We start from the raw sequence: 115343 nt of genomic DNA on the forward strand, positions 1-115343 counted from the left end.
CGGCGGCCGACATCGCCGACATCGAACGTCTCGTCGCCCGTCAGGCGCGGCGCCTCAAGGAGATCAACTGATGGATCTGGGCCTCAACGGAAAGCGCGCATTGGTGCTCGGCGCCAGCCGCGGCCTCGGCGCGACGATCGCACGCACGCTCGCCGCCGAAGGTGCGACGGTGATCGCGGCGGCGCGCAATCAAGACGCGCTCGCCGCCTGGATCGGCGAGCTGCCGGCTGAGCAGCGCGGCCGCGTGGTCGCCGCCACGCTCGACCTTGCGGATATCGCCTCGATCGATGCGCTGGCCGACAAGCTGATTGCCGAGGGCGGCGTCGACATCCTGATCGGCAATTCCGGCGGGCCTCCGCCGGGCGAGGCCCGCGACGCGAAGCGCCTGGACTGGCTGATGCATTTCGAGGCCATGGCGGCCAACCTGTTTCATGTCGCGCAGCGTCTGCTGCCTGGCATGACCGAGCGGGGTTGGGGCCGGATCGTCACCATCGTCTCCTCCGGCGTCGAGCAGCCGATTCCGCGTCTCGCGCTCTCCAATGGCGTGCGTGCCGCAGTCGTCGGCTGGTCGAAGACGCTGGCCTCCGAGGTTGCGGGGCAGGGGGTGACGGTGAATGTCGTGCTGCCCGGTCGCATCCACACCGAGCGCGTCGATCAACTCGACGACGCAGCTGCGACGCGGGCCGGCGCGACGAAAGACGCGATCACGAAGGCCTCGATCGCGACGATTCCGGCCGGCCGCTACGGCAAGCCACAGGAATTCGCCGATGTCGTTGCGTTCCTTGCCAGCGAGCGGGCGTCCTATGTCACGGGCGCCAAGATTCGGGTTGATGGCGGCCTGATCCGAGGGATCTGACGGCTGCGTCCCCCGGTGGATGGGGCCTGGGCGCGTTGGTATGATCTGCGTGAGCCGATCAACCGCGCGCCAATTGGTTCGCGGCAGAATGGCACGCCGGCCGGCCCGGTAGCGAGTGCCTCGGCGGAGCAATCAGAGCCTGCCCGCCTGGTGGGATCCTCGTCCTGCCCGCGATCGCAGCGGGCCCGTAGCATTGCCGGCGCTCAGATCGCGATATTCCGGGCTCATCGCCCGGCATTATGCCGCCGGCGATGAGCCATTGGGGGCTAGCTGCCGGAGCGACCCGTCAACTGCGGGACGAACATGTCGCTCCACTTGGCCGGCTTGATCTTGATCGTACCTGCACGGTGCATGAATTCGGCGAACTGCATCACGCCGCTCGGAGTCGTCGAGAAACGGGCGTCGGGATCTTCGATCATCGCCTGGATCTCGGCGGCGTCGACCTTCACCTTGGAACTCTTGGCGTAGATCTCGGCCGCGAGCTTCTGGTCTTTGGCGATCAGCGCGTTGGCGTCATCCATCGCTTCGATGAAGGCCTGCGTCATCTTTGGGTTGGCATCCACGAATTTCTTCGGCGCAAAGGTGACGTCGAGCGTGATGTTGCCGAGATAATCGACCGAGTTCAGGACGCGGTGCACGCCCGGTGCCTTGGCTTCGATGTACTGGAAGGGCGGCGAGGTGAAATGTGCCTTGATCTCGGTCTTGCCGCCGATGAGCGCGGCCAGCGCCTCGGGATGCGGCAAGCTCACCGTCATCGGGTCCATCTTGGCGTAGTTCTCGGGGCCGAACTCCTTGGCCGCGATCATCTGCAGAACGACGGCCGCAAGTGAAGTCTTGATGCCGGGCAGCGCGATCTTGTCGCTGCCCGTGAAATCCTTGAGCGACTTCAGCTCGGGCTTGTTGGCGTTCAACCAGAGCGAGGTCGAGCTCATGCCGGAGACGCCGACGACCTCGACATTGGGAATCCCCTTGGCCTTTGCCCAGAGCGTGACGAAGCCGGGTGCGCCGGTTCCCGCAAAGTCGAGCGTGCCGGCCATCATCGCGTCGTTGATGACATTGCCGCCATCAAGCATCAGCCACGTCACCTTGACGTCGCCAAGTCCGGCCGCCTTCGCGCGCTTCTCGAGGAACTGCTGGTCCTGCATCACGATCAGCGGCAGGTAGAGGATGCCGAAGCCCTTGGAGACGCGGACCTCGCTGACCTCGGCCCGCGCCGCACCGGCGCAGAAGGCAGTCCCGATCACGGCTGCGGCAAGCGCCCCCTTGAACCAGTTTGTGTGTTTCATCTGTCGTCCTCCCTTTGATGCGGCCATTCGGCCTTGGTGACTGGATGTTTCAGTGCTGCATGCCCCAGCGGCGGATCGTCCTGCGCTCGATCGTGGCGAAGATGACGTTCTCGACGAAGAGGCCGATCAGGATCACGGTGAAGAGGCCGGCGAAGACATTGGCCGTCTCGAGTTGATTGCGGTTCTCATAGATGAACCAGCCGAGGCCACCCGAGCCGGACGATACGCCGAAGACGAGTTCCGCAGCGATCAGCGTCCGCCAGGCAAAGGCCCACCCGACCTTGAGGCCGGTGAGGATGGCCGGGAAGGCGGCGGGGATCAGGATGAGGCGAACGAACTTCAACCCACGCAAGCCGTAGTTCTGACCGACCATGCGCAACGTATTCGAGACCGACCGAAAGCCGGCATGGGTGTTCAGAGCGATTGCCCAGAGCACTGAATGCACGAGCACGAAGATCACGCTGCCCGAGCCGAGGCCGAACCAGATCAATGCCAGCGGCAAGAGTGCGATCGCCGGCAAGGGATTGAACATCGAGGTCAATGTCTCGAGCAGGTCCGCCCCGATGCGCGAGCCGATGGCCAAGGTCGTCAGGAGCGCGGCGAGCGCGATGCCGATGCCGTAGCCGATGATCAGGGTCTGCAGCGAGACCAGCATGCGCTGCGGAATGACGCCGCTCGCGATATTGCTGACGAAGGCATCGACCGTCTCGCCGAAGGTCGGGAACAGCAGCGGGTTACCAAGCCAGCGGCCATAGGCCTCCCAGGCAATGGCGAGCACCGCGAGGATCAGCCCCTTGCGCACGAAGCCGAGGCGGTAGGTCCGTTCGATGAGGCTCAGCGACTTGGCCACGACCGGCGCATCGCTCGAATTGACGTCGCGGATGATTTCCGGGCGGAAGGTCAGGAGGTCGGTCATGTCTGTCGTCTCCGTCTCAATGCGCCGCGAAGAGCATGTCGTTGATGCGGGTTTCGAGCGCGGCCTGCGTGCCGGTGCCCATCTCCTCGGGGGGCACGCTGTTGAGCTCGGCCTTGACCTCGCCCGGATGGGGCGACAGCAGCAGGATGCGGGTGCCGATACGGATCGCCTCCTCGATCGAGTGCGTCACAAACAGCACGGTGAAATGGGTGTCGTCCCAGAGCCGCAGCAACTCGTCCTGCATCTTGCGGCGCGTCAGCGCGTCCAGCGCGGCGAAGGGCTCATCCATCAGCAGGACGTCGGGCTCCATTGCCATGCCGCGCGCGATCGCGACGCGCTGCTTCATGCCGCCGGAAAGCATGTGCGGATAGCTGTCGGTGAATTTCGTCAGGCCGACCTTGTCGATATAGGATTTCGCACGCTCTTCGGCCTCCGGCGCTCCGGCGCGGCCGCTCGAGGTCAGGGCGAAAACGACATTCTCGCGCACCGTCTTCCAGGGCAGAAGCTGGTCGAATTCCTGAAAGACCATCATCCGGTCCGGTCCTGGCCCGGTGATCTCGTGTCCCTTGAGGCGGATGCGCCCCTCGACCGGGCTCAGATAGCCGCCGATCGCCTTGAGCAGGGTCGACTTGCCACAGCCGGAGGGGCCAAGCAGGACGAAACGATCGGACGGATAGACGTCGAAGGAGACGCGGCGCGTCGCCGTGACGACCACATCCGGCGTCTTGTATTGCAGCGTGACGCCCTCGACGGAGAGAAGCGGCGCGGCGGCGCTGGTGGTGAATGGGGCGTGCATCGGCCCTCCCTTGCTTTCGTTTCCCTGCGCACTTGCGGCGCTTGCCATGCTAGTAACCTGCGAACCTGACTCCGACCTGACTCCGACGAAGGATGTTTTGGCCGTGCGCGTTCTCGTCGTCGAAGACACCGCCGATATCGCCGAGGCCGTCGTGATGCGGTTCGAGAAGATCGGTCACGCCGTCGATTGGGAATCGAACGGGCGCACAGCTGCCGAGCTGCTTCAGGTCCAGGCCTATGATCTCGTGATTCTTGATCTGACCTTGCCGGGCGAGGACGGGCTCACGCTGCTCAAGAGCCTGCGCGCGAGACGGCTGAAGACACCGGTCCTGGTCATCACCGCGCGTTCGGCTGTCGACGAGCGGATCAGCGCGCTCGATCTCGGCGCGGACGATTACCTGACCAAGCCATTCGACTACCGCGAACTTGAAGCACGTGCTCGCGCCCTCTTGCGGCGCAGCGCCGGGCTTTCGGACAATATGCTGCGAGTGGGCCCGCTCGTGATCGATCGAGCGGGCCGGGTCGCGAGCATCGGCGACAGGACGCTCAACCTGACGCGCCGCGAGCTGACGGTGCTCGAGATCCTGGCGGCCAGGCCGGACAGGATCGTGCCCAAGGAGGAACTGATCGAGCAGCTCTTCAACTTCGATCAGGAACCGAGTCCGAACGCCGTCGAGCAGTTCGTGGCGCGCTTGCGGCGCAAGCTCGCAGATGCCCCCATCGAGATCAGAACCATGCGCGGCCTGGGCTATCAGCTTGCAACGACATGACCTGCTCCTCTCGCTGCGGGTCCGCATCATCGTCGTTCTGTCGGCGGTGCTGGGGCTCGGCGCGGTCGTGCTCGGCGTCGCCGCCTGGCACTCGGCGACGATCGCGGCACAGCAGGCCTATGATCGGCTGCTCAGCGGCGGCACGATCCAGATCGCGGAGAATGTCTATGTCCAGGGCGGGGTCGTCGCGCTTGATCCCCCCGTCGCCGCGATCGCGACACTCGCCGCCTATGATCTGGTCTTCTACAAGGTGGTCGATCCGCGCGGGGTGGTGGTTGCAGGCTATGAGGATCTCGCCTCGGGGGCGGAACCGGCAGCCGCGCGCAGCGGCGTCGTGCTCGAGGACGGCTCCTTTCAGGGACAGGGCGTGCGCATTGCGACGGTCGCCCGCCAGATCGACGATGCCATGCTCGGCGGCTGGGCAACCATCGTGGTGGCCCAGACGACCGATGCTCGCACGGCGCTTGCGCGCGATCTCACTCTCAAGGCACTGGGTGTCATCGCTGCGATGAGCGTGCTCGCCTTGCTGGCGACAGGCTTTGCGGTGCGCCTCGCCCTGAAGCCGTTGACGCGGATCGAGCTGGAAATCGCAGGACGGCGCCCCGACGATCTGCGCCCGATCCAGACAGAGCCGCCTGTCGAGATCCGCAACCTCGTCCACGCCATCGACGATTTCATGCGCAGGCTTTCCGATCGCATGGCCGTGATGCAACGATTCATTGCCGACGCGGCCCATCAGATTCGCACGCCGCTCGCCGCACTCGACGCCCAGGTCGAGATCCTGTCGAGCGCGAGCCCCTTGAAACGCCGCGCCGAACATATCGCCCGCGTTCGTGAGCGCACCACCGAGTTGGCGCGTCTGACCAGTCAATTGCTCGACCACGCCATGGTCATCCACCGCGCCGACGCGGCACGCGCCGCGCCCGTCGATCTCAACGAATTGGCAAAATCGGTTCTCGCCAAGGCCGTGCCGCTCTCGTTGCCGCGCGAGGTCGATATTTCCTTCACGCCGGCGCCTTCGGCTCCGGTGATCGACGGCGACGCGGTGAGTCTGCGCGAGGCGCTTGCCAACCTCATCGACAACGCACTCGTCCATGGAGCGCATACGAGGCTGTCCGTGACGGTCTCGGCGGACACGGGAAGCGCCTGGATCGAGGTTGGTGACGATGGCGACGGCTTCCCGATCGAGCTGGCGGAAACAATGACCAGGCCCTTCGAGAAGGGCGGGCACTCCAGAGGCTCCGGGCTCGGCCTATCGATCGCCGCGGAAGTCGCACGCGCCCATGACGGCGAACTCACCTTCGCGAGAGGCAGCGGCCTGACGCTTGTCCGGATGTCGTTTTTCCGGCCGAACTGAGCCGATGGGCTCGTCTAGGTTCCGTTCTTGCCAAGCTCGACCGTCTCGATCACCGCCCATTCGGAAATGGGGATGTCCTGGCCTGACCGAACCACGCAGAGCCGGTCAAAGACGATGGCTCTCCCGGCCAGCATGCGCTGAAACTCGGCCGCGGCCGAGGCCTTCGGGGCGGGCGCGACGGGGCCATAGAGCAACGAGACATGCGGCATGAAGCTGTCTGCCATGTCGCTGTCCAGTCGCTGCTTGAGCTGCGCCAGCGGCGCGCTGATGCGAAAACGCGCGTAGAATGACCGGAAATAGGCGTCGCTGGTTTCGATCGCGGCGACCGCCTCCCGGAAGGCCGGGACTGCGGCTGCGGCCTCCGCGATCCCGCCTGCGAGCGCGGCCATGGGCAGATCCGTGTCACCCTTGACCGTCAGATGTGGCGTGAACAGCGGCGTGCCAAAGCGGCCCGAGAGATCCGCAACCAGGCTGGAGAGGAATGCGCCGTCCTCGGCGCTCGGCATCAGCCAGATCGAATGAATTTGGGGTGACATCAAGCCTTCATAAACCTGTTGCACATCGGCGCGAGTGTTCGTTATGTTTATTCCAAGCGGTCCAGAAAATGGAAGAGATATTCCATAGAGCTGGAAAAAAGGTCGCGACAAGGGAGAAAGCGTTTGCAAGTGGGAGTGCCGGACAGGGCGCGCAGCGGCGCGGCCATCAGCGTGCGTGACCTGCATGTCGCCTATGGCGGCACGCAGGTGCTGCACGGCGTCAGCCTCGATTTCACGCCCGGCAGCTTCACGGCGCTTCTTGGTTCGTCCGGCTGCGGCAAGACCACCCTGCTGCGTTCGCTCAGCGGCTTCGTGCCGGTGCAATCCGGTTCGATCATCGTCGGCGGCAATGATGTCGCGTCACTCCCGCCGGAGAAGCGCGGGATGGCGATGGTCTTCCAGTCCTATGCGCTTTGGCCGCATATGACGGTGCTGCAGAATATCGGCTACGGGCTGAAGCTGCGTGGTGCGTCCAAGGCCGAGATCGCCGCCAAGGTCGCGTCCATGCTCGAGTTCCTCGGCCTGACCGGATATGAGGGCCGCAAGGTCACGGCGCTCTCGGGCGGGCAGCGTCAGCGCGTTGCGCTTGGCAGGGCGCTGGCGATCGATCCGGGCATCCTGCTGCTCGACGAGCCGCTCTCCAATCTCGACGCCAAGATCCGCATGACGATGCGCCATGAGATCCGCGCGATCCAGCAGCGTCTTGGCCTGACCGCCGTCCATGTCACGCATGACCGCGAGGAGGCCATGACCATGGCCGACCGGCTCGTCATCATGCAGGCGGGGCGGATTGCGCAGGTCGGCACGCCGGAAGAGGTCTATGATCGCCCGGCGACCGCCTTCGTCGCCAATTTCATGGGGGCGGAGAATGTCCTTCCCCTTCATGTCGAGCGCTCCGAGCGCGGCGCCTCGCTGAGGGCAGGGGACGCCACGGCCCAGATCGCGGCCGAGGCGTTCGATGCTTTGCCTGTCGGAGATGCCGTCGCCTATTTCCGCGACGATGTCGCGCGCCTCGATGCGGCCGACGCCCCAGCCTCCGACGACCTGCTGGTGCCCGGACGCATTGCGGCTCGCGCCTATCCCGGCGGAGTCTACCGCTACCGGGTCGAAGCCGCCGGCCGCCAGATCACGGTCGACGACGCTGCCCGTCACGAACTCGGAACGAAAGTCGGCCTGCGCATTCCGCTGCAGCGCCTCCACATCTTCCCGGCATCCGAGGCCGGGATCGCCGCCTGACAGGGAGTCAGCTCATGCGCATTCTTACAGTTGCCTGCTCGATTGCAGCGCTGATGGTGGCGACGCCGCTGTCCGCTCAGACCCTGAACGTCGCCACCGCCGGCGACCAGAACATGGTCGACTACGTCAAGGACTATCTCGGGCCGATGTTTGAGAAGTCGCATCCCGGCGTGAAGGTTGTCTCCGTCGGAACCGGCGCCGGCGACTCCGGATCGCAGAAGATCTTCGAGAAGCTCGACGCCCAGAAGAGCGCCGGCGCTTCGGATTTCGATGTTGTCGTCATCCACCAGAAGGCCGCCGGCACGATGGTGAAGGAAGGTCTCCTCGCCAAATATACCGACAAGGTCGAGACCGCGAAGCTCGTCTCCAGCGAGACCGCGAAGAACTCGCTCGGCGCCGATGTTTCCGGCTTCGTGATCCCGATGTTCCAGTCGCAGACTGCGCTCGCCTATAATGCCGACATGCTGAAATCGCCTCCGGCGACCTATGCGGAGCTGAAGGACTGGGCCAAGAAGAACCCCAAGCAGTTCGGCTATAACGGCATCAAGGGCGGCATGTCCGGCGTCGCCTTCGTGGCGGGCTGGGTCTACGCCTTCGGCGGCGACGCCGACAAGCTGATCAAGGGACCGTACGATCCGGCGGTGAAGGCAACCTGGGATGGCGCGCTTGCCGATCTGAAGGACTTCAACAAGAGCGTCGTGATCACCCCCGGCAATGCCGGCACGCTCGACATGCTGAACCGCGGCGAGATCGCCATCGGGCCGGTCTGGGTCGACATGTTCTATTCCTGGCAGTCTGACGGCAAGCTGCCGCCGAACATGAAGCTGAAGCTCGCGGCCCCCGGCATGCCGGGCCAGCCGATGTACTACGCCGTGCCGGAGAAGACCGCGCACCGGAAGCTCGCCGAGGAGTTCATCGCGCTCGCGACCAGCCCGCAGGTGCAGGCGGACGGCATCGTGAAGAAGTTCAACTGGTATCCGGGCATCGACGCCAAGAACCTTGAAGGCAAGCTCGATCAGGCGGCCTGGAACAAGCTCTTCACCGACATCACTCCGACCGACCTGTCCAAGAACGCCAAGGCGTTCCCGATCGCGCCCTATTTCAACGACATTCTCGAAGGCTACGAGAAGAAGGTCGCGAACTGAGACGTTCCACCACCTCCTGGCCCGACGCAAGTCGGGCCACCTTTCCTCTCGATCGGCATATCTGCCCATGTCCCAACGCCAGCTGGCGCTGATCCTGATTGCGCCGGGCCTGCTCCTCGTCGCGGCTCTGTTTCTCTATCCGCTCGGCTTTTCGCTGGTCTCGGCCTTCACGCGCCCGGACGGCTCCCTGACGCTGGAATGGTTCGCCAAGGCGTTTGAGCTTTACTCCGGCGATATCGTCTTCACGGTGATCATCGTGCTGTCCTCCTGCCTGCTGACGGCACTGGCTGCGATCGCCATCGCGGGAACGCTGACGCTCGGCGAAAACAGATGGGTCGTGGGCACGCTGAAGGCGCTCTATCGCTGGCCGCTCTTCATCCCCTTCATCGTCGCGGCGCAGTGCATGCGGACCTTCCTCGCCAAGAACGGGCTGATGAACAACACCTTCGTCTCGCTTGGCCTGATGGACCCATTGAGCGCGACCAGCTTTCTCGACTGGCGCGGCATCATCGCGACCTTCGTGTGGAAACAGACGCCGTTCGTGGCCCTGCTGCTGGCCGGCGCATTGGCGTCGATCGACCGGGCGACGCTCGAAGCCGGCCGCAATCTCGGCGCTTCGCGCCTGCGGGTGCTGGTGGAACTGGCGCTGCCGCAGGTGATGCCGACGCTCCTCGTCGCGCTGGTCCTGTCCTTCGTGACGATGCTCTCGGTGCTCTCCGTGCCGATGATGGTGTCGGGTTCGCAGCCGACCATGCTGACTGTCGACATGGCCTTCCGCATCAACGCCTACGGCGACTACGCCACTGCCAATGCGCTCGGCGTCATCACCTATCTGATCAGTGCCGGTGCCGCGATCCTCTACCTGAAACGCGGCATGTCGAAGGAGGCCGCACCATGATCCGGCTCGCCTCCACGGCGAAGGCGGCGCTGGCTGCCGCCCTTCTCACCGCTTTCGCCTTCGTCCTCATCGGTCCGCTTGCGAACCTTGCGCTGTGGTCCGTCGCCGAGCGCTGGTACACGCCCTACAAGCTGCCGGTGACCTATGGCACCCGCTATTGGGAGCAGGTCTTTCGCCCGACCGGCGACGCCATGGCCTCGCTCGGTACCAGCGTATGGATCGCGGTGCTGACGGTCATTGTCGCGCTCGCGCTCTCGATCCCGGCCGGCTATGCGCTGGCGCGGCTGAAGCTGCCGGTGCGGGCGCTGTTTATGGTGATGTTCCTGCTGCCGCAGGCATTCCCGTCCGTCGCGATCTACATCAACGTCGCACGCGTCTTCTACCAGATCGGCATCAACGGCACGGTCTTTGCCGTGGTCCTCGTCCACGCCGCTCACGGTCTTGTCTATTCCGTCTGGATCGCGGCGGCGGCCTTTGCCGCAGTCGACAAGGACCTGGAGCTGGCGGCCCGCAATATCGGCGCGTCACCCCTGCGCACCTTCGCCACCGTGACATTGCCGCTGGCTGCACCTGGCATCATCGCCAGCGGCATCTTCGTGTTCCTGGAATCGCTCGACGAATTCACCGGCACCTTCTTCGTCGGTGTGCCGCAGGTCACGACATTGCCGCTGCTGCTCTACAACGCGGCGATGGGCGGCAACTACCAGGTCGCGTCGATCACGGCTTTGATCCTGCTCGTCCCGTCCGTGCTGTTCATGCTGTTCATCGAGCGCTTCCTCCGAGCCGACGTCCTGGCGAAGGTCGGTGCGTGAGGCCTCCGGTCCGCGCCCGATCGCGGTCCGGGGTGTCTGTCGCATCACTGCGTCAGCACTCCCGGGGCCGCTGCCCGCCCAAATCCACGAAAACGGGATTCCCTGACTAGCTTTGGGATTCCCTGCTGATCCGTCCCGAGACCAGGCGCGGCATAACTGCTCATGACGGCATTGCCCGATTGCGACTGTCTGCCGGTGCGGCGGGCGGCCTCGGCGGCAATGCCATCGCTTGCTTCTACAGCGACGGATTGCGCAACTCATGGCCCAGAATTCAAGCAGGTCCGATCACAGCCTCGTTCGGCTGATGTCGGGCAAGATCATCGCACTCGGGATCGCCCTGGTCATTTGCGGGATCATCGCGATTGCAAGCCCTGCCATCTCGACCATGGCGGTGACCTTGTTCCTTGGCCTGATCCTGGCTGTCGCTGGCGCATTCAAGGTGGTCCAGTCCTTCATGGTCAAGGAGTGGAGCGGCTTCGTCTGGCAGTTGCTGGTCGGGATGATCGAGCTGTTGGGCGGCATTCTGGTGTATTTCAACCCGATGAAGGGGGCGATTGCCATCACCCTGGTGATCGCGCTCGTGCTGATCGCGGAAGGACTCGCCCAGCTCGGGCTCGCCATCAAGATGCGGGCGCAGAGCGGCGTCGGCTGGATGTTCCTGTCCAGCATCATCACGATCGTCGTTGGCGTCGCGCTGGCGATGCGGCTCCCCTATGGCGGCATCTATGCGCCCGGCACGCTGGTGGGCGTCTCGCTGCTCTTCGCTGGCTGGGCCTATATCGCGATCGCGCTCGCCGCCCGGAAGGCTGCTGCCTGACCTCCCGGTCCGGCGTATCATCGGCAGAGCAGATTCTCGAAGGTTCCAGGTATGCGCGGTTTCATCGGCAAGACGCTGAAACGCGGGGGCGCCGTCCTCGCGATCGTCGCGCTGTCCCTGCTCGGACTGCGCATCTACGACACCCAGCGCGGCGCACCGCTTGAACCCTGGCACACCTATGTGCCGCATGAACTCTCGATCAAGGAGCTCGATCGCGGCAGCTGGGACGACTATCTCAAGGCGGAGGCGGCAGCTTTCGCGGGCGTGCGGGCGGAGGTCACGCAAAAGCTCGCCCCTGAGGAGCGTGTTCCGGTCAATCGCTATTTCGACGGCAGCGCGATTCATCCCGAGCATTTCAAGCAGGATTGGAACCGTTCCTATGTCATGGAGCCGGAGGGCAAGCCGGTCGGCGTGGCCGTGTTCCTGCACGGGCTGACGGATTCGCCCTACAGCCTGCGCCACGTCGCACGGCAATATCGTGACCGTGGTTTCGTCGCCATCGCGATCCGTCTGCCAGGACACGGCACAGTGCCGGCCGGGCTGACCGAGATCGAATGGGAGGATTGGTTGGCTGCGACGCGCCTCGCGGTCAGGGAGGCGAGAAAGCGGGTCGAGCCCGCCGCGCCACTGCATCTCGTCGGGTTCTCGAATGGCGGCGCACTTGCGCTGATGTATGCGCTCGAAGCGCTCGAGAACAAGGAACTGGCGCGGCCGGACCGCCTTGTCCTGATCTCGCCGATGATCGGGATCACGGCCTTCGCACGCTTCGCCGGGCTTGCCGGCCTGCCGGCCATCCTGCCGGCTTTCGCCAAGGCGGCCTGGCTCAGCGTCCTGCCCGAGTTCAACCCGTTCAAGTACAATTCCTTCCCGGTCAACGGCGCGCGCCAGTCGCATCTGCTGACCAGCGCCCTGCAGCAGAAGATCCTGCGGCTGGCGCGGGAAAACCGGTTGAAGGACCTGGCGCCGCTCATCAGCTTCCAGTCGGTGATGGATTTCACCGTGAGCACGCGGGCGATCATCACCTCGCTCTATGCCCATCTGCCGGCGAATGGCAGCGAGCTCGTCCTGTTCGACCTGAACCGTTCGACCAAGTTCGGGCCGCTGCTGAGTTCGGCCTCCGACACGCTGTTGAGCCGCATGCTGCCGGCACCGCCGCGAAATTTCCGGGTGTCGATCATCACCAATGCCAGCGAGGATTCCAGCGATGTCGTCGAACGGGTGACCGAGGCCGGCGCATCGGCCGAGACCGTGCGAGACCTCGGGCTGTCCTATCCCTTCGACGTGTTTTCACTGTCGCATGTCGCCCTGCCATTCCCGGTCACCGATGGCCTCTACGGCCTCAAGCCCGATCCGGCGGAGGATTTCGGCATCAAGCTCGGGGCGGTCGCCGCCCGCGGTGAGCGCGGCACCCTGATCGTGAATCTGGATTCGCTGCTGCGCATGTCGTCGAACCCTTTCTTTCCCTATCTGATCGACCGGATCGACGAACCGCTGCGTGGCGCGGCGTCCGCATCTCCTGCCGTACCCGCCACGCGATAGGCGGCGGCGGAGCCGGTTCCGCGCCGATTGGATCATGGGCGGCGGTTCGAGTCCGGACCGCCGGAGTTCAGAACCGCCAGATTAGCGGTACGTAGAACACCGCCATGATGAAGAACCAGATCATCAGCGGCGTCCCGAGCTTCCAGTAGCTATTGAAGCTGTAGCCGCCGGGGCCCATCACCATCATGTTCGTCGAGGTCGCGATCGGCGTCATGAAGGACGCTGCACCCGCGATACACAGGCTCATCAGGATCGGGCGGGGCGAAACCCCCATGCCGGTGGCCGCCGCCATGGCAATGGGGATGACCAGCATCGTGGTCGCCGTATTGCTCATGATCTGGCCGAGGCTTGCGGTCAGCACGAAAAGGCCCGCGAGAAAGACGATCGGTCCGGCATCGCCGGTGAGCGCAACGAGGTAATTGGCCACGAGCTGTGCCGCGCCCGACTGCACCATGGCGGTGGAAAGCGGCATCATCGCACCGACGAGGATCACCGTCGTCCAGTTGATGGCGCGATAGGATTGCTCGACCGTGACGATGCCTGTGAGGATCAGCAGGCAGGCCGAGACGAGCCCGGCCACCGCCGGCGGGACGATGCCCGTGGCGAGCAGCACGACGAGGCAGGCCAGCACTGCGACGGCGACGCCGGCTCCGGCGCCCATCGGCACCGCCTGGCGCCTGACGAGATCGGGCGAGTTGACGACCAGGATGTCGGGGTCCGTGAGCTGCAGGTCGAGTGCTTTCCAGCTGCCTTCCAGCAGGATCGTATCGCCAGCCTGGAGAGCATCGTCGGGTTCGAGATCGACGCCGGCCCGCTGCACCGCGAGCACCACGAGATCGCCGCTATCGGTGATCATGCCCGGGAACATCGCGCGCCCGATCAGGGCCGAGCGCGGCGGGATAACGACTTCCGCGAGGCCGGAGCGGCGGTTAAACAGGCTCGGCCCGGCCTCGTCGTCCCCTCGGTCCTCGCGCAAGGCGAGGTGCTTCTCCGCTGCGAGATCGGCGACGGCTGCCGCATCGCCCTTCACCAGCAGGTAGTCGCCCTCCGAGATCGCCGGCGCGCGCAATGGCGTGCCGGAATCTCCGGCCTGAACGGCCATCAAGGTGAGACGCTGATCGCCGGCGAAGTCCAGGGCTGCGGGCGCACTCCCGATATAGGACGAGGTGGCGCGCACGCGCAGCCGGAAGACGCCGTCGCTCAGTCCGTAGTGCTCGACCAGCGTCTGGGCGTGGCGGCTGAAGTCGGCGGGCAAGCGCGCGCTGCTCTGCTCGGGCAACAGGCGCTTCCCGAGCAGCAGGATGATCGCCATCGTGCCGGCGAGCAGGGGAATGCCGACGAGAGCGAACTCGGCAAAGGCGAAGCCCTGCAACCCGGCATCTTCCAGCGCTTCCGAGACCAGGATGTTCTTCGGGGCACCGGTGAGCAGCAGGTTCGAGCCGGCATGGGCCGCAAAGGCCAGCGGCATCAGGAGCTGCGACGGGGATTGCCGCAGCCGGATCGCGGCCATCACCACGACCGGCATCAGGGCTGCCACCGCGCCGCCGCCGCTGATCAGGGCGCTCAGGCAGCCGACGGCCGTCATGATGATGATCAGCAGGCGGGTCCGCCTGTTCTCGCCCGCCTTGGCGATCAGGAGCTGTCCGGCCCAGGCGGTCACGCCCGTCTTCTCGAGCGCGGCACTGACGATGAAGAGACTGGCGATGAACAGCACCGCGCGATCGCCAAATCCGGCGAGAGCCTGCTCGAGCGTGACGGCACCGGTCGCCCAGAGCGAAAGCGCTGCTCCAATGGCCACGACGATGACCGGCAGCCTGTTCCAGGCGAACAGGGCAATCGTGATCACGGTGATGACGGCGGTACTCTCGATCGGGCTCAAGTCTGGTCCAGTCCTGTGATGATGCGTGTCAAAGCGGCCACGGCACGAGGCCTCCGCTGTCCTGGTCGTTCACCGAAGCGGGGTCATGTGCTCCGCTGCAGAAGGGCGGATGCGGGTACTGTATCCGACCATGGCCGGGGCGCCAGAGAGCCAGAGAGCCAGGGAGCACAGACCCGCTCGCGTTCAGGCTCGATACATCAGCGCTCCCAGCAGAACGGCAACGATGATGAGCGACAGCCCGGCCACCGACCAGCGGCGCAGCAGGGCGTCCACCTGCTCGATGCCGGCAGCGAGGCGCTGAATGACGGAGGTACCGGCCTTTGCCAGCACGACGATGTCACCCTCGGGGATGGAGCCAGGCAATGCCGTGATGCGACGAACCAGCAGCATGGCAAGCGCGCCCAGCAGCATGGGCCAGGCCACCTTCCAGAGCGCGTCGGGCTGCAGCAGGCTGGCGATGCCTTCGCCCGCAATTGCGGGATAGAGCGACCATGGGATCACCAGCGAGGCGGCCGCGACGATGAGCCAGGGGAGGAGCTGTCCGGGAGGAGCGGAGGACGGGGAGTTCTCTCGTGCGTCGCGCGCCACGATCGACAGGAAATTCAGCATCAGCAGCGTACTGCAAGCGCCGGCCAGCGCCATCGCGTGGCTGACATAGCCATAGCCCAGCATCGGCTTGGTCGCGAGTTTGGCAAGGGCGCCACTGGTCAGGGGCATGCCGCCGAGGCTGAGCGCCAGGAGGGCGGTGAGCAGCAGGACGGGACGCAACCGTGCCTGCCCGGTCGCAGCCAGAATGCCGACCGCCAGGAAGAGGGCCCCCTTCACCAGCGTATGATGCACCGCGTAGTAGGCAACGAGGCTCGTCGCCCCGGTATCGGCATTCTCGAGCCCGACACCGAGAAGGACGGCGAGCAGACCCATCTGGCTGACCGTGGAATAGGCCAGGATGGTCTTGGCGCGGGTCTGGGTCACACCGACGATGACGCCGAAATACGCGGTGACGATGCCGGCCGCGATCAGCACGTTGCCCCAGAATGGCAGGCCGGCCTCGAAGGGCAAAAAGCGGATCAAGCCGATCACGCCCGCCTTGACGACCACCCCGCTGAGCACGGCGGAAGCGGGCATCGGCGCGGCGGGGTGGGCGAGCGGCAGCCAGACATGCAACGGCACGAGGCCCATCTTCAAGGCAAAGCCGAGGATGAGCAGGGCAACGATGCTGTCGCGCATCGGGGATGTTGGCAGGGATGCGACCACGTCCCGGATCGCAGGATTGGCGTCGGGGTGGCCGGCCGCGAGCATCACGAAGGCCAGCAGCAGAAACGCCTCTGCGAGCAGTGCCAGCACGACATAGACGACGCCGGCTCTGTGAGCGCGTGCGGTCTGCTCATGCACGATCAGCCCATAGGCGGCGAGGCTCGCCAGCGTGAAGAGCAGGTAGAAATTCGCGATATCGCCCACGATGAAGAGGCCGAGGCTGCCTGTCAGCGTCAGCAGCCACCAGACGGCGAAGCGGGCAGCGGCCGGCTCGCGGCCCATGTAGGAGGACGCGAAGGCGCCCGCTGCGCTCCAGAGCAGGGCGGCGCCGCCGAGCAGGATTGCACCCGGCCGATCGAGGAGGAGCGACATCCGGAATGGCGGCGGGAAGAAGACCGAGGTTCCGTCCGGCACCAGAAGCGCCGCGAGCAGGCCTGGCAGGGGCGCGACAGCAAGCAGCGACAGCGCACGGGTCCGGAAGCGCCCGAAGATGCAGCAGGCCGCCATTGCGAGCGGGAGGAGCAACGAAGAGGCAAGGAGCAGGCCGGAAGCGTTCATGGCGCCACCGTTGCGATGACCCCGGAGCGCCCCAGCTGCAGGAAGCCGAAGGGCTCGAGCGGTACGAAACCAAGCAGCACGGCCGCCACCGCCAGAACAAGGGCCACGAGCTCGAGGCGCCGCGGTATCGGTTTCTGTGCGACGAGCGCGATGGCCGGTGTTGCCAGGGCGCGGTCGACGACGCGAAAGACATAGCCCGCTGCAAGCAGGCCTCCGGCCAGAATGGTGGCGGCAAGCCATGGGTGGCCGTTCAGCACCGCGGCCGTCAGCAAGAGGCACTTCGCAATGAAGCCTCCGCTCGGTGGAATCCCCATCAGGGACAGGCCGGCGAGGCCGAAGGCCGCCGCGCTGATCGGGAGTACGCGGCCGAACCCGCCGAGATCGGCGATCCGGTCATGGCCAAAGGCCTCGGCGATGACGCCGGCCGCAAGGAACATCGCGGCCTTGGCGAACGCGTGAGAAACCAGCTGGAGGGCACCTCCGGTCCAGGCGATGGTTTCCCAGGGAGCTTGCGCCTCATTTCCGGCTGCGAGCGGGAAGACGATGAAGAGATAGCCGATCTGCGCCACGGTCGAATAGGCGATCATCAGCTTCAGCCGCGCCTGCCGAAGCGCCATGACGCTGCAGAACAGGATCGAGGACGCGCCGAGAACCGCCAGGATCTGACCGGCCAGGATCGCTGCCTGCGGGGGGGCGATGTCGAGCACGAGACGCAGGATCAGGAAGACCGGCGCCTTGATGACGAGAGCCGAGAGCACCGCGCTCGCGGCTGCGGGTGCGCCGGCATGGGCCGGGGGCAACCAGAGATGCAGCGGAAACAGGGCAGCTTTGGCGAGAAGCCCTACGATCATCAGGGCAAGTGCCACCGAGAGGGCCGGCCCGCCTTCGTTCAGGCGCGACAGCATCTGGATATCGAGCGTTCCGTAGCTGCCATAGAGCAGCCCGGTGCCGAGCAGGTAGAGCAGGGACCCGAGCAGCGCGAACATCAGGTAGCGCAACGCTGCGGCGACGGTCTCGGCGCGGCCATCGAGGCAGACCAGCGGGACTGCGGCGAATGTCAGCAACTCGAGGGCGACATAGAGGTTGAACAGGTCCTCGCCGACGAAGACCGCGTTCAGCGCGCTCCAGGTTGCCAGCAGCAAGCCCCAGAAGGTCGTCGGCGCCCTCCCGTCCTGCGTCTTCGGGGCCAGCGCATAGAGGTCCCGCGCAAACAGGCATGTTGCCGTGAGCACCACCGCCGTCATCGCGATCATCGTCGCGGAAAGCCCGTCGGCGCGCAGTGCGATTCCAAGCGGCGGTTGCCAGCCGCCAACGACATAGGTGAGCGCGCTGCCGGTCCGGATCAACTCGGCCACGATAGCGATCGCGGTGACGAGACCGGCGGCGACGGTGACAAGCGCGACCTGCCTGGCATGGCGCGGGGCGAGGATCAGCATGGCCAGCACGCCGAGGACGGGCAAGGTCACGGCAAGGACCAGCAGATAGCCGCCGGGAGTGGCAAGGTGAACGGAGGCGGGCGCGAGAGGGGTCATGGCTCGGCCCGCTGCTTGTCGCCGGCCGCTGGCGCGTCCAGGCTTTCGCGGCCGGTGAGATCGAACAGGCGCTGCAGCAGCGCGACGGCAAGGGCGGTCGCCGAGAATGCGACGACGATGCCGGTGATCACCATGGCCTGCGGAACCGGGTCGCCGGAAAATCCGGCGGCTGCTCCGCGCCGTGCCGCCGCGCCAAAGACCAGGAAGATGCCCGCGCCGAGAATGTTGAACCCGACGATCCTGCGCAGGAGGCCGGCATGGGTGATCACGATGAACAGGCCGATTCCGGCCAGCGCCGCGCCGCACAGGCCAAACAATGTGGCAGGGCCGAGGGATGCGAGGCTCATGGGGCCGGCGCCCTGCTGGCGGGGCCGGCCACGAGCAGGCCGAGCGTCAGGGCGATCGATATCGTCAGCGCTGCCTCTATGCCGACGATGATGGGTTTGGCCGCGCCCTCCGGATAGGCGAGGAAGCCGCCAGCGACCGCAAAGCCGAGGAAGCCGATCGCGAAGAACAAGGCCGGTCCCCCGACCAGCAGTAGCCGCAGCGTCGTCCGCCTCGTTTCGGGTGCGGGCCGCAGGCCTGCCAACATGACGAGCAGCCACATCGCGGCAAGCACGGTGCCAGCCTGGAACGTCCCGCCCGGCGCGTCGGCCCCCACCCAGCACATATAGACGGCGATCAGCACGCCAAAGGGCGGCAAGACGCGGGCGAGGTAGACAAAGGGCGGCGGCGCAAGCGCTTGCCTCAGCTCTGGTGCACCACCCCAGAGCTCATCGGGCGCCAGCGACCACACCCCCAGGAGGGCGAGCAGCAGAACGACCTTCTCAAGCAGCGTATCAAGCGCCCGGTAAGCCAGCAGGACGGCCGTCACGGGATTGCCGAGGCCGGTCGCGTCCAGCGCCGCGGCGGCGGCAGGTGCGAGTGTCGGGGCGGGCGAGGGGAAGGAAAGCACGGCGAGCGCGAGGCCAGCCGCTACGAGCGTGCAGGCTATGGCGGCGGCGGCCTTGGCGGTTCTGTTGGCGGGGCGGGGCTGGAATGAGCGTTTGCGCAGCCGGGCTTCGGCCCGAAGCAGCAGCATGCCGGTGACACCGCCGCCGATCGCGGCCTCCGTCATGGCAACGTCGATCGCCGAGAGCCGCGTCCAGCCGAGTCCAAGCAGCAGACCGAAGGCAATGAAGGCGATGATCGCGCCCTGATCATCCCTGGCCCTGGCGACATGGATCGCCAGGGCGAGAAGCCAGGCGACGAGCGCGAGATCGAGAAGCATGGTCATGGGCGGGGCTTGCGCCGATAGAGTACCCCGGCGATCAACTGGCTCGCCGTTGCGGCCGAGATCTGGGCCAGCAGCCAGACGCAGACCAGCTTCAGGCCACCCGCGAAACTCTCGGCCTGCGGCAGGAGCCCAAGCACGATCAACCCGAGCCCCAGATTGTCGGCTTTGCTCAACGCGTGAAGGCGGCTGAGCGTGTCGGGGAAGCGCAGCAGGCCGAGCGTACCGGCGAAAAACAGAAGAGCGCCGCCGCCGACGGCGATGAGCGTGAAGGCATTGGCGAGGGACGTCACGCCTCGTCCTCCGCCTGTTCGGATGCGTCGGCGCCGAGGCCGGACTGCCCGAAGGTGAATGCAGCACAGGAGACGGCGGCCAGCAGCATCAGCAGCAAGGCGACATCCGTCATGGCGGCGGAGCGCGAAGCGGCGCCGAGCAGCAGCACCGCGGCAGCGCCCCCCGTGCCCAGCAACTGAACTGCCATCATGCGTTCGACGGCGATGTCGGAGCGCAGCACCTTGAACAGTCCAAGCGCCGTGACGGTCAGGACGAAGAGCGCCGCTCCCGTGAAGAGGTCAGCCATGATCGCCCCCATTCTCCAGAGTGCCGCAGAAGGCTGCTTCATCAGCGGCGATCTGTTCCGCCACCGGTTCGCGCAGATCGAGGCAATGGATATGAAGCGTGCCATCCGCATCCGCCGCGACGGGCAGCTTGCCGGGCTGGAGGCTCATGACCGCACATGAGGCGCTGCGGGCCATGCCGGGCGGCAGCACGGTGCGATAAGTGACAAAGCCTGGCGACAGGGCCGGCTGTGGGGCAAAGGCGCGGCGCGCGACATCGACGCCGGCCACGGCTGATTGCGGTATGAAGCGGATCAGGAAGCGCAAGAGGCCGCGCGTGGACAGTTTTCCGCTTTCCGGCCAAAGCGCCGTGCTCGTCCAGGTCGCTGCGGCTGCGGCGATCAGGCCGATGGGCAGATCCTTCAGGGCGGGGCCCATCAGGATCAGCCATAGCGCGAGAAAGCCGAGACTGCGCGTGAGCATGGCAAGGGGCGGCGCCCTGCCGGCTTCGGTGGTCATGACCATGCCCCTTTGGCCGGCTGGCGCGAGCCAGGGGTGGGCGGGGCCGGCAGCCCGATGATCGCATGCCGGTCGCGGCCTCGAGCCGGTGCTCGTGCGCAAGTATTTTGTTCGATCTGAAGCTTAGATAAGACGAATATCGAAGATGGCGATTTTATTTTTCGAAGCGACGGTGTCTCGTGTAATACAATATCATAGCAACCAAGGCCTCGCCAACGCTTATTTTGGCGAATGATTGCTGAAATATCGCTGTAATCTTGTCTTTCATGCATTGAAGTGGCGCGTTCAATTCTATTGAAATCACGTTACAATTTGTACAAGTATCTGATTTTAAAGTAGCATCTGCCCTTTCCCCGGTCATCAGCCCCGTGTCTCACTTCTGTGCTCGGCGTCCCATTCTCGGTTTGGGTATGAAAGATTGGCCGTGAAAGCGTGCATGACTCTGGCATCAAGGCTATGTCCTTCGAGGCAACTGAGCTGTGTGCATCCTGATGTTGCTGCGGGGCAAGGCATGACCATTCGACGCCGATCTGTCCTGGCGAGCGCAGTTTTCCTGGATCGTGACTGACCATGCCGATGATCATCGAACCGCGGGCTGGAGACGCAGAGGACGACGCCAGCAGCACCAAGAAGCGCTCCCTGATTGCCATCGCCGGAAGCATGCTGGGGGAAATCAACCTGCCCAAGCTTGCGCTGGCCTGGATCATCCTCGCTCTCTTGCCGGGCGTCCTGCTCGGACTTGCCCCGCTTGTCGCCACGGCCTGGTTCACCTCGATGTCGGGCCGGATCTACGCGCTGGCAGGAATCGGGCCGCTCATTCTCCTGGCGCTGATCGCGGCCCTCGGCTGGTTCGGTTTCAGGCCGTTGTTCCGTGCCGCCGAACGCAGCTTCTGGTCGTTGAATTCGCTCGCCGTCCAACCGGGCTACGCCCTGTGCCGCGAGGGTCTGCGGCATCTGGCCGAGCGCTTTCTCACGACCGAGGCCAGCGAGGACAAGCGCGCGGGCCTGCGGGCCGCGACGGCCATTGGCGCCGGCCTTGCTGCCTTCCTCATGGCCGCGGGCATTGCCGCGCTTGCCTGGCCCGCGACACGCTGGTCGGGCGAGATCGCTGACCTTGCCAATCCCTTGCGACTGGTCGTTCCCGCGCTTGCCAATACGGTGACCGTCATGAGCGGATATCTCGCCGTTGCTTCGCTCGCCTGGGGCCTTGCCGATGGGTTGATGGATCAGCCGCGCGATCTTGGGTCCTATGACGAGGCGCCGCCGTCAGCCCGCAAATGGCGGGTCGTGCATCTCTCCGACATCCATGTCGTCGGGGAGCGCTATGGTTTTCGGATCGAAAGCGGGCGCGCCGGCCCGCGTGGCAACGAGCGGCTTGCCCAGGTTCTCGAGAGACTGGACGAGATCCATGCCCAGGAACCGCTCGACTTCGTTCTGATCACCGGTGACATGACGGATGCGGGCAGGTCGGCGGAATGGGCGGAATTCCTGGACGCGATGGCGCGGCATCCCGCGCTGGCCGAAAGGAGCTTCATCCTTCCCGGCAACCACGACGTGAACATCGTGGATCGCGCGAATCCGGCGCGGCTGGAATTGCCGACGAGTCCCGGGAAGCGCCTGAGACAGATGCGGACGCTGTCGGCCATGGCCGCCATCCAGGGCGACCGGGTCCGGGTCGTCGACCAGGACCGGACGGGACTGGGCAGCACCTTGTCGGCGGCGCTGGAGCCCCATCGAAAGACGATCGCCGCCTTCGCCGATGCGGGCTCGCTGCGCCTGTCGGCGGGGTTGGCCAATATCTGGGACGATATCTTCCCGATGCTACTGCCGCCGGCGGAAGCGGACGGGTTAGGGCTCGTGCTGCTGAACTCGAACGCCGAAACTCATTTCTCCTTCACCAATGCGCTGGGCCTCGTTTCGGAAGAGGACATGCGGGCGATGCTCGCGATCCTGCGCCAATACCCGAAGGCGCGCTGGGTCATCGCGCTGCATCACCATCCCGTGGAATATCCGAAGCCAGCCAAGGCCTTCTCGGAGCGCATCGGCACGGCGTTGATCAATGGCAGCCGGTTCGTGCGCCAGCTCAAGCCGATGTCGCACCGGCTCGTCGCGATGCACGGCCACCGCCATGTCGACTGGATCGGGCGCTGCGGTCCGCTGAAGATCGTCTCGGCGCCGTCTCCCGTGATGGAGGCGACCGATGACGAGGCAACCGGCTTCTATATTCACACGCTCGCAGCCGCCACGGATGGCGGGCTTGCCCTGCTCGCGCCGCAGCGGATCGAGGTCGCGCCCAGGCCGGACGCCGGCCTCAGCTCTTGACGGCTGCGTCGATCGGGATCGCAGGCGCATCCTTCTCCGGCGAGCCGAAGAGCTCCGCGAGCCATAGGCTCGAGGGATGCTGGGCGCAGAAGGTCAGGAATGCGATCGTGATCGGGACGCCGATGAAGGCGCCGAAGACGCCCCAGAGATAGCTCCAGAAGAACACGGAGAACAGTACGGTCGCCGGAGAGATCGAGAGCGCGCTGCCGGCGACGCGTGGTTCGATATAGCTGCCGACGATGAACTGGATCAGGTTGAGGCAGGCGAAGACCGCGATCACCGCCTGCCAGGACCCGAACTGCGTCATCGCAAACAGGGTCGGGAAAACCGTGGCGACGAGCGGACCCAGGAAGGGAATGTAATTCAAGGAAAAGGCGATGAAGCCCCATTCCTCCGCAAGCTGAAGGCCCACAGCCTTGGCGAAGCCCCAGACGAGCAGGCCGGTGATGAGGCTCATCAGGGTCCTGACCACCATGTAGCGGCGGATCTTGCTGGCGGTGGCCGTGCTGCCCTGCAGCAGAACCTGGCCGGTCTCGCGGTTGCGCATGGTGCGCACCTTGCGCCCGAAATCGTCGACTTCCAGCAGGCCGAGGATGACGTAGACGAGGACGACGAGCCAGAAGCTCATCGTGCTGTTGAGGCGGCCGGTGATGGTCTGGGCGGTGCGCAGCATCCAGCTGACATTGAAGTTCTCCGACCAGACGCCGGCCACGGCCACGCCATGCCCTTCCAGCCAGACCGTGATCTGGTCGTAGAAGGATTGGAAGCGCGCAGCGTCGCTGACGATCCAGCGGCCGACACGGCCGAAAGCCCAGACGATCAGCGACCCGAAGGCGAAGAAGGCGACGACCATGACCACGACACTGATCGCGAGCGCGAGCAGGCGGGGCAGGAAGGCCTGCAGGCTCTTCTGAAGCGGCCAGACGAGCGCGATGATGAAGAGCGCGAAGGCGACCGGCGCGAAGACCGAGCTGGCGATCGACAACGCGGCGACCGCCATGATCGTCGCAATCAGAATCAGGGCGCCTTGATAGATCTTGCCGGAGGTCATCTTCATTCCTGGTCAGGCCTGGTGTCGGGAGGTCGGTGCTGAAGCGCGCGGCAGATCCGCTCGCTATCCTCAGATGCCCTCGGTCAATTCGTCGAGATCGAGCGTCGAGGTCTTGCCGATGTCGTCCCGATGCTCCCGATAGAAGGACTCTGCCGAGCGCCTTCCCTCGTTGTGGAGCATGGTCAGGAACTCCCATTCGGCATTGAGTTTGGAGGAGTAGCCGAGCTCGGTCATGGCGTCGCTGGTGATGCGATGGAGGCGCATGCGGGCCCAGCGCGCGCCCTCGCCGCTCTCGGGATTGGCCTTCTGCCGCAGCAGGGCCATCATCCGCAATTCCTTCAGCAGCACCGCATTGAACGACACCTCGTTCAGTCGGTTCAGGATGTCGCGCGCAGTACGCGGTGTCTCGGGTCGTTCGACCGGGTTGATCTGGACCAGGATGGTGTCGAGCGCATCGCTGTGCTTGATCAGCGGTGTCATCGTCGGATTGCCGGAATAGCCGCCGTCCCAGTAGCTCTCGCCATCGATCTCGACCGCCTGGAACAGGGTCGGCAGGCAGGCAGAGGCCAGCAGCACGTCGGGCGTGATCTCGGCATTGCGGAACACCCGCCCCCGGCCTGTGCGGACATTTGTGGCGGTGATGAAGAGCTTGATCGGGCTTGTCGCCAGGCTGCCGAAATCGATCACCTCGGCGAGGATATCGGCCAGCGGGTTCGAGCCGGTGGGATTCAGGCTGTAGGGCGAGACCACCCTCGACATCATGTCCATGGCGACGAAGAGCGGCGAGTTGTCGAGCGTCCAGCGCCCGAGCAGAATGTCCAGCGGGCTGCGTTGGAACGGGCTGAAGCGCGCCGCTTCCGAGACTTTTCGCCAGAAGAGCTCAAGTGCCTCGCGTGCGCCAGCACGGCCGCCCTTGGCATAGCCGGAGGCCAGCACGGCCGCATTCATCGCGCCGGCCGAGGTTCCCGAAATCGCCTCGATCTCGAGCCAGTCCTCCTCGAGGATCCGGCACAGCACGCCCCAGGTGAAGGCGCCATGAGCGCCGCCACCCTGAAGCGCCAGGTCGATTGAGAGGGGCTCGCGCTTGGCGTTGTCATCGCCGCTGCGGGGGGCGCGCGCAGATGTCGGGGCTTTGCTCACGTCGTTCCCATCCTGAATGCGAGGCGGGTCGGCCGGGTTAGGGCGACTTCACCAATCCCGAAAAACCGGCAACTGCCAGCAGGCTCAAAGCCCAGCCGACGATCGACTGGAAGTAGAAATAGTTGATGGCGATACGACCGCCAGGCTTGGACGGATTGGGCCGCCAGAAGGTTCTTTGCCCCATGTCGAGCACCGGCAGCAGCGTATCGAGCGAGTACATCCAGGGGCTGAAGGCCGGGTAGCTCGAGGCCTCCCAGCGCTGGCGGAAGCAGGCGAGCTGGGTCTGGCCGGGCTCGGCCAGGCCGCTCGTCTGCTGGGTGGCGATCAGGGAGCGCTGCTCGGATCGTTCGATGCCGCACAAGGTCCATTCGGGCGAACGCAGGACCACGGCGCTATTGGGCATCACGGCCCCCCGGTGCTCGGCGTAACCGAAGATGGCAACGCCCAGAAACCAGAAGAAGAGGAGCCAGACGAAGGCCAGCAGTGGCTGACGACCATAAGCAAGGGTGATTCCAAGCACACCGTCGGCGGCTGTCAGAAGCCCGCGGAGCACGGGATTGGCCGCCCGCTTGCGCCGGGCCTGGCGTTGCAGTCGCTCCTTGACGACAAGCACGGCGCGAGCATCTTCGCCATGTCCCATCTCGCGGAAGACGGAGGCCAGTTGCTCATAGGGCTGGGGCCAGAAATCCTCGCCCCAGCGCTCGGGCGCCTGCCGCCCTAACCAGTCGAGCCGGCTCTCGGCATCGACTGGCCCGTCGATGAAGGCGCCATAGCGGCAGCGATTCAGGAGAAGATCGCCCTGCTTGGGCCAGCAGGCCGCCTCGTCATGGATGGTCCCGATCGAAGCGCCGGTCAGCACCAGCGCACCGTTCACCTGGGCATCCCGGCGCAGGAAGAACGCGCCCTTGATCGCACTGCGGCTCATGTCCAGCGCAGTCTGGCCGGCGGCGGCGAGAACGGCGCCTGAGCAGTCGATGTCGCCGCCGATCTGCGAGGCGATCAGCCGGATCTCGCCTTCGATGCGCGCGCTGCGCAGCACGACGCTACCGCGGTTCTCGATTTCGTTGGCATCGATTGCAATGCCATCAGTGCGGGTGACGGCGGCGCCGGCACAGTCGAGATCTGCGGCAAGCACTGCACCGGACAGGTTGATGCCGCCCCGTAGTGTCGCCCCCCGCAGCAGGACGTTGCGTGCCTCCAGGCTCGGGGCGAGCAGCGCGTAGCCGCTTGGTGCGCGAATGGTGGCGCCATCGCATTCAAGATTGCCGCCGAGACGCGACTGAACGAGATCAACCTCGCCAGTGACCTCCGCGCCGCGCAGATAAACGCCGCCGCGCGCCTCGAGCCGCTCAGCCTGGAGCCCGGGAAGCGAGGAGCCGTCCAGGAACAGGCGGTTGATGATCGCGGCCCTGAAGATCGGCGCGGCCTCGAAATGGCAATCGTTCAGGCCGATGTCGCGAAAGACGCGACAGGCTTCGAGATCGAGAACATCCGTGATCCAGGCGCCGCTGATCCTGACGCCCTTTTCGTGGGGCCGACAGCCTTCCTCACCTCCGAGCATGAGAAAGCGCAGGAAGGATGCGCGAATGACCCGCGCCGGGTCAGGTTTCTCGGGGCGCGAGCCATCTCCCAGGCGGTCGAAAGTCCCGCTGAGAAGCTTGGCGACGACCTCCTCCTCTGCCGGCAGCAGGGGGCGGAAATCGTCGAGGCGCGCCGTCGCGATGGCCCATTGGGCCTGTTCTGCTCCCGCTCCGGCGCCCCAGTCCAGCGTCATGTGGCGGCCGGAGGAGCCGCTTCGGCACTGGCGCTGGCGCTGGCTGCCAGCGCCTCACGCAGCGCAGCCTCCTTGGTCTCGTCGAAGGAGGTGCTCATCAGCGTGCCGCCGACGCCCTTCAGGTCGGCAAGGACCTTGTCGGTGGTCATCTTGCGGATCAGCAGGAAGAGCCCGGCGGTGTTGGGCTGCAAGGCGCTGGCCGCGTCCTTCATGAACTGGTCGTTGATGCCGACATCGCTGAGCTTTCCGCCCAATGCGCCTGAGGCCGCACCGAGAGCCGTGCCCAGCAGCGGGGCGAGGAAGATGAAGCCGATCAAGGTGCCCCAGAGGGCGCCCGACGCTGCGCCTGCCGCCGTCAGGTTCATCATCTGGTTGAGTTTGACCTGTCCCTTCTCGTCCTTGACGACGACAACGGCGTCGCCGAGCTCGATCAGATATTCGCGCTGGAGGGAAAGGACCTTCTGACGGACCTCTTCGGCCTTTTGTTCGGTCGGGAAGCCGATGAAAACCAGATCGCTCATGAGTGCAGCTCCATTGCTGAGGGGGAGGGGAGGGAAAGGCCATTCGGCGACGCTGCTTCCGCGGCGCGGCCGATGAGGAATTCGGCGAGCAGTGGAACCGGCCGGCCGGTCGAGGCCTTGGTGGCGCCGGAGATCGACGCGGTGCCGGCAATATCCAGATGGGCCCAGGGATAGGCCCTGGCGAAGCGGGCGAGAAAGCAGGCGGCGGTGATCGCGCCGGCCGCAGGCCCCCCGAGATTGCTGGTATCGGCAAAGCTGCTGCCGAGCTGGCCGAAATAGTCGTCCCAGATCGGGAGCTGCCAGACACGATCGCCCGACACGCCCCCGCATCTCAGGAGTTCCGCGGCGAGTGCATCGTCATTGGCGAAGAGGCCGCTCGCATGCGAGCCCAGCGCCACGACGCAAGCCTCGGTCAAGGTCGCGACATCGATGACGCAGGCCGGCGAGAAGCGCTCGGCATAGGTCAGGACATCGCACAGCAGAAGCCGCCCCTCGGTCTCGTGGGTCCGGATCTCGATGGTCTGGCCCGACATCGAGGTGACGATGTCGCCGGGGCGGCTGGCGCTGCCGCCCGGCATGTTCTCGGCCGCGGCGATCAGTCCAACGACATTGATCGGCAGCTCCAGTCGGGCGACCGTACGCATCACCCCCAGAACGCAGCCGGCACCGCTCATGTTGAACTTCATTTCGTCGGGGTCGCCTCCCGGGGTCAGCGGCGTGCCTCCGATATCGAAGGTGATGCCCTTGCCGACGAGGACGATCGGCCGGCTCCGGCTCTTGCGTCCATTGGACTGCATCACGACGAGCTTGCAGGGATTGGCGGAGCCCCTGCCGACGACCAAAAAGGCGCCCATGCCGAGCGCTTCGAGATCCTCGCGCTCCAGGACTTCGACATTGAAGCCGAACTCCCTCCCCATCTCCTTCGCGGTGCTGGCGAGGTAGGCGGGGGTGCAGATATTGCCCGGCAGATTGCCAAGATCCTTCGCCAAGGCGACGCCTTCGGCGACCGCGATGCCCTGCCGCAGCGCGCCGAGGAGTTCCGAGGTGAGGGTCTGCGGAACGAGCAGCATGATGCTGCGCACCGGGCGGGGCCGCGCGATCTGGCGGCGAGGATGGGTTCCGGGCAGGACGAAGACGTATCCGCCATCGGCCAGAATTTGCGCAGCCTGTTGAACCTGCCAGTTCAAGCTGCGCTTGGGGACCTCGTGTTCGGCCAGGGCGATGACGGCTTCGGCGACGACGCTCTCCGCGATGAACTTCGCCGTTGCCGAAAGAGCCCGCAGATAGGCGCGGTCGGAGAAGGCTTCGGGCTTGCCGAGGCTGACGAGCAGGATGCGGGTCGCGACGGAGCCCGGCAAATGATGGAGCAGCAAGGTTGCGCCGGCGGCCTCGCCAAGTTCGCCGCGCCCGACAATCGCGGACAGCTTGCCGGCTGCCCGTTCGTCGAGACGCCGCGCCGACCCGACCAATGCGCCGCCGCTGAATACGCCGACGACGAGGAGTTCGGTTCTGAGTCTTTCAGCCTCGCCGACCGCGGGGATGATCTCCATAGAATGTCTCCGAGAGGACATCATGGCATCGCTTGACTGGTGAATGGTGTGATCCTGCCAGGATACTCTCTGGTTGCAGGGGTCCGCCCGCGGCGGAGAAGGGGCCTCATGCGTCACGAAGGTGGGAGCGCCGGGCCTCCCGGCGGCCGGGCCGCCGCCGCAGTGCGGCCGGCCTCGCGCGCGGCGGGAAGCGGCTGCACGCGTTGGCCCGGGTGCAACGCCTGAATGCCTCCGGAGACGATGACGTCGCCGGGCTCGAGCCCCTGCGAGACGATGACGAGGCCGGGGTCGAAGCGCAGGACGTCGACATTGCGCAGCGAGACCGTCGACTTCACGGGATCGACGATCCAGACTGCCGGCGACAGGTCCTGCTGGGTCAGGGCGCTGGCCGGAACGGAGACGATGGAGGCCGAGGTGAGCTCCATGGTCCCGACCACGGTCGATCCCAGCCGCATCTCCTCCGGCGGATCGATCAGGCCGATCCTGACCCCAAAGGTCCGGGTCACGGGGTCGGCTTGCGGGGCCACCTCTCGGACACGGCCAAATGCGCTCACTGTCGGAGCCTCGGCGAGAGCGACCCGGATCGGAGTGTCGCCTTCCAGCGTTTCCAGCAGCGTGGCGGGCACGTTGAAGACGGCGTCACGGCCGTCTTCGCGCGCCAGTTGAAGCACGACTTGCCCAGCCTGCACGACCTCGCCGGGCTCGATGCTGCGCGCGGTTACGACGCCCGAGACGCCTGCGCGCAATTCGGTGAAGCCAAGCCGGTCCTGTGCCAGCTCGACTTGCGCTTCGGCGTCCTCGAACTGGGCCTGCGCGGCCTCTTGCGCCTTGAGCGACTGATCGAAACGAGGCCGGGTGGTGAAGCCCTGCGCCATCAGCCGTTCCTGACGCTCGAACGTGTTTCGCGTCGTGTTCACCTCGCCGCGGGCCGCTTCGAGCGTTGCCTTGGCGGCCGTCAGAGCGTTGCGTTCGAGCGAGGGGTCAAGGCGGGCAACGATCTGTCCGGCTGCGACGCGATCTCCGACATTGACCGGCCGCTCGGCGACACGGCCGCCGATGCGGAAGCCGAGTCCGACATTCTTCTCGGCCTGGATCTCGCCGCTCAGTTTGATGTCGTTGGCGAGTTTGCCGGCCTCGACCTTGACCACGCGGACCGGGCGGCCCTCCGAAGGGGCGGCCTCCTGGTTCTGGCAGGCAGCGAGCGCCAGGACGAACATCGAGGCGGCAGCGGCGCGGAGAATGCGCGTGGCCGAGGGCTGGAACCGGATGGCTGAGATCGGTCTCATCGCGAAGAAACTCCCGCAGCGGCCGTCGCCCGGGCTTTCGTCTTGCTCGGTGTGGGCGAGCCTGCGCCGAAGACGGTGACATAAAGCACGGGCAGCAGGATGAGAGTGAGGACGGTCGCGACCAGGAGGCCGCCCATGATGGCGAAGGCCATCGGGCCCCAGAACACCGTTGGGGCGATGGGGATCATGCCGAGCACGGTCGAGACCGCCGTCAGCATGATAGGCCGGAAGCGCGTGCTGCTGGCGTCGAGCGCCGCCTCGACGACACTCTTGCCGCTGGCCCGCTCGGCCTCGATCTGGCCGACCAGGATCACCGCGTTCTTGGTGATGATGCCGATCAGCGCCAGGATGCCGAGCAGGGCGACGAAACCCAGTGGCTTGCCCGACACGAGCAGTGCGCTGACCACGCCGATGAGGCCGAGAGGCGCGATGCTGAGCACGATGGCGAACAGTCTGAAGCTCCGCAGCTGGGCCATCAGCACGGTGAACATGATCAGCAGCATGACCGGCACGACGGCGATGACCGAGGATTGCGACTTGGCGCTTTCCTCGACGGTTCCTCCGACGGCGATGCTGTAGGCGGGCGACAACGTCTTCCGCAGCGCGTCGATCGAGGGCTGCAAGGCGGAGACGACGGTCTCCGGCAGCGTTCCGGGCTTGACGTCCGCGGCGACTGTCAGGTTCGGAACCCGGTCGCGCCGCCAGATCAGCGGCGCGTCCAGCCCGTAGCTGAACGTCACGAACTGCGACACCGGCACGGAGCGTCCACCGGGCAACGCGACCTGCATGGTCCGCAGCGTATCCAGCGAGACGCGGTCGGCGTCCTGGGCCCGCACGACGACATCGACGAGATAGATATCGTCGCGCACCTGGGTCACGACTGTGCCGGAAACGACGGTGTTCAGGATCGCCGCAAGCGCTTGCGAACTCAGGCCGAGGCGGCGTGCCTCATCCTGATCGACGCGCAGGCGCAGCTCGCGCGCAGGCTCGATCCAATCGAAATTGATCTGCTCGGTCTTGGGGCTCGTCGCGACGACCTGAGCCAGCTTCATCGCGATCGAGCGCACCTCGGCGATGTCGGGCCCGCTGACGCGGTACTGCACGGGCCAGCCGACCGGCGGCCCGAGTTCGAGCGGATAGACGCGCGCGACGACATTCGGAAACTCCTTGGCCAGGAGCTCTTCCAGCTTGGCCTGCAGGCGGTCGCGAGCCGGCACGTCCTTGGCGACGATGACGGCCTGGCTGAAGAAGTCGTTGGGCAATTGCGCATTGAGCGGCAGATAGAAGCGGATTGCGCCGCGCCCGACATAGGTGCTCCAGCGATCGACATCCGGGTTGCCCTTGAGTGCCGCGTCGAACCGGGTCGCGAGCTGCTCGCTCGCATAGATCGAGGCGTTCTGCGGCAGTGTCAGGTCGACCAGAAGCTCGGGCCGGTCGGAGGCGGGGAAGAACTGGCGGGGCACCAGCGGCAGGGCGAGGACGGAGGCGACGAACAATGCGAGCGTCACCGCGATGGTCGCCCAGCGCAGCCTGATGGCCCCGGACAGGAGCTGCCGGAAGGTTCGTTCGACCCTGCCGGGGCCGGCATTGCTCGATGCCGGATCCGGCGCCTTCAGCATCGCGACGCCAAGCACCGGTGCAAAGATCACCGCCACGAACCAGGACACCACCAGGGCGATGCTGACCACGGCAAAGAGGGTGAATGTGTATTCGCCGGCCGAACTTGCTGCAAAACCGATCGGCACGAAGCCGGCGATCGTCACCAGGGTTCCGGCAAGCATCGCCATCGCATATTTCTTGAAGGCGTAGGTCGCAGCCTTTGCCTTCTCCTCGCCGGCGGCGAGACGCGTCACCATCGCGTCGGTCGTCGTCATGGCGTCGTCGACGAGCAGGGCGAGCGCGATGATCAGCGCACCGAGCGAGATCCGCTGCATGTCGATGCCGGCAACGAGCATCACGGCGAAGACCACCGCGAGCGTCAGCGGAATGGACAGCGCAACGACCAGGCCGGGGCGCACGCCAAGGCTGATGAAGCTCACCGCCATGATGATCGCGATCGACTGCCAGAGCGAGGTCATGAAATCGTCGATCGCGTGATCGACCGTCACGGCCTGATCGGCGACCAGGCGCGGCTCGATGCCGAGCGGCAGATTGGCGGTGATGGTCGCCATTGCACGCTGGATATTCTTGCCAAGCGCCAGGATATCGCCGCCATCGCGCATCGCGATGCCCAGTCCGATCGCTTCCCGTCCGTTGACGCGGAACATCGGCTGAGGCGGATCGGCATGACCGCGGCGCACGGTGGCGATGTCCGCGAGGCGAACCATGCGATCGCCGACGGGGAAATTGACGTTCAGCAGATCGGCTTCCGACTGGAAGGCGCCCGAGACGCGCAGCGAGACCTTCTCGTCCTCAGTCTGGATGATGCCGGCGGGGCGCACGACGTTCTGGCTCTGCAGGGCGCCGAGCAGGGCCGAGCGATCGATGCCGAGATTGGCGAGTTCCCTGACGGAGAATTCGACGAAGATGCGCTCGTCCTGGGCGCCGATGATCTCGATCTTCGAGACGTCTGGCACGAGGAGCAGGCGCGAACGGGCTGCTTCGACATGGTCGCGCAGCTCACGGCTGGTGAAGCCATCTGCGGTGAAGCCGTAGATGATGCCGAAAGTGTCGCCGAAGCGATCGTTGAAGAACGGCCCGACCGCACCCTGGGGCAGGGTATGGCGGATGTCCCCGACGAGATTGCGGACCCGGTACCAGGTGTCCTGCACGTGGCGCGCCGGGACCGACTGCTTCAGGTTGACGAAGATCGTCGTCACGCCGGGCGTAGTGAAGCTGCGGACGAAATCGAGGCCGGGCGTTTCCTCGAGCTGGCGCTCGAGCCGCTCGGTGATCTGCGTCAGCGTGTCCTCCATGGTCGCGCCCGGCCAGGCCGCCGAGACGACCATCGACTTGATGACGAAGGAGGGGTCTTCATTGCGGCCAAGCCGCACGAAGGCGAGCACGCCGGCCGCGACGGCGACGATCATGAGATAGATCACGACCGAGCGGTTCTTGAGGGCCCATTCCGAGAGGTTGAAGCTCATCGTGTTTCCGTCCCGGTCAGCCGCACATGCTGGCCTTCCTGCAAAAGGCTCGCGCCGGCCGTGACAATAACATCGCCAAGTGCCAGGCCCTTGCCGATCAGGGCCGTCGCGGGGTCGGCGCTGAGGACGTCGAGCTTGCGCAGCGACACGGTGAGCGTCTTGGGATCGACGACCCAGGCTCCGGTATCCTGCTCGCGGCGCACCAGCGCCGTCGACGGTATGGTAATGGCCGAGGCTTCGCTGCCGCGGATCGTGCCGAGGACCGCGGTCCCGAGCCGGTAGGACTGCGGAGGCTCTGAGAGGCCGACCCTGACTCGGAAGGTCCGCGTCACCGGGTCGGCCTGGGGCGAGACCTCGCGTACCCGGCCCCTGACGGTGGTGCCGGGATCGCCGGTGAGCGCGACATACACGCGCGCATCGGCCGGCAGGCTGCGCATCAATGCGGCGGGCACCTCGAATACGGCATCGCGCCCCTCGCGCCTTGCGAGTTGCACGATCATCCGGCCGGCAGCGACGACCTCGCCCGGCTCTGCGCCGATCCTGGTCACGACGCCTGGTGCATCGGCCTTCAAGGTGGTGAAGCCGACGACATCTTCTGCGGAATTGACGCGGGCTTGTGCGGCGTCGACCTGAGCCCGGGCAGCCGTGCGCCCCTGCTCGGCAGCCTCGAAATCAGCCTGCGTCGTGACATTGCGCTGGAGCAGATGGCTCTGGCGCTGCAACTGGTTGTCGGCCTTTCTCAGAAGGCCCTGAGCAGCCGTGAGTGCCGCCCGCGCCGAACGCAGTTCGTTGAGTTCGTTCTCGGGGTCGAGGCGGGCAACGACCTCTCCCTCGCGTACCGTCGCGCCGACCGCGACGCGCCTCTCCGCCAGCCGGCCACCGATGCGGAAGGAGAGCGACGCCTGGTCCTGCGCTTCGATATGGCCGGTGAAATTGATGTCCGCTGCCTGGCGGGGCTCGTCGACCGTGATCGTGCGGACGATCCGCACGGGCGGCGGGGCCTCGTCGGCCTCGCGCTGGCAGGCTGCGGAGGCGAGTGCAATGACGGTCAGCGCGGCTGCATGCAGAGACCGGGAGGGACCAGGGCCGCGACGCACGCTCATGCCTTCGGCCCTCGCAGCGCCGCCCTCGCACACGGCGGAGTTCTTGCAACGATCCTGCCATTCGCGGGGAACGGGTTCTCTCGCAAGCCGTTCAAAAGCATCATGTTCTTCCTCTGGCAACCGCGAGGCAGAGGCCGTGGAACCTCGGGCGCAAGACAAGTGTCCGTCGCCAATCTCTTCGGGCGGCAGGGACGGACGCTACCAACAGTCCGGGAAGCGCGGATTAGCTCAGAATCCCAACTCTGCGCTGGTCATCCCAATTTTGGGACAGGGTACTCGGCGTCCGGAGGTCCTTGCTGCGGAGCCGTATCCTCCCGTCTCAGGCTGGCTGCGACAGGGATCAGCAAGAGGAAGCCGATGCCGGAAGCGATCGCCATCAGGCCATAAACATGCTCCCCCCACGAGCCGTAGAGATAGCCGGCAAGGGTCGTCAGAGCCGCCATCACCCCGGCCCATCCGGCGGCAAGCCAGGCCTGAGCCTGGGCCAGCATGCTGCGCGGCGCGAACTTCGCGAGCAGAAAGATGCTGCCCAGATGCGTCGCGCCGAAGGTCAGGCCATGCGTCAGCTGCAGCAGGACGACGAAGGCGATATCCGGGTCGAGAGCCATGCCGGCCCAGCGCAATGTGGCGACAGCGCCGCTGGCGGCGAGCAGGACGCCTGCTCCGGCCGAGCCGCGGATGACGTATCCGAGCAGACTGAAGAATGTGATCTCCGACGCGATGCCCGCCGCCCAGAGGCTTCCCATGGTACCCCCGGAAATGCCGAGGCTTTGCCAGTGCAACGTGCTGAACCCGTAGACGGCGGCGTGGCTCGCCTGGACGAGTGCCGCCCCGGCAATCGTCAGGATCAGCAGATGCGGCCTCTCCACCAACCCGGCCCTCTCGTGGGGAGCGGCTGATCTCTCCGGCAGGCGAATGGTTGCGACGGCGACCGTGGCAAGCGCGGTGGCAAGCGCCGACAGCAGCAACATTCCGATGATGGACGAGATCGGCAGCCAGTCGAGCATCCAGCCCGCCGAGAGATTGGCGAGCGCAAAGCCCGCCGAGCCCCACAGGCGAATCCGCCCGTAGCGCAGCTCTGCCGAGCGCAAGCCCTCGAGGCTGCGCAGGGTTACGGCATCGGTGAGGGCGATCAGTGGACCCTGGGCGAGCGCGATCGCAATCACCAGCAGCAGGATTGGCAGGAAGCCCGCGGCAAAGGCGAGAAAACCTGTGCCGATGACGACAGCCACCGAGCAGGCAACCAGCGCAATGGTCATGCGCACGCTCCGGTCCGCGAGGACGCCAACGACCGGATTTGCGATGATGCGGGTCAGCAGCGGTGCGGCAAGCACGATGCCGATCGCATCGTCACCAAGCGATTGCGCGCGCAGCCAGAGCGGAAAGAACGGCAGATTGACGCCGAGCTCGAAGAAAAGGGCCGCGTAGAGAAAGGAGAGGCGCCCCGTCGCCCCCTTCATGCCGAGAACCTCATGCTCTTCGGCTAGTCGGCAAGGCTGTGTGCGGCGCGTTCATCTCCGCTCCCTCCCGCTGCATCGTCCAGCGCCGCATCCTGCTGGGCAAGTCCAGATGGGAGCGAGGAGAACTTGGTCAGGTGCCGTTCGCGCGCCTCGGTGGGGCTGTAGCCGAACTCACGTCGGAACGCCCGGCTGAAGGTCGAATGATCGATAAAGCCCACTTCATTGCCGATGACGTGGATCGACAGGGCATCGCGAGTCGATGCGAGTCGGCGATGCGCCTCGCGAAGCCTTTCGCGATTGATGAAATGAGCCACGCCACCCGTGCTCTCGAACAGCCGGTAGAGCTTGGAGCGGGACATCGCCATGAGGCGCGCCAGCCGCTCGGGACCAAACTCGGGGGAGGCCATGTTCTGCCGGACGACGCGCCGGGCACGATCGATCAGAAGGGAGGTCAGCGGCACCTCCGCAGCCTCGGAACGTTCGACCCGCGGCGCGATGCAGGCCGCGACCAGCGAACGCGTCGCGGTGGCGAGGCCCTGCGCATGCTCCACCGAGATATGCGGCAGTTGTCGGGCGAGGTTCTCCATATAGCCCGTGAGCAGCGCCCCGAGTTCGGGATTGATTTCCAGATCGTGCGCCCGCTCGAAATCGACGAGTTCCTCCTGGCAAAAGTTACGAGGCAGGAACAGCGTCAGGACTTCCGTGTCCTCGGCCTGGCCTTCGAACGGCATGGCGAGCGAGCGGAAGCTGAGATTGCCTTGCCGCTCGGGGGGGCTCAGGGAAAGCAGGTTGCACTCAGGCGAACAGGAATGCGCGAGCACGACGCACCAATGATCCATGAAGGACCGCGGCCTGTGCCGCCAATGGCGAGCGGGGGCGTCGGCGTAGAGCGTCCTGGTCAGAACGACGTCGCCGAAGCTCCACGACGAGAACTCGGCGTCGAATGGCTCGGACGCGTTCGGCGTAGGCAAGAGATCGATCGTCTCGGAGAGCAGAGAACGCCACGCGTCGAACTGATCCTCCGCGGGCAGTCCCTTGGTCGAGAAGTTCTGAACGAAGACCGCTCCGCCCGGGATCCCTGAATTGGTACTAGAGAGAGCCGACACGGCATTCTCCTCGCGATAGCGTTACGTTAATCTTGGCCCCGCGTACCAACGGGAGGTCAATGTTTCTCAGTTCCGTGAAGAAACTGTGACGCTCGGAGCTAGCAATGGCAAGCAATAAACCGCCGAGAATTGTCGTTATCAGGAGGAAGCAGGTGGTCCTCTTGCGGCACTTGGCTCGCTACTGGCGCGGGGACGCTGCGTCGAAGACGCGAATCGGCGCGGTAACGATCAGGCTGGCGGCCGAACCGAGCGCATCCGCAGCCATCAGCGGAGTGGAAACGTCGGAATCGGTGATGACCTGGCCTTGGAGCAGCCGGCCTCCGATCAGGCGGACCGCATCGGGGCTGGCGGCAAAGAGGTCGTGATTGATGCGGTCGCCGGCATTGATGGCGCTGAGATCCAGCACCGTGATGCCTGACAACCCCGCCAGCTGCTGCTGGTACTCGTCGCGCGTCAGGTCAATGCCGCCGAGGCGCGTCGCTCCGCGGGAAATGAAGCGGGAGAGCTGCAGCGCCCTGTCGTTCTGCGAGACGAAAAGCGTGATCTGCGGACGCTGGGAGCCCATGTCCTCGACTTGCCGGCGAAACACGCCGACATCGAGATCGGGCGAGGCCAGAATGAGATTGTTGATCTTCCGGGGGACGCCGCCCTGCTCGAGAGCGATCTGCCTGACGGCCTCGACGGCAGGCCAGCTCCCCATGGAATGGGCGAGGATGACGATTTCGCCGACAGAGGGGCTGCTTGCAGCCGCCTTCAGCAGATAAGCGAGATCCGAGCGGGAATACGATGCATTGTCGAAATCCCGGCTGTAGTCGAGCAGATGGCCGCGCGACGGCCACGAGAACAGGACCGGGGACGCATCGGCATCGGCGTCATGGGTCAACTGTGCGAAACGAAAGACGGCGCGGTCGAACGGCGTGTTGAAGCCGTGGACGAAGACGAAGACCCGGCGCTTGCGCCCGCCCGTCGACTTGAACCATTTGACGAGGTCCGTCTTGGCGACCGGCGCGGTCGAGGTGACGACAAAATCCGTTGCCGCATTGCCGGGAGCCGTGCGCGGCAGCTGGATGGTACCGACCTCCCGATCCTTGGGGATCGAGACGACGATATTGCTGAACGAGACCGTATCTCCGCGCTCGCCGCTGAACAGAACACCCGCTTCCGCCGAGGGAGCGCGCGTCGTCGCGGCAAGCATGTTCACACGGTCGGTACCGGCAACGGGCTCGACAGGTTGAAGCAATCCGCGTGGCGCCGAAGCGCAAGCACTGAGGCCGAACGCGACGGCAAGTCCCGCCAGGCTCATCCGCAAGGTGTCGAGGCGGCGGCCCATGGTCAAAGAGCCCCAGGATTCGGGCGCGCGCCAAGCATTGCACGCAGTAACGGGCTTACCGAATTGCTCTTGCATGCCTTACCGTGCGTCGGTGTCACGTCGACGTCCCCAATCTGCAAATAGGAGATCGGAGGATCTCGAGCGGCTGTGTCAGGATAAAGAACCCATCCGGAGGCAGCAAGCTTGCCGTCAACTTTGGGACAGGCGGTCCAAGCTTTGGGATTCTGTGCCGATGCCCTCGGCGCGCAGGGAATTAAGTTGCCGGTATGACCGCCTCGGCAACGATTCCGGCGGCACACCTGCTCATCGCGACCCCCCGTGGGGCCGAAGTCCAAGGCTTAGGGGAGGGCAAGACATGTCTACCGGGAACGTCGCGTCAAAGACCACGATGCAGAGATTTCTCGATGCGGTCGAGAAAGTGGGGAACATGGTTCCCCATCCCGTCGTCATCTTCCTCATCCTCATCGCCATCGTCATGGTGCTGTCGGCCGTGCTCAGCCTGTTCGGCGCGGCGGTCACCTTCGAGCGCATCAATCCCGACACCCATAAGGTCGAGATGGCGAGCACGGCGATACGCAGCCTGCTCAACGTCGAAGGCATTCGCTTCATCTATTCGTCGCTGATTCCGAACTTCATGAGCTTCACCGCCGTGGGGCTGATGATCGTCGCGATGATCGGGGCCGGCGTGGCCGAGGAATCCGGCCTGGTGACGGCGCTGATCCGGAAGCTCGTCATCGTGTCGCCGGGGTGGGCGCTGACCTATATCCTGGCCTTCGTCGGCATCCTCGCCAGCATTGCCGCGGATGCGGGCTATCTGGTCCTGATCCCGCTCGCCGGCATTGCCTATCTCGCCGTTGGGCGGCATCCGCTCGCCGGTCTCGCGCTCGGCTTTGCTGCCGTGGCCGGAGCTTTCACGGTCAATATGCTGATCAAGCCGCTCGACGCCGTTCTCGTCGAGTTCACCAATGACGCCGCCCATCTCGTCGATCCGAACCGCTCGATCGGCCTGGCTTCCAATGTCTGGTTCTCGATCGCCTCGGTGCTGTTCCTCACCGTCGTCATCGCCTTCATCACCGACCGGATGATCGCACCGCGCCTTGGCGTCTACGATCCGAAGCTGGCGGCCGAAGGCACCACGACGGAGCAGGGCGCTTCGCTGTCCGATCAGGAAACGCGTGGACTGCGCTTCGCGGGGCTCGGCCTGCTCGCGCTGGTTGCGGTGTTCTGTCTGTTGACACTGCCGTCGGGGGCGCCGCTGCGCAATCCGGCAACCGGCGAGCTGATCGGCAACTCGCCCTTCATGAACGGGCTGATCGCACTGATCATGCTGATGTTCCTCACCACGGGCTGGGCCTATGGCATCGGAGCCGGGACCTTGCGGACGCTGCCGGAGGTGATCGCGGCGATCGAGAAGTCGATCAAGAATCTGGGCGGCACGATCTTCCTGTTCTTCGTGCTGAGCCAGTTCGTCGCCTATTTCACCTATACCAACATGGGCACCGTCATGGCGCTCAGCCTGTCGGGCGTCCTGCAGTCGGCCAATATCGGCGCGCTGCCGCTGCTGCTCGGCTTCATCGTCGTGGTCGCGATCATCGACCTCCTGCTGACCGGCGCGATTGCAAAATGGGCGATCTTCGCGCCCGTCTTCGTGCCGCTGCTGATGAAGCTCGGCGTCGAGCCGGAAGCGGTGCTGGCCGCCTATCGCGTCGGCGATTCCCCGATGAACGCGATCACTCCGCTCAACGCCTATTTCGCCCTCGTCGTGGGCTTCGCCCAGAAATACGACAAGACCGCGGGTGTCGGCACGATCGTCTCCCTGATGCTGCCCTATGTCGTCTGGATGTTCGTGTTGTGGACGGCGCTCTTCGCGGTCTGGAAGATGCTCGGCCTGCCCTGGGGCCTGTGACGGCCGGTCGCGCAGCCCGAAACGAAATAACCCTGACCTGATCGGATGGACATCATGAGCAGCCCCTCACTCCCCCTCGACGTCGCCAGTGCCATCGACCACCTGATGAATTTCCTCTCGGTCGAAGGCGTGACCGGTCAGGAAGCCAAGATCGGGGCTGCGGTCAGCGAGGCGCTGAAGAAGGTCGGGGTGCCGGCATCCGCGATCCGCTTCGACGATGCCAACAAGCGCATCCCGGTGCCGACGGAGACCGGCAATCTCTTCGTCGATCTTCCGGGCACGCGGCCGGGGCCACGCCTGCTGTTCTCCACCCATCTCGACACCGTGCCGCTTTGCGCCGGCGCCAAACCTCGGCGTGAGGGCGACCGCATCGTCTCCGACGGCACGACCGCGCTCGGCGGCGATGCCCGCACCGGCGTCGCGCTCCTGGTCGTGCTCGCCGAGACGCTGATCAAGCACAAGCTGCCGCATCCGCCGATCACCCTGCTCTTCACCGTCCGCGAGGAGAGCGGGCTGCATGGTGCCCGTGAACTCAACCCGGCCGATCTCGGCGGGGCTGCGATGTGCATCAATGTCGATGGCCAGCTCGCCTCGGAGCTGCTCGTCGGTGCAGTCGGCCAGGAGAACTGGGAAGTCGAGATCAAGGGTAAGGCATCCCATGCCGGCGTCGCGCCGGAAAAGGGCATTTCGGCGACGCTGGTCGGCGCCATCGCGATCGCCGAGGCAAAGCGTGCCGGCTGGTTCGGCAAGGTCGTCAAATCCGACGGCCACGGCACCAGCAATGTCGGCATTTTCGGCGGCAAGGGCGGCACGGTCGCGGCCGGCGATGCGACCAATGTCGTCACCGACTACGTCTATATCCGCGGCGAGGCGCGCAGCCCGGAGGCTGCCTTCGCGACCAAGATCGCGAACGGCTACAAGGAGGCCTTCGCCAAGGCGCAGGGCGAGGTGAAGGATCATGAGGGCAACACCGCGGAGGTGAAGTTCAGCCAGAAGCCGGCTTACCCCCCCTTCGAACTGGGCCAGGATGCTCCGGTGGTGAAGCGTGCCACCAAGGCGCTCAAGCTGCTGGGCATCGAGCCGACCTATCTGTTCTCCAATGGTGGTCTCGACGCCAACTGGTTTGACAAGCACGGGGTTCCGACCATCACCATCGGCGCCGGGCAGGCCGAGATCCATACCATCAAGGAGTATGTGAATCTCACCGAGTACGAAAAGGGTTGCCGCATCGGTATCCTGATGGCGACCCTGGAAGACTGAGGCCTTGGCTGGGTGCGGTGTGCCGGGGCGTAGCCTGCGCCGGCATGCTGCGCCCTACGCATTTCTGCGGCCTGGCAGGGCCCAATAGGGAGCTGAGCGATTGAGCCCGATAGCCTATACCGGCACCATCATCGCCGTTGCCGTGGTCTTGTTCATCTGGAACAAGATTCCCGTCGTTCTGGTCGCGATGGGAGTAGCGCTTGCCCTTTGGGCGACCGGTGTCCTGACCCTCCCCCAGGCTCTGGGCGGTTTCGGCGACCCCGCCGTCATCTTCATCGCCTCGCTCTTCGTCGTCAGCTCCGGGCTCGAGGTCACCGGCGTCACCGCCTGGGCAGGCCAACTCCTGATCAAGGGAGCGGGGGAGGAAAGTCGAACCCGCCTTCTGATTCTCACCATGATTCTCGTTTCGCTGCTGACCGCGGTGATCAGCCTCAACGGCGCCGTCGCTGCATTGCTGCCGGTTGTTGTCGTCATCGCGGTTCGGCTCAAGCGCAATTCTTCGCAACTGCTGATGCCGCTGGTCTTCGCCGCGCATGCGGGTTCGATGCTGGCGCTGACGGGAACTCCCGTGAACGTGCTGGTCTCCGAGGCCAGTAGCGATGCAGGGATGGGCAGCTTCGGTTTCTTCGAATTCGCTCTGGTCGGCGTGCCGCTGCTGGCGGGCACGATGGCGATCATCATCCTGTTCGGCCAGCGCCTGCTGCCTGAGCGCAATGGCGCGACCATGCCCGCCGATTTCAGCCGGCATGCCAAGACGCTGGTCGAGCAATACGGCCTTGCCAGCGGCATCTATCAGATGCGCGTGCGTGCCAGTTCGCCTTATCTCGGCGCTGCGCCCGCCAGCATCGACCTGTCGGCCTATCCGGGGCTGCAGCTGGTCGCCATTCAGGAGGGCGAAACCGCAAGCCCCATCCGCCGCTCGGTCATTGCCGATGGCGATCATCTTTTGGTTCGCGGTGAGGTTGACGCGGCCGCGACACTGGCGGCGGAGATGCATCTCGCCTTCCGTGAGGAGGCAAAGCAGGGGCAGGGCGCGGAGACGCTGTTCAACCAGCGCTCCGGTCTGGCCGAAGTCGTGATCCCGCCGCGCTCCGGCCTGATCGGCCAGACCGTTTTCCCGGGGATGGTCACCGACAGTGGCGATCTGATCGTTCTGGCCGTGCAGCGCGCGGGGGCGGAACTCGCCGCCGCGAATGCAACCAAGGATTCCGGTGGCATCGTGCTGCAAGCCGGCGATACCATGCTGCTGCAGGGCACCTGGAAGGCGCTCGACGTCCATCTCGACGATCCCGATGTCCTCGTCGTGAGCTCGCCCGAGCTGGTGCGCCGTCAGGCCGTGCCGATGGGCCCCGGCGCGAAGCAGGCTGTCATCATTCTCGTCGCGATGGTTCTGCTGCTTGCCACAGGCGTCGTCCCGCCCGCCGTCGCAGGTTTGCTGGCTGCAGGCGCGATCATCCTGTCGGGCATCATGAATGTCGAGCAGTCCTACCGCGCGATCGGCTGGACCACCGTGATCCTCGTCGGCGCCATGATGCCGCTCTCGACCGCGATGGTGGAAACCGGTGCGGCGAAGCTGATGGCCGAGCGGCTCGTCTACATGGTCGGCGATGCCGGGCCGGTCGCCTTGCTTGCAGGTCTGTTCGTCCTGACTGCCGTCATGGGGCAGTTGATCAGCAATACCGCGACCGCGCTCATCGTCATCCCGATCGGCGTCGCTGCGGCCGCCAGCATGGGGATTTCGCCGCGGCCGGTCTTGATGAGCACGGCCGTTGCCGCCGCCGGAGCTTTCCTCACCCCGATCGCGACGCCGACCAATCTGATGGTGATGGGGCCAGGCGGCTATGCCTTCAGCGATTACTGGAAGCTCGGCCTGCCGCTGCTGATCTGGTTCTTCGTGGTGGCCGTCTTCATCGTTCCGCTCATCTGGCGCTTCTGAATTCTGTCCGACTGCCGAGAGTTTTCGCCGAGCTCGCGGTCAAAGCGGGCGGAGCAGGAACGATCGGCCGTGACAGCGGCCGATCGATTGCCTGGCGTGGTGATGCGCCGGGTCAAAATTTGGCTTGAGGCCAAGGAGGATCAATTGGTTGATATTCGCGGAGCAGCGCTCGCTGCTGGGATGGTTATCGGAGCACTGTGTTCGGGCACTGCCTTTGCTGCCCCGGTATCATCGGCTGGTAGCGTTGCCACCAATCCCGGCGTCGAACTCGCACAATGGCACCGTTCGCCCCCGCGGCATGTCGCGCCACGCCATGGCCGCTGCTGGTGGGAAAACCGTCGCGTGCGCGACCATCGTGGCCGCTGGGTCGTCCGCCGCGTGCAAGTCTGCCGCCGCTGACCGGACGATCCCGCGCCCCCGCATCCGCGCGGGTGGCCGCCTCGCTTCGCAGGGATGAACCTGCATAGCCGCGCCTGTCGCGCTTCCCTTGTGGCCGCGACGTAGACACCGAGACGCGCTGGAAATTCCAGTGCTTCTCGGCACATTGCGGATGGCGGGCAAGAGCCAGCGCCACGCCGAACTCAATCTCCGAACCGCACCGACAGAGGATCTTCCGGCCTGCGGAGCGGCGCCCGATCTCCCCCAACGTCGCGTGCGATGGCGGTGACGCTGGCTCCTTGCTCCGCGAGCGATCCCGCAAATGGAGGCGCCATGACGCCAGCGCCGATGACCTCGAACGTCTGAGCCATGCCATCTGAAAGATGCTGCTGAAAGAGCCGCGAAAACGGCCGATCCGTCTGGAATTTGACGAAAGCGCGCATCTTGTTCGGCCGGCGCAGGGCCAAATCACATGGGCTCATGCCGGCATTCGGGGGGCAAGGGACGAGGCGCCTCGGCGGGGACATCCCTCGTCTGTGCCTGAGCGGATGAGCCCGAGTTCGGGGCAGCCGATGACGCTGAGGGGGCTGCGCAAGCTGATGACCAGTCTGCCGGTCGGCACGCCAGGGGGCCACGCCCCACGCCAAGTCGCGAAGCCGCCGCCCGGCCAGCAGCACGCATTGCTGCGCATTCTCGGCCTCGCCTGCTTCGGCTCTTCGCTCGGAGTGTTCCTGTTCGACCCCGTGCTGCCCCTGCTCAGCCGGGATTTTGCGGTGCCTCGCAGCCAGGTTGTGGCCATGGCGACGGCGTTTGCGCTCGCCTATGCCCTGGCACAGCCGATTGCCGGTGCTCTCGGCGACCAACTCGGCAAATTGCGGGTGATGCGCGTCTGCCTCGGGGTGAGCGCGCTTGGCACATTGCTCGGCAGCCTTGCCTCCAGTTTCGAACTGCTGCTCGCCACCCGGCTCGTCGTCGGCTTCTTCACGGCCGGCACATTCCCGCTGTGCTTTGCCATCCTGGCGGAGCGGATCGCGCCTGAGGGGCATCAGGAGGCTTTCGGCAAGGCCAGTGCGGCCTCGGTCACAGGGTCGCTGGCCGGGGCCGTCGGGTCCGGCTTCATTGCCGATGCGCTCGGCTGGCGCGGCAGCCTGCTCGTGGCCGGCCCGATCGGCCTGAGCTGTTTCGCTATCGTCACGGCGGCGCTGCGCGATACCCGCGAAGTCTCGTCATCGCGCGCCGGGTTCGGCTCGGCGTTCTCTGCCTATCGCAGGATAACGCCAGTCCATTTCACCCTGGCCGGCGGGCTGGTCATGACGCTCGCCATGGCAAGTCTGAGTGCCCATCTTCCCTGGCCTTTGCAGTTCGGCGCATTGCTGGCATTCGGCTTCGCCTATCGCAGTGCAGCCATTCCACTTCAGACCTATCTGGCGACGCTCACCCCGCATACGCAGGGCGCGATGATGGCGTTGCACTCGATGGCGGCCATGCTCGGGCAGTCGGCCATGCCGCTGATCTATGCGGCAGGGTTCGACAGGGCCGGCATCATGCCGACCCTGCTTGTCTCGGCATGTCTGCTCGGCCTCTGCGCCGCGGCGGTCGCCTCAATTATGCATTCCAGCAAACGCTGCCGTTGAACAGAATCGTCGGGGGCGCGAGGGACGATGCATCTTCTGCCGCGCAGATCGAGGCGTTCCGCACCGTTATGATGACCGGGAGTAGGTCGGCCGCGATTTCGAGGAGGAGTTAGATCAACGGACCGGATATCGTATCCAGTCCGATGATCTAACCCTTTGTCCTTGCATCGGCTTTCCCGAAAACCGCAATCCACTTTTCGGGCCGATGCTTTAGTAGCGGCGCCGTTCAAAAGGCGACCTTGTCTGCCCCCTTGAGCTGCAGCAGTTCGCGCGCATCGTCCGGAGTCGCCAGCTCCAGTCCGAGACCTTCGATGATCTTCCGCGCCGCCCGGACCTGTTCGGCATTGGATTTTGCCAACTGTCCCGGCCCGATCCAGAGCGAATCCTCCAGACCGACGCGCAGGTTGCCACCCATCGCGACAGCCATTGCGGCGATCGGAAGCTGGTGACGCCCGGCGCCAAGCACCGACCAATGGTACTGGTCGCCGAAGAGCCGATCGGCCGTGCGCTTCATATGCGCGACATCTTCCGGGTGCGGCCCGATGCCGCCGAGCAGGCCGAAGACCGACTGGACGAAGAAGGGCGGCTTCACCAGCCCGCGATCGACGAAATGCGCCAGCGTGTAGAGATGTCCGATATCGTAGCACTCGATCTCGAAGCGCGTGCCGTTCTCGGCGCAGGTCGTCAGGATGTTCTCGATGTCCTGGAACGTGTTCTTGAAGATGCGGTCCTTCGAGCCTTCGAGATAGGGCTGCTCCCAATCATGCTTGAACGCCTTGAAGCGGCTCAGCATCGGATACAGACCGAAATTCATCGAGCCCATGTTGAGCGAAGCGACTTCGGGCTTGAAATAGGCGCAGGGTCGCAGACGCTCCTCGATACCCATGGTCGGCGCACCGCCCGTGGTGATGTTGATGACGCAATCGCTGCGCTGCTTGATCACCTTCAGGAAGGGCTCGAAGGCCTCGGGGGACTGGTCCGGCTTGCCGGTGACGGGATCGCGAGCATGGACATGCACGAGCGCCGCTCCCGCTTCGGCGGCGCCGACCGCAGCGTCGATGATTTCATCGGCGGTCACCGGCAGGTAAGGCGACATCGAGGGGGTGTGGATCGCACCGGTCACGGCGCAGGTGATCATGACTTTGCGGTTCTTGGCCATGGCGGCTCCCATCAGCGGTCAGGATGAAGGATTTCAGACGGGTTTGCGCGCGGCAGCGCGCTTATGGGCCTGCAGTGCGGCCAGCCGCGTGTCGCGCCAGTCGCTCAGGCGCTTCACCCGCTCGGCCGATTGCGTTCCGGGCCATTCGCTCATGACCGTGGCGACGGTTTCCGCGCCAAACGGGTCGCCGCCAACGGCTTGTGCCGCCATGGTCGCGATGGAGGCGCCGTAACGGGCGCAGTAATCGGGAATGCCGCCGGGCGCGTTGAGCTCGATCGTCTCGAACGGCCCCATGAAGGACCAGCGCAGGCCGAGCCCGTCGCGGATCGTCTTGTCGACGTCTTCCGCACTCGCGACGCCCTCGCCGACGAGGCGAAAGGCTTCCGCCAGCAGCACGGCCTGCAGGCGGTTGAGGACGAAGCCCGGCTTCTCCTTGCGCAGGGTGATCGGAACCTGCCCGGCCTGTTCATAGATCGCCTTGGCCCGGGCGAGGACGGCTGGAGCCGTCCAGGGCGCCGGTGCGAGTTCGACGATGGGTACGAGATGCGGAGGATTGACGGGATGGGCGACGAGACAGCGGGCCCGCCCCGGGAGCGTCTCGCTGAACACCGAGGCCATGATGAACGAGGTCGAGGAGGCGAGAATCGTCTCCGGCGCGGCAAGCCTGTCCATCTCGGCGAAGAGGGCGCGCTTGGTTTCCACGGCCTCCGGCCCGTTCTCCTGCACGAGGTCGGCGCCGTTCAAGGCATCCGCCAGGCCCGAGGCGACGCGGATACGCGCGAGCGAGCCCCGTGGGTCCTCGACGAGGCCGTGGCCGGCGAGTTCCTCAAGATTGCTGCCGATATGGGTGCGGGCGGCCTCGGCCGCTCCGGGCGCGACATCATGCAGTGCGACGTCGAAACCATGGCTGGCGAAGATGGTGGCCCAGGCACGGCCGATCAGTCCGGAGCCTATGATCGCGATCTTGGTCATGCGTGTTGATCCTGCGGGAAGCGACGAAGGTCGGGATAGGGTTGAGGCAGGGCGCTCACAGCCAGAGCACCTGCCGGCGTAGCGCCAGGTCCTGGCTGAGAGCCTTCGACGGGCCGACATGAGTGACCTGGCCGCGCTCAAGCACGACCGTTCGGTCCGAAAGTGCCAGCGCAAGGTCGAGATGGTGGTCCACGATCACGATCGCGATCTCCTGTCTCAGCTTGTCGAAGGCCTCGAAAAGTTCCTCGACCACAGCCGGGGCGAGGCCCTCGAAGGGCTCGTCCAGCAGCAGGACACGCGTGTCACCGGAGAGCGCCCTCGCCACGGCCACCATCTGCTGCTCGCCACCGGAGAGGTAGTCGGCCGGGGAATGCCAGCGCTGCTTGATGCGTGGGAAGAAGGCGAAGATCTTGTCGTCCTCCCAGCGCGTGCCGTTGCCGGTCAGGCGCTTGAGGCGGCCGAGTTCCATATTGTCCTTGACGCTCATGCCGGCGAAGAGACCGCGCCCCTGCGGCACATAGGCGATGCCGCCGCGCGCGATCACGGCCGGCGGCAGGCGTGCGATGTCGGAACCGGCAAGATTGATCGTTCCCGTGGCGGGCGGCGCGATGCCGGTGATCGTCTTCAGCAAGGTCGATTTGCCGGCGCCGTTGCGGCCGAGCAGCGCCACGATCTCGTTCACGTGGACGTCGAAGCTGACGTCGCGGAGAATGTGGCTCTTGCCGTAATAGGTGTCGACGCCGGAAAGCCCGAGCAGAATCGTCTCTCCTGCCGCACTGGGGCGTGGCTTCTCGGCCAGCGCATGCGCTCCCGAGCCGATATAGACCGCCTGAACCTGCGGGGAGGAGCGCGCGTCCTCGACCGTGCCATCGACCAGCACGCTGCCCTCGTTCATCACCGTGACATGGTCCGCGATCTGGAAGACGCGGTCGATATCGTGCTCGACCAGCAGCACCGGCAGGTCGGCCGAGATCGACTTGATCAGGTTGCCGACGCGTTCGCGCTCGGCTGCTGCGAGACCGGCGAGTGGTTCGTCCAGGAGCAGGACACGCGGCTTGGTGGCAAGGGCGAGACTCATGTCGAGCAGACGCTGGCCGCCATAGCTGAGCGAGCCGGCCTCGGCGCTCTCGATGCCGCGCAGGCCCATGGTCTCGATGACCTGCCGCGTCTCGTCCGAAACCTGTCCCAGCGACTCCGCCGCCCGCCAGAAGCCGAAGCGCTCCGGAGCGCGCGCCTGCACGGCGAGACGGACATTCTCGGCGACGGAAAGCGACGGGAACAGATTGGTGATCTGGAAGGCGCGGCCGATGCCGGCGCGGGTGATCGCTTCGGGCGAGAGCCCCGTGATCTCGCGCTCGCGCAGGCGAACCTCGCCATGATCCGGCCGAAACTGGCCTGAGATCAGGTTGAAGGCGGTCGTCTTGCCGGCACCGTTCGGGCCGATCAGCGCATGCAGCGACCGGTCGCGTATCGCGAGAGTGACACCCTCGACCGCCTTGATGCCGCCAAAGCTCTTGGCGAGGCCGGTCGCGGTAAGGATTGCGCCCTCGACCCAGTTCTGCGGCTTCATGAAATCCGGGAGCGTGACCGCACCGACCTTGCGCGCCGACATTGCCGCATCTTCGGCAGCCTGCTTGCGGAAGGGCCGCAGCAGCCGCTCGCCGACGCCAACGAGCCCCATGGGCGAGAAGACGATAAAGCCGACGAAGAGCAGCCCGAACCAGAACAGCCAGTTTGGCGTCAGGCTCGAGAGATAGTCGCGGAAGATCACGAAGAAGAGCGCGCCGAGAGCCGGGCCCAGGAAGGAGCGCATGCCGCCGATCACGACCATCGCCAGCAATTCGCCGGAGAAGGCGACCGAGATCGGCTCGGCCGAGGTCATGCGGTTGTTGAACAGCAGCAGCGTGCCGGCGAGCCCGGTCAGGGCCGCCGAGATGGTGAAGGCGACGAGCTTGTAGCGGTTCGTCTGGTAGCCGAGAAACCGGGCGCGCTGTTCGTTCTCGCGGATCGCGACCAGAACGGTGCCGACCGGAGAGCGCTGGAAGCGCCAGAGCCCGTAGACCACTGCCATGCCGATCAGCGCGACGAGGATGTAGAACGGCAGCGCCTGATCGAAATCGACGCCAGCGAAGAGCGGGCGCCTGATGCCGCCGAGGCCGTCCTCCCCGCCGGTCACGGCGGTCCAGCGGAAGGCGATCGAATAGGTCATGGCGGCGAGCGCCAGGGTCAGGAGCGAGAAATACACGCCCTTGCGGCGCAGGATCAGGGCGCCGAACGCGAAGGCGAGCACGCCCACGAAGAGCACCGCGAGCAGGATCGGCAGGGCGAACTGGCCGGGCAGCCAGTTGCGCTGGATCAAGCCCGCGGCATAGGCGGCGAGCCCGAACCAGGCGCCATGGCCGAAGGAGACGAGTCCGGTCGTGCCGACGAGAATGTTCAGGGCCATGCAGGCAATGGCGAAGACGACGATCTCGGTCGCCGAGGTGGTGCCGAGCCCAATGAAATGCATCAGGAAGGGCAGGGCGGCGAGGCCGATGGCGGCAATCAGGAGAGGCGCGCGGTCGCGCTGAGAGGCTGTCATTTCGCCCTCACTCGAAGCGCTGGATGCGTTCGCCGAACAGGCCGCGCGGCCGGAACAGCAGGACGAGCAGCATCATCAGGTAGATCACCGCGGTCGACCATTGCGTGAAGCCGAGGCCGATGGTGATGCCCTTGACCACGCCGACCATCAGCGCCGCCACGACCACGCCCCAGAAGGAGCCGAGGCCGCCGATGACGACGACGACGAAGGCCGGGGTGATGATCTCCTGCCCCATGGCGGGATGGATCGAGTAGATCGGCGCGAGCAGGACGCCGGCCAGGCCGGCAAGCCCGATGCCGATGCCGGCTACAGCCATCATGTAGGGCTGCAGCGAAATGCCGAGCGCACCGACCATGTCGGGGTTCTGCACGCCGGCCCGGACGACGCGACCAAAGGCCGTGCGCTGGAGCAGGAACCAGAGCCCGAGTACGCAAGCTGCTGCAATCAGGAGCAGAAGCGCGCGATAGCGCGAATAGATGAACTCGCCGAGGAAGATCTGGCCGCGCAGCGCCGGCGGGATCGAGAACGAGAGCGGCGGCGCGCCGAAGATCATGCGCAGGGATTGCTCCGCCACCATCGCGAGCCCGAAGGTCAGCAGCAGCGAAAGGATCGGGTCCGAGCGGTAGAAGCGCTGGAACAGGCCGCGCTCGACGACGATGCCGATCAGCGCCACCAGCACCGGCGACGCGATGATCGCGCCGCCGAAGCCGATATGGGGCGCGAGCACGATCGTGAGATAGGCGCCGATCGCATAGAAGGCGCCATGCGCGAGATTGACGATGCCGCCGAGCGAGAAGATCAGCGACAGGCCGAGGGCGATCAGAAGGTAATAGACGCCGTCGAGCAGTCCGTTCAGAACCTGCTGGATGAAGAGAATGAGCAAGGGGACGCCTTTGCTTGATCGACAGGGTCGGGCAGGGGCGCGGCGCGCCCGAGAGGTTCGGGAGGCTCGTTCATCCCAGCCGCAACGAAGCGGAGTGCCGGGACCATCCCAGGGCGCTGGGCTCTACGATGGCTTCCGGATCGGCGCCGCTGGCGCGGCCGATCCGGAATGACGGCGCGGATCTGGCAAGGGGGGAGCGCCTCAGCTCATCTTGCAGACCGCCTCGTCCCCCGTCGTCGCGATCACTTCGAGGCTTTCGTTCGGTCCCGGCACGGGCGGCGAGGAGGTGAAGAGATCCCACTGGTTCTTGACCTGCGCTGCCGGCAGCGCCGTGATCGTGTACATTTCGCTCATCAGCTGGTGGTCCGAGGCGCGGAAATAGCCTTCGCGCGTCTTCATGACGTCGAATTTCGCGCCCTTCTCCCAATGCTCGAGGATCTTGGCGGTATCGGTGCTCTTCAGCTCGTTCATCGACTGGGCCATGATCTTCACGGCCATGTAATCGCCCCAGGCCTGGTTCTCCGGCGGCTTGCCGTATTTCTTGGTGAAGGCGGAGACGAAGGTCTTGCTCGCCGGCGTATCGATCAGGTGGTGCCAGACGCAGGGCCAGACGCCGCCAAAATTGTCCTTGCCGGCAGCCCAGGCGAGCGCCGTGTCGAAGCCGAATCCGGCGACCGGGAAGGTCAGGCCGAATTCGGAATACTGCTTGAGGAAATTGGTGATCTGGTTGCCGGCAAGGTTCGAGATCACGATGTCGGGCTTGGCGGCGCGGATTTCGATCAGGAGCGCCGAGAAGTCGGTTGCGTCGGTCGGCACCAGCTTGTCGGCGGCGAATTGGCCGCCATTGGCCTCCATGAAGCGCTTGGCGACCTTGAGCAGGTCATGGCCGAAGGCGTAGTCGGCGGTCAGCGAGAACCACTTCTTGCCCTTGACCAGCCCCTGCGCCATCAGCGAGCGGCCGCAGCTCTTCACATACATCGAGTTCTGGTGCTCGACATGGAACATGTAGCGGTTGCAGCTTTCGCCGCGCAGGGCATCGGAGTTGCCGCCGGTGTTGACGAAGAGGATCTTGTTGCGCGCTGCGACCTGCGAGATCGTCAGGCAGGAGGCCGAGGAAATCTCGCCGAGAATGCACGCGACCTTGTCGCGCTCGATCATGCGCTCGGCCTTGGTCGAGGCGGTCTGCGGATTGACCGAATCCTCCTTCAGGGCCTCGAGCTTGCGGCCATTGATGCCGCCCGCAGCATTGATCTCCTCGACGGCGAGGTCGACGGCCATGACGCCGTACTCGCCGAGCGGACCGAGGAAACCGGTGCGCGGCGTCAGGTGGCCGAAGCGGATGGCATCCGGCGTCTGCGCCAGGATCAGCGACGGACTTGCAATCAATCCGGTAGCGGCACCGGCTCCAAGCCCGGCAAGGGCCTGACGTCGTGACAAACGAAATTTCGACTGCTGATGGTCTGCCATTGCGTTCCTCCCAGAACGGTTCCGCGCTTTGCGCTGGAGATTGTCGACCTGCTGTCTGCTCTGCTGGCGGCTTGATATCCACTTGTCGTGATCTGTGATCACAGTTAGGTTGGCAGACATGGTTGCCCCTGTCCAGTCCTTCGCGAATCCGGCTGCCGACGATGGGATCGGTGATGTCTCGGCTGGTCGCGATGCATCCGCGCTCGACGAGGTCGGGGCGCTGACGCGCGAGACCCTGGGGGAGAGGGTCACCGGGGAATTGCGGGCGCTGCTCGTCGCCGGCCGGCTTGCTCCGGGTGAGAAGCTCTCGCTGCGGCGTGTCGCGGAGGCTCTTGGTGTCTCGATGATGCCGGTGCGCGAGGCGGTCAGCCGGCTCGCCGCGGATGGCGCGTTGGAGGTTCTGCCCGGACGTGCCGTACGCGTTCCGCTGCTGCGATTGGCACAGTTTCGCGAATTGACGCGCCTGCGCCTGGTCGTCGAGGGCTTTGCGGCCGAAGAGGCGGCGAAGGCGGCAAACGAAGCCGAGATCGAGGAGATTGCCCGGCACGAGGCCGCGTTCCGACAGGCGGCGAGCGCCGATCCCCCAGACGCCGCTGGCGCAGTCGCAGCCAACCGCAATCTGCATTTCACGCTCTATGAGGCGGCGCGCATGCCGACCTTGGTCGAGATGATCGAGCGGCTCTGGCTCAAGGCCGGCCCCATCCTCAATCTCGATATGCGCCACGAACCGCGCCGCCTCGACGGTGGCAGCGCCGTGGTTTCCCATGCCGCCCTGCTCGATGCCCTGCGGCGCCGGGATCCGCAGGCTGCAAGGGCCGCGCTGGAAGCCGATATCGCTGCAGCCGCCGCCCATATCGAAAGCACCGGTGGCCTGGCGCCATAGTCAGGGTTCGCCGCAATCTGAGAGGCGCTACGGCGCGGGCATCGGGGGGAGACGACAATGGATTTGCAGATCAAGGGATTGCGCGTTCTGGTTACGGCGGGCGCCAACGGCATTGGCCGGGCGACGGCACGCGCCTTTGCGGCGGAAGGCGCCAGGGTCCATATCTGCGACGTCGATCGCGAGGCCCTGGCAGCGATGGCGTCCAGCGATCCGGCGATCACGCAATCGGTCTGCGACGTCTCTGACCGCGACGCGGTGGCCAATCTGTTCAATGAGGCGCTGGCGGCGCTCGGCGGGCTCGACTGCCTCGTCAACAATGCCGGCATAGCCGGGCCGACCGGCCGCGTCGACGAAATCGATCCCGCGGACTGGGATGCCTGTGTCGCAGTCGATCTGACCGGTCAGTACAACTGCACCCGGCTCGCCGTGCAGCATCTCAAGCAATCCGCCAATGCCAGCATCGTCAATCTGTCGAGCCAGGCCGGCAAGCACGGCTTTCCGCTGCGCTCGCCCTATGGCGCGGCGAAATGGGGGGTCATCGGCTTCACCAAGGCGATCTCGGCGGAGCTCGGCGAGTTCGGAATCAGGGCCAATGCGATCTGCCCCGGCCTGGTCGACGGTGCCCGTATCCAGAGCGTGATCGCCAACAAGGCGCGCAGCTTCAACATCTCGCATGAGGAGATGACCCAGCGCCTGTTCGCGGGCGTCTCGATCAAGCAGTTCGTCGACCCGAACGACATCGCCAAGCAGATCGTCTTCCTGGCGTCCCCCTTCGCCAAGACAATCTCCGGTCAGGAAATCTCGGTCTGCGGCGACACGCGCATGCTCAGCTGAGCGGGGAGCAGAGCAGGGCGCGAGATCCTTGCAGCGACCCGGCTTCGCTCGGAGGCCGGGTCGGAAATGCGACGGCGGGCGCCGATACCGAAGTTCAGAGGTCGGAGAGGCGGCTGAAGCGCACGATAGCGTCGGCGCGCTTCTCCAGCCCAGGGAGCAGCTCGAGGCCGAGGCCGGGCGCGTCCGATACGGTGATCATGCCGTTCTCGGCCTTGGGCAGGTCGGTGACCAGCTCGGTGTACCAGCCGGTATAGAAGGCGCGGACCGATTCCTGGATCAGCGTGTTCCGGGCATGCATCGAGAAATGGCACGATGCCGCGTAGACGACTGGACCTGTGCAGTCATGCGGGGCGACCGGCGTGTGCCAGGCCTCGGCCATGCCTGCGATCTTGCGGGCTTCCGAAAGGCCGCCACACCATGACAGGTCGAGCATGACGACCCCGGCGGCACCGGTCTCGAGATAATCCCGGAAGGAATGGGTATAGGCCAGCGTTTCCGAGGCGCAGACCCAGGCCTTGGAGTGGCGGGCGTACTCGCCGAGATCGTGGACATTGTCGAGCCGGAACGGGTCCTCGTGCCAGTAGGTGTCGAATTCGGCCAGGCGCTCCGCCAGTTTCTTCGCCATGGGCAGGCTCCAGAGCGAGTGGAACTCGACCATGATGTCCATCTTGTCGCCGACCGCCTTGCGGATCTTGCGGAACGGCTCCAGTGCGGTGTTCAGTTCCTGAGGCGTGATGTCCCAGCCGGCCGAGCGTTCTGCCGCGATATCGAAGGGCCAGATCTTCATGCCGGTGATGCCCTGCTCGAGCAGGGAATGGGCGAGTTCGTCGGCGCGATAGAGGAAGCCTTCGAGATCCTCATAGGGGCCGCCTTGCTCGCCGACATGCCAGTTGGCGACAGCCTGCGAGCGCGCATCGCGAATATACTTGTAGCCGGCACAGGTGTTGTAGGTGCGAATCGTGTCGCGCGTCTTGCCGCCGAGCGCGACGCTGACCGGCTGGCCGATCGTCTTGCCGTAGATGTCCCAGAGCGCGATGTCGACGGCCGAGTTGCCGCGCGTTTCGACGCCCGAGCCGCGCCAGCCGAGATAGTTGTTCAGGCTGGCATTGCGCGCCTCGATCTGGAGCGGGTCCTTGCCGAGCAGCTTCGGCGCCACGGTCTCGTGCAGATAGGCTTCGACCGCGGCGGCGCCCATGAAGGTCTCGCCGAGACCGACCAGGCCCGCATCGGTGTGGAGCCGCACCCAGATGATGTTGCCGAACTCGGTCAGGCGGATGGTTTCAACAGCAGTGATTTTCATGAGGTTTCTCAAGCGAGAGGCTTGGCGTAGCGGGTGAGCGCCTCAGCGGTCGGCGTCGTGCCGGCGCCGGGCTGCTGGGGTCTTAGGAAATAGCCATCGGCGACATTGGCGGGCTCGACGAAGGCATCCTTGATCCAGGGAATGTATTCGAGGATCGGCGTCGCCTGATGCCAATAGGCGAGATGGACATGGACCTGGCTCATCTCGCCAGCATGGGGCGCGACCGGCAGGCGGCTGGCGAGTGCAAGCTCCGCGACCTGGATGTACTCGGTGATGCCGCCGAGGCGGGTCACGTCGGGCTGGACGTAGTGGATGGCGTCGGCCGCGACGAAGGCGCGGAAGGCGTCGAGCGAATAGAGCTGTTCCCCGAGCGCAATCGGTATCGAAGTCGCCTTCGCCAGCGCGGCATGCGAGCCGACATCGTCATACCAGAGCGGCTCCTCGAACCAGAAAATGTCGAGCGCCTCGGCCCGCGCGCAGAAGCGCTTGCAGGTCGGCAGATCCCATTTGCCGTTGCCGTCAATGGCGAGGGAGACGTGGTCGCCAATGGCACGGCGCACGGCTTCCAGCCGGGCGATGTCGATCCCGGGGTCGGCATGGCCGACCTTGACCTTGAGGCGCCGGAAGCCGTCACGTTCGACCGCCATGCGGCAGCCTTCGACAAGTTCGTCCCGCGGGATCGAAAGCCAGCCGATATCGGTGTTGTAGGCTTCGAGCTTCGGCTTGGTTGCGCCGCCGAGCAGGTGCCAGAGCGGTACCCCGGCCGCCTTCGCCTTGAGGTCCCAGAGCGCGACATCGACCGCGGCGAGAGCGAGCTGAGTGATACCGGCGCGTCCGACCCATTGCAGGGCCGGGTGGCGGGCGAGCTTCAGCCAGAGCCGCGTGATCTCGGAAGCATCCTCGCCGATCAGCAACGGGGCATAGCAGTCGCGGATGCAGGAGGTGATCAGCCGGTCGGAGGCGATGTCGGCATGAGTGCCGGTGAAACCGTAGCCTTCGAGGCCGTCCTCGGTGACGATCTTGGCGCCGACGACGCCCCAATGGCTGATGCGGTGGGTCGAGTCGGCAATCGAGCCGCCCGTCACCGGGATATGCAGGATGAAGGGTTCGATACGGGTGATGCGCATGGCGGTAGCCCCGGAGCTGTCGTGCGGCTCCGGGGCTCTCCTGTTCAGTTGGTGCCGCGGATCTTGGCGAGATCGGCCTTGAGGCGGTCGATCGTCTCCTTGCCGATCGAGGCCTCGTGGCGCTGGTAAACGGCCGCGGTGGCCTCGCGCATCTTGGTCAGTTCGTCGGCCGAGACGTCCGAAACCTGCATGCCCTGCTTCTTCAGGTTCGCCATCGACGTGTCGTTGAGCGTGCGCGAGACGCGGCGCTCCTCATCGCGGCCGACGGTCGAGCACTCGTTCAGGATCGCCTGTTCTTCGCTGGAGAGCTGGTCCCAGAGCTTCTTGGAATAGAGCACCAGGAACGGGGTATAGGCGTGGCGTGTCATCGTCAGGTACTTCTGCACCTCGTAGAGCTTCGAGGTGTCGATGGTGACGAGCGGGTTCTCCTGGCCGTCGATCGCGTGCGTCTCGAGCGCCGCGAAAACCTCGCCGAACGCCATCGGCGTGGCATTGGCGCCCATGCTCTTGAAGCTGTCGAGGAAGATGTTGTTCTGCATCACGCGGACCTTGAGACCGGTGAGCTCTTCAGCCTTGGAGACGGCGCGCTTCGAGTTGGTCAGGTTGCGGAAGCCGTTTTCCCAGTAGGAGAGGTTGACGACGCCGAAGGCGGGAAGCTTGTCGGAGATGTACTTGCCGAAGGCTCCGTCGAGGACTGCATCGGCTTCCTTCTCGTTGGTGAAGAGGAAGGGCAGGTCGAAGACGCCGAGTGCAGGCATGATGCCGACCAGCGGCGAGGAGGAGGTGATCACCATCTCCTGCGTGCCGGCACGCAGCGCCTGCGTCGCCTGCAGGTCGCCGCCGAGCGCGCCGCCCCAGAAACCCTGGAGCTTCAGCTTGCCGCCGGACTTTTCAGTCATGCAGGCGCGCATCTTGGCGACGCCGTTGCCGACCGGGTGGTCCTCGTTGATGCCGTTGGAAACGCGGATATTGCGTTCCTTGATCTGCGCCTGGGCGGACCCTGCAAGCGCCGCAAGCGCGACGCCGGCGAGGATGGAGACGAGACGTGAGCTCAGCATGGGCTTTCTCCTTGATTGCCTTGGTTTTTGGATTAGCGGCCGCTCAGCCAGGCAAGCGGAACGGTCACGAGCTGCGGGAACAGGATCAGCAGGAACATCGCGACGGTCTGGGCGACGAGGAATGGCCAGACGCCGCGGATCACCAGAGACATCGGGATGCGGGCCACGCCACAGACCACGTTGAGCACGATACCGACCGGCGGCGTGATCAGGCCGATGGCGTTGTTGATGATGAAGAGCACGCCGAAATAGATCGGGTCGATGCCCGCCTGCTTGATCACCGGCATCAATACCGGTGTCAGGATCAGCACTGTCGGTGTGAAGTCGAGCGCAGTGCCGACGACCATGACCAGCAGCATGATGACGATCATCAGGACCGTCTTGTTGTCCATGAAGGGCTCGAGCACGCTCGACAGCTCGGCCGGGATATTGGCCTGGGTGATGAGCCAGGCCGAGACGACGGCCGCGGCGACCAGCAGCATGACTGCGCTCGTCGTCTTGGCGGCGGTCAACGCCACCTTGTAGAGGTCGCGCGGCTTGAGCTCGCGATAGACGAACATGCCGACGACGAGCGCGTAGACGGTCGCGACCACGGCCGCTTCGGTCGGCGTGACGATGCCGAAGCGGATGCCGCCGAGGATTGCGAGCGGCATCAGCAGGGCAAGCGAACCGTCCCAGGTCGCCTTCAAACGCTCGGCGCCGCTGCGCCGCGGCAGGACCGTGATCTTGTCGTGGCGGCAGACGATGAACCAGGCGATCACCAGCGACAGGCCAATGAGCAGCCCGGGAAAGACACCCGCGAGAAAGAGCTTGGTGATCGAGAGATTGGCGGCGACGCCGAAGACGATGAAGCCGATCGAAGGCGGGATGATCGGGGCGATGATGCCGCCGGATGCGATCAGGCCGGCCGAGCGACCGGTATCGTAGCCGGCCTGGCGCATCATCGGCAGCAGGATCGAGGCGAGCGCAGCGGTATCGGCCGCAGCAGAGCCTGACAGCGAGGCCATGATGATGGAGGCGAAGATCGCGACGTAACCTAGGCCGCCATGGAGATGGCCGACCAGCGAGAGCGCGAAGTTGACGATGCGCTTGGACAGGCCGCCGGCATTCATCAGCTCGCCGGCGAGCAGGAAGAACGGGATCGCCAGGAGCTGGAACGAATCCGCGCCGATGATCATGTTCTGGGCGATGATCTGGGTGTCGAAGACGCCGAGCCAGAGCATCAACGCGACCGCGCAGACGATCAGCGCAAACGCGATCGGCATGCCGAGCGCCATCGCCCCGCAGAGCGAGAGGAGGAAGATGGTGATCGTCATTCGAGGTGGCCCTTCAGGTCATGTGAAGGATTGCCGCTGTAGTCGCCGGCAAACTCGGCCAGTTCGAATTCGCCGAGTTTTCCCGTCAGGGCGCGAACGAGCCGGGCAAGCGTGATGAAGCCGATGCCAATCCCGGCGAAGTACAGCACACCATAGACATAGCCCATGCTCAGCCCGGTGACCGGCGCGACCGCGGTGGCGTTGATCTCGTGCTGCTTCCAGGTTCCGTCGAGCAGCATCACGCAGCAGGCCAGGATGAAGGCGTCGCTGATGATCATGCAGATCAAACGGCCTTGGCGGCCAAGCGCGCCAACCAGCGTGTCGACGCCGAGATGCCCGTTTTCGCGCATCACCACGACGGCGCCGATATAGGTCAGCCAGACGAAGAAATAGCGCGACAGCTCCTCGGACAGATCGAGGCCGGAGTTGAAGGCATAGCGCAGGACGACATTGCCGAAGACCATCACGACCATCCCGGCGAGCAGGATGACCAGGACAGCCTCAAGCCCTCGTAGGATCCATCTTTCGGCTTTTGCGAGCATGGTGCGTTTCCTGTGAGTTTCTTGTTCCCTCGCTCCTTTCCGCGACGGAGGTCGTCCGTCCGGGGGCGAGGTCGATATCGGCCTGGGCCACTTTCAGAAGCGCGATCATGCTCTCGCGAGCCTGCTCGGGCCTGCGCGCGGTGATCGCTGATGCGACATGGCGGTGGATCGCAACGGACGCCTGGGCCCGCTCGTGGTCGTGCATCGACAACCGGAACGAGGCTTTCAGCACGGCGTGCAGGATCGGCTTGAGCTGGAGCAGAAGACTGTTCCCGGACGCCTCCAGAATCGCCTCATGGAAGCGAAAATCCGCCGCCTCGTGTTCCGCTTTGCCCGGAGCGTCGGCCATCCCTTCCAGCGCCGCCGCGACGGCGCCGATCTGAGCGGGCGTGCCGCGCTCGGCGGCGAAGGCTGCGGCCGCGGGCTCGATCATGTTGCGCAGTTCGAGAAGATCGCGTTCGAACCCGCTCGCCATGCCGGCATCGGTGATCCAGTCCATCACCTGAGGGTCGAGCAGCCGCCACGATGACATCGGCTGGATGCGCGAGCCTACGCGGGGCCCCGTCGTGATCAGCCCGAGCGCCTGAAGGGTCTTCGTCGCTTCGCGGATCACCGTGCGGCTGACGGCGAATTGGGTGGCGAGCTCGTCTTCCCGCGGCAATGCGCCGTCGTTGCCGATCTGGCCTCCGACGATCATGCGGCCAAGGCGGTCGACCAGATGCGAATGGAAATTGGAGGGGCGCGCCATTGTATGATCATATCATCATATGATTGATTGGCGCACAAGCCGTCGGTCACGCACCCGCATCGGCATTGCCGGGGATGCGTCGTCGAAGGGTGTCCGGTAGTATGGGGATGTCCGTTCGCCCGGCTGCGATGGCCAGCCCGAGGGAGCGACCGTTGAGCGATGCGGTGCGCGTGCGGTTTTCGCGGGTGCCCAAGGGACGGGAAGGAGCATGAACCTTCACCTGATCATCTCGGGCCGCGTGCAGGGCGTTGGCTATCGGCAGTGGTTCTGTGCGCGCGCACGCGCTGCAGGCGTGGCGGGCTGGGTGAGAAACCGGGCCGACGGCACGGTGGAGGCCGTGGTCTCGGGGCCGTCCGACATCATTGAGACGCTAGCCGCGGATGCCTTCGATGGGCCGCCTGGGGCCGGCGTCCAAGACATCGATCGGAGCGAGGTTGATGGCTCGCTCGTCGGCGCTCCGGGCCGGGGCTTCGTCATCGCGCCCAGCGTCTGAACGGGTGATGGGCACGGCGACAGGAAGAGAACGAGGTCCCGCGACGGGCCGGTCTCCCGCGTTGTCCGCCATCGTGGCGCGATCGGACACGAAGAGGTTGGCCTGTGCGGAGCCGCACCGGCCCCCACGATCAGTCCTTTGGATCGGCGTTCGGGTCGGAGTCCAGCATCTGGCGCCAGCCCGCATGCAGCACCGACGGGTCTTCACGGTCGACGCTGTAATGGCGCAGGACGTGCTGAACATCGTTCATGCGGCCGATCAGCTGCGGGCCCTGACGCAGGCCGACAAGGATCATCAGCACCTCGATGGCGATGAGCTGGACCACATAGGCATCCGTCCCGACCAGCATTGCGGTGTCGTGCGGAACATCCAGCGGCAGCGCGACGTCGGCAAGCTGCGCAAGCGGCGTTCCGCCCTGGGCCAGCGCGATGATCGTCGCACCACGGGCCTTGCCGACCTCGACGGCGCGCAGCAGTGCCGGCATGCGGCCGACGAAGGAGATCGCGACCAGCACATCCTCCGAGGTCAGCGTTGCCGCTGCGACGAGCTGAAAATGCGCATCGGAAAAGGCATTGGCGTTCAGGCCGAGGCGGAACAGCCGCGCCTGCAGATCCTGCGCCAGGAAATGCGATGTCGCGCCGGTGCCGAGGCAATCGATCCGCCTTGCCTTGCTGATCGCAGCCGCGGCGCGATCGAGATCGAGCGGATCGATGCGGCGTTGCCATTCGGCGAGCACGGTCGTGATGCTGCCCGTGACGTTGCGCAGCACGTCGCTCGCGGTCTCCCCCATCCGCACGGAACGGTGCAGGAACGGCGCGCCGAGCGCCACCGCTCCGGCGAGCTTCAGCTTGAGGTCCCTCAGGCCCTGGCAACCGACCAGCCGGGCGAAGCGTACGATTGTCGGCGCGCTGACCCCGGCGCGCGCCGCGATATCCTCGACATTCGCCTTCACCACCCATTCGACTTCGTCGAGGAACAGGCGCGCCACCCTCTGCTGGCTCTCGGACATCGCGCCGAGCCCCTGCCTGATGGAGCTCATGATGTCGGAGGCGCCAATCGAATCGTCGGGGCCGCTGGGGCGGCCGGCTGCGTCAGCAGGGACGATGTCTGTCATGCGCTCGGACTGTGGCTGATATCGAAATGACAGGCAAACTGATGTTCCGATCCCGTCCCGCGCAAGACCGGAGCCTCCTTGGCGCAACGCTCCGTCGCGTGCAGGCAGCGGGTGCGGAAAACGCAGCCCGAGGGCGGAGCGAGCGGAGACGGGATGTCGCCGGTCAGCATGCGCTCGCGCGGCGGCGCGTCCGGGTCAGGCCTCGGCGATGCGGCGATCAGCGCCCGCGTATAGGGATGGCGCGGATGGCGGGCGACCTGCTCCGTCGAGCCGATCTCCATGATGCGGCCGAGATAGAGCACGGCGATCCGGTCACACATCAGCTCGACGACATCGAGGTCATGCGAGATGAACAGCATCGCCAGGCCGAGCCGCCGCCGCAGGTCCTGCATCAGGTTCAGCACCTGTGCCTGCACCGAGACATCGAGGGCCGAGACCGGCTCGTCGGCGATGATCAGTCTCGGTTCGACGGCGAGAGCCCGCGCGATGCCGATGCGTTGCCGCTGACCGCCGGAGAACTCATGGGGGTAGCGCTCCATATGTGCGGCGGGAAGGCCGACGAGTTCGAGCAGTTCGGCGATCCGCGCCTTGCGTGCCGCCCCGCGCGCAAGGCCATGGGCATCGAGCGCCTCGCCGACGATGCTGCTGACGCGCAGCCGCGGATTGAGGCTAGCATAGGGGTCCTGGAACACCATCTGCGCCTGGCGACGGAACAGCCTCAACCGGCGTTCCGGCGCTGCCGTGATGTCCTGTCCTTCGAAACGGATCTGACCTGCCGACGCATCGATCAGGCGCAGCGCAAGCCGGCCGATCGTGCTCTTGCCCGATCCGGATTCGCCGACCAGCCCGAGCGCTTCGCCGCGCGCCAGCGAGAAGCTGACGTCGTTGACGGCGCGCACCAGGTGGGGTGCCTTGCCAAAGCTCTTGGAAAGGCCTGCAATCGTGAGGAGCGGTTCCGTGCTCATGCAAGTTCCCTCCAGCGCAGGCAGCGTGTCTGCCGCCCCGCATCATTCTCCAGCATGGGGGCCTCGATGGAGCAGGCAGGCGTTGCATCAGCGCAGCGCGGCGCAAAGGCGCAACCGCGCTCGACGCGCGAAACCTGCCCCGGGATCGAGCGCACGACGCGCCGACCGCTTGAGTCCTGGATTGCGCGCGACGGCATGCACTCCAGCAGGGCGCGCGTATAGGGGTGGCGCGGTGCGTTGAAGAGGTCCCGAACCGGCGCGCTTTCGACCACCTCGCCCGCATACATCACCGTCACGCGGTCGGCGATCTCGGCGACGACGCCGAGATTATGGGTGATGAAGAGCACGCCCATTCCAAGCTCGCGCCGCAGCCGGTCAAGCAGCGTCAGCACCTGCGCCTGGATCGTGACGTCGAGCGCCGTGGTCGGCTCGTCGGCGATCAGCAGGGCCGGCCGGCAGGAGAGCGCCAGCGCGATCATGACGCGCTGACGCATGCCGCCCGACATGTGATGCGGATAGTCCGAGGCGCGGCGCGCCGCATCGGGGATTTCGACGAGGCCAAGCATCTCGACGGCGTGCGCCCAGGCCTTGCGCCGGTCATAGCCGAGATGCAGCCGCACCGCCTCGGCGATCTGCTCGCCGACGGTCAGCACGGGGTTCAGGCTGGTCATCGGCTCCTGGAAGATCATCGCGATCTCGGCGCCGCGCAGCGCCTGCATGGTGGCCCGGGGCGCGGTGGCGAGGTCGATCGTATCGCCGGAACGGCGACGGAACAGGATGCGGCCCTGCGAGACCCGCCCCGACGGGCGTGGCAGCAGGCCCATGGTGGCGAAACTCGTCACTGACTTGCCGGAGCCGGACTCGCCAACCACCGCGACGGTTTCGTTCTCCGAGATCCGCAGTGAGACGCCGCGCACCGGCGTCACCTCACCTTCTTCGGTGCGGAAGGAAACGGCGAGATCTTCGATGGCGAGAAGGGGCGCGGTCATCTCACAGCGCCTTTCTGAGCTTGGGGTCGAGCATGTCGCGCAGGCCATCGCCGACGATCTGCAGCGAGAGCGCGACCAGCACGATCGCGACACCGGGAAATCCGACGACCCAGAATGCGTCCTCGGCATATTGCTGGCCGGACGCGATCATCGTGCCCCAGGTCGGCGTCTCCGGCGGCACACCCGCGCCGAGGAAGGACAGCCCGGCTTCGGCAAGGACCGCGTAGGCGAAGATGAAGGTCGCCTGCACCAGGAGGGGCGAGGCGACGTTGAGCAGCACATGCACGAAGAGGATGCGCCAGATCGAGACGCCGAGCGCGCGTGCCGCCTCGACGAAGGGCAGTTCCCGCACCACCAGCGTCGAGGCGCGGATCACGCGGACGACGCGCGGCGTGTAGACGATGGCGAGCGCCAGCACGACATTGCCCGCGGAGGCGCCGAGCACCGCGACGAGGAAGATGGCGAGCAGGATATCGGGCAGTGACATCAGCGCATCGACCAGGCGCATGATCACGGCGTCGGCGCGCTTGAAATAGCCGGCGACGAGGCCGAGCGCAGCCCCGATCGAGATCGAGATCACGACGACGGCAAGCCCGATTCCCAGCGAGGCGCGGGCTCCCCAGATCACCCGGGAGAAGACGTCGCGGCCGAGTTCGTCCGTACCGAACCAGTTCACCTCGCCGGGCGGGCGCAAGCGCCTTGCCATGCGCATCGAGGCAGGATCGAACGGGGAGAGCCAGGGCGCCAGCAGGGCGAGTGCGAAGGCAATCACAAGGATCACGGCTGCAAGGAGCACCAGCTTGCGGCGGAAGAGCCGGCGCAAGAACAGAAGTGTCGGAGCTGAAGTCACGGCGGAGCTCATTGGCGCACCCGTGGGTCGACGAGGGTGTAGATCACATCGATCGCCAGGTTGATCAGTGCGTAGATGGCCGCGACCGCCAGAAGCGCGCCCTGGATCACGGGATAATCGCGGCGCAGCACCGCCGACACGACAAGATTGCCGACGCCGGGCAGGCCGAACACGGTCTCGGTCACGATCGCGCCGCCGATCAGCAGGGCGAGCGTCAGGCCGAGCACGGTGATGATCGGGACGAGCGCATTGCCGAAGGCGTGGCGCAGCACCACGCGCAGTTCCGAGATGCCCTTCGCCCGTGCCGTCCGTACGAAATCGGCATCGAGCACATCGAGCATGCTGGCGCGGGTGAAGCGCGTGATGAGAGCGGAGTTGACGACGCCGAGCACGGCGGATGGCAGAAACAGGTGCTGGAGCCGCTCGAAGAAGGAGGCGTCGGGCGCGCCATAGCCAGCGACGGGGAACCAGCCGAAACGCACGGCAAAGAGCTGGATGAAGATCAGGCCGAGCCAGAAGCTCGGGATATTGGCCGCGAGCATGGCGAGCCCGCTCACCGCCTGGTCGATCGGGCGGCCGCGCCAGACCGCGGAGGCGATGCCGGCCGGGATGCCGATCGCCGCGGCAATGGCGAGCGAGAACATCGCGAGGAAGAAGGTCGGCTCGGCGCGCTGCAGCAGCGCCTGGGTCACAGGCTGCTGCAGGAAGATCGACTGGCCGAGATTGCCGGTCGCGCATTCCTTCAGCCAGAGCACGAATTGCAGCAGGAGCGGCTTGTCGAGCCCGTAAGCCTCGCGCAGGCGCGCCACATCCTCCGGCGTCGCCTGGTCGCCGAGCATCAGGGCCGCGGGGTCGCCGGGCGCCAGCCGCGTCAGGAAGAAGACCAGCGCGGCAACGAGGAAGAGGACCAGCAGCAGGCCGGCGAGGCGACGTCCGATATGTGCGAGCACCGGATGCGCTCCTTTCGCGGGAAGCGGATACGACTGTGGCGGGGCGCGCGAACGCACCCCGCCACATCAAGCTTGCGCCTTACTTGGCGAGAGCGACGTTCCAGAAGGACGGCCACGGCATTGCCGCATAGCCGGACAGCTTCGGCGAGGCGCCCGCCAGTGCGGCGAAGTTGCCGGCGCGGATATAGGGCACCTCGTCATAGACGACCTGCTGGACCTTGCCCCAGAGCGCGCCGCGCTTCGCCGGGTCGGGCTCGTTGTTGAAGGCGCTGAGCGCGGCCTCCTTGGCCGGGCTCGACCACCAGCCCGGAGCGCCTTCGCCGAGTTGCGGCGGAGACAGCATCGGCTCGGGAAGGAAGGCCGAGTGGGTGATGTAGATGTCCCACAGCGCCGGGTCGCCGCGACGCTGGACCAGGGTGGCCCAGTCGACGACATCGAGCTGGACCTTGAAGCCGGCGGCCTTGAGCTGTTCGGCCATCACCAGCGCCATGCGGTGATGGAAATCATACTGCTTCGAGTTGAGGATACGGATCGGCGCTCCGTCATATTTGGCCTCGGCCAGCAGCTTCTTGGCGCCGGCGACGTCCGGCTTGCTGTACTTGTCCTTGCCGGCCTCCGAATAGAACGGCGAGCCCTTCGGGAAATGCTCGGCCGCCAGTGCGAAGAACTTCGGCTCGCCGAAGCCGGCCATCATCACCTCTTCGAGGTCGAGGGCCATCTGGAAGGCCTGACGGACCTTCAGGTCGGCCATCGGCCCCTGCTTGGTGTTGGTCGGGAAATACGGGAAGCCAAAGGGCATGGTCAGCACGGGGCGCGTGCCGCTCGCGGCGGAGACCTTCTTGTAGCTCTCGACCGGCAGCTGGTCGGCGAATTGATACTGGCCGGCGATGGCGCCTTCGACGCGGGTATTGGCGCTCGGCACCGGGATGAAGCGCAGCTCGTCGATCTTGGCTTCGCGCTTGCCGGCATAGCCGGAGGCGGGCTCGCTGCGCGAGGCGTAGCCATCATGCTTCACCAGCACGACAAACTGGTCCGGCTTGCGCTCGCGGAACTTGTAGGGGCCGGTGCCGACGAATTCGGTCAGCGGGGTGGCGATCGATTCCTTTGCCATGATCGCGGCGAAGCCGGAGGGCAGCGCCAGATGGGCGAGCAGCGCCGGCTCGACCTTGCTGAGCTGGATCTCGACGGTCGACGGGCCCTTGGCGGTCAGGCTCGTAATGCTCTTCGCCAGACCCTTGCCGCGCGGCGTCATCTCGAGCCAGCGCTTCAGCGAGGCGACGACGTCCTCGGAATCGAGGTCCCGGCCGTTATGCAGCTTCACGCCCTTGCGCAGCTCGATCGTGTAGGTCTTGCCGTCCGCGGACACCGTCGGCAGTGCTGCCGCCAGCATCGGCTGCGTCGCCCAGTTCGCATCGAAGGTGAACAGCGGCTCGTAGACGTGCTGCATGATCGTTCCGACCAGATCTGCGGTCGACGCCATCGGATCGAGCGACTGCGGCTCGCCGACCATGGCAAGATTGGCGCTGGATGCGCTCTGCGCCATGGCCGCCATCGGCATCAGCGCAGCCGAGGCGCCAAGGGCCGCTGCCAGGACGCCCAGTCCGCGCCGGGTGACAGAATTCTGATTGTGATCGCGGTTCCGCATTGGCCTCTCCCTGCCGTTCGCGTTGCCTATTGTGAGGGTGATGAAAATTTATTACGCAAATGGCATCTGTCAATCGCCAAATTTCATGCTGCATAGCAATATAAGGGTGAATTTGCGCCGAAGTGATTGATATTTCTATCTGGCTCTGTAATTAAATTCCATATGACCCAGGGGTAACCAATGTCCTCTCTCGATCTGGTTCTGCGCGGCGGGCGGGTTGTCGACCCCGGCCAGGGCATCGATGCGGTTCTTGATGTCGGTGTCGCGGACGGACGCATTGCAGCCCTGGCGCCGCGCCTGGACGCTCCGCAGATCCACGATGTTTCCGGCAGGATCGTCACGCCCGGCCTGATCGACCTGCACACTCATGTCTATTGGGGCGGGACGTCGCTGGGTGTCGACCCGCTGATCCTCGCGCGCCGCGGCTGCACCACGCTCGTCGATACCGGCAGTGCCGGTGCCGGAAATTTCGATGGCTTCCGCCGGCATGTCATCGACACCTGCCCCGTGCGAATCGTTGCCTATCTCAACATCTCCTTTGCCGGCATCTATGCGTTCTCGAAGACCATCATGGTCGGCGAGAGCGGTGACCAGCGCCTGCTGGCGCCGATCGACACCCTCGCGGTCGCCGAGGCCAATCGCGATGTGCTCGCCGGTCTGAAGGTGCGCGTCGGCCATCACGCGTCAGGTACTGCCGGTCTCGTCCCGCTCGAAATCGCGCGCCAGACGGCGGAGCGGCTCGACATGCGCATGATGGTGCATATCGATCACCCGCCTCCGACGCTCGAGCAGGTGCTCGCCCTGATGCGCCCCGGCGATGTGCTGACCCATTGCTTCCGGCCGTTCCCGAACTCGCCCGTGACGCGCGATGGCGGCGTGCTGCCGGCCGTCAGTGAGGCGCGCGAGCGCGGCATCATCTTCGATATCGGCCATGGCATGGGCTCGTTCTCCTTCGACGTCGCCCGCACCATGCTCGCCAACGGCTTTGCTCCGGACACGATCTCCAGCGACGTCCATGCCTTGTGCATCGAGGGGCCGGCCTTTGATCTGACGACGACGATGTCAAAGTTTCTCTGCCTCGGCATGCCGCTGGACGAGGTGATCAGGCGCACGACGGTCAATGCAGCGCAGGCGATCGAGCGTCCGGAGCTGGGCACGCTTGCCCCTGGGGCGATCGCCGACATCTCGATCCTGTCGCTTGAGGCCGGGGCCTTCGACTATGTCGATTCGACCGGCGCGATCCTGCAGGGGGCCGAGCGCCTGACGGCGGCGGGGATCGTGATCGGCGGCCGCCTCTGGGAGGCATGCCAAGAGACGAGGCAGGTGGGCTGACGCATTACGCCTCGAGATGCGGCACGGCCTCGCTTCCGGGGAGTTTGGTGCTGTTGCGCGGCTGTGACGGCAGCCTGATGCCGCGGACGACGCGCCCGCGGCGGTCCATTCCCTCCGGATTCGTCGGCCCAAGAGCTCGCGGAACGACGCCCGGCACTTTCCTTCCTCAATGAAACGGTAGTATAGTTCTGCATTCTGCATCCGATGGCGGCCGGACGCAGGATTTTCTACTCGCGGTAGTAATAGGTCCGGTTCTGCCGGGCAGACGGAAAGGCCGGCAACCATGATGAGGGGAACTGAACCGCTCGAAGTCTGGGAGATCATTTCCTCCCCGGCCGGCTATGCGGCCCTGCAATACGCAGCCGAGCAGGGGGATCCTCCTCTCGAGCCTTTGGTCACACTCATCGAAGAAACCTGCGGAACTTGGTTATCCTGCGATCCCGCTACCCATCTCAAGCGCATTCACAGGATGGTGGCGCGGCTGATGATGGCCGATGGCTGGCAGGAGGCCGGCGTGAAGCCGATGCGGCGCGGACGCCTGATCACCGAGGCCATGACCTTCCAGCGCGGCCCTGATCAAATGGTGCAATAGCGCGGCTTCAGCCGGGCATCTCCGTCCCCGTGGGATCGCCCTGTGCCGCCACTCTCTCGATCAGGCGCATATGTCGGTCGAGGCAGCTTTCCAGTTCGAATCTCGCCTGCACTGTCGCCCGTGCCGCGCAGCGCAGGCCCTCGAGCTCGCCCCGCCGTTCGAGTGCCTGCACGATCGTGGCTGCCAGGGCCGGCACGTCGTGAAACGGAGCGAGCAGCCCGTTGCGGCGGTCGGTAATCACCTCCTGGACCGGCGGTGTGCGTGAGCCGACGACCAGACAGCCGCAGGCCATCGCTTCCAGCAGGGACCAGGAGAGCACGAAGGGCACAGTCAGATAGACATGAACCGCGGAGACCTGGAACAGTCGCCGAAGCTCCTGATGTGCCAGCCAGGAAATGTGAACGAGGCGCTCGCCAAGCCGGGTTTCCTGCAGCATCGCATCTCGCCAGAGCTGCCCATCCGGACGCGGCCGGCCATAACCTGCGCCATCCCCGCCGACGACAATGAAGCGGGCATCGGGTCTTGCCTGCGCGACCAGCGCGGCGGCGCGCATGAATTGCGGATAGCCGCGATAGGGATCAAGGTCACGGGCGGCGAAGGTGACGATCTTGTCGCCGGCGCGAATCACCTCGCCATCGGGCAGCGTGAAACTGGCCTCCGCATTCGGCCGGCATAGCTGCGTATCGATGCCGTCATGGCAGATCGCGATCCGGTCGCGGATGCTGGCAGGGTATTGCCGGTGCTGCCAGCGCGTCGGGGTATAGGCGGCGTCGATGGCCTGCAGAGTGAGGAGTTGCGCGGCATTGCGCATTCTCAGCCGCATGCGCTCCGCGTCCGTCGCTTCGTCCGCGGGTTCGAAATCGAAATCCGAGTCCCGATCGTTGTAATAGTACTCGCAATAGCCGATCACCGGCGTGGCTGGCAGCGCGTCCTTCGCGAAGAGCAGCCCACCCCAGCCGGTATGACCGATGATGACGTCGGGTCGTTCATTGCGCGGCAGTCGCCGCAGGACGGAGGCCACGGCTTCGCCTGTCCTGACGTGATATTCCGTCGCGGCGAGGCTGGGGCTCGCCGTTACGGGTCCGCTGACGGTGTAGAGAATCTGGCGCAGCCCGGGACGGACGGCTTCCGCATGTTCCGTGACCAGCGTCACCTCGGCGCCGTCGCCGAGGAGGCGCCCGATCAGGTGAGCGAATTGACCAGATCCTGAACGATGAACGAATAAGACGCGCATGACGCCAGCAGAACCCCTCCATAGCGCAGGGCGTCGCTCCAGAGTTGCTCGAGACGCCGCAAGGTGTCGTAGGCCGTCCGCATGTCCGGTTCGACATCGAGATCCTGGCTCGGGCCGAACTGATTGCTCTCATCGAGCTGCTTGAGGCGCTCGACCAGAAGCTGGCCCTTGGGAGACAGCGAGATTCGGGCTAGCCGCCGGTCACGCGGCGAGGCGCCGCGCTCGAGGTAGCCGCTCTCGACCAGCTGCTTGAGGTTATAGGAGGCGTTCGAGCCGAGATAATAGCCACGGTCGAGCAGGTCGCGCACCGCGATCTCCCCAGTGCCGATCGTCAGCAGCACCATCACCTGCGAGGGCGAAACATCATCGACGCCCAGCCGGGTCAACTCCAGGCGCAGGTAGTCGAGAAAGCGCCGGTGGACCCTGTCGATCAGACGGGCGAGGTCGAGCTGGGTGACGGTGTTCCTCGAAATTCCATTGTCCGAATCAGTTTTCCGCTCTGGTCGGCCGGGCTGGCCGTTGACTGCGGCACCCAAAAACTGGGCGCCGTATTGCGGTTTCGAATGCATTCTCTACTCCGCCTGGTTTGAAATTGGGCACCCCGCCCGAAGAAAACCCCTTCTGGAGTGGAATAGCCTATACGCAAAGCACATGCCATCGACGATATGTGGAAACTAAGATTGTAGCAATTTTTTGATATGTATAAACTGTTTCAAAATTCAAAGTATTGCGTTTTTTGGCCATATTCCTCTTTAATAATCGAAGATATTCGATTCTTTATCTGTCATCATAACGACACTCCTAGCGCAACATGCTAGTAATCGATCGTGTCCCCTTCTAGCGATATTTTGTGGTTGATGGTTGGCCGTCACCCTGGCCGATCCGGACCCCTCTGCAACGGAGATATGAATGAAGGTCGCAGCTTCGGCGCCCGATGGTTTGATCCGTGAACTGCAGCGCTCCTTTGCCGGTGGCCTTGCCTATGCGGCCTTCCTGAGTTTCTGCGTCAACATCCTGCTGCTGACAGTGCCGATGTTCATGGTGCAGGTGCAGGACCGCGTCATCGTCAGCCGCAGCTTCGACACGCTCACCATGCTGCTGGTGATCGCGATCGCTGGTCTCGTTCTCTACGGTGTCATCGAGTTCATTCGCTCCCTGACCTTCCAGACCATGGCGAGCGGCTTCGCCCGGCGCCTCAATCTGCCGGCGCTGGAAGCGGCGGTCAGTGCTTCGCTCGAACAGGGCTCGGCCCAGGCCACCCAGGCGATTCGCGACCTGAACGATATCCGTTATTTCATCGCGAGCTCGGCCATTGCGACGCCGCTCGAGGCGGCCTGGTCGCCGATCTTCCTTGCCGTGCTCTTTGCCTTCCACCCGGTTTATGGGCTCGTCGGCGCGATCTCGCTGATCATATTGCTGATGCTCGGCGTGCTCTCCGACGTGCTGACGCGCCGTGTGCTGAAGGAGGCCAACGAAGAAGGCGTCGCCAGCATCAACGATGTCGGCGCCAGTCTGCGCCACGCCGAGACGATCGAGGCCATGGGTATGCTGCCGGCTTTGGCCAGGCGCTGGCGCGGCAAACAGGTGGCGATGATCGAGCTGCTCGATCTCGGCACGCGCCGCGGCAAGCTGATTGCAGCGGTGACCCGCGCCTCGCGCATGACGATGCAGCTCGCGATCTATGCGACCGGTGCCACGCTGATCATCAGGAACGAAGTCTCGGTGGGCACGCTGATGGCGGCGAGCATCCTGCTCGGCCGCCTGCTGGCGCCTTTCGATTCGATGATCTCCGACTGGCGGCAATGGGTGCTCGCGGCCGCCGCGTGGAAGCGCGTGCGCGATCTGCTGCTGCTCGGCTCGTCACGGCGCCAGACCACCGCCAATCCACCGACCCAGGGCGATCTGGTGATCGACCGCGTCGTTTACGCGCCGACCGGGGCAGAGCAGACCGTCATCAAGAGTGTCTCGTTCTCATTGTCGCCGGGCGAAGTGCTCGGCATCGTCGGCCCGTCCGGAGCCGGCAAATCGACTCTGGCGCGGCTGCTCGTCGGAGTTCTGAAGCCGAATGTCGGCGGCGTCTATCTCGACGGTCACAATGTCTATCTCTGGGAGCGCGCCTCCTTCGGCGCCATGGTGGGCTATCTGCCGCAATCGGTTTCGCTGCTGAACGGTACCATCGCCGACAATATCGCCCGGATGCGCATTCCGGAGCCGCAGGCCATTCTCGAGGCCGCTCGGACTGCCGGCGTGCATGAGCTGATCGGGCGCATGCCGCTCGGCTACGACACGAACGTCAATGACGGGGACTTCAAGCTCTCGGGCGGCCAGCGCCAGCGTATCGGCCTTGCCCGGGCGCTATACGGCGCGCCGCGCCTGCTGGTGCTGGACGAGCCCAATGCCAATCTTGATGCGGAAGGCGAACAGAGCCTGATCCGCGCCATCAATGCCGCGCGCGAGGGCGGTGCCATGGTCATCCTGATCGCGCATCGCCCCTCGGTGATGCAGATCGTCGACAAGATCCTGGTGCTGCGCGAGGGCAGGATCGCCCAGTTCGGACCGCGTTCCGCGATCGCCGGCATGATCACGCCTGGTGGCCTCGTCGAGATCGAACCCAAGCCGCAGGCCGGTGCGAGCAAGCCCCGCGAGGTGACGGCGTGAGCAAGCTCCCAGCCCCCATGAGCACGAGCCGCGCGCTCATCCCGGTCACTCCCGTCGAGGAGCCGGAGGAGCGGATGCCCTCGCTGCGCAATCTCGTGCTGGCCGGTGTCAGCGCGATCGCGATCGGCTTCGGCGGTTTCGGGGCCTGGGCGGTGACGGCAAGGCTCGACAATGCCTCCGTCGCGGTCGGTACCGTCGTGGTCGACAGCAAGCGCAAGACCGTCAGCCATCTCGAAGGCGGCGTCCTGAAGATGCTGCTCAAGCTTGAAGGGGACCGCGTCGTCAAGGATGAGCCCCTGCTGAGGCTCGAGGATGCACGTGCCCGCGCCGAGCTGCAGCAGCTCCACGGCAAGCGCGTCGGCTTCGAGGCCAGGCTGGCCCGGCTGCGCGCCGAGCAGAACAACGCGACGGAGATCGACTTTCCCGATGATCTCAAGATGGCCGGAACGCCGATTGCGCAGGAGGTGATCAGAGCGGAACGCAAGCTCTTCCAGGCGCGCACCCAGGTCTATGACGGGCGCATCAGCATCCAGAAGCGTGTCATCGAGCAGCATCAGGCCGAGACCGAGGCGCTTCAGGCCCAGATCGAGGCGACGCGCTTTCAGCGTAGCCTGATCGACGAGGAGGTCCGCGTGGTCGGGGACCTCTACGAGAAGCGCTATGCCAAGCGCAGCCAGCTTGTCGAACTCCAGACCAAGCAGAGCGAGCTTGCCGGACGCAGTGGCGAGGCCGCGGCCCGCAAGGCCAAGGCGGAGCAGGCGGTCGCAGGCGCGCAGCTCGAGATCACCTCGCTCGGCCTCGAACGGCAGAACGAGATCGCCAAGGATCTGCAGGATAGCCAGCTCGCCTTGTCCGAGGTGGTCGAGCGCATCGTCCAGGCTGAGGACGTGCTGCGCCGCCTCGTGGTCATGTCCCCGCAGGAGGGTATCGTCGCCAATATCCGGGCGCGGACCGCCGGAAGTGCGATTGCCGCCGGGGAGGCCATTCTCGACATCGTGCCCGAGCGCGAGCCCCTGATCGTCGAGGCCAAGGTCGATCCGCGCGACATCGACTCGGTTAAGCTCGGTGCCGAGACGCGGGTGCGGCTGACCGCCTTCAATGCGCGGCTGATGCCGCCGCTGATCTCGAAGGTGACCTATGTCGCTGCCGACCAGCTTGTCGATGAGAAGTCCGGCGTCGCCTATTTCATTGTCCGGGCCGAGATCACGCCAGAGAGTCTCGCCCAGAACAAGGTCACCCTTCATGCCGGCATGGCCGCAGAGGTCCTGATCGTGAACGGCTCGCGGCGCGCCGTGGACTATCTGCTGGCCCCCTTCGCCGAGAGCTTCAACCGGGCATTCCGGGAGGACTGAACAGGGGCGGTCGGTGCGAATTTTCGCAGTGAATTCAGCAAAGTAAGAATACGTTTCGATTTATATTTCGAATTTTGAAATTCATTCAATGTATAACGTCTGGCAATTAGAGAATTAACGCCAGTAAATCTTTTCGCGCCATAATATTGTCACAACAAATCTCTTGCTGCATCGCACATATTCGGTAGGCTTAGCTCCGTTGAGCAATGACGAGTCATCTGATCGTCATTGGGGCGGCGCCGTTTTGCGAGGTGTTTTGGCGAATGCGCGCCGAGACCCTCGGGGCGCCTCAGTTCATTTCCAGGAGGTGACTATGGCCACGATAGAAGGCAGCGCGTTCGACGACTTCTTGATCGGGACACGGTTCAGCGATGTGATTCATGCCGGTGCCGGCGACGACGTCGTCAAGGGCGGCCATGGAGCAGACGTCCTGTTCGGCGAAGACGGCGACGATGTCCTCTTCGGCGACCAAGGCGATGACGTCATCTTCGGTGGCGAGGGGCGCGATATCCTCTTCGGTGGTCAAGGCGACGATGTCCTTTCCGGCGACGAGGGCAATGATCTGCTCTCCGGCGGCCAGGGGGATGACGTGCTCATGGGTGGCGAGGGGAACGACCTGCTGCAGGGCGACTCCGGCAACGACGTTCTCATCGGTGGCGAAGGGAACGATATCCTCCAGGGCGGCTCCGGCAATGACGTGCTCGAGGGTGGTCTCGGCAACGACCTGCTCCAGGGCGGCTCGGGCAACGATGTCCTGATGGGCGGCGAGGGTAACGACATCCTCCAGGGTGGTTCGGGCGACGACCTGCTCTTCGGCGGGGAGGGCAACGACATCCTGTCCGGCGGTGCCGGCAACGACGTCTTCGTCTTCGAAGGGGGCGGCGGCAACGATCTCGTGCTCGATTTCGATGCCGGTCACGACATGTTGCAGATCGCCTCCGACATCAACGGCACCGGCGTTACCTCGGCAGACGACCTCGCCGCGCGGACGACGACGGTCAACGGCAATGCGGTTGTCGATCTCGGCAACGGCGATTCGCTCACTCTCGTCGGCGTCACCGCCGAGGACGTCCAGAGCGATCCGAACTCCTACTTCACCGTCGCGTAACGACCTCGCGACGCCGGCTACTCCCGGCCGGCGTCGCACCCTGACACGTCGGAAGTTGAGCCATGTTGACGATCACGACGACCCAGTTGGTCGGAGACCAAAACTCCAATCCCGAGTTGCTGCGGCTCTGTGGTTCCGTGTTCCTGCTGAGCTGGAGCCTCGACGGACCGCTCGCTGATCGGCAGGTCGTATCGCTGGCAAGCCGGGAGCGGCGCGTTTCCTCCGCCTCGCTGACGCTGGGTCTAGGCGACGGGCGCACCCGGATCGTCTCTGTCTTCCGGCATTCCGGCCATGACGAGATCGTCGCGACCTTGTCCGGTGGCAATCTCGGTCCGGATCAGGCCGTCTCCTTCGATCCCGAATTCGTGCATGCAATGGCGGAGGCGCCCGAGATTCTGCGCGAGCTGACGCCGGCCGCGAGGATTGCCCTGGCAAACGCCCTGATCGCGACCTGGCCAACCCTGTTCAACCTGCGGGAGACGACCGCCTATCTCGCCTTCTTGCGCCAGTTCCTGCTCGCACTTTCCCGCAAACCGACGCCTGTGTTGCCGGTCGCTGCGCTGCCCGACGGTAAGATCCTTCTTGAATCCTCGGTGCCCGGGCGCCTCGACGCGATCAAGGTGGCATACTGGCTCGGCCCCGCAAGCCTGACGCGTATCGCTGCGAATCCGAGGCTCGGCAAACCTGACCGGAGTGCCCGCCGCTCGCTGCACCTGGTCCTTGATGAGCCCCAGCCGCGCGGAGCGGGGCTGCTCGTCCTGCAAAGCGATGTCGGGTTGATCGTCCGGGCCCTTCCCGAGCGCGCCACGGCGCCGACGCTTGGCCGCTGGTGGGCCGGGAAGGCCAGTGAGCGCGACGATCTGCGCAGCTGGCTCGTCGAGCAACTGGCCGGCCAGTCCGAACAGGGGCGCCTGCTCGCGATCGAGATGCAGAGGCGACTGCCCTTGCCGGTCCAGAGCGTCCGTCGTCACGACGACCTGCCCTCGGCCGAGCTCGATCTCGCCGTTTCGACCTCTGCCGGCCTGCTGCTCGGGGGGTGGTACCGCGATCTGGACGGCTTGCTCGATCAGATCCTCATTCACCGCAGCACCGGCGCGCCGAGCCCGATCGGTGACCGGATCGCGCGGTTCCCGGCCGTGATGGCAGAGCCCGGCGGCGACAACCGGGCCGTGACCGGCTTCCTCGGTCTCGTGCCCGACTATGCCTGCGGCGCTCCGGTCCTGCAGCCGCGCTGCGAGCTGAAGCTGCGATCGGGTACCACGCTTTTCCTGCGCCCGGCGACGCAGCCCGCCGACATTGCGACCATCCGCGCCCGGGCCCTGGCCTCGATCCCGCCGCAGCATCTTACGGCTGAAATCCTGCAGCAGAGCCTCGCTCCCGTGCTTGCCGCGTGCCAGTCCGCGCTGCGCGACAGCCTGCCGGAGCCACGTGTGCGGACGATCGGCTCCTTGCCGGATCGGCCGAGTGTCTCGGTCGTGGTCCCGCTCTACCGGGTCTATGACTTTCTGCGGATCCAGGTGTCAGCCTTTGCGGCCGATCCCTGGTTCGTCGAGAAGGCCGAGCTGATCTATGTGCTCGATTCCCCCGAGCATGAGGCTGAGGTCGCGCATCTGCTCGGCGGCCTGCACCTTGCCTATGGCCTGCCGATCCAGCTCGTGGTGATGGGCCGCAATGGCGGTTTCTCGGCCGCCTGCAATGCCGGGGCCGAGGCGGCGCGTGGCGATGTGCTCGCCATGGTCAATTCGGATGTGATCCCGAGCGAGGCCGGCTGGCTGCCCGCGCTGGCGCGCAAGCTCGACCGGCGCGGGCGTGTCGGCGCAGTCGGGCCGAAACTGCTCTATGACGACGGCTCGCTGCAGCATGCCGGCCTCCTTTTCAAGCGGGACCGTCACGGCGTCTGGCTCAACCATCATTACTTCAAGGGCATGCCGGGCAGCTATCGGCCCGCCAATGTCGAGCGGCTCGTACCCGGCGTCACCGGTGCCTGCATCGTGCTGCCGCGTGCGCTCTTCAACGAGGTCGGTGGCTTCGACGACAGCTATGTCATCGGCGACTACGAGGATAGCGACCTCTGCCTGAAGATCCGGCAGGCCGGCTTCGGTATCAAATATGTGCCGTCCGTCGCGCTCTACCATCTCGAGCGCCAGTCGATCTCCAAGAGCCTGGATTACACCCGCGGCGTTGCCTCGCAGCACAATGCCTGGCTGCAGACGGGCCGCTGGGACGCCCAGATCGAAGCGCTGATGGCCGATGAATCGGCTCTGCCGCGCAAGGCCGCGCCCGCGCGCGACGCCGAAATTCTTCCCCGTACCGTCCTCAGGAGGGCAAGCGCTGCATGACGGCGACCCTGGCACTGCGTCCCATAGAGCCCAGCCCGGGCACGATCCTCAGCCCCCCCGGCAAGGAATTCGACTGGCTGCTCGACCATATCCGTACCAATCGCTTCCTGCCGCATCCCCCGGCCGAGAACATTTTTGTCGGTGACGGCGACTACCGCGAGATCGGCGCGGAATTCCTGGGCCATTACGTCCGGATCGGCCGCCTGAAGCCGACGGAGCGGGTCTTCGACATCGGCTGCGGCATCGGCCGCATGGCGGTGCCGCTGACGCAGTATCTCGATCCGTCGAAAGCGAGCTATGACGGCGTCGACCCCGTGATGGATGGCATCCTCTGGTGTGCCCAGACGATCACGCCGGTCTACCCGCGCTTCCGCTTTCAGCGGCTTGACATCGCTCATCCCCTCTACAATCCGCAGGGTTCGCTGCCCGGCACCGAAGTCGCTTTCGGCTTCGCGAACCAGAGCTTCGATTTCATCACGATGGTCTCTGTGGCGACGCATCTGCCGCCGGAGGAACTGACGGTCTACCTCAAGGAGGCCTGCCGCCTGCTTGCGCCGGGCGGACGCCTGTTCCTGACCGCCTTCGCCATTGACGGGCAGCCGACGGGGCAGGAGCGCCTGAAATTCAAGCGCTGGCGCGATGGGCCGGGCTGGTACGCGATCGAGGAGGCGCCGCTCGCTGCCGCCGGCATCGAGGAGGAGTTCCTGATCGCGCAGACGCAAGCTGCCGGGCTGTTCGTCGAGAGCCTTGGACGCGGCCATTGGCGCGGCATCAACGCACCGCACTACCAGGACGTGTTGATCGCGACCAAGCCGGAGCGCAGCCGATGAGCCGCCGCATCCTCGTCGTCGCTCATAACCATCCCGACCTGCATCCCGGCGGCACCGAGATTCTGGCTCACGACCTCGCCGGCGGTTACCGCGAGCAGGGCTGCGACGTGCTCTTCCTCGGCGCAACCAACGCGATCCACCGTGAGGCGCATCCCGGCACGGCCTTGCAGGCTACCGGAACCGATGGCGATGTCCTGCTGTGGAGTGGCCATTTCGACCGCTTCTATCTCAGCCAGATCGATCACTACGGCACCCTTCAGGATCTCGCCGGCCTGCTCCAGGAATACCGGCCGGATGTGATTCACATCCACCATCTCGTGCTGATCGGGGCCGAGTTCCTGACGCTGGCGCGGCGCCTCCTGCCGGCGGTGAAGATCGTGATGACGCTGCATGACTATTACCCGATCTGCCATAATGACGGGCTGATGGTGCGGCCGACCGACAAGGAGCGCTGCACCGCAGCCTCTCCGACACGCTGCCGGGGCTGCTTTCCCGGAATCGGCTCCGACCGCTTCCTGCTGCGCGAGCGCTTCCTGAAGACCCATCTCGCAGCGGTCGATCAGTTCGTCGCGCCGAGCCGCTTCCTGCGCCAGCGCTATGTCGACTGGGGGCTGGCGGGCGACCGCATCGACATCATCGAGAACGCGCGCCCGGCTCACGAGCCGGCACCGCACCGGGCCAAGCGCGGGCCCCGTGCCAGCTTCGGCTATTTCGGCAACGTCAATCCCTGGAAGGGCGTTGTGGAGCTGGTCAAGGCAGCCTCGCTGCTCAGCGCCTCGGGCCTGCGCGGCTTCGAAGTACGCATCCATGGCGGGGCACCGTTCCAGAGCGAGGCCTTCGTTGCGGAGTTCGAGGCGGCGCTCGCGGCCTCGGACGGCACGGTCACCCATTGCGGTCCCTATCGTCGCGAGGAGATGCCGGAGCTGATGGCCGAGATCGATTGGGTGGTGATGCCCTCGATCTGGTGGGAGAACGCCCCGCTCGTCATCCAGGAGGCGTTCCAGCACCGCCGCCCCGTCATCGCCAGCGGCATCGGCGGCATGGCCGAGATGGTGCGGGACGGCATCGACGGGCTGCATGTCCGGCCGGGCGATCCAGCCCAGCTTGCCCGCACCTTGCGGCGCGCGGTCGAGGAGAAGGGCCTGTGGGATCGCCTCGTCGACGGCATCCGGCCCCAGCCGACCATCGCTGAATGCACCACGGCGCATCTCGCGCTGTTCGACAGGCTCACACTCGCGGAGGCGGCATGACGGTCATGCGCGATCCCGACGGAACCGAGCGGCTGCCCAATGTCGTGCCGGCGCGCCTCAATGGCCGTGTCGATGCCCTCGACGGCAACCGCCTGCATGGCTGGATCTGGGATGAAACCCGTCCCGAGGAGCGGCTCAAGGTCCGGCTCAAGCTTGATGGGCGGGTTGCGATGGAAGCCGTCGCCGACCAGAGCCGCATCGACCTTCGCCGCAACGGCATTGGCGACGGGCGCCATGCCTTTGCGATGGAACTCGATGACACGCTGGTCGCAGCCCGCGACCGACTGAGCATCGTCGGCGTCTCTCCGAGCACGGATGTCGAGCTCGAGCTCAGATTGCCGCCGCCGGCCGAGCTCGCAGCCGAGGCTGCGATCGCGGTGCCGCTTGCGCGCTTCTTCGATCGCGTCGAGGCGTTGATCGCGCTCAACCGGCGTGGGCAGCTCGCCCAGAAGGAACTCGTCGAGAAACTCGAAGAGATGACGACGCGCATGGCGGGCAGCGGCGTACAGCGCGACGAGGCCGCGGAGGCCGCGCGCGCCGACCATATTTCCCAGCGCCTGGCCGAGCTCGATGTCTTCCAGCTCCGTTTCGATGCGACGCTGCGCAGCTTCGATGAGCGCCTGGTCACGATCCGCAAGGAGGCGCAGCGCCCGATGCGGCAGGCGACCATCCTGCTCGGCTCGCTCTCCGGGCTCGCTGCATTGATGTCGTTCGTGACCCTGACCCTGATCCTGCTGGACCGGTGATGCGATGAGTGAAGTGATCGTCCCCGATCAGACCCGGATCAGCCCGGCGCCGACCGTCGCCTGGACGCCGCTCGGCGAGAACGCCATCCTGATCATGAGCACCTGCGACGCGATGCCGGGCAAGGTGCCTGTCGCCGTCGACGGCAATCCGCGCAACAAGGCCGAGACCATGGCGCTGACCTGGCGCCGGCCGCAGGCCGAAGCCTCGGCAGCCATCGGCTTCCTTTGCCTCGCACCCGCGCCCGCGACCGACCGCTCCGGTTCCGGCGCCCTGCTGCTCGGTCGCCCCGGCCGGCCGCTGCGCCTCGTGCTAGCGTCGAAGCCGCTGCCGCTGCAATCCTTCCTTGCCGGCCTTGCCGAGGATTCGGGGCAGGCTTTCCCGATGGTTGTCGACGGGCTCCTGGAGATCCTGCTCGCCGGAAAACCCAATCCGCGCCGCCTGCGTGCAGCCTCGATGCTGCTCCAGTCAATCGCCAAGCCCGGCGGCTTCGTCGAGGTCATGGGGCCGATCGACGACGGCGTTTTCATTCAGGGCTGGACCTCCGATTTCACGGCAGGCCGGACCAAGCTGCTCATCGCCCATGGCGGGCTGTCCTTCGCCGTTCTGGAGGCAGGAACCTTCGAGCGCGACGATCTTGCCGACGGCGCGCGAGGCTTCTTCGGCCTGCTCGAAGAATGCCAGATCCGCCATCCCAGCGAGATCGAGCGGCTGTTCTTCCGCGCCACGGATGGCTGGCGCGCGCTCGATGTCTATGAGCGCCATGTCCTGCTCGAACCGATCACGGTTCCCGGCCATTTGCGCGACGGGCTGCAGCGCGGCAGCGCGCCGCAGGCGACGTCCGACAAGCTCCGGCGTGCCTCGCAGCGCTTCGACGGCCGCGACACGGTCGCATTGCTGGAGGCGCCGGTGCGGGCCGGCATCGACGACGCGACCATCGTGGAGGGCACCGGCACCCTGATCATCGGCTGGCTGTTCGATCCGGACCGTCATGTCAGCGCGGTGACGCTGCGCTCCGGAAGCCAGTCCTGCGTGCTCGACCGCGTCTGGACACGCGTGTCGCGTCCGGACGTCGCCGATGCCTTTGCAGGCGATCCGCGCTTTGCCCATATGCTCGGCGGCCGGCGCAACAGCCACGGCTTCATCGTCTTCGCACCGAAGCTCACGCCTGAGCCCGGCCAGCCGCTCTATCTCGAGTTCGAGATCGAGGGATCCGGCCCTGCCTTCCTGCCCCTGGAGGCCGGGCGCGGCCAGCCGCGGCGCACGCTCGAACGCGTCTTCGCGCTGCTTGATCCGAAATCCTCGACCGCAGCCTCAGTGGTCGAACGCCAGATCGCTCCCGCCTTGCAGGCCGCCGAGATCGCCCCGCCGCGCGTGATCGAGACCATCGATATCGGCGCCTTCAAGGCTGATGCGAATCTGGGGCTGGTGATCGGCCTCGACCATCGCCAGCGCGAGCTCTCCTCGCTCTTCGCCCTGCTTGCGATCGACCCCGAGATACGCCCGGTGCCTATCGTGCTCGCGGTCCCCGGCGAGAGCTTTGACCGGGTCGGTGCCGAGGCACGCCGGCTTGCTCGCTTCTACGGCCTCGCCGTGCGGCTTGCGCTCGTCGATGGGGTCGAGGACGCCTGCGACGCGATGGAGGCCGGCGCGCGCGCCTGCCGCTTCCAGACCATCGCGTTACTCTCGGGGGCCGCGCAGATCCGCATGCCCGGTTGGCTTGGCCGGCTCGAGCGCGCCTTCAAGGCGCGTGGCGGACAATGCGTCGCGAGCCCCACGCTGCTTTTCGAAGACAACTCGATCCGCTGGGCCGGCGCCTGGATGGAAGGGGAGGGGCCGAGCCGGCGTGTCTTCAATCGCTTCGTCGGCTATCCCCTGGAGGCGATCGGCAATCTCGGTCCGATGGAAGTCGCGGCCGGCGCCACCGAATGCTGCGTGATGTCGCGCGCTGCCTTCATCGAAGCCGGGGGTTTCGCCCGCAACTACTTCACGACGGCCGAAAAGGGCCTCGATCTCTGCCTGAAGCTCAGGATGAACGGCTTCCCCTCGCTCTGGGTGCCGGAGGTCGAGGTTTACGTCGTCGATGATGGCGAGATGGCGCGGCCGCATCTGGTCTCGCTTGCCCAGCTCGCCGACCGCTCCAGCTTCGACCGTCGCTGGGCGCTGGCCGTTTCGAACATGCGAGGATGATGATGCGCGTACTCGTCGTGTCCCATGGACACCCGACCCTGTCTCTCGGCGGCGCCGAAATCGCCTCCTACAATCTGCACAAGGGCCTGCAGGCAAGCGAAGGCCTCGACGCGCATTACCTTGCCCGTGTCGGCTCGCCGACGCCGCGTCACGCCGGTACGGCACTGATGAGCCTGCGCCAGCGCGGCGGCGAGCTACTCTACTACGCCGAGGAATACGATCACTTCCTGCTCTCGAACCGGAACACCGAGGAGATCGAGCGCGATTTCGTCCGCGTGCTGCGCGACCTGAAGCCGGATGTGGTGCATTTCCACCATTTCATCGGGCTCGGGCTCGAATGCCTGTTCGCGGTGCGGGACACGCTGCCCGACGCTCTCATCGTGGTGACCTTCCACGAATATCTCAGCATCTGCCATCATCACGGCCAGATGGTGAAGACCGGCGCTTTCAAGCTCTGCTACCGGGCCTCGCCGACCGATTGCAATGCCTGCTTCCCGGATATCGCGCCCGGCCGCTTCCTGGCGCGCGAGACCTTCATCCGGGGCATGCTCAATCTCGCCGATCATTTCATCTCGCCGAGCCGCTTCCTGGCCGAGCGCTACCAGGATTGGGGCCTCTCGGCCGATCGCTTCTCGGTGATCGAGAACGGCATCGACGTTGCCGAGGTCGCACCGCCCCGGCCCTTGCCGGACAAGACGGCACGGCGTTCGCGCTTCGCCTATTTCGGCCAGCTCACGCCCTACAAGGGGGCCGATGTGCTGATCGATGCGGTCACGCGCATCCCGGAAGCTGTCTGGGGTGAGGATTCCATCCTGCTCGTCTATGGCGGCAATCTCGAGCGCCAGCCCGAGGCCTACAAGAAGAAGTTCGCCGAACTCGTCGAGAATGCCGGCCGGCGGGTGCGTTTTTGCGGTGCCTTCCAGAACCACGAGATGCCGAACCTGATGCGCTCGGTCGACTGGGTGGTGATGCCCTCGGTCTGGTGGGAGAACTCGCCGATCGTGATCCAGGAGGCCTATTTCCACGGCCGCCCGATCCTTTCGAGCAATATCGGAGGCATGGCCGAGAAGATCGTCGACGAGGTCAACGGCCTGCATTTCCGCTCGGGCAGCTCGGAGGATCTGGTCGACTGCATGACGCGCGCCCTGAGCGAGCCCGATCTCTGGTCGCGCCTGCGCGCCGGGATCACCCGTCCGCTCACCCATATCGACTGCGCCGCCCAGCATATCGCGCTCTACCAGCGCCTGATCGAGCAGCGCGGCATGCCGGTTCCGGCCAGCCGCGCGGCCACGCCGATGATCGCCTGATGCCAGAAGAAGCCGACACGAAAACCAGGGGAGACAGAACCATGGCCCGCATCCTCGTCATGATCCCATCGGGAGAGGTCTACGACCATGACAATGTGCGCTGGTACCAGCACGCGGATCTCGCGAGCCATATCAACCACTACCACAATATCGGCGACGCCTTCGTCTTCGACTCCTCGTTGAAGCTGCTCAATTTCGAGAAGCTCGACGTCCTGCCGATCGCCAATCCGGACATGGCGCTGATCGACCGGATGAACGCGGAATACGACTACGTCTTCCTGCGCGGTTCGAACTATGTCCATGCCGAGATGGAATGGAACCAGACGGCCGATGTGCTGCGCCGGCTAAAGATACCAGTCATCGCCTTCGGTATTGGCGCGCAGGCGCCGGTCAGCGGCAAGCTGGAGCTCAGCGAGGACACCAAGACCGTGCTCAGGCTGATGGCGGATTCGACCGCCTCGCTCGGCGTGCGCGGCACCTATTCGGCCGAGATTCTCAACGAGATCGGCATCAAGAATGTCCGGATCATCGGTTGCCCCACGGCGTTCCGCGCCAACAGGCCGGATCTCGCGATCAAGTTGCCTGCGCTCGACAGCGTGAAGAAGGTCGGCATCACGCTGCGGCGCGAGGTCTCGCCGACCTATGCGCAGGACATCAAGCGCTACCTCACCTTCCACCGCGACCTCGTGAAGTCGCTGGCGGGCCGGTTCGAGGCGACGCTGATGGCGCAGGGCGAGATCGAGGAGAAGAAACTCGCGCTGGGAACGCCGGAGCAGAAGGAGGAGGCGATGGCGGCGCTGCGCGGAAACGAGTGGGCCACCTCCTGGTACCTCGATAAGGCGATGGAGGCGCTCTATCGCGGTCGGATGTTCTATTCGGACGTGGTTGCCGATTACGAGAATCTTGTACGCAGCCTCGACCTCGTGCTGGGCTACCGGCTGCACGGCAACCTGATGGCGCTCGCCAACGGCACGCCCTCGATCTACTTCACCTATGACAGCCGCACGGTCGAGTTCGCCGAGACCTTCCAGATCCCGAGCTTCGACGTTTTCTCCGGCCAGGATTTCAGGCTGGAGGAGCATTGGGATCAGGCGCGGTTCGACCGCTTCAACACGACCTATGCCCAGGTCTACGCCGCGATGCGCGACTTCCTGGTCGAGAACAAGGTCGACACCAAGATGCGCGCCCCGGCGGTCAGGGCGGCGGTCGCCCCCGCCATTCCCGAGGCCGAACGAAAGGTGGCCTGATGGTGGAACGCACCATCCTTGCGGCCACGCTGGCGGCCTTGCCGCTGCTCGCCGTTCCGCACCTGTCATTTGCGCAGGCTCCCGGCTATCGCGTCGAGATCGTTCCCGGCGCCACGGAGGAGACCGTCTACGCCTGGTCGCGCCAGCGCTGCGAGGAATGGCATATTCCAGACGCGCCATTGCGGGCCTTCCGCAATCAGAACGGCGCGGTGGTCGCCTTCGCCAGCAATTACCGCAACCGCGCCATGGCCGGCCCCAGCCTCGACCGGATCGGGATTTCCTGTTCGGTCTCCTTCGAGGCCAAGAGCAGTCCGGACCCGAGCGAGTTCAGCGACAAGAACTGGCTGACCGCGACATGGACCAGCGACGGTCGCGACGTCTTCGGGCTGATGCATGCGGAATACCATGCCGACCGCTACGGCAATGCCTGCCGCTTCAAGGACAGGATGAGCTGCTGGTACAATGTCGTAACGGCAGCGCATTCGACTGATGGCGGGCGCCATTTCAGCGCAGAGCCGCGCCAGCTCGTCGCCGCGCCGGCGTTCCGCCAGGATGTCGGCCAGGGGCGCCATCGCGGTTTCTTCAACCCGTCCAACATCATCGAGCGGGACGGCGCCTGGTATGCGCTGATCGCGACCACCGGCGGCGAGGGCCAGAAGGGGGGCGTCTGCCTGTTCCGCAGCACCGACATCAAGGATTCCGCCTCGTGGCGGGCCTTTGACGGCACCGACTACACGGTGCGCGCGGTCGATCCCTATCGCGAGGACCTGTCGCAGGCGAAGCCCTGCCAGCCGCTCAAGGGACTGCCGACCACGGTCGGCTCCGTCACGAAGCACGAGCCGAGCGGACTTTATCTGGCGGTGCTCCATCTCGGTCCCGACCCCAGCCAGGGGATCGCGGGCGGCCGCGTCGCCTATAGCTGGTCCGCGGATCTGCTGCGCTGGTCGCCGCTGCAGACGCTCGTCGTGCATCCGACGATGTGGAGCAAGAACTGCGCTGACACGACCCGCTACGCCTATGGCGCGGTTGCCGACCCCGACTCCACCTCGCGCAATTTCGAAACGACCGGGGACGAGGCGTTCCTGTTCATGACCCGGATGCGGGTGAAGGACTGCAAGCTCGGTCCCGAGCGCGACCTCGTCCGCGTCAAGATTCACATCGTGAAGGACCAGCCTTGAAAATTCTGCGTGCCACAACGAACGAGATCGTCGTCTCCGTCGCGAGGCGCCCCGATGGGGCCTGGCCGGCGCTGCGCCTGCGGCTCGACGGCCAGGATTATGCGACGATCCAGCCGGGCGCGGTGATAACCGGCGATGCCGTCGTCGCCGAGCTCACCATCCCGCTGCCCAGGCTCGCGGACGGTCGGCCGCGCGAGATCGCGGTGCTCGATGCCGAGAGCGGCAAGATCGCGCCCGGCTCGGGCCTCGCCCCGATCGCGACCGAGAAAAGGCTGCGCGCACTGGTGATCTACCCGGCCGGAGAGGTCTACGAGCACGACAAGGTGCGCTGGTACCGGGCGCCGATGGAGAAGCTGCTCTCCGACTATTTCAACATCGGCGACATGATCGTCTTCGACTCGACGCTCAAGCTGCTGCGCTATGCGCATCTCGAGCCGATGAAGATCATGAATCCGACAGAGGCCGATATCGAGCGCTATGCCAGCGAGTTCGACTACGTCTTCGTCCGCGGCTCGAATTTCATCCATGAAAAAATGGAGTGGTTCCGTGCCGTCGAGGTGCTGGAGAAGGTCAAGCTGCCGGTCTACGCCATCGGCGTCGGCGCGCAGGCGAGCCAGAACCGCGCCATTGAACTGTCGGACGCCTCGAAGCGGTTCTGGCAGATCGTTTCCGACCGCTGCGCCGCGATCGGCGTGCGCGGCGCCTTCAGCGCCGAGACGCTGCGCCATAACGGCATTCGCAATGTCGAGGTGGTCGGCTGCCCCTCGATCTTTCGGACCCGCAAGCGCGATCTCGCCATCCGGGTTCCGGACCAGCGTGAGATCCGCAAGGTCGCCTTCAGCCTCAGGCGCGAGGCGGACAAGAGCTATACCGCCGACCCGGAGGCCTATCTGCGCAACCAGAAGGCCGCGCTTCTCAAGGTCGATCGCCAGAGCGAGATGGTGATGTCCTCGCATGGCGAGCAGGAGGAGAAAGCCTTCTTCCTGCGCGACGAGAAGGCGATGGAGAAGGCGGTGGCCGAGTTCGTTCACACGGGCTGGTGGAGCGGCGCCGATGATGCGGCGATGCGCCGGATCTACGAGAAACAGCTTTTCACCTTCTTCGATGTCGAGCGCTATGACGCGTTTGCGCAGGGGCTCGATCTTGCGGTCGGCTACCGCGTCCACGGCGTGCTGCCGGCGGTGGCGCAGGGCGTGCCGGGCGTTCTCGTCGCCTATGACACGCGCAGCCAGGAACTGGCCGAGACCCTGAAGATCCCTGTCGTGCCGGAGTCCGCCCTCGCCGAAGGCGGGTGGCGAGCCGTCTATCAGGAAGCGCAGCTCAACACGCTCGCGAAGAGCTATGCCGCCTCCTACGACCGCATGCGTGACTTCCTCGACAGGAACGGCGTTCCCCACCGGATGTGAGGCTGACCCGTTGTCCTGAACCCTGATTGTTGAAGGGGGAGGGCGAGCTTCCCCGCAGCGCGTAAGCTGTGGGGACGCCTGAACCGAACACCCTGAAAGAGGCCGGCGGCATGGTGTCGGCGGCCAGGAGCGGCAGGAGCAGACCATGAAGATCGAATACGACGCGGGCACCGCGCTCACGATCATGCGCGGCAATCCGGTGCGCGGCTGGATCTCGGGCAAGCCCGAGCGCATGGCCAAGGAGCGACTGACGACCGGCAACTATCTCTCGGTCGAGCATAAGCCGAAGTTCCAGATCGATCCGGCCTGGCCGATTTTTACGATGGGCTCCTGCTTCGCGCGCGAGGTCGAGAACATCCTGATGATGCGTGGGCTGTCGCTCCTGCTCGAAGGCCACGGCGTTCCGGCTGAGCATTTCGAGAGCTGGAACGAGGCGACGGGCCGCGGCGGTGGTGCGGCGCGCGGAAGTCTGAGTCGCGGCGCGCTCAACAAGTACTCGGTGCGGTCCATGACGCATGAGCTCAAGCGCGTCCTGCTCGACGAATCCTATCCGCATGAAGGGCTGATCGAGCTCGCCCCCGACCAGTGGTTCGATCCGCACGCCAGCGGCCTGAGATTGCTCGACCAGCAGACCGCGCTTGCCAACCGCAAGCGCCTGACGGTCGCGACCTCGCGAATCAGGGACGCGCGGATCTGCTTCTTTACGCTGGGGCTGACCGAGACCTGGCTCGACTCCGAAACCGGGCTCGCCATGAATATCCATCCCGGCCCGACCTGGCTCTCGCGCATGCCCGAGCGCTTCCGTTTCGTCGATTACGGCTACGAGGCAACCCTGAACGACATGCTCGACACGATCGCGCTGATCCGCGAGCACTGCCATCCGGAGATGCGTTTCATCGTTACCGTTTCGCCCGTGCCGCTAGGCGCGACGTTCAAGGATGCCGACGTCATCGTGGCCAACAGCGCCTCGAAATCGGTGCTGCGCGCCGTCGCCGAGGAGCTCTACCGGCGCTTCGATTTCGTCGATTACTTCCCGAGCTACGAGATCGTCCTGAACTCGCCGCGTGCCATCGCTTTCGAGGAGGACCAGCTCCATGTCGCCCGCAAGATGGTGGCGACGGTGATGGAGACTTTCGAGCGCAGCTATCTCGGTCAGACGATCGGCGCAGCTGGCAGCCCGGCCCTGGTCTGACCCAGGCCCCTCGGCGCCGGATCAGTCCGTCCCCGTCCACACGGTGGTGATCGCCTCGATATCGGGGCGCCGGCGCTCGGTCGGCGCTTCCTTCATCGTGCCGATATGGACGAGGCCCGCGAGCTTCTCGCCGCTCGAAAGCCCGAACAGGGCGTGCACGCCGGGGCTGTAGGCGGCCCAGCCGGTGAGCCAGTTCGCGCCGAAGCCAAGCGCGTGGGCTGCGGTGAGCAGGTTCATGCAGACCGCCCCGGCGGAGAGATCCTGCTCCCAGACCGGGACACGCGCCTCGGGGTCGCTCTTGCTGACGACCAGGACGATCAGGGGCGCATAGGTCAACGAGCGGCCGATGATCCCGGTGAATTTCTCACGCTTCTCGGCATCCATCGCCGCGTTCTCGGTGGCATAGAGGCGCGAGACGCGCTCGCTTGCCCGTTTGCGCGCTTCTCCCGCAAGCACGATGAAGCGCCAGGGTTCGAGCACGCCATGATCGGGCACGCGGGCGGCGATCGTCAGGATGCGGGCCAGCGCTGCAGCATCCGGGCCCGGCTCGCTGAGCATCGTCATCCCGACCGAGCGGCGCGTTTCGAGCAGGCGCAGCAGCGTCTCGCCATCCCCGGGCGCTGCGGCAAGGGCCGCCTGGCTCTGGTTCATGTCCTCACGTCCTCGATCGTTGGCGCTTTCGCGCGTGCCCGCGCTTGAAGCATCGGTCCGAAAAGTGGATTGCGGCCTTCGGGAAAGCCGATGCAAACCCGAAGACTCAGATCACCGATGATTTAAGCCCGGCCGGCAACCTCGACCAGCCTCAGATCGGCGATCGGCGCCGGTCTTGCCAGACGCGCTAGGGCCACCTGCAGGGCGTCGATATCCTGCTCCGGGCTCGGCCGCCAGCCGCATGGACAAGCGTCCTCATGGCGATGGGCATCGGAGACCTCGCGATAGATCGAGCCGATTGCCTCGGCGGCGAGCCGCATCACGGTCATCGGGGCGAGCTGGGAATCGTGCAAGGCGTTGCAGAATGCCGTCATAACCACCTGCCGCAGCGCGGCGCGGGCGGCCTCGGTGTTCTCGTCATGGATCAGTTCAAGCGGCACGGTGCGCGTCCTCTCGCCGATGGTTGGGTTTCTCACCTTGGGCGGGACCGAGCGGCTGCGCCGATGCCTCGAGCGCAGCAGTCAGCAGGTCGACGAGACGCTGCATCCGCGCCGGCAACGCCTGATAGGCGGCCGGGCTTGCATTGGCGGGGCCCTTTGCGAAGGCGAGCGCCCGACGCAGTTCGAGGGTGGTCGCCTTGGTCCGCAGCGTTTCCTGGATGATGAGTTCGTCGCTCCTGCCGATTGCCGCAACCACGTCCCCTGCAGAAATCTCGCCCATCTCGATGCCTCGCCGTGACCGATTCTTACATGGCGAAATCCAGTACGCGCGAGGGGGTTGTAGTGCAATTTATTGTTTTCATTGAATAAATAGAACAGTTCGAAACTGCGGGGTGGCATTGGTGCCGCAAGGTCAGAATCATTCAGCCTTGGTTCATCGAGCGCAGGATAGGCGCCATGCTGGCAGGCGTGTGCGGCAACCGGGAAAACCCGGGCGCGGACGTGTGTTGTTCCGATCCGGGGGGATCATCGTTCTTGCTGAAGTCAGTCGAAGCGCCTGGCATTGCCGAAAGCCTGCCCTCCGATCGGCAGGTCGCCTGGCGCTTTGCCGGCTTGACCGGCGGTTTCTGGCGTGGAGCGACCCGTGGCAAGGCCTGGTTCTGGACGCTGTCGCTGGCGGCATCGATCATCTTCAGCGTCTTCGTCAATGTCACCGTCAATCGCTGGAACGGCTGGTTCTTCGATGCGCTGGAGAAAAAGGACACGGAGAGCGCGCTGACCGCCATGGCGGTCTTTCCGGTGCTCGCGCTCATTGTCGCCGGTATCGGCGTCGCCATCCTGGTCACGCGCGAGACGCTCCAGGTGCACTGGCGGCAATGGGTAACGGCAAAGCTCGCTGACGGCTGGGTTGGAGAGCGACGCTTCTTCCGTCTGAGCCTGTCGAATGACGAGCCGGCCAATCCCGAATATCGCATCGCCGACGATGTGCGCTGGGCAACCGAACCGCTGGTGGATTTTGCCATAGGTCTGCTGTCGGCTTTCATCACCATCGTGATGTTCATCGAGATCCTCTGGGAGATCGGGGGCGCGCTGACGATTCCGGCCGGCTCCGGGGCGATCACCATTCCGGCCTATCTCGTATTGGCGGCGATCCTCTATGCGGTGCTGGTTTCGCTTCTGATCACCATTGTCGGCCGCCGGCTGCCGCGCCTCGTTGCGGCTCGAAACGAGGGCGAAGCCAAGTTGCGCTTCGCCCTGATGCGCATTCGCGATCATGGCGAGCCGATCGCGCTCGCTCGCGCCGAGGCAGGCGAGCGTCGCGCCGTTGCACGCACCTATGACAGCCTGGCGCAGCGCTGGCTCGCCATGATCCGCCAGCGCGGCAGGCTGACCTGGATCACCAATGGCAGCGGCGCGCTCGTTCCGGTCGTTCCGTTGCTGCTGGCCGCGCCGAAATATCTCTCCGGCGAGATGTCGCTCGGCGGGGTCGTTCAAGTCGCTGCCGCCTTTGTCGCCGTGCAGAACGCCTTCAACTGGGTGCTCGACAATTTCATGCGCATCGCCGAGTGGCTGGCCGCCGCGCGGCGCGTCAACGAACTGGCCGACGCGCTCGACCGTGTCGAACAGAGCCGGCCGGATGATCATCTGACCGTGAAGCAAAGCCCTGACACTCTGCTGTGTCTCGCGGATGTCACCTTGACCGATCGCGATGGCCGCAACCTGGCCGCCGATCTCAGCTTCTCCCTGCCGGCCGGCGCGACCTTGCATCTTTCGGGCGAACTCGGGCTCGGCAAATCGGCGCTGATCCAGGCGCTCGCCGGTCTCTGGCCTTGGGGCAGAGGCGAGATTTCCCTGCCGGAGGGAGCGCGGGTGACCGTCGTGCCGCACAGCCTGCACCTGAGCGAAGGCAGCCTGCGCACGATTCTCGATACCGCGTTGACCCGTCCGGGCGATGCGCTTACCGATGCCTTGCGCCGTTACGGGCTCTCTGCGCTCGCCGCGAGCCTCGACGAGCATCGCGACTGGGACAAGCTCCTGGCGACGGGCGACAGGCAGCGCCTGGCGCTCGCCCGCGCCGAACTCGAAGCGCCTGACGTGCTCCTGCTCGACGAATCCACCAGCGCCCTCGAAACCGACACTGCGCTCGAGCTCATCGCCGAGCTGCGAGCCGTGCGGCCCGGCGCCATCATCCTGCTGATGGGCCAGAGCCCTGGCTTTGCGGAGGCCGCCAGCCACCATCTCGTGATGAAGCGGGCCGGCGGCGTGGCGCGGATGGCCAATCCGGATGGCACGCCCGCCCTGAGGGCCAGTGTGGTGGAGCGGGGCCTGACATGACGGTCGTTTCGGTCCGCCTTGCCGCGAAACCCTGTGCCTCGGGCCCGACCAAGCCCGCCTTGCCTCATGCCGCAGGTCTGACGGACCTGCCTGTAACGGAGCTGATCGCATGCTGAACATCTGGGACGTCTATTGGGGCCTGCGGGTCGAGCAGTGCCCTTGTGACGTGCATTTCGTCGAATGGCTCGAGGAGCAGAGCCTAACCGGCAAGCGCATCTATCATTTCGGGACCGGCGGGCATCACTATATCGGCATCCGCTGCGCCGAGCCGGAGCTCGACTGCACGGTGCTGGGCATCACCGCCTCGCCCAAGGAATATGATGCCTTCGTCAAGCTGGCGACTGAGAACCCCTCGATCACCAAGACCTATTCCGCCTATTTCGGCGACATCTATACCAGCAACGCAAAGCTGCTGCCGCGCTTCGATATCGTCACCCTGTTCCATTCCTGCGAGTTCCGCAGCGAGAAGAACGATGCCTATGGCGCGCTTACCGATCTCGAGGTGATGCAGCTCTTCACCGACCAGACTGACGCCGGCGGCTATATCCTGTTCTATACCGGCTCCTTCGCCTATGCCTCGGCCGAGCCGATCATTGCGGATTGGGCGAAGTCGCGCCCGGTCGAGGAGGTCGGCCTGTTCAAGACGCTGCGCGTTTTCCGCAAGACTGCCTGAGGCAAGCCGCAGTTGCGAACGATTTGGAACGGCGCTAGGGCTGTTGCCATCGTTCACTCGAGAAAGGGGGGCTGCGTGATTACGTTCTTTCGTCACCATCGTCAGCGTGGCCCCGTTCAGGCCCTGCAAGCTGTCTTGCAGGGCTGACCCAAAGACGATCGCTCAACGGTTCTCTTCCGGTCTGCCCTTCGTGGCGGCGCAGCGTCGAGCCTCATGGCTCCGGTGAACTGCGCCTCTCCCAACCCAACGAGCTGACGCCGCACAGGCATCCGGCATCCGCATCCTCAAGGCCGTGGAACGCGCCTTTCCTGGATGCCGGACAACGGCTCGCGCAGTCCAGAGAACGATTATGGCTTTGATCAACGCCCGCAAACTTGGCGTCACGCTCGGTGCGCCGCTCTTTTCCAATCTCAATCTTGCGATCGGGGCGGGAGATCGCCTCGGCCTCGTCGCAGCCAATGGCCGGGGTAAATCCACCCTGCTGCGCTGCCTTGCTGGTTCCCATGAGCCCACGACAGGCGAGATCACGCGGTCGCGCGGACTTCGCGTCGGCTATCTCGAGCAGGAAATTCCCGCCGCGCTGCTGGCATTGCCCCTCTATGACCTCGTCCGTCGCGCGCTGCCGATGGAGCAGGCCGAGACGGAATCCTGGCGCGTCGACGTTGCGCTGGAGGCGCTCGAAATTCCCGAGGCGCTTCGCCGGCGCCCCCTTTCGCAGCTGAGCGGCGGCTGGCAACGCTTCGCCATGCTGGCCAGCGTCTGGGTGACCGATCCCGACATGCTGCTGCTCGACGAGCCGACCAACCATCTCGACCTCGCCCGGATCAGCCAACTCGAGGAATGGCTGAACGGTCTGCCGCGCGACGTGCCCGTGGTGATCTCCAGTCATGATCGCGCCTTCCTCGACGCGGTGACCAATCGCACGCTGTTCCTCAGGCTGGAGAGCTCACCGGTCTTCGCGCTGCCCTATACGCGGGCGCGCGCCGCGCTGGATGAGGTCGACGCCTCAGAGGAGCGCCGCTACCAGCGCGAGATGAAGGCGGCGCAGCAGTTGCGCCGGCAGGCGGCGAAGCTGAACAATATCGGGATCAATTCCGGCAGCGACCTGCTCGTGATCAAGACCAAGCAGCTCAGGCAAAGGGCCGAGCGCCTGGAAGAGGCGGCGAGGCCTGGCTATCAGGAACGCTCATCGGGCGCGATCAGGCTGGCCAATCGCGGCACGCATGCCAAGGTCCTGATGACCCTCGACGATCTTTCCGTCGAGACGCCGGATGCGGCGCTGCTGTTCAAGACCGGCAAGCGCTCGATCACCCAGGGTGACCGGATCGTGCTGCTGGGCCGCAACGGGACCGGCAAGTCGCGACTGATTGGCCTGATCAGGGACGCGATCGCGGAAACCGACGCTGCGCGCATCAAGGTCACGCCGTCGCTTGCCCTTGGCTATAGCAGTCAGAGTCTTTCCGAACTCGCCGATAGCGATACGCCGCATGGCGTGATCACCCGGCGCTTCGATGTCGGCGACCAGCCGGCGCGCAGCCTGCTGGCGGGGGCGGGAGTGTCGATCGACATGCAGAGCAGCCGGATCGGCGCGCTCTCGGGCGGGCAGAAGTCGCGGCTCGCCATGTTGGTCTTGCGCTTGGCCAATCCGAATTTCTACCTGCTCGACGAACCGACGAACCATCTCGACATCGAAGGGCAGGAGGCGCTGGAGGGCGAACTCATGGCGCATGAGGCGAGCTGCTTGCTGGTTTCGCATGACCGCAGCTTCGTCAGGGCGGTCGGCAATCGCTTCTGGCTGATCGAGAATCGCAAATTGGTCGAGATCGAGGGGCCGGAGGCATTCTTCGCTGCGGCTCAAGCCGGAGAAACCTGAGGTTGGCCAAAAGCTTGGGCTGAAGCGGACAGTTGTCGTCGGGCCGTCGCAATGCCGGCCCGACACGACCTGCGTCAGCTTCATGGTGCGCATTCGCCGCGTCGTCCCGTCTTGTGGATCGCGGCCGAGGCGCTATCTGTCGGGGCCGGGGCGCTGCGGTGCCTCCCGTCCGCAATCGACGCGAGCACATTCCCACCTCGCGCAATTGACCACGAGAGAGCATGTCGTACGGCCCGCACGAGCCCGGAATGCCGCTGCGCAAACGCAGTCGCTGGCGCTGGCTCGGCCCACTTGCCAGCACGGTCATTTTCGTCGCTTCGCTGGCCGTCCTCTGGCTGATCATCCGCGAGATGGAGCCGGGCCAGGTAGCCGGTGCCTTCGCCGATGCCAGCCGCCGCCAGATCGGGCTGGCGCTCGGCTTCACCGCGCTGAGCTATCTGCTGCTGACCGGCTATGATGCGCTGGCGCTGAGAAGGCTGGGGATGTCGATCCCCTACCGAACGACCGCACTCGCCTCCTTCACCAGCTATTCCGTGTCCTTCACGCTCGGATTCCCGATCGTGACGGGCGGCACCGTTCGTTACTGGATCTACTCGGCCAAGGGGGTGCGCGCCTCCGAGGTCGCTCGCCTGACGATTATCGCCGGCCTGACCTTCTGGCTCGGCCTCGGCGCGATCCTCAGCGCCTGCCTGTTCTATGCCACCGATTCTGTCGCGATGCTCGCGCGCACCTCGCCCTGGGTCGTGCAGGTCGTCGGTGGCGCCACGGGGCTCGCCATCCTCGGCTATCTCGTCTGGGTCGCGACCGACGAACGCACTTTCCGGGTCCGCGGCTGGAATCTGCCGCTGCCGGGGCTCGGCATCACGCTAGGCCAGATGACACTTGGCGCCTGCGAGGTCTGCGCCGCCGCCGCCGTGCTCTTCGTACTGCTGCCCGGCGGCTATGGGCTGGAATATCCGGCTTTCCTGGCGGCCTATGTCTTCGCCTGCCTGATCGGCATCGCCGCCCATACGCCCGGCGGGCTGGGAGTCTTTGAGGCGACGATGCTCGTCGCCCTCAACCGACTGCCCTATGGCCATGTGCTTGGAGCCCTGCTGCTCTTCCGCATCATCTACTACCTGCTGCCCTTCATCCTGGCGCTGGTGATGCTGGCGCTCCACGAAATGATCCGCCGCATCAAGCGCCACGATATCTAGGGTGCCGCCCCTTCAGATCATCTGACCTGATCTCGTATCCGGTCAGATGATCCGACTGCTTGCCGCGTCTTTCTCGTAAGCCGCAATCCACTTTTCGGATCGACGCTTTAGCGGCTGCTGCGCGCTGCGTAGGCGACCTGGCGGCTGCTGCGCTTGTGCCCATACCAGGAGGCCTCGCGCGCGCCGACATCCGCATGGACGATGCCGTTCGAATAGGAACCGACGCCGCCGGTGCTCGCGAGGGCCTTGGCGGCAGCGACCGCGCTGCGTGTAGAGGCGGCTAGTGGCCTGAAGTCGATCGCCTTTCCGCTATAATGCTGCGAGTTCCGGGCATGGCGACCGCCGCAGGTCGAGGTGATCTTGATCGGGCCGATCTTGGCGACCAACTCGCTGATCATCGCCAGGGTTTCCGGTTTGAGGCAGCCCAACCCCTTCACTTGCGGTTGGAAGGAAACCTTGCCGGCGGGGACATTGGCTTGAGCGGTCGCAGAGAGGCATACTGCAACGCATGCAGCCAAGATAAAATGACGCATAAAAGACTCAACAAGACTAGGGAGAATGGAAGGCTCAAGCCACCAAATTCTTGGTCTGGCTGAGCAGTTCCATGTCCGAATAGTGTCCGTAGAAGGCCAAAAGATGGCTGGCCATGCCGATGGTCATCGTTCCATCGATTGAGCGTCATTATCCGTAGCCTTTCCAAGTCCGATGTTGTCTCAATAAAACGATGATAATTGGCTGAAAATACATTCTTTATCTGAGCGAGAGCGGCCGGTCGCAATTCCGATCATGGTCGAGACAGCCTCGGCCTCCGCGGCACCCGGCGCGTCGCCGATAGTGACCACCCAAGCGCGCTTCGTTCCTGCTGAGATCCTGGATGGCGTGGATTTCGCCCAGTGTCGCCGCGCGCTGTGGGGGGCCTCGCAAGTGCGGGGGGCATCTCGCCCGGAGCGATTGGCAGAGCGCGTGCCAGCCCCTATGAGGGCGCCAGCTTCCTCCTGATAGGCATGTTCACATGGTCGATGTCGTCGATCCCCACGCGCCGGCCACTGCAGCGCTGATCGAGGCGCTGGGTTCCGCCGTGGTGCTGCTCGATGCGCAAGGGGTGGCGCAGGCACTGAGCCCAGCGATGCGCGCGCTCATTCCGGCGCTCGAACGCGGCCAGTCGCTCACGCTCGTCCTGCGCGACCCCGACCTGATCGACGCGATCGAGCAGGTTTCGCGCCGTGGAGGGCGCCGGGTCATCGAGCTGGTCGAGCGCGTGCCGGTCGAGCGCACATTCCGCATCCACATCGCAGCTTTGACCGGCGGCGTCTGGCGTAATCCCGTGGTGCTGACCTTCGAGGATCTGAGTGAGCTGCGCGTCACGGAACGCATGCGCGTCGATTTCGTGGCGAATGCCAGCCACGAACTGCGCACGCCGCTCGCCTCCCTTCTCGGCTTCGTCGAGACCCTGCAGGGACCGGCGCGCAACGATACCGGCGCGCGCGACCGCTTTCTCGCCATCATGCGCGAACAGGGTCTGCGCATGGCGCGGTTGGTCGACGATCTGCTTTCGCTCTCGCGCATCGAGCTGCGCGCCCATCTCGCGCCGGACACGCCTGTCGATCTCTCCGCGATTTCGCGCGAGATCGTCGACTCGCTCACCCTGATGGCACGCGAGCGCAAGGTGGCGTTGAAGCTCGAGACGCCGACCCAGCCGGTCCAAGTCGCGGGGGACCGCGACGAGTTGCTGCGGCTGATGGAGAACCTCGTCGAGAACGCCATCAAATATGGCCGTGAGGGCGGCGTGGTTGCAATCAATGTGGTCGAGGGCGCGAGCGAAGCCAGCGTCAGCGTTCGTGACGACGGGCCAGGCATCCCGCCCGAGCATCTGCCCCGCCTCACCGAACGCTTCTATCGTGTCGACACGGCCGCGAGCCGCGAGGCCGGTGGCACGGGCCTTGGTCTCGCCATCGTCAAGCACATCGTGTTACGCCATCGCGGCCGTCTCACCATCGAGAGCGAGTACGGCAAGGGCGCCCTCTTCAAGGCGATCCTGCCGCGCCTCGGCGCGATGATGCGGAGCCCGTCCTGACCAATGTGACGGCGAACGTGACGGTCTGTCATCTGTCTGTCACATGGAAGGTGTTCTAGCGGGGCTGCTAAAGACTGCGACCCAGACGAGGACTCCTCTAATGCGCAAAATTCTCATTCTCGCGGCTGCGACGATCGGCTTGGCCGGCGTTGCCCAGGCCGCCGACATTACCGGCGCGGGCGCGACCTTCCCCTTCCCGATCTACTCGAAATGGGCTGAAGCTTATAAGAAGGAGACCAATATCGGTCTCAACTATCAGTCGATCGGCTCAGGCGGCGGTATCCGGCAGATCAAGGCCAAGACGGTTGCGTTCGGCGCGACCGATGCCCCGCTCAAGGGCGAGGACCTGACCAAGGACGGCCTGATCCAGTTCCCGACCGTCATGGGTGGCGTCGTTCCGGCCGTCAACATTGCCGGCGTCGAGCCGGGCAAGCTGAAGCTCACCGGCGCGATCATCGCCGACATCTATCAGGGCACCATCAAGAAGTGGAACGATCCCAAGATCGTCGCCATCAATGCCGGCCTGACCCTGCCTGACGCCAACATCAACCCGGTCTATCGTTCGGACGGCTCGGGCACGACCTTCGTCTTCACCGACTATCTCTCGCGCGTTTCGCCGGACTGGAAGTCGAAGATCGGCACCAACACGGCCGTGCAGTGGCCGGTCGGCATCGGCGGCAAGGGCAATGAGGGCGTCTCGGCCTCCGTCAAGCAGGTCGCGAACTCGATCGGCTATGTCGAGTACGCCTATGCCAAGCAGAACAAACTGGCCCATGCGCTGGTCGAGAACGCCGACGGCCAGTTCCCGGCTCCGGACGACAAGTCCTTCCAGGCCGCTGCCGCCAATGCGAACTGGAACGAGGCTGCCGGCTTCGGCATCTCGTTGAACAACCAGAAGGGCGCCCAGGCCTGGCCGATCACCTCCGCCACCTTCCTGCTCGTCCATGCCAAGCCGGAGAAGCCCGAAGAGGTGCAGTCCGCGCTGAAATTCGTCGACTGGGCCTTCAAGAACGGCGACAAGCTCGCGCTCGATCTCGACTACGTGCCGCTCCCGGCCAACGTCAAGGATCAGGTCCGCGCCGCCTGGAAGGGCGCCACCGACCCGGCTGGCAAGCCGATCTTCTGATCCATGCTATGACGCGAGGCGGGTTGTTCCCGCCTCGCGTTCGACTTTGTGAGACCCGTTTCCTCGTGCTTCTTATGCGACCGGAGTAACCACGGATGGCTGCCGTGACAGACCAGATGGCCGCGCCCGGCGCGCCCGCCATTCGCCGCACTCCAAAGGGCACCTTCGACATTGTCTTCCGCAATGCCAGCCGGGCCGCCGCGCTCTTCGTGCTGGTGCTGCTCGCGGGCATCATCGCCTCGATGATCATCGGCGGCTGGCCCGCCTTCCGCGAATTCGGCCTTGGTTTCATCACATCCAGCGTCTGGGACACCCAGAACGAGCAGTATGGCGCCTGGCCTGCCATCGTCGGCACCTTGTCGACCGCGCTGATCGCGCTGGTCCTTGGCGTGCCGCTCTCGCTCGGCATCGCCGTCTACCTCACCCAGCTCGCGCCGCCCTGGTTCAAGCGCCCGGTCTCGACGACGATCGAGCTGCTCGCCGCCGTGCCCTCGATCATTTACGGCATGTGGGGTCTCTTCGTTTTCGTGCCGCTCTTCGCGGCCTATGTGCAGATCCCGGTCTCGAACATCGTCGAAGGCATTCCGCTGGTCGGCACCGTGCTGTATTCGCGCTCGCCCTCGGGGCTCGGCATCCTGACGGCCGGCATCATCCTCGCCTTCATGATCATCCCCTTCATCGCCTCGATCACCCGCGACATGCTGGAGCAGATCCCGTCCGTGCTGCGTGAGAGCGCCTATGGCATCGGCGCCACGACCTGGGAGGTCGTGCGCCATGTGCTGGTGCCGCAGGCCGGCGTCTCGATCATCGGCGCGATCATGCTCGGTCTTGGCCGCGCGCTTGGCGAGACCATGGCGGTGACCTTCGTCGTCGGCAATGCCAACCGGCTTTCGGCCTCGATCATGGACCCCGGCTCGACCATTGCCTCGCGCATCGCCAACGAATTCAACGAGGCGATGGGCCTGCAGCTCAACGCGCTGATCGCGCTCGGCTGCATCCTCTTCTTCGTCACCTTCGTCGTCCTCGTGATCGCGCGTATCCTTGTCGCGCGCGTCAAGTCCTTCTGAGCGGAGCCTGGCCATGAACAGCGCCGTCACCCCGCCCGCAACGACGCCTCATCAGGTCTGGGGCCGCGTCCGCCCCGCGCGTCGCACCGCGGATCGGGCGATGAAGATCATCGCCACCAGCTTCACCCTTCTCGCCATCTTCGTGCTGTTCTGGATTCTCGGCATGCTGCTCGTGAAGGGGATCGGCGGGCTCTCCGTCGCGACCTTCACCCAGGTCACGCCCGGTCCCGGCAGCGAGGGGGGCGGCCTTGCCAACGCCATTGTCGGCTCGATCGTGCTGACCTTCCTCGGCATCGCCGTGGCGACGCCGGTGGGCGTGCTCGCCGGCACCTACCTTGCCGAATACGGCAAGGGCTCCAAGCTCGCGGACTTGATCCGTTTCATCAACGACATCCTGCTCTCCGCGCCGTCGATCCTGATCGGCCTCTTCGTCTACGTCATCCTGGTCGAGCCATTCCGCGGCTATTCCGGCTGGGCCGGCGGCGTGGCGCTGGGCATCATCGCGATCCCGGTGATCGTACGCACCACCGAGGACATGCTGCGCCTCGTGCCGAGCTCGTTGCGTGAAGCCGGTGCTGCGCTCGGCGCCCCGCCTTCGGTCGTCATCACCAGCGTGACCTGGCGGGCGGCGAAATCCGGCATGGTCACCGGTATCCTGCTGGCCCTGGCGCGCATCGCCGGCGAGACGGCGCCGCTGATCTTCACTGCGCTGAACAACAATTTCTGGTTCTCGCCCAGCCTCGTCGGCGGCGTCTCCAACCTGCCGGTGACGATCTACCAGTTCGCCTCCGCCCCCTATGAGAACTGGCAGCAGCTCGCCTGGGCCGGTTCGCTGATCATCACCGTCTCGATCCTGTGCCTCTCGCTTATCGCCCGCCGTATCGTGCGGGGCGGCAAATGAACGGCCTTAAACCCTCGTCGCGTTCGATCTGAAGGAACAAGTCGATGCTTTCGACGCTGGAACTGAGCCCGCAAGCGCTTGATGCCGAGGCCCCCGTCCGGATCGCGGTCAAGAACCTCGATTTCTACTACGGCGAGCACAAGGCGCTGAAGAACATCAATCTCGACTTCCGGGACCGCCATGTCACGGCCCTGATCGGACCGTCTGGCTGCGGCAAGTCGACCCTGCTGCGCATCTTCAACCGGATCTATTCGCTTTATCCCGAGCAGCGCGCCACCGGCGAGATCCTGCTCGACGGCCGCAACGTCATCAGCAACGATATCGATGTGAACGAGCTGCGCTCGCGCGTCGGCATGGTGTTCCAGAAGCCGACGCCTTTCCCGATGTCGATCTACGACAATGTCGCATTCGGCATCCGCCTCTACGAGAAGCCGCCGAAATCCGAGCTCGATGACCGCGTCGAAGGTGCGCTGCGCCGCTCCGCGCTCTGGGACGAGGTCAAGGACAAGCTGAAGACCTCCGGCATGGGCCTGTCCGGCGGCCAGCAGCAGCGCCTCTGCATTGCGCGGACCATTGCCCAGAAGCCGGAAGTCATCCTGTTCGACGAGCCGACCTCGGCGCTCGATCCGATCTCGACCGGCAAGATCGAGGACCTGCTCGAGCAGCTCAAGACCGACTTCACCATCGTCATCGTCACCCACAACATGCAGCAGGCGGCGCGCATCTCGCAGTACACCGCCTTCATGTATCTCGGTGAGGTGATCGAATTCGACGCCACCAACACCATTTTCATGAACCCGCACAAGAAGCAGACGCAGGACTACGTCACCGGCCGCTTCGGCTGAACCGGCGCCCAGCCTTCCAACTGCTTTGCCGACAAAGGATACGCCGCGATGACTGATCACATCGTCCGCTCATATGATGCCGATCTCGAGGGGATCCGCCGCAGCCTGGCCGAGATGGGGGGCATGTCGGAGCGCATGCTCGGCGATTCGACAGTCGCCCTGGTGCGCCGCGACACCGGGCTGGCACAGAAGGTCATCAGCGCCGACCAGCGCCTCGACAATCTGCAGCGCGAGGTAGAGGAGAAGGCGGTGCTCACCATCGCCCGGCGCCAGCCGCTCGCCAACGACCTGCGCGAGCTGATCTCCGCCATCCGCATCGCCGCCGATATCGAGCGTGTCGGCGATCTCGCCAAGAATATCGCCAAGCGCGCGGTCGCCATCTCCGGCCAGTTCCAGCCGCCGTCGCGCGCGGTCGTCGGCCTCGAGCATATGAGCCGCCTGGTTCAGGCCCAGCTCAAGGACGTGCTCGACGCTTACGCCGTCAGCAACGAGCAGAAGGCCATGGAGGTCTGGCGCCGCGACGATGAGATCGACGCGCTCTATACCTCGCTCTTCCGCGAGCTGCTCACCTATATGATGGAAGACCCGCGCAACATCACCTTCTGCACGCATCTCCTGTTCTGCGCCAAGAATGTCGAGCGCATCGGCGACCACACCACCAACATCGCCGAGACGATCCACTATCTCGTCACGGGCGAAGCCTTGGACGCAGCCCGCCCGAAGCTCGACACGACCAATATCCTTCTGGACGCCGCCACCGGTGAGTGACCGGCGCCCGACACCTTTGGGACCGAGTGAGACATGCCTGCACGCATCCTGATCGTTGAGGACGAAGAGCCGCTGACCCTGTTGCTGCGCTACAATCTCGAAGCCGAGGGCTTCGAGGTCGACAGCGTCGCGCGTGGCGACGATGCCGAGCTGCATCTGCGCGATCATACGCCGGACCTCGTGCTGCTCGACTGGATGCTGCCGGGCCTTTCCGGCATCGAGCTCTGCCGGAGGCTGCGGACCCGTCGCGATACCGAGCGGGTGCCGATCATCATGCTCACCGCCCGCGGCGAGGAAACCGAGCGTGTGCGCGGCCTCGCCACCGGGGCCGACGACTATGTCGTCAAGCCGTTCTCGCTGCCCGAGCTGATCGCCCGCATCCAGGCGTTGCTACGCCGCGCCAAGCCGGGTCATGTCGCCGGCCTGTTGGCCGCCGGCGATCTCGAACTCGACCGCACCACCCGCCGTGTCCGCCGCTCAGGCAGCGAGCTGCATCTCGGCCCGACCGAGTTCCGCCTGCTCGAATTCCTGATGCAGGCGCCGGGGCGGGTCTATTCCCGGGCCCAGCTGCTCGACGCGGTCTGGGGCCGCGACGTCTATATCGACGAGCGCACCGTCGACGTCCATGTCGGCCGGCTGCGCAAGGCGATCACTCCTGACAACGCCAAGGACCCGCTGCGGACCGTGCGCGGTGCCGGCTATGCCTTCGACGAGACCTTTGCGCGGAGCTGAGACTTGGATCATCGGGGACTTGGATCATCGGGCCGGATATCGAATCCGCCCGACGATCTAACCGTCTATGGTTGCATCGGCCTTCCCGAAAACCGCAATCCACCTTTCGGGCCGATACCCTAGCGCGGCCCTGCGATGATGATCGCCGCGCCGGCGAGGCAGATCAGCCCACCGATAATGTCCCAGCGGTCGGGGCGAAAGCCTTCCACGGCCCAGAGCCAGACGAGCGAACTGACGATGTAGACGCCGCCATAGGCGGCATAGGCCCGTCCGGCGGCTTCGCTCTCCGCCAGCGTCAACAGCCCGGCGAACAGGGCGAGCGAAAACAGTCCGGGTACGAGCCACCAGACCGGCTTGCCGAGCCGGAGCCAGCCCCAGAACGCGAAACAGCCGGCGATTTCGAGAATGGCTGCGCCGAGATAAGCGGCGATGGTCGGCATGGTTCGTCCCTGTCGATGGCCTTCGGGGCGGGATTACCCTTGACCGCAGGGCGCGCTGACGGCAAGCCGGACCGATGCCCACACATCACGTCGCCATCATTGGAGCAGGGCCCTCCGGGCTGATCGCGGCCGAGCGCCTCGCGGCAGCCGGGGACACCGTCACGATCTACGATCGCATGCCCTCTCCGGCCCGCAAATTCCTGCTGGCCGGGCGCGGCGGATTGAACCTCACCCATTCCGAATCGCTCGACGGCTTCCTGCCCCGCTATCGCGATGCGCAAGCCTGGCTGGAGCCGGCCATTCGCGCCTTCCCGCCACAATCCCTGCGCGACTGGGCCGATGCGCTCGGGCAGGACACGTTCGTCGGCAGCAGCGGCCGCGTCTTCCCGCGCGCCATGAAGGCCTCGCCCTTGCTGCGGGCATGGCTGCGCCGGCTCGAGGGCCTCGGTGTCAGCTTCGCGCCTGGTCATCGCTGGACCGGCTGGAGCGCGGCGGGAGCTCTGACGTTACGGCACCGCGATGGCGCCGAGGTCGAGGTGCGGCCCGACGCGACGCTGCTCGCGCTCGGCGGCGCGAGCTGGCCACGGCTGGGTTCGGATGGTGGCTGGGCGCCCTTGCTGGCGGCGCGCGGAATTGCGATTGCGCCGCTGCGCCCGGCCAATGGCGGCTTCACGGTCGATTGGTCCCAGACCATGCGAGAGCGTTTTGCCGGAGTACCGTTGAAACGCATCGTCCTGAGCTTCGGCGGCCAATCCGTGCCCGGCGAGGCGATGATCGATGCGACGGGTCTGGAAGGCGGCGCGGTCTATGCACTCTCTGCCCCGATCCGCGAGACGATCCTGCGCGAGGGCAGGGCGGTCATCACCATCGATCTGCGGCCCGATCACGAGGCGGCGCTGCTGGTCCAGCGCCTCGCGCATCGTCGCAAGGGCGTGACGATGAGCAATCATCTGCGCAAGGCTGCAGGTCTTGCTCCATCCGCGATTGCGCTGCTGCGCGAAGCGGCGAAGGGGCCACTCCCCGAAGACGCGGAGAGGCTGGCCGCACTGATCAAGGCCGCGCCTCTGGTGCTGACCGGTCTCAGGCCGATCGAGCGGGCGATCTCCACCGCCGGTGGCGTCGCCGCCGCGGAGATCGAGGAAGGCTTCATGCTGAAACGCTTGCCCGGTACCTTTGTCGCAGGCGAGATGCTGGATTGGGAGGCGCCGACCGGCGGCTATCTGCTGCAGGCCTGTTTCGCGACCGGAGTCGCAGCTGCAGCAGGGATTCAGGCCTGGCTCGCGGATAGCTGAACGATCGCCTCAGGCGATCGCGATGATCTCGACCGCCTCAGTGCCGATGCTGACGCTCTCGCCAATGCCCTTGCCCATCAGCGCGCTCGCCAACGGCGCGACATAGGGCAGCGTTCCGTGTGCCGGATCGGCCTCGTCCTCGCCGACCAGCCGCCAGTTCTGCTCGCGCCCATCAGCCCGGCGGATCGTCACTGTCGAGCCGAAGCGGACGATGTCGTGCCTTTCCTGCGCAGGGGCCAGCTTGGCGCTGGCGCGCCGCGCCGCCCAGTAGCGGAACTCGCGCCGCGTCTGAGCGATCTCGGTGCGGTCGCCTCCGGCCAACGCCGCCGCGTGTTCGTCATGCCAGCGCGCCAGCTGGGCCTCGATCTGTGCGAGCCCTTCAGGCGTCACGAGGTTTGGGTGAGGCGAGACTGGCCGGTCCGGCAGCTCGTCCAGGGTCCCTCTTTCCTCGGCTTCCTTGACGAAGGCGCGAGTCATTCTGGCCTCCTCCTATTGATCTCGGCACATCCGGCGAACCGGACCACAGCTTTCAGTGTTACGTCCTCACGACTGCTTGCGATGCAGCGCCAACCCGATGCTGGAATCTGAAGCGGCGATCACTTGGAGATGGGGATCAGGCACTGCCGAAGACAAGACCCGAACAGTCTACACCCCCGTGTCCGGCCGCACCATCAAGAGCAGAGCCATCGCGCGCTGCCCCTGGCCCCGGATCACGAGCGCAGTCTCGTTCCCAAGGGGGCAGCCGATGCCGGAAGAGCGCCGCGCTTGCGTCGGGCCGTCCATCGCGGCCACCTTGATCCTGAGTTGCGAGACCCGACGGCGATCGTCCGGGAGGGGCAACGGCGATCGTTGCGCGCGCAGGCTTCGATTGACTGACGGATAGCCCAATGATTATGAATGCAGATCAATAGCCAGAGAGTTATGCGTTGTGATCCGTGCAGACGCACCGTGCTCTCCAAGACGTTTGCCGGCCGGCCCAGCCTCTTCGAGAGGTTGCGCTGCGAGCTCGAGCAGACGGTTGGCCCGATCCCAGAAGCGAGAGTTCCGGAGAGAAGGGAAGATCATGAGCCAGAGCGAGTCCCAGAACGAAAACTCCCCGTCTCAGATGATCGACGGGCGGATCACGGAGCTGGGCGACTGGCGAGGCAAGATGCTCTCCCAGCTCCGCGCATGGATCAGACAAGCCGATCCCGAGGTGGTCGAGGAGTGGAAATGGCGAGGGGTTCCGGTGTGGTCCCACGACGGATTGATCTGCACTGGGGAGACCTACAAGAGCGTCGTCAAAATGACCTTTGCCAAGGGGGCCTCACTCGACGACCCATCGGGCCTCTTCAATTCCAGTCTGGATGGCAACACCAGGCGGGCCATCGACATCCACGAGGGTGAGACGATTGACGAAGGGGCATTGAAGACTCTCATTCGCGCAGCCGTGACCCTCAACATGTCCGGCGGCTGCGGCAAGACCAAGTCCCGCGGATAAGCCTCGATCCGTCTCGATATGCGCCGGCGTGCGATGAAAGCCGGACTTGCATCGCGCCCGCCCCGGGACTGCTTCAATCCGGCTGCTCCTGGCACAGTGTACTCCTGTCACCTGCTGTCAGTTATCCGCCTGCTGCGACGGCGTACCCCTCGCGCTCCGACCGGTTTCGCCCCATATTGCCGCCATGCCGAAAAGCTCCGACACGACCGCCAAGGCTAAGCCTGCAAAGAAGCCCGCCTCCGCGCGCACTCCGAACTCCAAGGCCACCAAGCCCGAGTTGAAGCCGCTCGAGGGCTATCTTGCCGATCTGCTCAATCCCGCGATCAATCGCGGCAGGGCGGTCCCGGGCGGCGCCTCCGGTTTCAGCGACCTGCCGCAGGCCGGTTATGGCGAGCCGCGCCCCGGCGACACCAAGCTGAAGAAAAAGCCGAAGAAGAACGACGCGGCCTCCGCCTTCGGCGAAGCCGAAGGCGAGACCGCGGCCTCCGTCACCGCGCATTCGCTGCAGCACCTGCTCGAGTCCGGCAGCCCCTTCATCGATCCAGGCAAGCCCTGGACGCCACACCGCCCGGCCCGGCCGGACAAGTCCGAGGGCGGAATCGCCTTCCGCATGCAGTCGGATTTCGAGCCTGCGGGTGACCAGCCGACCGCGATCGCCGATCTCGTCGACGGCGTCGCACGGCAGGAGCGCGACCAGGTCCTGCTCGGCGTCACCGGCTCCGGCAAGACCTTCACGATGGCCAAGGTGATCGAGGAGACGCAGCGCCCGGCTCTGATCCTCGCCCCAAACAAGACGCTGGCCGCACAGCTCTACGGTGAGTTCAAGAGCTTCTTCCCCGACAACGCGGTCGAATACTTCGTCTCCTACTACGATTACTACCAGCCGGAGGCCTACGTCCCGCGTTCTGATACGTTTATCGAGAAGGAATCCTCGATCAACGAGCAGATCGACCGCATGCGCCACTCGGCCACGCGCTCGCTGCTGGAGCGCGACGACGTCATCATCGTGGCCAGCGTCTCCTGCATCTACGGCATCGGCTCGGTCGAGACCTATACGGCGATGACCTTCGCCATCAAACTCGGCGAGCGCATCGAGCAGCGCCAGCTCATCGCCGATCTCGTCGCCCTGCAATACAAGCGCACGCTCGGCGATTTCGCCCGCGGCACCTTTCGTGTGCGTGGTGACGTCATCGAGCTGTTCCCGGCCCACTATGAGGACCGCGCCTGGCGCATCGGCCTGTTCGGCGACGAGGTCGAAAGCATCTCGGAATTCGATCCGCTCACCGGTCAGAAGACGGCCGACCTCGAATTCGTGAAAGTCTACGGCAATTCGCACTACACCACGCCGCGACCGACGCTGACCCAGGCCGTCAAGTCGATCAAGGAGGAGCTCAAGGCCCGCCTTGAGGAGCTCAATCGCATGGGGCGCTATCTCGAGGCGCAACGGCTCGACCAGCGCTGCACCTTCGACATCGAGATGATCGAGTCGACCGGCTCCTGCAACGGCATCGAGAACTATTCGCGCTATCTCACCGGCCGCAAGCCGGGCGAGCCGCCGCCGACCCTGTTCGAGTACCTGCCCGACAATGCGCTGGTCTTCACCGATGAGAGCCACGTCACCGTGCCGCAGATCGGCGGCATGTACCGGGGCGACTTCCGCCGCAAGGCGACATTGGCCGAATACGGCTTCCGCCTGCCGTCCTGCATGGATAACCGGCCGCTACGCTTCGAGGAATGGGACGCGATGCGCCCGCAATCGGTGCATGTCTCGGCGACGCCCGGCGGCTGGGAGATGGACCGCACCGGCGGTGTCTTCACCGAGCAGGTCATCCGTCCAACCGGGCTGATCGACCCACCGGTCGAGGTCCGCCCCGCCAAGCACCAGGTTGCCGACCTGCTCGACGAGATCAAGGAGGTCACCGAGAAGGGCTACCGCAGCCTCGTCACCGTGCTGACCAAGCGCATGGCCGAGGACCTGACCGAGTACCTGCACGAGAACGGCGTGCGCGTGCGCTACATGCATTCCGACATCGACACGATCGAGCGCATCGAGATCCTGCGCGATCTCCGCCTCGGCGCTTTCGACGTGCTGGTCGGCATCAATCTGCTGCGCGAGGGCCTGGACATCCCGGAATGCGGCTTCGTCGCCATTCTCGACGCCGACAAGGAAGGCTTTCTGCGCTCCGAGACTTCGTTGATCCAGACCATCGGCCGCGCCGCCCGCAATGTCGACGGCAAGGTCATCCTCTATGCCGACCACATCACAGGCTCGATGGAGCGCGCGATGGCGGAGACCAATCGCCGCCGCGAGAAGCAGGAGGCCTATAACCTCGCGAACGGCATCACGCCGCAGACGATCAAGCGCGCCATCGGCGACATCCTCGGCTCGGTCTACGAGCGCGACCACGTCACGGTCGACAAGGGCTTGGTCGATGCGCCGATCGCCGGGCACAACCTCAAGGCCGCCCTGGCCGATCTCGAGAAGCGCATGCGCGAGGCTGCCGCCGATCTCGAATTCGAGACGGCCGCCCGCCTGCGCGACGAGATCAAGCGCCTGCAGGCGACCGAACTCGCCATCTCCGATGACCCGCTCGCCCGCCAGAGCGATGTCGAGGCCTCGGCTGGCAAGTACAAGGGGGAGCGCAGCTACGGCGCGTCGGCGAACCTGCCGACACGGGCGCGCAAACCCACCGATGAGGACATGGGCCCGCATAACTGGGGCGGCGGCGAAGCCAAACCGGTCTCGCGTCCGCGCAAGCCGAACTTGGACGAGATGGGTCCGGTTCCGGAATCTCGGCCGAAGGGCGCGGGGGAACAGGCCAAGCGACGCGGCCGGCGATAGCTGCCCGTAGTGGCTCTGCCCGAGTCCAGCATCTGCCGTTCCCTGCTCCGGGCGCGCCAGCGCCACGGCCAAAGGGCTGCAAGACCTACCGCCCGAATGCTCTTCGACCTTGGTCCGTAGTTCCACGACTGCACCGCCGGTATCCTTTCGAATGAATGGTGCTCAAGGGGGGATGGCCATGGGACAGGCATTCGAGATTGCCGATGGTAAGGCCACCATCTCCCGACGTGCCGCCCTCAGGGGCGCCGCATTCCTGGCCGGGGCGCTGGTCGCTCCAGCATCGGCTCAGGCGCTCGATCTGCCGCGACAGAAGGTCGAGTTCGTCGCACCGCCCTTCGTTCATCCTCACGAGCAGGCGACCAAGCTGGGCCCAAGGATCATGGAGTTCAGGCTCTGGGTCGAGGAGAAGAAGATCGTTATCGACGAAGAGGGCACCACGTTGCAGGCCATGACCTTCAACGGGTCGATCCCTGGGCCGCTTTTTGTCGTGCACGAGGGTGATTATGTCGAGGTGACGCTTGCCAATCCCGACACCAACTCGATGGCGCACAATATCGACTTCCATGCTGCTGCGGGCGCATCAGGCGGTGCCGATCTGACCTTGATCAACCCCGGGGAGCAGACCGTGCTGCGCTGGAAGGCGACCCGGACGGGTGTGTTCGCTTATCACTGCATCCCAGGTGCCATGACCCCCTGGCATATCACCTCGGGCATGAGCGGCGCCGTGATGGTGCTGCCGCGGGACGGCCTCAAGGATGCGGCCGGACGGCCGCTTCACTACGATCGCGTCTACTACATCGGCGAGCATGATTATTACGTTCCGCGCGACGAGAAGGGCAAATTCAAGCACTACGACACGCATGGCGACGCCTACATGGACACGATGGAGGTCATGCGAAAGCTGGTGCCAAGTCACGTCGTGTTCAACGGCGCGGTCGGAGCCCTGACGGGCAAGAACGCGATGCCCGCAAAGGTCGGTGAGAACGTGCTGATCGTGCATTCCCAGGCAAGTCGCGACACACGCCCACATCTGGTCGGCGGGTTCGGCGACTATGTCTGGGAGACCGGCAAGTTCTCGAATCCTCCCGAGACCAATCTCGAAACCTGGTTCATTCGGGGCGGATCCGCGGGCGCGGCGCTCACCAAATTCCTTCAGCCCGGCATTGTCGGTTACGTGAACCACAACATGATCGAGGCCTTCGAACTTGGTGCGACAGCCCATTTCAGGGTCGAGGGTCAATGGAATGATGACCTGATGACCCAGGTAAAGGCTCCCGAACCGATTGTGAGCAACGTCGCGCACAAATGATCGGACCATCACCCGCCTAAGGCCGTCGGACGGCCGCCTCGGGAGGCATCATGCTGTCCGCGTTCAAACTCATGGCCCTGGCCAGCGCGGCGCTGGCGCCCATCGCGATCTCGGCCGTTGCGCCGGGATATGGCACCGGATCGGCGACAGCACGTGCGCCGCTCCCGGATTTCGTGGAACTGCGGTCGGGTACATTCCGCTACCGTGCCAGCGGCGAGTTCTTGCGGAACGGGAAGCCGATCATCGCGCCGATTGTGGCGGTTGCTGTCGACAGGCCGCTGGCTGTGATGAAAAATCAGGTCACGGTCGCGGATTATCTGCGCTGCGTCAAAGCCCGAGCCTGCCCGATGGCGGGCACCGACGCCGCTGCCGCTGACCGTCCCGTCGTCGGAGTGAGCTGGCGGGATACTCAGGCCTATGCGTCCTGGTTGTCACGCGAGACGGGGGCGACGTTTCGGCTGCCGACGGACGAAGAGTGGGCCTATGCAGCCGCGAGCCGATTCCACGACGACGCCCTGCCGGAAAGCCTCGATGGCGGCGACCCTGGCCAGCGAGCGCTTGCGATCTATGACAGGGACGCGAGCCGCGTGACGACAGTCGCAAAGGCACCGCAACCGATCGGAAGTTTCGGTGCGAACGAGAATGGCCTTCTCGATTTGGCCGGCAATGTCTGGGAATGGACCGACACCTGTTTTCAGCGCATCGCCGTCGATGCTACGGGAGCAAGGACGGCTGTCCTGGCCAATTGCGGGGTTCGCGTCGTTGAGGGCCGCCATCGGGCCTACATGTCGGATTTCGTTCGCGATGCGCGCGCCGGCGGCTGCGCATCCGGCACGCCTCCGAGCAATCTCGGCTTCCGGCTCGTACGTGACGACGTTTCCCGGTTCGGATGGCGCTTTGTCCTGGGGCTGGTCCAGCTGGTCGCGAGATAGGCGACGCTCAAGGAGACGCCCCAGGCCCCGCCGGACCAGGGATCCGATCGTCGATGTGGCCGATCAGGCACCATGCCGCGCTGACCTTGACATAGGTGGATCGGCGGCACCGCGACAGTGCGGAGGCGGCGCTCGCCGCCGTCAGCTCAGCGGGGCGAGCTTGATCGCGCAGCCATAGGCCTTGGTTGTGGCTTCTGAGATCGGTTTGCCGGCCTTCATTTCGGCGACTGCCTGGCGCACATAGCTCTTGGCGCCGTTCAGGCTGGCGGCGCTGGCCGAGGGCTTGTCGTCGATCGCGCCCGCATAGACCAGCGTGCCCTTGCCATCGATGATGTACAGATGCGGCGTGGTCTGCGCGCGATAGGCGCGGCCCATGGTGCCCTTGGAGTCGAGCAACAGGTCGCTGGGGGCGGCGTTGCGCGAGGCGGTCAGCCCCTTGGCCTGGGCGGCCGTGACATAGCCCTGCTCACCCGGCGGTGAGGAGACGACGCTCAGCCAGACGATGCCCTCCTTCGTCATATCGCGCTGCAGGCTCTGCATGGTGCCGCTGTTGTAGTGTTTGCGGACATAGGGGCAGTCGTGATTGGTCCATTCCAGGATCACGGTCTTGCCCGCGAATTCGGGGAGCGACCGGGTCCGGCCGTCGACATCGAGCGCCGAGAAGGCGGGAGCCGGCGCACCGATCCGCGGGCTGCTCTGCGCGAGCGCCGGGCCCGCTGCGAGGGTGAGGCCCGCAAGGACCAGGCCTGCGATGAAACTCTGACGTGTCACAGCTGTCATGTCTGCCTCCGTCTTCCCAGGATCAGGGCCGGTTCTGCGCGGTCCTCGCCTCTTTGCCGGCGGCACGGCCGGCGGCCTCGACCAGCATGTCGGTCGTGAGGAGTTGCGGCAGGATTTCGGGCGGCGCGCCCTTCGTGGCGGGATAGAACAGGTAGAGCGGCACGCCGGCCCGGCCGTGCTCGGCAAGCGCGGTTGCGATGGTGGCATTGCGGTTGGTCCAGTCGGCCTTGAGATAGGCGACGTTCAGCTTGGCAAAGGTGTCCTTGACCTCCTGCCGGACCAGTGCGACCCGCTCATTGGCGAGGCAGGTGATACACCAAGCCGCGGTGAAGTTGACGAAAACGGGACGCCCTTCCGCCTGCAGCGCGGCGACGCGCTCGGGAGACCAGGGCTCGATGTCGCCGGCCCGTGCTGCGTCCGTCGCGCTTGGAACGGCACTCTGCAGCACGAAGGCCCCGGCGCTGACGGCGACGAACAGGGCGAGAGCCGACAGGGCGATTCGGGTCCGCCCGCCGGCACTGCGGCCGAGGCCGAGCAGCCAGACGAGGAAGCCGGCGGCGAGGATCGCCGCCAGAGCGGCAAGCACGCCGCCGGGCCCGGCCTGGACGGAGGCGACCCAGACCAGCCAGGTCGCAGTTGCGAACATCGGGAAGGCAAAGGCCTGCTTGAGGATCACCATCCAGCGGCCGGGCTTGGGCAGCAGACGCAGCCAGCCGGGAGCGAAGGACAGGATGACCACCGGCGCGGCAAAGCCGAGCGCCAGCGCCAGGAAGACCGCAAGCGCGATCTGCGGCGGTTGCGTCACGGCATATCCCATCGCCGCGCCCATGAAGGGGGCGGTGCACGGCGTCGCGACGATGACGGCGAGCGCTCCGGTCATGAAGGCGCCCAAGCGTCCGCCGCTGGAGGCAAGCCCATGTCCGGCGCCCTGGACGGAGCCGCCGATTTCGAATGCGCCGAGCAGGTTGAGGCCGATCAGCACCATGATGACCGCCAGCGCGATCACGACGGGCGGCGATTGCAGCTGGAACCCCCAGCCGATGCTGGTGCCAAGCGCTGCCAGCGCGATCACCGCGCCGGCAAGGATGATGAAGCTGGTGAGGACGCCGCAAAGGAAGAGCAGACCCTGCTCGCGCACCTCGGCGCGGCTCGCCTGCGCGGCCTGCGCGAAGCCGAGCGCCTTGATGAACAGCACCGGCAGCACGCAGGGCATCAGGTTGAGGATCAGGCCGCCGGCGAAGGCGAAGGCCAGTGCCGCCCAGAGCGTCAGGTTGCTTTCGGGCGCTGCGGCGACGCGCACCACGGCCGGGGCCGGGGCCGCTTGCGGCGCCGTGGTGGAATTGACCAGCGCAGGCTCGACATCGGCCATCAGGCTGAGCGCGCGCGGCACGCCGGCCTCGCGATAGGTGATGACCCCGCCGAGCTCGGTCTCGCCGACCTTGAACGAGCTGGAGCGGGCAAGTTGCAAGACCGTGCCGGCGGCAGTGTTCGTCGCGGTCTGCGGGGCTGCGTGCTCGATCAAGGTCTCGAGCAGCGGGAAGTAGCGCAGCTCCTCGACGGGCTGCCCGAGGCCCGGCAGCGCGAGGGCGAGCGCATCGCCGTCCTTGGTCAGCTTCGCCCGGAAATCGGCAGGTTGCGGCAGCGCGGCGCGGGCCGCATCGATCCGCGACTGTGCCGCCTCATCGGCGACCGGGGCCGGGCCGACCTTGAGGCCGAGCGTGAAGGAGCCTTCCTCGGGGATGCAGATTTTTTCGCAGACCAGCCAGGTCGCGTTCGCCTTGAGGGCAAGGCGCTCGCCCGGCTGTGCGCCTTCGGGAACGGTGATCTCCACCGGCAGCAGCACGGCATCGCTGAAGCCGAAATTGACGAGCGGCTCGACCGGGAGCGCCTTCGGCGCCGGCCATTGGATCGCACCGGCGCTGAAGCCTGCGGGCAATGTCCACTCGATCCGCGTCGGTTCGCCGGAATCGCCGGGATTGGCCCAGTATGTGTGCCAGCCCTTGGCGATCTTCTGGCTGAGCGCGACCTGGAAGCGCTCGCCGGGCGCAACGACGTCGCGGCTGGAGAGCAGGGTCGCAGTGACGCGGGGGCTGGTGACCGCAGCAGATTCGGCGGCAAGGGCGGCGCCGGGCAGGAGCAGTGCGAGGATGAGGAGGCCCCGCCGCAGCAAGCCGTTTGTAATGCGCTCGACCATGTTTTCCGTCATCAAATCGTAAAAGCCTCAGCTCACCTGCCCCAGATTGGCGCTGCGCGCCAATGACAAGCCGGTGATAGCGCGTGAGCAGGGCCTTCTTCGGGCGTCAGGCGCAGGGATGCCCCGCGCCATGATGTCGCCCCGCGCACGGGAGCGTCACCATTCCGGACGAGCCGCGCAG

General features: G+C 65.5%; 99 protein-coding genes (1 of these 99 running past the window's edge). 49 read left to right on the forward strand and 50 right to left on the reverse strand.

All coding sequences use genetic code 11. The features are described from left to right. Nucleotides 1-71: the 3' portion of a dihydrodipicolinate synthase family protein gene (locus AB4118_RS16225; RefSeq protein WP_441490699.1), read on the forward strand. Its footprint begins 862 nt before the window's first position; only the last 71 of its 933 coding nucleotides appear in the window; its start codon lies beyond the left edge, outside the window; it ends in the stop codon at nt 69-71. Continuing rightward, complete coding sequence (locus tag AB4118_RS16230) at nt 71-856, forward strand: SDR family oxidoreductase (protein ID WP_441490700.1); 786 nt, start codon at nt 71-73, stop codon at nt 854-856. The genes AB4118_RS16225 and AB4118_RS16230 overlap by 1 nt, the downstream gene beginning before the upstream one ends. A gap of 266 nt (nt 857-1122) precedes the next feature. On the opposite strand, the gene AB4118_RS16235 is transcribed toward AB4118_RS16230, so the two are convergent. The 3 genes from AB4118_RS16235 to AB4118_RS16245 are packed head-to-tail and all read right to left on the reverse strand — an operon-like array spanning nt 1123 to nt 3854. Then, nucleotides 1123-2142: an ABC transporter substrate-binding protein gene (locus AB4118_RS16235; RefSeq protein WP_441490701.1), complete on the reverse strand. Its 1020-nt coding sequence runs from the start codon at nt 2140-2142 to the stop codon at nt 1123-1125. A gap of 49 nt (nt 2143-2191) precedes the next feature. Further along, nucleotides 2192-3058, reverse strand: coding sequence for an ABC transporter permease (locus AB4118_RS16240; RefSeq protein WP_441490702.1), 867 nt, complete (start codon nt 3056-3058; stop codon nt 2192-2194). 16 nt (nt 3059-3074) lie between these two features. Continuing rightward, nucleotides 3075-3854 carry an ABC transporter ATP-binding protein gene (locus AB4118_RS16245; RefSeq protein WP_441490703.1) on the reverse strand — a complete coding sequence of 260 codons (780 nt, stop codon included), beginning with the start codon at nt 3852-3854 and terminating at the stop codon, nt 3075-3077. A gap of 103 nt (nt 3855-3957) precedes the next feature. Between AB4118_RS16245 and AB4118_RS16250 the strand changes: the two genes are divergently transcribed. Both AB4118_RS16250 and AB4118_RS16255 read left to right on the forward strand, forming a co-directional pair. Next, the gene (locus AB4118_RS16250) at nt 3958-4623 is read left to right on the forward strand and encodes a response regulator transcription factor (RefSeq protein WP_441490817.1); all 666 of its coding nucleotides are present in this window, start codon (nt 3958-3960) and stop codon (nt 4621-4623) included. After that, nucleotides 4610-5980, forward strand: coding sequence for a sensor histidine kinase (locus AB4118_RS16255; RefSeq protein ID WP_441490704.1), 1371 nt, complete (start codon nt 4610-4612; stop codon nt 5978-5980). Before AB4118_RS16250 ends, AB4118_RS16255 begins: the two co-directional genes overlap by 14 nt. 14 nt (nt 5981-5994) lie before the next feature. On the opposite strand, the gene AB4118_RS16260 is transcribed toward AB4118_RS16255, so the two are convergent. Further along, on the reverse strand, nt 5995-6516 hold the full coding sequence (locus AB4118_RS16260; RefSeq protein ID WP_441490705.1) for a 2'-5' RNA ligase family protein: 522 nt from the start codon (nt 6514-6516) through the stop codon (nt 5995-5997). Nucleotides 6517-6645: 129 nt separating this feature from the next. On the opposite strand from AB4118_RS16260, the gene AB4118_RS16265 reads away from it, so the two are divergent. The 6 genes from AB4118_RS16265 to AB4118_RS16290 all read left to right on the forward strand — a co-directional run bounded on the left by AB4118_RS16265 (nt 6646) and on the right by AB4118_RS16290 (nt 12963). Then, on the forward strand, nt 6646-7752 hold the full coding sequence (locus AB4118_RS16265) for an ABC transporter ATP-binding protein (RefSeq protein ID WP_441490818.1): 1107 nt from the start codon (nt 6646-6648) through the stop codon (nt 7750-7752). A 14-nt stretch (nt 7753-7766) separates the two neighbouring features. After that, nucleotides 7767-8897: an ABC transporter substrate-binding protein gene (locus AB4118_RS16270; protein WP_441490706.1), complete on the forward strand. Its 1131-nt coding sequence runs from the start codon at nt 7767-7769 to the stop codon at nt 8895-8897. A gap of 67 nt (nt 8898-8964) precedes the next feature. Further along, entirely contained in the window at nt 8965-9795 is an 831-nt protein-coding gene (locus tag AB4118_RS16275; protein WP_441490707.1) for an ABC transporter permease, read from the forward strand. Then, complete coding sequence (locus AB4118_RS16280) at nt 9792-10607, forward strand: ABC transporter permease (RefSeq protein ID WP_441490708.1); 816 nt, start codon at nt 9792-9794, stop codon at nt 10605-10607. The genes AB4118_RS16275 and AB4118_RS16280 overlap by 4 nt, the downstream gene beginning before the upstream one ends. Nucleotides 10608-10866: 259 nt before the next feature. Beyond that, nucleotides 10867-11424: an HdeD family acid-resistance protein gene (locus tag AB4118_RS16285; RefSeq protein ID WP_441490709.1), complete on the forward strand. Its 558-nt coding sequence runs from the start codon at nt 10867-10869 to the stop codon at nt 11422-11424. 51 nt (nt 11425-11475) lie between these two features. Next, complete coding sequence (locus AB4118_RS16290; RefSeq protein WP_441490710.1) at nt 11476-12963, forward strand: alpha/beta hydrolase; 1488 nt, start codon at nt 11476-11478, stop codon at nt 12961-12963. A gap of 67 nt (nt 12964-13030) precedes the next feature. On the opposite strand, the gene AB4118_RS16295 is transcribed toward AB4118_RS16290, so the two are convergent. The 8 genes from AB4118_RS16295 to AB4118_RS16330 form a co-directional block, all read right to left on the reverse strand. Continuing rightward, nucleotides 13031-14842 (reverse strand): SLC13 family permease, encoded by a 1812-nt coding sequence (locus tag AB4118_RS16295; protein WP_441490711.1) that lies wholly within the window; start codon nt 14840-14842, stop codon nt 13031-13033. A 183-nt stretch (nt 14843-15025) separates the two neighbouring features. Beyond that, nucleotides 15026-16654 (reverse strand): complex I subunit 5 family protein, encoded by a 1629-nt coding sequence (locus AB4118_RS16300; protein WP_441490712.1) that lies wholly within the window; start codon nt 16652-16654, stop codon nt 15026-15028. Further along, the gene (locus tag AB4118_RS16305) at nt 16651-18186 is read right to left on the reverse strand and encodes a complex I subunit 5 family protein (RefSeq protein ID WP_441490713.1); all 1536 of its coding nucleotides are present in this window, start codon (nt 18184-18186) and stop codon (nt 16651-16653) included. Before AB4118_RS16305 ends, AB4118_RS16300 begins: the two co-directional genes overlap by 4 nt. Next, a complete protein-coding gene (locus AB4118_RS16310) occupies nt 18183-18533 on the reverse strand; it encodes an NADH-quinone oxidoreductase subunit K (RefSeq protein WP_441490714.1) in 351 nt (116 codons plus the stop codon). Before AB4118_RS16310 ends, AB4118_RS16305 begins: the two co-directional genes overlap by 4 nt. Continuing rightward, the gene (locus tag AB4118_RS16315; RefSeq protein WP_441490715.1) at nt 18530-19462 is read right to left on the reverse strand and encodes a hydrogenase subunit MbhD domain-containing protein; all 933 of its coding nucleotides are present in this window, start codon (nt 19460-19462) and stop codon (nt 18530-18532) included. Before AB4118_RS16315 ends, AB4118_RS16310 begins: the two co-directional genes overlap by 4 nt. Beyond that, nucleotides 19459-19752 carry a monovalent cation/H(+) antiporter subunit G gene (locus AB4118_RS16320; protein ID WP_441490716.1) on the reverse strand — a complete coding sequence of 98 codons (294 nt, stop codon included), beginning with the start codon at nt 19750-19752 and terminating at the stop codon, nt 19459-19461. Before AB4118_RS16320 ends, AB4118_RS16315 begins: the two co-directional genes overlap by 4 nt. Then, nucleotides 19749-20039: a monovalent cation/H+ antiporter complex subunit F gene (locus tag AB4118_RS16325; RefSeq protein ID WP_441490717.1), complete on the reverse strand. Its 291-nt coding sequence runs from the start codon at nt 20037-20039 to the stop codon at nt 19749-19751. Before AB4118_RS16325 ends, AB4118_RS16320 begins: the two co-directional genes overlap by 4 nt. After that, a complete protein-coding gene (locus AB4118_RS16330; RefSeq protein ID WP_441490718.1) occupies nt 20032-20535 on the reverse strand; it encodes a Na+/H+ antiporter subunit E in 504 nt (167 codons plus the stop codon). Before AB4118_RS16330 ends, AB4118_RS16325 begins: the two co-directional genes overlap by 8 nt. A 570-nt stretch (nt 20536-21105) precedes the next feature. Between AB4118_RS16330 and AB4118_RS16335 the strand changes: the two genes are divergently transcribed. Beyond that, nucleotides 21106-22857: a metallophosphoesterase family protein gene (locus tag AB4118_RS16335; RefSeq protein ID WP_441490719.1), complete on the forward strand. Its 1752-nt coding sequence runs from the start codon at nt 21106-21108 to the stop codon at nt 22855-22857. On the opposite strand, the gene AB4118_RS16340 is transcribed toward AB4118_RS16335, so the two are convergent. The 11 genes from AB4118_RS16340 to AB4118_RS16390 all read right to left on the reverse strand — a co-directional run bounded on the left by AB4118_RS16340 (nt 22847) and on the right by AB4118_RS16390 (nt 38264). Further along, nucleotides 22847-23914, reverse strand: a complete 1068-nt coding sequence (locus AB4118_RS16340) for an AI-2E family transporter (protein WP_441490720.1) — start codon at nt 23912-23914, stop codon at nt 22847-22849. The two genes, AB4118_RS16335 and AB4118_RS16340, sit on opposite strands and share 11 nt — an antisense overlap. A gap of 63 nt (nt 23915-23977) precedes the next feature. Further along, complete coding sequence (locus AB4118_RS16345; RefSeq protein ID WP_441490819.1) at nt 23978-24976, reverse strand: patatin-like phospholipase family protein; 999 nt, start codon at nt 24974-24976, stop codon at nt 23978-23980. A 109-nt stretch (nt 24977-25085) separates the two neighbouring features. Further along, complete coding sequence (locus AB4118_RS16350) at nt 25086-26822, reverse strand: hypothetical protein (RefSeq protein ID WP_441490721.1); 1737 nt, start codon at nt 26820-26822, stop codon at nt 25086-25088. Then, entirely contained in the window at nt 26819-27343 is a 525-nt protein-coding gene (locus tag AB4118_RS16355; protein ID WP_441490722.1) for a DUF1269 domain-containing protein, read from the reverse strand. The genes AB4118_RS16350 and AB4118_RS16355 overlap by 4 nt, the downstream gene beginning before the upstream one ends. Continuing rightward, entirely contained in the window at nt 27340-28893 is a 1554-nt protein-coding gene (locus AB4118_RS16360; RefSeq protein WP_441490723.1) for a leucyl aminopeptidase, read from the reverse strand. Before AB4118_RS16360 ends, AB4118_RS16355 begins: the two co-directional genes overlap by 4 nt. Nucleotides 28894-29006: 113 nt before the next feature. After that, nucleotides 29007-30179 (reverse strand): efflux RND transporter periplasmic adaptor subunit, encoded by a 1173-nt coding sequence (locus AB4118_RS16365; protein ID WP_441490724.1) that lies wholly within the window; start codon nt 30177-30179, stop codon nt 29007-29009. Then, nucleotides 30176-33265 carry an efflux RND transporter permease subunit gene (locus AB4118_RS16370; protein WP_441490725.1) on the reverse strand — a complete coding sequence of 1030 codons (3090 nt, stop codon included), beginning with the start codon at nt 33263-33265 and terminating at the stop codon, nt 30176-30178. Before AB4118_RS16370 ends, AB4118_RS16365 begins: the two co-directional genes overlap by 4 nt. Next, nucleotides 33262-34368, reverse strand: coding sequence for an efflux RND transporter periplasmic adaptor subunit (locus AB4118_RS16375; RefSeq protein WP_441490726.1), 1107 nt, complete (start codon nt 34366-34368; stop codon nt 33262-33264). Before AB4118_RS16375 ends, AB4118_RS16370 begins: the two co-directional genes overlap by 4 nt. A gap of 251 nt (nt 34369-34619) precedes the next feature. Further along, the gene (locus AB4118_RS16380; protein WP_441490727.1) at nt 34620-35828 is read right to left on the reverse strand and encodes an MFS transporter; all 1209 of its coding nucleotides are present in this window, start codon (nt 35826-35828) and stop codon (nt 34620-34622) included. Nucleotides 35829-35851: 23 nt separating this feature from the next. Then, complete coding sequence (locus AB4118_RS16385) at nt 35852-36934, reverse strand: helix-turn-helix transcriptional regulator (protein ID WP_441490728.1); 1083 nt, start codon at nt 36932-36934, stop codon at nt 35852-35854. A gap of 178 nt (nt 36935-37112) precedes the next feature. Next, nucleotides 37113-38264, reverse strand: a complete 1152-nt coding sequence (locus AB4118_RS16390) for an alpha/beta hydrolase (RefSeq protein ID WP_441490729.1) — start codon at nt 38262-38264, stop codon at nt 37113-37115. A gap of 355 nt (nt 38265-38619) precedes the next feature. Between AB4118_RS16390 and AB4118_RS16395 the strand changes: the two genes are divergently transcribed. From AB4118_RS16395 to AB4118_RS16410, 4 genes are all read left to right on the forward strand, one after another. Continuing rightward, on the forward strand, nt 38620-40170 hold the full coding sequence (locus tag AB4118_RS16395; protein ID WP_441490730.1) for an AbgT family transporter: 1551 nt from the start codon (nt 38620-38622) through the stop codon (nt 40168-40170). A gap of 54 nt (nt 40171-40224) precedes the next feature. Further along, complete coding sequence (locus tag AB4118_RS16400; protein WP_441490731.1) at nt 40225-41430, forward strand: M20/M25/M40 family metallo-hydrolase; 1206 nt, start codon at nt 40225-40227, stop codon at nt 41428-41430. A gap of 100 nt (nt 41431-41530) precedes the next feature. Beyond that, complete coding sequence (locus tag AB4118_RS16405) at nt 41531-43366, forward strand: SLC13 family permease (RefSeq protein ID WP_441490732.1); 1836 nt, start codon at nt 41531-41533, stop codon at nt 43364-43366. Nucleotides 43367-44316: 950 nt separating this feature from the next. Beyond that, nucleotides 44317-45378, forward strand: coding sequence for an MFS transporter (locus AB4118_RS16410; RefSeq protein WP_441490733.1), 1062 nt, complete (start codon nt 44317-44319; stop codon nt 45376-45378). Between the two features lie 226 nt (nt 45379-45604). Here the strand turns inward: AB4118_RS16410 and kce are convergent, their stop codons facing one another. The 5 genes from kce to AB4118_RS16435 all read right to left on the reverse strand — a co-directional run bounded on the left by kce (nt 45605) and on the right by AB4118_RS16435 (nt 52440). Then, complete coding sequence (gene kce / locus AB4118_RS16415) at nt 45605-46537, reverse strand: 3,5-dioxohexanoate:acetyl-CoA acetone transferase (protein WP_441490734.1); 933 nt, start codon at nt 46535-46537, stop codon at nt 45605-45607. Nucleotides 46538-46570: 33 nt separating this feature from the next. After that, nucleotides 46571-47509 (reverse strand): 3-hydroxyacyl-CoA dehydrogenase, encoded by a 939-nt coding sequence (locus AB4118_RS16420; RefSeq protein WP_441490735.1) that lies wholly within the window; start codon nt 47507-47509, stop codon nt 46571-46573. Between the two features lie 55 nt (nt 47510-47564). Then, a complete protein-coding gene (locus tag AB4118_RS16425; RefSeq protein WP_441490736.1) occupies nt 47565-50090 on the reverse strand; it encodes a branched-chain amino acid ABC transporter ATP-binding protein/permease in 2526 nt (841 codons plus the stop codon). 7 nt (nt 50091-50097) lie between these two features. Beyond that, on the reverse strand, nt 50098-50973 hold the full coding sequence (locus AB4118_RS16430) for a branched-chain amino acid ABC transporter permease (RefSeq protein WP_441490737.1): 876 nt from the start codon (nt 50971-50973) through the stop codon (nt 50098-50100). Between the two features lie 201 nt (nt 50974-51174). Then, nucleotides 51175-52440 (reverse strand): ABC transporter substrate-binding protein, encoded by a 1266-nt coding sequence (locus AB4118_RS16435; RefSeq protein WP_441490738.1) that lies wholly within the window; start codon nt 52438-52440, stop codon nt 51175-51177. A gap of 118 nt (nt 52441-52558) precedes the next feature. Between AB4118_RS16435 and AB4118_RS16440 the strand changes: the two genes are divergently transcribed. Together AB4118_RS16440 and AB4118_RS16445 are read left to right on the forward strand one after the other, a co-directional pair. Continuing rightward, nucleotides 52559-53323 (forward strand): GntR family transcriptional regulator, encoded by a 765-nt coding sequence (locus AB4118_RS16440; RefSeq protein ID WP_441490739.1) that lies wholly within the window; start codon nt 52559-52561, stop codon nt 53321-53323. Between the two features lie 57 nt (nt 53324-53380). Next, nucleotides 53381-54157, forward strand: a complete 777-nt coding sequence (locus AB4118_RS16445; RefSeq protein WP_441490740.1) for an SDR family oxidoreductase — start codon at nt 53381-53383, stop codon at nt 54155-54157. 94 nt (nt 54158-54251) lie between these two features. Here the strand turns inward: AB4118_RS16445 and AB4118_RS16450 are convergent, their stop codons facing one another. The 6 genes from AB4118_RS16450 to AB4118_RS16475 are packed head-to-tail and all read right to left on the reverse strand — an operon-like array spanning nt 54252 to nt 60248. Then, entirely contained in the window at nt 54252-55457 is a 1206-nt protein-coding gene (locus AB4118_RS16450) for a mandelate racemase/muconate lactonizing enzyme family protein (protein ID WP_441490741.1), read from the reverse strand. Between the two features lie 8 nt (nt 55458-55465). Then, the gene (locus tag AB4118_RS16455) at nt 55466-56584 is read right to left on the reverse strand and encodes a mandelate racemase/muconate lactonizing enzyme family protein (RefSeq protein ID WP_441490742.1); all 1119 of its coding nucleotides are present in this window, start codon (nt 56582-56584) and stop codon (nt 55466-55468) included. Nucleotides 56585-56628: 44 nt separating this feature from the next. Then, nucleotides 56629-57642 (reverse strand): TRAP transporter substrate-binding protein, encoded by a 1014-nt coding sequence (locus AB4118_RS16460; protein WP_441490743.1) that lies wholly within the window; start codon nt 57640-57642, stop codon nt 56629-56631. A 32-nt stretch (nt 57643-57674) separates the two neighbouring features. Then, nucleotides 57675-58958: a TRAP transporter large permease gene (locus tag AB4118_RS16465; protein WP_441490744.1), complete on the reverse strand. Its 1284-nt coding sequence runs from the start codon at nt 58956-58958 to the stop codon at nt 57675-57677. Continuing rightward, a complete protein-coding gene (locus tag AB4118_RS16470) occupies nt 58955-59500 on the reverse strand; it encodes a TRAP transporter small permease (RefSeq protein WP_441490745.1) in 546 nt (181 codons plus the stop codon). Before AB4118_RS16470 ends, AB4118_RS16465 begins: the two co-directional genes overlap by 4 nt. After that, the gene (locus AB4118_RS16475) at nt 59460-60248 is read right to left on the reverse strand and encodes a FadR/GntR family transcriptional regulator (protein ID WP_441490746.1); all 789 of its coding nucleotides are present in this window, start codon (nt 60246-60248) and stop codon (nt 59460-59462) included. The genes AB4118_RS16470 and AB4118_RS16475 overlap by 41 nt, the downstream gene beginning before the upstream one ends. Before the next feature lie 208 nt (nt 60249-60456). On the opposite strand from AB4118_RS16475, the gene AB4118_RS16480 reads away from it, so the two are divergent. Continuing rightward, a complete protein-coding gene (locus tag AB4118_RS16480) occupies nt 60457-60741 on the forward strand; it encodes an acylphosphatase (RefSeq protein WP_441490747.1) in 285 nt (94 codons plus the stop codon). 130 nt (nt 60742-60871) lie between these two features. Here AB4118_RS16480 and AB4118_RS16485 read toward each other — a convergent pair whose 3' ends face one another. From AB4118_RS16485 to AB4118_RS16510, 6 genes are all read right to left on the reverse strand, one after another. Beyond that, the gene (locus AB4118_RS16485) at nt 60872-61780 is read right to left on the reverse strand and encodes a MurR/RpiR family transcriptional regulator (RefSeq protein ID WP_441490748.1); all 909 of its coding nucleotides are present in this window, start codon (nt 61778-61780) and stop codon (nt 60872-60874) included. A gap of 71 nt (nt 61781-61851) precedes the next feature. Next, nucleotides 61852-62820, reverse strand: a complete 969-nt coding sequence (locus tag AB4118_RS16490) for an ABC transporter ATP-binding protein (protein WP_441490749.1) — start codon at nt 62818-62820, stop codon at nt 61852-61854. Beyond that, a complete protein-coding gene (locus tag AB4118_RS16495; RefSeq protein ID WP_441490750.1) occupies nt 62817-63809 on the reverse strand; it encodes an ABC transporter ATP-binding protein in 993 nt (330 codons plus the stop codon). Before AB4118_RS16495 ends, AB4118_RS16490 begins: the two co-directional genes overlap by 4 nt. A 1-nt stretch (nt 63810) precedes the next feature. After that, on the reverse strand, nt 63811-64671 hold the full coding sequence (locus AB4118_RS16500; RefSeq protein ID WP_441490751.1) for an ABC transporter permease: 861 nt from the start codon (nt 64669-64671) through the stop codon (nt 63811-63813). Beyond that, the gene (locus tag AB4118_RS16505; protein ID WP_069878112.1) at nt 64668-65609 is read right to left on the reverse strand and encodes an ABC transporter permease; all 942 of its coding nucleotides are present in this window, start codon (nt 65607-65609) and stop codon (nt 64668-64670) included. The genes AB4118_RS16500 and AB4118_RS16505 overlap by 4 nt, the downstream gene beginning before the upstream one ends. Nucleotides 65610-65688: 79 nt before the next feature. Next, the gene (locus tag AB4118_RS16510; protein WP_441490752.1) at nt 65689-67254 is read right to left on the reverse strand and encodes an ABC transporter substrate-binding protein; all 1566 of its coding nucleotides are present in this window, start codon (nt 67252-67254) and stop codon (nt 65689-65691) included. Between the two features lie 180 nt (nt 67255-67434). Between AB4118_RS16510 and AB4118_RS16515 the strand changes: the two genes are divergently transcribed. Then, a complete protein-coding gene (locus AB4118_RS16515) occupies nt 67435-68586 on the forward strand; it encodes an amidohydrolase/deacetylase family metallohydrolase (RefSeq protein WP_441490753.1) in 1152 nt (383 codons plus the stop codon). 283 nt (nt 68587-68869) lie between these two features. Then, entirely contained in the window at nt 68870-69178 is a 309-nt protein-coding gene (locus tag AB4118_RS16520) for a hypothetical protein (RefSeq protein ID WP_441490754.1), read from the forward strand. Between the two features lie 7 nt (nt 69179-69185). Here the strand turns inward: AB4118_RS16520 and AB4118_RS16525 are convergent, their stop codons facing one another. Both AB4118_RS16525 and AB4118_RS16530 read right to left on the reverse strand, forming a co-directional pair. Next, the gene (locus AB4118_RS16525; RefSeq protein ID WP_441490755.1) at nt 69186-70331 is read right to left on the reverse strand and encodes a glycosyltransferase; all 1146 of its coding nucleotides are present in this window, start codon (nt 70329-70331) and stop codon (nt 69186-69188) included. Between the two features lie 29 nt (nt 70332-70360). Then, nucleotides 70361-70981, reverse strand: coding sequence for a MarR family winged helix-turn-helix transcriptional regulator (locus tag AB4118_RS16530; RefSeq protein WP_441490756.1), 621 nt, complete (start codon nt 70979-70981; stop codon nt 70361-70363). A gap of 340 nt (nt 70982-71321) precedes the next feature. Here AB4118_RS16530 and AB4118_RS16535 point away from each other — a divergent pair, with 340 nt between their 5' ends. The 13 genes from AB4118_RS16535 (at nt 71322) to AB4118_RS16595 (ending at nt 89213) form a co-directional block, all read left to right on the forward strand. Next, nucleotides 71322-73070 carry a type I secretion system permease/ATPase gene (locus tag AB4118_RS16535; protein ID WP_441490757.1) on the forward strand — a complete coding sequence of 583 codons (1749 nt, stop codon included), beginning with the start codon at nt 71322-71324 and terminating at the stop codon, nt 73068-73070. After that, nucleotides 73067-74422 (forward strand): HlyD family type I secretion periplasmic adaptor subunit, encoded by a 1356-nt coding sequence (locus tag AB4118_RS16540; RefSeq protein WP_441490758.1) that lies wholly within the window; start codon nt 73067-73069, stop codon nt 74420-74422. Before AB4118_RS16535 ends, AB4118_RS16540 begins: the two co-directional genes overlap by 4 nt. 313 nt (nt 74423-74735) lie before the next feature. Next, entirely contained in the window at nt 74736-75530 is a 795-nt protein-coding gene (locus AB4118_RS16545) for a calcium-binding protein (RefSeq protein ID WP_113517019.1), read from the forward strand. Between the two features lie 62 nt (nt 75531-75592). After that, entirely contained in the window at nt 75593-77869 is a 2277-nt protein-coding gene (locus tag AB4118_RS16550; protein ID WP_441490759.1) for a glycosyltransferase family 2 protein, read from the forward strand. Continuing rightward, nucleotides 77866-78699, forward strand: a complete 834-nt coding sequence (locus AB4118_RS16555; protein WP_441490760.1) for a class I SAM-dependent methyltransferase — start codon at nt 77866-77868, stop codon at nt 78697-78699. The genes AB4118_RS16550 and AB4118_RS16555 overlap by 4 nt, the downstream gene beginning before the upstream one ends. Continuing rightward, a complete protein-coding gene (locus AB4118_RS16560) occupies nt 78696-79949 on the forward strand; it encodes a glycosyltransferase family 4 protein (protein ID WP_441490761.1) in 1254 nt (417 codons plus the stop codon). Before AB4118_RS16555 ends, AB4118_RS16560 begins: the two co-directional genes overlap by 4 nt. After that, complete coding sequence (locus tag AB4118_RS16565; protein ID WP_441490762.1) at nt 79946-80695, forward strand: hypothetical protein; 750 nt, start codon at nt 79946-79948, stop codon at nt 80693-80695. The genes AB4118_RS16560 and AB4118_RS16565 overlap by 4 nt, the downstream gene beginning before the upstream one ends. Before the next feature lie 4 nt (nt 80696-80699). After that, on the forward strand, nt 80700-82883 hold the full coding sequence (locus tag AB4118_RS16570; protein WP_441490763.1) for a glycosyltransferase family 2 protein: 2184 nt from the start codon (nt 80700-80702) through the stop codon (nt 82881-82883). After that, on the forward strand, nt 82883-84190 hold the full coding sequence (locus AB4118_RS16575) for a glycosyltransferase family 4 protein (protein ID WP_441490764.1): 1308 nt from the start codon (nt 82883-82885) through the stop codon (nt 84188-84190). The genes AB4118_RS16570 and AB4118_RS16575 overlap by 1 nt, the downstream gene beginning before the upstream one ends. Nucleotides 84191-84231: 41 nt before the next feature. Further along, entirely contained in the window at nt 84232-85437 is a 1206-nt protein-coding gene (locus tag AB4118_RS16580; RefSeq protein WP_441490765.1) for a polysaccharide pyruvyl transferase family protein, read from the forward strand. Further along, the gene (locus tag AB4118_RS16585; protein WP_441490766.1) at nt 85437-86615 is read left to right on the forward strand and encodes a glycoside hydrolase family protein; all 1179 of its coding nucleotides are present in this window, start codon (nt 85437-85439) and stop codon (nt 86613-86615) included. The genes AB4118_RS16580 and AB4118_RS16585 overlap by 1 nt, the downstream gene beginning before the upstream one ends. Further along, entirely contained in the window at nt 86612-88021 is a 1410-nt protein-coding gene (locus AB4118_RS16590) for a polysaccharide pyruvyl transferase family protein (RefSeq protein ID WP_441490767.1), read from the forward strand. Before AB4118_RS16585 ends, AB4118_RS16590 begins: the two co-directional genes overlap by 4 nt. Before the next feature lie 145 nt (nt 88022-88166). Next, nucleotides 88167-89213: a GSCFA domain-containing protein gene (locus AB4118_RS16595; protein ID WP_441490768.1), complete on the forward strand. Its 1047-nt coding sequence runs from the start codon at nt 88167-88169 to the stop codon at nt 89211-89213. Nucleotides 89214-89234: 21 nt separating this feature from the next. Here the strand turns inward: AB4118_RS16595 and AB4118_RS16600 are convergent, their stop codons facing one another. The 3 genes from AB4118_RS16600 to AB4118_RS16610 form a co-directional block, all read right to left on the reverse strand. Further along, nucleotides 89235-89864 (reverse strand): nitroreductase family protein, encoded by a 630-nt coding sequence (locus AB4118_RS16600; RefSeq protein ID WP_441490769.1) that lies wholly within the window; start codon nt 89862-89864, stop codon nt 89235-89237. 122 nt (nt 89865-89986) lie between these two features. After that, nucleotides 89987-90304 (reverse strand): hypothetical protein, encoded by a 318-nt coding sequence (locus AB4118_RS16605; RefSeq protein WP_441490770.1) that lies wholly within the window; start codon nt 90302-90304, stop codon nt 89987-89989. Next, complete coding sequence (locus AB4118_RS16610; protein ID WP_441490771.1) at nt 90294-90584, reverse strand: hypothetical protein; 291 nt, start codon at nt 90582-90584, stop codon at nt 90294-90296. Before AB4118_RS16610 ends, AB4118_RS16605 begins: the two co-directional genes overlap by 11 nt. 176 nt (nt 90585-90760) lie before the next feature. On the opposite strand from AB4118_RS16610, the gene AB4118_RS16615 reads away from it, so the two are divergent. The 4 genes from AB4118_RS16615 to AB4118_RS16630 all read left to right on the forward strand — a co-directional run bounded on the left by AB4118_RS16615 (nt 90761) and on the right by AB4118_RS16630 (nt 96380). Then, nucleotides 90761-92638, forward strand: a complete 1878-nt coding sequence (locus AB4118_RS16615; RefSeq protein WP_441490772.1) for an ABC transporter ATP-binding protein/permease — start codon at nt 90761-90763, stop codon at nt 92636-92638. A gap of 109 nt (nt 92639-92747) precedes the next feature. Further along, nucleotides 92748-93311: a hypothetical protein gene (locus AB4118_RS16620; RefSeq protein WP_441490773.1), complete on the forward strand. Its 564-nt coding sequence runs from the start codon at nt 92748-92750 to the stop codon at nt 93309-93311. 349 nt (nt 93312-93660) lie between these two features. Beyond that, entirely contained in the window at nt 93661-95184 is a 1524-nt protein-coding gene (locus tag AB4118_RS16625) for an ABC-F family ATP-binding cassette domain-containing protein (RefSeq protein WP_441490774.1), read from the forward strand. A 248-nt stretch (nt 95185-95432) separates the two neighbouring features. Further along, complete coding sequence (locus AB4118_RS16630; protein ID WP_441490775.1) at nt 95433-96380, forward strand: lysylphosphatidylglycerol synthase domain-containing protein; 948 nt, start codon at nt 95433-95435, stop codon at nt 96378-96380. 107 nt (nt 96381-96487) lie between these two features. On the opposite strand, the gene AB4118_RS16635 is transcribed toward AB4118_RS16630, so the two are convergent. Beyond that, nucleotides 96488-96778 carry a hypothetical protein gene (locus AB4118_RS16635; RefSeq protein ID WP_441490776.1) on the reverse strand — a complete coding sequence of 97 codons (291 nt, stop codon included), beginning with the start codon at nt 96776-96778 and terminating at the stop codon, nt 96488-96490. A 614-nt stretch (nt 96779-97392) separates the two neighbouring features. Here AB4118_RS16635 and AB4118_RS16640 point away from each other — a divergent pair. The 7 genes from AB4118_RS16640 to phoB all read left to right on the forward strand — a co-directional run bounded on the left by AB4118_RS16640 (nt 97393) and on the right by phoB (nt 103893). Continuing rightward, complete coding sequence (locus AB4118_RS16640) at nt 97393-98454, forward strand: ATP-binding protein (protein WP_441490777.1); 1062 nt, start codon at nt 97393-97395, stop codon at nt 98452-98454. A 100-nt stretch (nt 98455-98554) separates the two neighbouring features. Continuing rightward, on the forward strand, nt 98555-99580 hold the full coding sequence (pstS, locus tag AB4118_RS16645) for a phosphate ABC transporter substrate-binding protein PstS (RefSeq protein WP_441490778.1): 1026 nt from the start codon (nt 98555-98557) through the stop codon (nt 99578-99580). A gap of 95 nt (nt 99581-99675) precedes the next feature. Then, nucleotides 99676-100647: a phosphate ABC transporter permease subunit PstC gene (gene pstC / locus AB4118_RS16650; protein ID WP_069878068.1), complete on the forward strand. Its 972-nt coding sequence runs from the start codon at nt 99676-99678 to the stop codon at nt 100645-100647. Nucleotides 100648-100660: 13 nt separating this feature from the next. Further along, nucleotides 100661-101548, forward strand: coding sequence for a phosphate ABC transporter permease PstA (gene pstA, locus AB4118_RS16655; protein WP_441490779.1), 888 nt, complete (start codon nt 100661-100663; stop codon nt 101546-101548). A 44-nt stretch (nt 101549-101592) separates the two neighbouring features. Then, nucleotides 101593-102393: a phosphate ABC transporter ATP-binding protein PstB gene (gene pstB, locus AB4118_RS16660; protein ID WP_069878064.1), complete on the forward strand. Its 801-nt coding sequence runs from the start codon at nt 101593-101595 to the stop codon at nt 102391-102393. A gap of 48 nt (nt 102394-102441) precedes the next feature. After that, nucleotides 102442-103161, forward strand: a complete 720-nt coding sequence (gene phoU / locus AB4118_RS16665) for a phosphate signaling complex protein PhoU (RefSeq protein ID WP_069878062.1) — start codon at nt 102442-102444, stop codon at nt 103159-103161. 33 nt (nt 103162-103194) lie between these two features. After that, entirely contained in the window at nt 103195-103893 is a 699-nt protein-coding gene (gene phoB / locus AB4118_RS16670) for a phosphate regulon transcriptional regulator PhoB (RefSeq protein ID WP_043235687.1), read from the forward strand. 119 nt (nt 103894-104012) lie between these two features. On the opposite strand, the gene AB4118_RS16675 is transcribed toward phoB, so the two are convergent. Continuing rightward, nucleotides 104013-104333: a YnfA family protein gene (locus AB4118_RS16675; protein ID WP_441490780.1), complete on the reverse strand. Its 321-nt coding sequence runs from the start codon at nt 104331-104333 to the stop codon at nt 104013-104015. A gap of 74 nt (nt 104334-104407) precedes the next feature. Here AB4118_RS16675 and AB4118_RS16680 point away from each other — a divergent pair, with 74 nt between their 5' ends. Further along, on the forward strand, nt 104408-105625 hold the full coding sequence (locus AB4118_RS16680) for a TIGR03862 family flavoprotein (RefSeq protein ID WP_441490781.1): 1218 nt from the start codon (nt 104408-104410) through the stop codon (nt 105623-105625). Between the two features lie 9 nt (nt 105626-105634). On the opposite strand, the gene greA is transcribed toward AB4118_RS16680, so the two are convergent. Then, nucleotides 105635-106102, reverse strand: coding sequence for a transcription elongation factor GreA (gene greA / locus AB4118_RS16685; RefSeq protein ID WP_441490782.1), 468 nt, complete (start codon nt 106100-106102; stop codon nt 105635-105637). A gap of 586 nt (nt 106103-106688) precedes the next feature. Here greA and AB4118_RS16690 point away from each other — a divergent pair. The 4 genes from AB4118_RS16690 to AB4118_RS16705 all read left to right on the forward strand — a co-directional run bounded on the left by AB4118_RS16690 (nt 106689) and on the right by AB4118_RS16705 (nt 112188). Continuing rightward, on the forward strand, nt 106689-107105 hold the full coding sequence (locus AB4118_RS16690; protein ID WP_441490783.1) for a DUF1801 domain-containing protein: 417 nt from the start codon (nt 106689-106691) through the stop codon (nt 107103-107105). Nucleotides 107106-107289: 184 nt separating this feature from the next. Next, on the forward strand, nt 107290-109947 hold the full coding sequence (gene uvrB / locus AB4118_RS16695; protein ID WP_441490784.1) for an excinuclease ABC subunit UvrB: 2658 nt from the start codon (nt 107290-107292) through the stop codon (nt 109945-109947). 178 nt (nt 109948-110125) lie between these two features. After that, complete coding sequence (gene nirK / locus AB4118_RS16700) at nt 110126-111256, forward strand: copper-containing nitrite reductase (protein WP_441490785.1); 1131 nt, start codon at nt 110126-110128, stop codon at nt 111254-111256. 50 nt (nt 111257-111306) lie between these two features. Next, nucleotides 111307-112188 carry a formylglycine-generating enzyme family protein gene (locus AB4118_RS16705; RefSeq protein WP_441490786.1) on the forward strand — a complete coding sequence of 294 codons (882 nt, stop codon included), beginning with the start codon at nt 111307-111309 and terminating at the stop codon, nt 112186-112188. A 141-nt stretch (nt 112189-112329) separates the two neighbouring features. Here the strand turns inward: AB4118_RS16705 and AB4118_RS16710 are convergent, their stop codons facing one another. Both AB4118_RS16710 and AB4118_RS16715 read right to left on the reverse strand, forming a co-directional pair. Continuing rightward, entirely contained in the window at nt 112330-112968 is a 639-nt protein-coding gene (locus tag AB4118_RS16710) for a redoxin domain-containing protein (protein WP_441490787.1), read from the reverse strand. Between the two features lie 22 nt (nt 112969-112990). Then, nucleotides 112991-115174 carry a protein-disulfide reductase DsbD family protein gene (locus tag AB4118_RS16715; RefSeq protein ID WP_441490788.1) on the reverse strand — a complete coding sequence of 728 codons (2184 nt, stop codon included), beginning with the start codon at nt 115172-115174 and terminating at the stop codon, nt 112991-112993. Between the last annotated feature and the right edge of the window lie 169 nt (nt 115175-115343).

The organism is Allobosea sp. 2RAB26, assembly GCF_052115465.1.
GTDB lineage: Bacteria > Pseudomonadota > Alphaproteobacteria > Rhizobiales > Beijerinckiaceae > Allobosea.

Excerpts from the sequence above, each read along its gene's own strand:
- AB4118_RS16545 (WP_113517019.1), top strand. The coding sequence starts at position 74,736 with ATGGCCACGATAGAAGGCAGCGCGTTCGACGACTTCTTGATCGGGACA.
- AB4118_RS16715 (WP_441490788.1), bottom strand. The coding sequence starts at position 115,174 with ATGACGGAAAACATGGTCGAGCGCATTACAAACGGCTTGCTGCGGCGG.
- AB4118_RS16470 (WP_441490745.1), bottom strand. The coding sequence starts at position 59,500 with ATGCTCGCAAAAGCCGAAAGATGGATCCTACGAGGGCTTGAGGCTGTC.
- AB4118_RS16245 (WP_441490703.1), bottom strand. The coding sequence starts at position 3,854 with ATGCACGCCCCATTCACCACCAGCGCCGCCGCGCCGCTTCTCTCCGTC.
- AB4118_RS16420 (WP_441490735.1), bottom strand. The coding sequence starts at position 47,509 with ATGACCAAGATCGCGATCATAGGCTCCGGACTGATCGGCCGTGCCTGG.
- AB4118_RS16460 (WP_441490743.1), bottom strand. The coding sequence starts at position 57,642 with ATGCTGAGCTCACGTCTCGTCTCCATCCTCGCCGGCGTCGCGCTTGCG.
- AB4118_RS16440 (WP_441490739.1), top strand. The coding sequence starts at position 52,559 with ATGGTTGCCCCTGTCCAGTCCTTCGCGAATCCGGCTGCCGACGATGGG.
- AB4118_RS16230 (WP_441490700.1), top strand. The coding sequence starts at position 71 with ATGGATCTGGGCCTCAACGGAAAGCGCGCATTGGTGCTCGGCGCCAGC.
- phoU (WP_069878062.1), top strand. The coding sequence starts at position 102,442 with ATGACTGATCACATCGTCCGCTCATATGATGCCGATCTCGAGGGGATC.
- AB4118_RS16550 (WP_441490759.1), top strand. The coding sequence starts at position 75,593 with ATGTTGACGATCACGACGACCCAGTTGGTCGGAGACCAAAACTCCAAT.
- AB4118_RS16680 (WP_441490781.1), top strand. The coding sequence starts at position 104,408 with ATGCCCACACATCACGTCGCCATCATTGGAGCAGGGCCCTCCGGGCTG.
- AB4118_RS16515 (WP_441490753.1), top strand. The coding sequence starts at position 67,435 with ATGTCCTCTCTCGATCTGGTTCTGCGCGGCGGGCGGGTTGTCGACCCC.
- AB4118_RS16490 (WP_441490749.1), bottom strand. The coding sequence starts at position 62,820 with ATGAGCACGGAACCGCTCCTCACGATTGCAGGCCTTTCCAAGAGCTTT.
- pstB (WP_069878064.1), top strand. The coding sequence starts at position 101,593 with ATGCTTTCGACGCTGGAACTGAGCCCGCAAGCGCTTGATGCCGAGGCC.
- AB4118_RS16570 (WP_441490763.1), top strand. The coding sequence starts at position 80,700 with ATGAGTGAAGTGATCGTCCCCGATCAGACCCGGATCAGCCCGGCGCCG.
- AB4118_RS16340 (WP_441490720.1), bottom strand. The coding sequence starts at position 23,914 with ATGAAGATGACCTCCGGCAAGATCTATCAAGGCGCCCTGATTCTGATT.
- AB4118_RS16280 (WP_441490708.1), top strand. The coding sequence starts at position 9,792 with ATGATCCGGCTCGCCTCCACGGCGAAGGCGGCGCTGGCTGCCGCCCTT.
- uvrB (WP_441490784.1), top strand. The coding sequence starts at position 107,290 with ATGCCGAAAAGCTCCGACACGACCGCCAAGGCTAAGCCTGCAAAGAAG.
- AB4118_RS16565 (WP_441490762.1), top strand. The coding sequence starts at position 79,946 with ATGACGGTCATGCGCGATCCCGACGGAACCGAGCGGCTGCCCAATGTC.
- AB4118_RS16530 (WP_441490756.1), bottom strand. The coding sequence starts at position 70,981 with ATGCATTCGAAACCGCAATACGGCGCCCAGTTTTTGGGTGCCGCAGTC.
- pstS (WP_441490778.1), top strand. The coding sequence starts at position 98,555 with ATGCGCAAAATTCTCATTCTCGCGGCTGCGACGATCGGCTTGGCCGGC.
- pstA (WP_441490779.1), top strand. The coding sequence starts at position 100,661 with ATGAACAGCGCCGTCACCCCGCCCGCAACGACGCCTCATCAGGTCTGG.
- AB4118_RS16350 (WP_441490721.1), bottom strand. The coding sequence starts at position 26,822 with ATGACGCTGGACTGGGGCGCCGGAGCGGGAGCAGAACAGGCCCAATGG.
- AB4118_RS16580 (WP_441490765.1), top strand. The coding sequence starts at position 84,232 with ATGGCCCGCATCCTCGTCATGATCCCATCGGGAGAGGTCTACGACCAT.
- AB4118_RS16705 (WP_441490786.1), top strand. The coding sequence starts at position 111,307 with ATGCTGTCCGCGTTCAAACTCATGGCCCTGGCCAGCGCGGCGCTGGCG.
- AB4118_RS16235 (WP_441490701.1), bottom strand. The coding sequence starts at position 2,142 with ATGAAACACACAAACTGGTTCAAGGGGGCGCTTGCCGCAGCCGTGATC.
- AB4118_RS16625 (WP_441490774.1), top strand. The coding sequence starts at position 93,661 with ATGGCTTTGATCAACGCCCGCAAACTTGGCGTCACGCTCGGTGCGCCG.
- AB4118_RS16285 (WP_441490709.1), top strand. The coding sequence starts at position 10,867 with ATGGCCCAGAATTCAAGCAGGTCCGATCACAGCCTCGTTCGGCTGATG.
- AB4118_RS16435 (WP_441490738.1), bottom strand. The coding sequence starts at position 52,440 with ATGGCAGACCATCAGCAGTCGAAATTTCGTTTGTCACGACGTCAGGCC.
- AB4118_RS16575 (WP_441490764.1), top strand. The coding sequence starts at position 82,883 with ATGATGCGCGTACTCGTCGTGTCCCATGGACACCCGACCCTGTCTCTC.
- AB4118_RS16300 (WP_441490712.1), bottom strand. The coding sequence starts at position 16,654 with ATGAACGCTTCCGGCCTGCTCCTTGCCTCTTCGTTGCTCCTCCCGCTC.
- AB4118_RS16585 (WP_441490766.1), top strand. The coding sequence starts at position 85,437 with ATGGTGGAACGCACCATCCTTGCGGCCACGCTGGCGGCCTTGCCGCTG.
- AB4118_RS16360 (WP_441490723.1), bottom strand. The coding sequence starts at position 28,893 with ATGGAGATCATCCCCGCGGTCGGCGAGGCTGAAAGACTCAGAACCGAA.
- greA (WP_441490782.1), bottom strand. The coding sequence starts at position 106,102 with ATGACTCGCGCCTTCGTCAAGGAAGCCGAGGAAAGAGGGACCCTGGAC.
- AB4118_RS16445 (WP_441490740.1), top strand. The coding sequence starts at position 53,381 with ATGGATTTGCAGATCAAGGGATTGCGCGTTCTGGTTACGGCGGGCGCC.
- AB4118_RS16330 (WP_441490718.1), bottom strand. The coding sequence starts at position 20,535 with ATGACCACCGAAGCCGGCAGGGCGCCGCCCCTTGCCATGCTCACGCGC.
- AB4118_RS16240 (WP_441490702.1), bottom strand. The coding sequence starts at position 3,058 with ATGACCGACCTCCTGACCTTCCGCCCGGAAATCATCCGCGACGTCAAT.
- AB4118_RS16510 (WP_441490752.1), bottom strand. The coding sequence starts at position 67,254 with ATGCGGAACCGCGATCACAATCAGAATTCTGTCACCCGGCGCGGACTG.
- AB4118_RS16425 (WP_441490736.1), bottom strand. The coding sequence starts at position 50,090 with ATGACAGCCTCTCAGCGCGACCGCGCGCCTCTCCTGATTGCCGCCATC.
- AB4118_RS16390 (WP_441490729.1), bottom strand. The coding sequence starts at position 38,264 with ATGGGCCGCCGCCTCGACACCTTGCGGATGAGCCTGGCGGGACTTGCC.
- AB4118_RS16635 (WP_441490776.1), bottom strand. The coding sequence starts at position 96,778 with ATGATCAGCGAGTTGGTCGCCAAGATCGGCCCGATCAAGATCACCTCG.
- AB4118_RS16335 (WP_441490719.1), top strand. The coding sequence starts at position 21,106 with ATGCCGATGATCATCGAACCGCGGGCTGGAGACGCAGAGGACGACGCC.
- pstC (WP_069878068.1), top strand. The coding sequence starts at position 99,676 with ATGGCTGCCGTGACAGACCAGATGGCCGCGCCCGGCGCGCCCGCCATT.
- AB4118_RS16355 (WP_441490722.1), bottom strand. The coding sequence starts at position 27,343 with ATGAGCGATCTGGTTTTCATCGGCTTCCCGACCGAACAAAAGGCCGAA.
- AB4118_RS16485 (WP_441490748.1), bottom strand. The coding sequence starts at position 61,780 with ATGAGCTCCATCAGGCAGGGGCTCGGCGCGATGTCCGAGAGCCAGCAG.
- AB4118_RS16400 (WP_441490731.1), top strand. The coding sequence starts at position 40,225 with ATGAGCAGCCCCTCACTCCCCCTCGACGTCGCCAGTGCCATCGACCAC.
- AB4118_RS16260 (WP_441490705.1), bottom strand. The coding sequence starts at position 6,516 with ATGTCACCCCAAATTCATTCGATCTGGCTGATGCCGAGCGCCGAGGAC.
- AB4118_RS16500 (WP_441490751.1), bottom strand. The coding sequence starts at position 64,671 with ATGAGCTCCGCCGTGACTTCAGCTCCGACACTTCTGTTCTTGCGCCGG.
- AB4118_RS16560 (WP_441490761.1), top strand. The coding sequence starts at position 78,696 with ATGAGCCGCCGCATCCTCGTCGTCGCTCATAACCATCCCGACCTGCAT.
- AB4118_RS16555 (WP_441490760.1), top strand. The coding sequence starts at position 77,866 with ATGACGGCGACCCTGGCACTGCGTCCCATAGAGCCCAGCCCGGGCACG.
- kce (WP_441490734.1), bottom strand. The coding sequence starts at position 46,537 with ATGGCCAAGAACCGCAAAGTCATGATCACCTGCGCCGTGACCGGTGCG.
- AB4118_RS16365 (WP_441490724.1), bottom strand. The coding sequence starts at position 30,179 with ATGAGACCGATCTCAGCCATCCGGTTCCAGCCCTCGGCCACGCGCATT.
- AB4118_RS16290 (WP_441490710.1), top strand. The coding sequence starts at position 11,476 with ATGCGCGGTTTCATCGGCAAGACGCTGAAACGCGGGGGCGCCGTCCTC.
- AB4118_RS16675 (WP_441490780.1), bottom strand. The coding sequence starts at position 104,333 with ATGCCGACCATCGCCGCTTATCTCGGCGCAGCCATTCTCGAAATCGCC.
- phoB (WP_043235687.1), top strand. The coding sequence starts at position 103,195 with ATGCCTGCACGCATCCTGATCGTTGAGGACGAAGAGCCGCTGACCCTG.
- AB4118_RS16370 (WP_441490725.1), bottom strand. The coding sequence starts at position 33,265 with ATGAGCTTCAACCTCTCGGAATGGGCCCTCAAGAACCGCTCGGTCGTG.
- AB4118_RS16325 (WP_441490717.1), bottom strand. The coding sequence starts at position 20,039 with ATGGCTGACCTCTTCACGGGAGCGGCGCTCTTCGTCCTGACCGTCACG.
- AB4118_RS16690 (WP_441490783.1), top strand. The coding sequence starts at position 106,689 with ATGAGCCAGAGCGAGTCCCAGAACGAAAACTCCCCGTCTCAGATGATC.
- AB4118_RS16465 (WP_441490744.1), bottom strand. The coding sequence starts at position 58,958 with ATGACGATCACCATCTTCCTCCTCTCGCTCTGCGGGGCGATGGCGCTC.
- AB4118_RS16450 (WP_441490741.1), bottom strand. The coding sequence starts at position 55,457 with ATGAAAATCACTGCTGTTGAAACCATCCGCCTGACCGAGTTCGGCAAC.
- AB4118_RS16480 (WP_441490747.1), top strand. The coding sequence starts at position 60,457 with ATGAACCTTCACCTGATCATCTCGGGCCGCGTGCAGGGCGTTGGCTAT.
- AB4118_RS16595 (WP_441490768.1), top strand. The coding sequence starts at position 88,167 with ATGAAGATCGAATACGACGCGGGCACCGCGCTCACGATCATGCGCGGC.
- AB4118_RS16410 (WP_441490733.1), top strand. The coding sequence starts at position 44,317 with ATGACGCTGAGGGGGCTGCGCAAGCTGATGACCAGTCTGCCGGTCGGC.
- AB4118_RS16640 (WP_441490777.1), top strand. The coding sequence starts at position 97,393 with ATGGTCGATGTCGTCGATCCCCACGCGCCGGCCACTGCAGCGCTGATC.
- AB4118_RS16315 (WP_441490715.1), bottom strand. The coding sequence starts at position 19,462 with ATGACCATGCTTCTCGATCTCGCGCTCGTCGCCTGGCTTCTCGCCCTG.
- AB4118_RS16630 (WP_441490775.1), top strand. The coding sequence starts at position 95,433 with ATGCCGCTGCGCAAACGCAGTCGCTGGCGCTGGCTCGGCCCACTTGCC.
- AB4118_RS16380 (WP_441490727.1), bottom strand. The coding sequence starts at position 35,828 with ATGAAGGGGGCGACGGGGCGCCTCTCCTTTCTCTACGCGGCCCTTTTC.
- AB4118_RS16520 (WP_441490754.1), top strand. The coding sequence starts at position 68,870 with ATGATGAGGGGAACTGAACCGCTCGAAGTCTGGGAGATCATTTCCTCC.
- AB4118_RS16270 (WP_441490706.1), top strand. The coding sequence starts at position 7,767 with ATGCGCATTCTTACAGTTGCCTGCTCGATTGCAGCGCTGATGGTGGCG.
- AB4118_RS16600 (WP_441490769.1), bottom strand. The coding sequence starts at position 89,864 with ATGAACCAGAGCCAGGCGGCCCTTGCCGCAGCGCCCGGGGATGGCGAG.
- AB4118_RS16710 (WP_441490787.1), bottom strand. The coding sequence starts at position 112,968 with ATGACAGCTGTGACACGTCAGAGTTTCATCGCAGGCCTGGTCCTTGCG.
- AB4118_RS16475 (WP_441490746.1), bottom strand. The coding sequence starts at position 60,248 with ATGGCGCGCCCCTCCAATTTCCATTCGCATCTGGTCGACCGCCTTGGC.
- AB4118_RS16615 (WP_441490772.1), top strand. The coding sequence starts at position 90,761 with ATGCTGGCAGGCGTGTGCGGCAACCGGGAAAACCCGGGCGCGGACGTG.
- AB4118_RS16495 (WP_441490750.1), bottom strand. The coding sequence starts at position 63,809 with ATGACCGCGCCCCTTCTCGCCATCGAAGATCTCGCCGTTTCCTTCCGC.
- AB4118_RS16305 (WP_441490713.1), bottom strand. The coding sequence starts at position 18,186 with ATGACCCCTCTCGCGCCCGCCTCCGTTCACCTTGCCACTCCCGGCGGC.
- AB4118_RS16395 (WP_441490730.1), top strand. The coding sequence starts at position 38,620 with ATGTCTACCGGGAACGTCGCGTCAAAGACCACGATGCAGAGATTTCTC.
- AB4118_RS16610 (WP_441490771.1), bottom strand. The coding sequence starts at position 90,584 with ATGGGCGAGATTTCTGCAGGGGACGTGGTTGCGGCAATCGGCAGGAGC.
- AB4118_RS16275 (WP_441490707.1), top strand. The coding sequence starts at position 8,965 with ATGTCCCAACGCCAGCTGGCGCTGATCCTGATTGCGCCGGGCCTGCTC.
- AB4118_RS16620 (WP_441490773.1), top strand. The coding sequence starts at position 92,748 with ATGCTGAACATCTGGGACGTCTATTGGGGCCTGCGGGTCGAGCAGTGC.
- nirK (WP_441490785.1), top strand. The coding sequence starts at position 110,126 with ATGGGACAGGCATTCGAGATTGCCGATGGTAAGGCCACCATCTCCCGA.
- AB4118_RS16375 (WP_441490726.1), bottom strand. The coding sequence starts at position 34,368 with ATGAGCGTGCGTCGCGGCCCTGGTCCCTCCCGGTCTCTGCATGCAGCC.
- AB4118_RS16455 (WP_441490742.1), bottom strand. The coding sequence starts at position 56,584 with ATGCGCATCACCCGTATCGAACCCTTCATCCTGCATATCCCGGTGACG.
- AB4118_RS16310 (WP_441490714.1), bottom strand. The coding sequence starts at position 18,533 with ATGAGCCTCGCATCCCTCGGCCCTGCCACATTGTTTGGCCTGTGCGGC.
- AB4118_RS16535 (WP_441490757.1), top strand. The coding sequence starts at position 71,322 with ATGAAGGTCGCAGCTTCGGCGCCCGATGGTTTGATCCGTGAACTGCAG.